The 115,343-nt window shown below is 44.6% G+C and carries 107 protein-coding genes and 4 tRNA genes (2 of these 111 cut by a window edge); 31 read left to right on the forward strand and 80 right to left on the reverse strand.

Features of this window, described 5'->3' with window-relative positions; genetic code table 11:
- The 3 genes from ACZ1GZ_RS13550 to ACZ1GZ_RS13560 all read right to left on the reverse strand — a co-directional run.
- On the reverse strand, window positions 1–135 hold the start of the coding sequence (locus ACZ1GZ_RS13550; RefSeq protein ID WP_472665407.1) for a LysE family translocator. It extends 483 nt beyond the left edge of the window; the window shows 135 of its 618 coding nt (coding positions 1–135); it begins with the start codon at window positions 133–135; its stop codon lies off the left edge, out of view.
- Between the two features lie 106 nt (window positions 136–241).
- Window positions 242–1,660 carry a trigger factor gene (gene tig, locus ACZ1GZ_RS13555; protein WP_472665408.1) on the reverse strand — a complete coding sequence of 473 codons (1,419 nt, stop codon included), beginning with the start codon at window positions 1,658–1,660 and terminating at the stop codon, window positions 242–244.
- 159 nt (window positions 1,661–1,819) lie between these two features.
- A tRNA-Leu gene (locus ACZ1GZ_RS13560) sits at window positions 1,820–1,904 on the reverse strand.
- Between the two features lie 247 nt (window positions 1,905–2,151).
- On the opposite strand from ACZ1GZ_RS13560, the gene ACZ1GZ_RS13565 reads away from it, so the two are divergent.
- Window positions 2,152–2,361, forward strand: a complete 210-nt coding sequence (locus ACZ1GZ_RS13565; RefSeq protein ID WP_472665409.1) for a DUF1127 domain-containing protein — start codon at window positions 2,152–2,154, stop codon at window positions 2,359–2,361.
- A gap of 356 nt (window positions 2,362–2,717) precedes the next feature.
- On the forward strand, window positions 2,718–4,142 hold the full coding sequence (gene trmFO / locus ACZ1GZ_RS13570) for a methylenetetrahydrofolate--tRNA-(uracil(54)-C(5))-methyltransferase (FADH(2)-oxidizing) TrmFO (RefSeq protein WP_472665410.1): 1,425 nt from the start codon (window positions 2,718–2,720) through the stop codon (window positions 4,140–4,142).
- Here trmFO and ACZ1GZ_RS13575 read toward each other — a convergent pair.
- Genes ACZ1GZ_RS13575 through yajC form a run of 5 tightly spaced genes read right to left on the reverse strand, consistent with a single transcriptional unit; the run spans window position 4,139 to window position 8,858 of the window.
- On the reverse strand, window positions 4,139–4,594 hold the full coding sequence (locus ACZ1GZ_RS13575; protein ID WP_472665411.1) for a hypothetical protein: 456 nt from the start codon (window positions 4,592–4,594) through the stop codon (window positions 4,139–4,141). The genes trmFO and ACZ1GZ_RS13575 overlap by 4 nt on opposite strands.
- 40 nt (window positions 4,595–4,634) lie before the next feature.
- Window positions 4,635–5,483 carry a phytoene/squalene synthase family protein gene (locus tag ACZ1GZ_RS13580; RefSeq protein WP_472665412.1) on the reverse strand — a complete coding sequence of 283 codons (849 nt, stop codon included), beginning with the start codon at window positions 5,481–5,483 and terminating at the stop codon, window positions 4,635–4,637.
- 5 nt (window positions 5,484–5,488) lie between these two features.
- Window positions 5,489–5,899 carry an Mth938-like domain-containing protein gene (locus tag ACZ1GZ_RS13585; RefSeq protein ID WP_472665413.1) on the reverse strand — a complete coding sequence of 137 codons (411 nt, stop codon included), beginning with the start codon at window positions 5,897–5,899 and terminating at the stop codon, window positions 5,489–5,491.
- The gene (gene secDF / locus ACZ1GZ_RS13590; protein WP_472665414.1) at window positions 5,899–8,478 is read right to left on the reverse strand and encodes a protein translocase subunit SecDF; all 2,580 of its coding nucleotides are present in this window, start codon (window positions 8,476–8,478) and stop codon (window positions 5,899–5,901) included. The genes ACZ1GZ_RS13585 and secDF overlap by 1 nt, the downstream gene beginning before the upstream one ends.
- A gap of 44 nt (window positions 8,479–8,522) precedes the next feature.
- Window positions 8,523–8,858 carry a preprotein translocase subunit YajC gene (gene yajC / locus ACZ1GZ_RS13595; RefSeq protein WP_472665416.1) on the reverse strand — a complete coding sequence of 112 codons (336 nt, stop codon included), beginning with the start codon at window positions 8,856–8,858 and terminating at the stop codon, window positions 8,523–8,525.
- A gap of 200 nt (window positions 8,859–9,058) precedes the next feature.
- Here yajC and ACZ1GZ_RS13600 point away from each other — a divergent pair, with 200 nt between their 5' ends.
- Window positions 9,059–9,928: an ATP-binding protein gene (locus ACZ1GZ_RS13600; RefSeq protein ID WP_472665418.1), complete on the forward strand. Its 870-nt coding sequence runs from the start codon at window positions 9,059–9,061 to the stop codon at window positions 9,926–9,928.
- 68 nt (window positions 9,929–9,996) lie between these two features.
- Here the strand turns inward: ACZ1GZ_RS13600 and ACZ1GZ_RS13605 are convergent, their stop codons facing one another.
- The 14 genes from ACZ1GZ_RS13605 to ACZ1GZ_RS13670 form a co-directional block, all read right to left on the reverse strand.
- Window positions 9,997–11,808: a peptidoglycan DD-metalloendopeptidase family protein gene (locus ACZ1GZ_RS13605; RefSeq protein WP_472665419.1), complete on the reverse strand. Its 1,812-nt coding sequence runs from the start codon at window positions 11,806–11,808 to the stop codon at window positions 9,997–9,999.
- A 115-nt stretch (window positions 11,809–11,923) separates the two neighbouring features.
- The gene (locus ACZ1GZ_RS13610) at window positions 11,924–12,577 is read right to left on the reverse strand and encodes a protein-L-isoaspartate(D-aspartate) O-methyltransferase (RefSeq protein ID WP_472665420.1); all 654 of its coding nucleotides are present in this window, start codon (window positions 12,575–12,577) and stop codon (window positions 11,924–11,926) included.
- Entirely contained in the window at window positions 12,578–13,336 is a 759-nt protein-coding gene (surE, locus tag ACZ1GZ_RS13615; RefSeq protein WP_472665421.1) for a 5'/3'-nucleotidase SurE, read from the reverse strand.
- A gap of 47 nt (window positions 13,337–13,383) precedes the next feature.
- Window positions 13,384–14,667 (reverse strand): serine--tRNA ligase, encoded by a 1,284-nt coding sequence (serS, locus tag ACZ1GZ_RS13620; protein ID WP_472665422.1) that lies wholly within the window; start codon window positions 14,665–14,667, stop codon window positions 13,384–13,386.
- 51 nt (window positions 14,668–14,718) lie between these two features.
- The gene (tatC, locus tag ACZ1GZ_RS13625; RefSeq protein WP_472665423.1) at window positions 14,719–15,552 is read right to left on the reverse strand and encodes a twin-arginine translocase subunit TatC; all 834 of its coding nucleotides are present in this window, start codon (window positions 15,550–15,552) and stop codon (window positions 14,719–14,721) included.
- Complete coding sequence (gene tatB, locus ACZ1GZ_RS13630; protein WP_472665424.1) at window positions 15,549–16,316, reverse strand: Sec-independent protein translocase protein TatB; 768 nt, start codon at window positions 16,314–16,316, stop codon at window positions 15,549–15,551. The genes tatC and tatB overlap by 4 nt, the downstream gene beginning before the upstream one ends.
- A 39-nt stretch (window positions 16,317–16,355) precedes the next feature.
- Window positions 16,356–16,553 (reverse strand): twin-arginine translocase TatA/TatE family subunit, encoded by a 198-nt coding sequence (tatA, locus tag ACZ1GZ_RS13635; protein ID WP_472665425.1) that lies wholly within the window; start codon window positions 16,551–16,553, stop codon window positions 16,356–16,358.
- A gap of 38 nt (window positions 16,554–16,591) precedes the next feature.
- The gene (locus ACZ1GZ_RS13640; RefSeq protein ID WP_472665426.1) at window positions 16,592–17,695 is read right to left on the reverse strand and encodes an ABC transporter ATP-binding protein; all 1,104 of its coding nucleotides are present in this window, start codon (window positions 17,693–17,695) and stop codon (window positions 16,592–16,594) included.
- Between the two features lie 49 nt (window positions 17,696–17,744).
- A complete protein-coding gene (gene scpB / locus ACZ1GZ_RS13645) occupies window positions 17,745–18,524 on the reverse strand; it encodes an SMC-Scp complex subunit ScpB (protein ID WP_472665427.1) in 780 nt (259 codons plus the stop codon).
- A 10-nt stretch (window positions 18,525–18,534) separates the two neighbouring features.
- Complete coding sequence (locus tag ACZ1GZ_RS13650) at window positions 18,535–19,347, reverse strand: segregation and condensation protein A (RefSeq protein ID WP_472668309.1); 813 nt, start codon at window positions 19,345–19,347, stop codon at window positions 18,535–18,537.
- Between the two features lie 153 nt (window positions 19,348–19,500).
- On the reverse strand, window positions 19,501–20,547 hold the full coding sequence (gene nagZ, locus ACZ1GZ_RS13655) for a beta-N-acetylhexosaminidase (RefSeq protein ID WP_472665428.1): 1,047 nt from the start codon (window positions 20,545–20,547) through the stop codon (window positions 19,501–19,503).
- Window positions 20,548–20,617: 70 nt separating this feature from the next.
- Entirely contained in the window at window positions 20,618–23,071 is a 2,454-nt protein-coding gene (locus ACZ1GZ_RS13660) for an SPOR domain-containing protein (RefSeq protein WP_472665430.1), read from the reverse strand.
- Window positions 23,072–23,128: 57 nt separating this feature from the next.
- The gene (gene argS / locus ACZ1GZ_RS13665) at window positions 23,129–24,889 is read right to left on the reverse strand and encodes an arginine--tRNA ligase (protein ID WP_472665431.1); all 1,761 of its coding nucleotides are present in this window, start codon (window positions 24,887–24,889) and stop codon (window positions 23,129–23,131) included.
- A 117-nt stretch (window positions 24,890–25,006) separates the two neighbouring features.
- Window positions 25,007–26,206, reverse strand: coding sequence for a deoxyguanosinetriphosphate triphosphohydrolase (locus ACZ1GZ_RS13670; RefSeq protein WP_472668310.1), 1,200 nt, complete (start codon window positions 26,204–26,206; stop codon window positions 25,007–25,009).
- Between the two features lie 150 nt (window positions 26,207–26,356).
- Here ACZ1GZ_RS13670 and erpA point away from each other — a divergent pair, with 150 nt between their 5' ends.
- Window positions 26,357–26,692, forward strand: coding sequence for an iron-sulfur cluster insertion protein ErpA (erpA, locus tag ACZ1GZ_RS13675; protein ID WP_472665432.1), 336 nt, complete (start codon window positions 26,357–26,359; stop codon window positions 26,690–26,692).
- Window positions 26,689–27,471, forward strand: a complete 783-nt coding sequence (gene xth / locus ACZ1GZ_RS13680) for an exodeoxyribonuclease III (RefSeq protein WP_472665434.1) — start codon at window positions 26,689–26,691, stop codon at window positions 27,469–27,471. The genes erpA and xth overlap by 4 nt, the downstream gene beginning before the upstream one ends.
- 10 nt (window positions 27,472–27,481) lie before the next feature.
- On the opposite strand, the gene ACZ1GZ_RS13685 is transcribed toward xth, so the two are convergent.
- The 9 genes from ACZ1GZ_RS13685 to ACZ1GZ_RS13725 all read right to left on the reverse strand — a co-directional run bounded on the left by ACZ1GZ_RS13685 (window position 27,482) and on the right by ACZ1GZ_RS13725 (window position 36,899).
- Window positions 27,482–28,297, reverse strand: a complete 816-nt coding sequence (locus tag ACZ1GZ_RS13685) for a tetratricopeptide repeat protein (protein ID WP_472665435.1) — start codon at window positions 28,295–28,297, stop codon at window positions 27,482–27,484.
- Window positions 28,230–28,478, reverse strand: a complete 249-nt coding sequence (locus tag ACZ1GZ_RS13690; RefSeq protein ID WP_472668363.1) for a hypothetical protein — start codon at window positions 28,476–28,478, stop codon at window positions 28,230–28,232. The genes ACZ1GZ_RS13685 and ACZ1GZ_RS13690 overlap by 68 nt, the downstream gene beginning before the upstream one ends.
- Window positions 28,479–28,654: 176 nt before the next feature.
- Window positions 28,655–31,516: a valine--tRNA ligase gene (locus ACZ1GZ_RS13695; RefSeq protein WP_472665437.1), complete on the reverse strand. Its 2,862-nt coding sequence runs from the start codon at window positions 31,514–31,516 to the stop codon at window positions 28,655–28,657.
- Window positions 31,517–31,695: 179 nt separating this feature from the next.
- Window positions 31,696–32,307 (reverse strand): PopZ family protein, encoded by a 612-nt coding sequence (locus tag ACZ1GZ_RS13700; protein WP_472665439.1) that lies wholly within the window; start codon window positions 32,305–32,307, stop codon window positions 31,696–31,698.
- A gap of 137 nt (window positions 32,308–32,444) precedes the next feature.
- Window positions 32,445–32,846, reverse strand: coding sequence for a VOC family protein (locus ACZ1GZ_RS13705; protein ID WP_472665441.1), 402 nt, complete (start codon window positions 32,844–32,846; stop codon window positions 32,445–32,447).
- A gap of 16 nt (window positions 32,847–32,862) precedes the next feature.
- The gene (locus tag ACZ1GZ_RS13710; protein ID WP_472665443.1) at window positions 32,863–34,203 is read right to left on the reverse strand and encodes a TolC family outer membrane protein; all 1,341 of its coding nucleotides are present in this window, start codon (window positions 34,201–34,203) and stop codon (window positions 32,863–32,865) included.
- A gap of 135 nt (window positions 34,204–34,338) precedes the next feature.
- Window positions 34,339–34,998, reverse strand: coding sequence for a protein-L-isoaspartate O-methyltransferase family protein (locus ACZ1GZ_RS13715; protein WP_472665445.1), 660 nt, complete (start codon window positions 34,996–34,998; stop codon window positions 34,339–34,341).
- Between the two features lie 303 nt (window positions 34,999–35,301).
- A complete protein-coding gene (locus ACZ1GZ_RS13720; protein WP_472665447.1) occupies window positions 35,302–36,543 on the reverse strand; it encodes a 2OG-Fe(II) oxygenase in 1,242 nt (413 codons plus the stop codon).
- Window positions 36,544–36,825: 282 nt separating this feature from the next.
- A tRNA-Cys gene (locus tag ACZ1GZ_RS13725) sits at window positions 36,826–36,899 on the reverse strand.
- 201 nt (window positions 36,900–37,100) lie between these two features.
- Between ACZ1GZ_RS13725 and ACZ1GZ_RS13730 the strand changes: the two genes are divergently transcribed.
- The 5 genes from ACZ1GZ_RS13730 (at window position 37,101) to ACZ1GZ_RS13750 (ending at window position 42,320) form a co-directional block, all read left to right on the forward strand.
- A tRNA-Asn gene (locus tag ACZ1GZ_RS13730) sits at window positions 37,101–37,175 on the forward strand.
- Between the two features lie 223 nt (window positions 37,176–37,398).
- On the forward strand, window positions 37,399–38,841 hold the full coding sequence (locus ACZ1GZ_RS13735) for a cryptochrome/photolyase family protein (protein WP_472665449.1): 1,443 nt from the start codon (window positions 37,399–37,401) through the stop codon (window positions 38,839–38,841).
- Between the two features lie 30 nt (window positions 38,842–38,871).
- Window positions 38,872–40,197, forward strand: coding sequence for an NAD(P)/FAD-dependent oxidoreductase (locus ACZ1GZ_RS13740; protein ID WP_472665451.1), 1,326 nt, complete (start codon window positions 38,872–38,874; stop codon window positions 40,195–40,197).
- A gap of 4 nt (window positions 40,198–40,201) precedes the next feature.
- A complete protein-coding gene (locus tag ACZ1GZ_RS13745; protein WP_472665453.1) occupies window positions 40,202–40,993 on the forward strand; it encodes a DUF1365 domain-containing protein in 792 nt (263 codons plus the stop codon).
- Window positions 40,994–41,063: 70 nt separating this feature from the next.
- Window positions 41,064–42,320 (forward strand): class I SAM-dependent methyltransferase, encoded by a 1,257-nt coding sequence (locus ACZ1GZ_RS13750; RefSeq protein WP_472665455.1) that lies wholly within the window; start codon window positions 41,064–41,066, stop codon window positions 42,318–42,320.
- A 15-nt stretch (window positions 42,321–42,335) separates the two neighbouring features.
- Here the strand turns inward: ACZ1GZ_RS13750 and ACZ1GZ_RS13755 are convergent, their stop codons facing one another.
- Together ACZ1GZ_RS13755 and ACZ1GZ_RS13760 are read right to left on the reverse strand one after the other, a co-directional pair.
- On the reverse strand, window positions 42,336–43,112 hold the full coding sequence (locus tag ACZ1GZ_RS13755; RefSeq protein ID WP_472665457.1) for an SDR family NAD(P)-dependent oxidoreductase: 777 nt from the start codon (window positions 43,110–43,112) through the stop codon (window positions 42,336–42,338).
- A gap of 28 nt (window positions 43,113–43,140) precedes the next feature.
- Window positions 43,141–43,797, reverse strand: a complete 657-nt coding sequence (locus tag ACZ1GZ_RS13760; RefSeq protein WP_472665459.1) for a ChrR family anti-sigma-E factor — start codon at window positions 43,795–43,797, stop codon at window positions 43,141–43,143.
- A 280-nt stretch (window positions 43,798–44,077) separates the two neighbouring features.
- Here ACZ1GZ_RS13760 and ACZ1GZ_RS13765 point away from each other — a divergent pair, with 280 nt between their 5' ends.
- From ACZ1GZ_RS13765 to ACZ1GZ_RS13780, 4 genes are read left to right on the forward strand one after another with little or no spacing between them, the layout of a single operon-like run.
- A complete protein-coding gene (locus tag ACZ1GZ_RS13765; RefSeq protein WP_472665461.1) occupies window positions 44,078–45,118 on the forward strand; it encodes a cysteine synthase A in 1,041 nt (346 codons plus the stop codon).
- A 17-nt stretch (window positions 45,119–45,135) separates the two neighbouring features.
- Window positions 45,136–45,870, forward strand: a complete 735-nt coding sequence (locus ACZ1GZ_RS13770; RefSeq protein ID WP_472665463.1) for an alanyl-tRNA editing protein — start codon at window positions 45,136–45,138, stop codon at window positions 45,868–45,870.
- A 23-nt stretch (window positions 45,871–45,893) separates the two neighbouring features.
- Window positions 45,894–46,751: a 3-mercaptopyruvate sulfurtransferase gene (sseA, locus tag ACZ1GZ_RS13775; RefSeq protein ID WP_472665465.1), complete on the forward strand. Its 858-nt coding sequence runs from the start codon at window positions 45,894–45,896 to the stop codon at window positions 46,749–46,751.
- Between the two features lie 54 nt (window positions 46,752–46,805).
- Window positions 46,806–47,312, forward strand: coding sequence for a GNAT family N-acetyltransferase (locus ACZ1GZ_RS13780; RefSeq protein ID WP_472668311.1), 507 nt, complete (start codon window positions 46,806–46,808; stop codon window positions 47,310–47,312).
- A 120-nt stretch (window positions 47,313–47,432) separates the two neighbouring features.
- Here the strand turns inward: ACZ1GZ_RS13780 and ald are convergent, their stop codons facing one another.
- The gene (gene ald / locus ACZ1GZ_RS13785; RefSeq protein ID WP_472665467.1) at window positions 47,433–48,554 is read right to left on the reverse strand and encodes an alanine dehydrogenase; all 1,122 of its coding nucleotides are present in this window, start codon (window positions 48,552–48,554) and stop codon (window positions 47,433–47,435) included.
- A 147-nt stretch (window positions 48,555–48,701) separates the two neighbouring features.
- On the opposite strand from ald, the gene ACZ1GZ_RS13790 reads away from it, so the two are divergent.
- Window positions 48,702–49,166 (forward strand): Lrp/AsnC family transcriptional regulator, encoded by a 465-nt coding sequence (locus ACZ1GZ_RS13790; protein WP_472665469.1) that lies wholly within the window; start codon window positions 48,702–48,704, stop codon window positions 49,164–49,166.
- A gap of 51 nt (window positions 49,167–49,217) precedes the next feature.
- On the opposite strand, the gene ACZ1GZ_RS13795 is transcribed toward ACZ1GZ_RS13790, so the two are convergent.
- From ACZ1GZ_RS13795 to ACZ1GZ_RS13805, 3 genes are all read right to left on the reverse strand, one after another.
- On the reverse strand, window positions 49,218–49,712 hold the full coding sequence (locus tag ACZ1GZ_RS13795) for a PilZ domain-containing protein (protein ID WP_472665471.1): 495 nt from the start codon (window positions 49,710–49,712) through the stop codon (window positions 49,218–49,220).
- Window positions 49,713–49,978: 266 nt separating this feature from the next.
- The gene (locus tag ACZ1GZ_RS13800; protein ID WP_472665473.1) at window positions 49,979–50,596 is read right to left on the reverse strand and encodes a LysE family translocator; all 618 of its coding nucleotides are present in this window, start codon (window positions 50,594–50,596) and stop codon (window positions 49,979–49,981) included.
- A gap of 267 nt (window positions 50,597–50,863) precedes the next feature.
- Complete coding sequence (locus tag ACZ1GZ_RS13805) at window positions 50,864–51,154, reverse strand: HlyU family transcriptional regulator (protein ID WP_472665474.1); 291 nt, start codon at window positions 51,152–51,154, stop codon at window positions 50,864–50,866.
- A 141-nt stretch (window positions 51,155–51,295) separates the two neighbouring features.
- On the opposite strand from ACZ1GZ_RS13805, the gene ACZ1GZ_RS13810 reads away from it, so the two are divergent.
- Genes ACZ1GZ_RS13810 through ACZ1GZ_RS13830 form a run of 5 tightly spaced genes read left to right on the forward strand, consistent with a single transcriptional unit; the run spans window position 51,296 to window position 56,142 of the window.
- Window positions 51,296–53,062 (forward strand): sugar phosphorylase, encoded by a 1,767-nt coding sequence (locus ACZ1GZ_RS13810; RefSeq protein ID WP_472665475.1) that lies wholly within the window; start codon window positions 51,296–51,298, stop codon window positions 53,060–53,062.
- Window positions 53,055–53,840, forward strand: a complete 786-nt coding sequence (locus ACZ1GZ_RS13815; RefSeq protein WP_472665476.1) for an HAD-IIB family hydrolase — start codon at window positions 53,055–53,057, stop codon at window positions 53,838–53,840. The genes ACZ1GZ_RS13810 and ACZ1GZ_RS13815 overlap by 8 nt, the downstream gene beginning before the upstream one ends.
- 30 nt (window positions 53,841–53,870) lie before the next feature.
- Window positions 53,871–55,091 (forward strand): glycosyltransferase family protein, encoded by a 1,221-nt coding sequence (locus tag ACZ1GZ_RS13820; RefSeq protein ID WP_472665477.1) that lies wholly within the window; start codon window positions 53,871–53,873, stop codon window positions 55,089–55,091.
- Between the two features lie 35 nt (window positions 55,092–55,126).
- Window positions 55,127–55,711, forward strand: coding sequence for a hypothetical protein (locus ACZ1GZ_RS13825; RefSeq protein ID WP_472665478.1), 585 nt, complete (start codon window positions 55,127–55,129; stop codon window positions 55,709–55,711).
- Entirely contained in the window at window positions 55,696–56,142 is a 447-nt protein-coding gene (locus ACZ1GZ_RS13830) for a GNAT family N-acetyltransferase (protein WP_472665479.1), read from the forward strand. Before ACZ1GZ_RS13825 ends, ACZ1GZ_RS13830 begins: the two co-directional genes overlap by 16 nt.
- On the opposite strand, the gene ACZ1GZ_RS13835 is transcribed toward ACZ1GZ_RS13830, so the two are convergent.
- From ACZ1GZ_RS13835 to ACZ1GZ_RS13975, 29 genes are all read right to left on the reverse strand, one after another.
- The gene (locus tag ACZ1GZ_RS13835; RefSeq protein WP_472668312.1) at window positions 56,139–56,837 is read right to left on the reverse strand and encodes an ABC transporter ATP-binding protein; all 699 of its coding nucleotides are present in this window, start codon (window positions 56,835–56,837) and stop codon (window positions 56,139–56,141) included. The genes ACZ1GZ_RS13830 and ACZ1GZ_RS13835 overlap by 4 nt on opposite strands.
- 30 nt (window positions 56,838–56,867) lie before the next feature.
- Window positions 56,868–58,130 carry a lipoprotein-releasing ABC transporter permease subunit gene (locus ACZ1GZ_RS13840; RefSeq protein ID WP_472668313.1) on the reverse strand — a complete coding sequence of 421 codons (1,263 nt, stop codon included), beginning with the start codon at window positions 58,128–58,130 and terminating at the stop codon, window positions 56,868–56,870.
- 46 nt (window positions 58,131–58,176) lie between these two features.
- Window positions 58,177–59,502 (reverse strand): proline--tRNA ligase, encoded by a 1,326-nt coding sequence (proS, locus tag ACZ1GZ_RS13845; RefSeq protein WP_472665480.1) that lies wholly within the window; start codon window positions 59,500–59,502, stop codon window positions 58,177–58,179.
- Between the two features lie 387 nt (window positions 59,503–59,889).
- Complete coding sequence (locus ACZ1GZ_RS13850; RefSeq protein WP_472665481.1) at window positions 59,890–60,156, reverse strand: DUF1467 family protein; 267 nt, start codon at window positions 60,154–60,156, stop codon at window positions 59,890–59,892.
- 16 nt (window positions 60,157–60,172) lie between these two features.
- Window positions 60,173–60,577, reverse strand: a complete 405-nt coding sequence (mce, locus tag ACZ1GZ_RS13855) for a methylmalonyl-CoA epimerase (protein ID WP_472665482.1) — start codon at window positions 60,575–60,577, stop codon at window positions 60,173–60,175.
- A gap of 8 nt (window positions 60,578–60,585) precedes the next feature.
- A complete protein-coding gene (locus ACZ1GZ_RS13860; protein ID WP_472665483.1) occupies window positions 60,586–62,256 on the reverse strand; it encodes a ribonuclease J in 1,671 nt (556 codons plus the stop codon).
- Window positions 62,257–62,275: 19 nt separating this feature from the next.
- The gene (locus ACZ1GZ_RS13865) at window positions 62,276–63,031 is read right to left on the reverse strand and encodes a biotin--[acetyl-CoA-carboxylase] ligase (protein WP_472665484.1); all 756 of its coding nucleotides are present in this window, start codon (window positions 63,029–63,031) and stop codon (window positions 62,276–62,278) included.
- On the reverse strand, window positions 63,032–64,474 hold the full coding sequence (nuoN, locus tag ACZ1GZ_RS13870; protein WP_472665485.1) for an NADH-quinone oxidoreductase subunit NuoN: 1,443 nt from the start codon (window positions 64,472–64,474) through the stop codon (window positions 63,032–63,034).
- An 18-nt stretch (window positions 64,475–64,492) separates the two neighbouring features.
- Window positions 64,493–66,004 carry an NADH-quinone oxidoreductase subunit M gene (locus tag ACZ1GZ_RS13875; RefSeq protein WP_472665486.1) on the reverse strand — a complete coding sequence of 504 codons (1,512 nt, stop codon included), beginning with the start codon at window positions 66,002–66,004 and terminating at the stop codon, window positions 64,493–64,495.
- Window positions 66,004–67,983, reverse strand: a complete 1,980-nt coding sequence (nuoL, locus tag ACZ1GZ_RS13880) for an NADH-quinone oxidoreductase subunit L (RefSeq protein WP_472665487.1) — start codon at window positions 67,981–67,983, stop codon at window positions 66,004–66,006. The genes ACZ1GZ_RS13875 and nuoL overlap by 1 nt, the downstream gene beginning before the upstream one ends.
- 2 nt (window positions 67,984–67,985) lie before the next feature.
- Window positions 67,986–68,294, reverse strand: a complete 309-nt coding sequence (gene nuoK, locus ACZ1GZ_RS13885; protein WP_472665488.1) for an NADH-quinone oxidoreductase subunit NuoK — start codon at window positions 68,292–68,294, stop codon at window positions 67,986–67,988.
- A gap of 9 nt (window positions 68,295–68,303) precedes the next feature.
- Window positions 68,304–68,918, reverse strand: coding sequence for an NADH-quinone oxidoreductase subunit J (locus ACZ1GZ_RS13890; RefSeq protein WP_472665489.1), 615 nt, complete (start codon window positions 68,916–68,918; stop codon window positions 68,304–68,306).
- A gap of 113 nt (window positions 68,919–69,031) precedes the next feature.
- Window positions 69,032–69,520: an NADH-quinone oxidoreductase subunit NuoI gene (nuoI, locus tag ACZ1GZ_RS13895; protein WP_472665490.1), complete on the reverse strand. Its 489-nt coding sequence runs from the start codon at window positions 69,518–69,520 to the stop codon at window positions 69,032–69,034.
- Window position 69,521: 1 nt separating this feature from the next.
- Window positions 69,522–70,568: an NADH-quinone oxidoreductase subunit NuoH gene (nuoH, locus tag ACZ1GZ_RS13900; protein WP_472665491.1), complete on the reverse strand. Its 1,047-nt coding sequence runs from the start codon at window positions 70,566–70,568 to the stop codon at window positions 69,522–69,524.
- A gap of 11 nt (window positions 70,569–70,579) precedes the next feature.
- Window positions 70,580–72,661, reverse strand: coding sequence for an NADH-quinone oxidoreductase subunit NuoG (nuoG, locus tag ACZ1GZ_RS13905; RefSeq protein WP_472665492.1), 2,082 nt, complete (start codon window positions 72,659–72,661; stop codon window positions 70,580–70,582).
- Window positions 72,662–72,708: 47 nt separating this feature from the next.
- Window positions 72,709–73,131, reverse strand: a complete 423-nt coding sequence (locus ACZ1GZ_RS13910; RefSeq protein ID WP_472665493.1) for a helix-hairpin-helix domain-containing protein — start codon at window positions 73,129–73,131, stop codon at window positions 72,709–72,711.
- A gap of 4 nt (window positions 73,132–73,135) precedes the next feature.
- Window positions 73,136–74,443 carry an NADH-quinone oxidoreductase subunit NuoF gene (nuoF, locus tag ACZ1GZ_RS13915; RefSeq protein WP_472665494.1) on the reverse strand — a complete coding sequence of 436 codons (1,308 nt, stop codon included), beginning with the start codon at window positions 74,441–74,443 and terminating at the stop codon, window positions 73,136–73,138.
- A 20-nt stretch (window positions 74,444–74,463) separates the two neighbouring features.
- Entirely contained in the window at window positions 74,464–75,543 is a 1,080-nt protein-coding gene (gene nuoE / locus ACZ1GZ_RS13920) for an NADH-quinone oxidoreductase subunit NuoE (RefSeq protein WP_472665495.1), read from the reverse strand.
- Window positions 75,544–75,593: 50 nt separating this feature from the next.
- Window positions 75,594–76,784, reverse strand: a complete 1,191-nt coding sequence (locus tag ACZ1GZ_RS13925; protein ID WP_472665496.1) for an NADH-quinone oxidoreductase subunit D — start codon at window positions 76,782–76,784, stop codon at window positions 75,594–75,596.
- A 1-nt stretch (window position 76,785) separates the two neighbouring features.
- Window positions 76,786–77,391: an NADH-quinone oxidoreductase subunit C gene (locus ACZ1GZ_RS13930; protein WP_472665497.1), complete on the reverse strand. Its 606-nt coding sequence runs from the start codon at window positions 77,389–77,391 to the stop codon at window positions 76,786–76,788.
- 8 nt (window positions 77,392–77,399) lie between these two features.
- Window positions 77,400–77,975, reverse strand: coding sequence for a NuoB/complex I 20 kDa subunit family protein (locus tag ACZ1GZ_RS13935; RefSeq protein ID WP_472665498.1), 576 nt, complete (start codon window positions 77,973–77,975; stop codon window positions 77,400–77,402).
- Complete coding sequence (locus tag ACZ1GZ_RS13940; protein ID WP_472665499.1) at window positions 77,966–78,331, reverse strand: NADH-quinone oxidoreductase subunit A; 366 nt, start codon at window positions 78,329–78,331, stop codon at window positions 77,966–77,968. Before ACZ1GZ_RS13940 ends, ACZ1GZ_RS13935 begins: the two co-directional genes overlap by 10 nt.
- A gap of 305 nt (window positions 78,332–78,636) precedes the next feature.
- Entirely contained in the window at window positions 78,637–79,362 is a 726-nt protein-coding gene (locus ACZ1GZ_RS13945) for a lysylphosphatidylglycerol synthase domain-containing protein (RefSeq protein WP_472668314.1), read from the reverse strand.
- A gap of 226 nt (window positions 79,363–79,588) precedes the next feature.
- Window positions 79,589–80,086 (reverse strand): hypothetical protein, encoded by a 498-nt coding sequence (locus tag ACZ1GZ_RS13950; RefSeq protein WP_472665500.1) that lies wholly within the window; start codon window positions 80,084–80,086, stop codon window positions 79,589–79,591.
- Window positions 80,056–80,418: a hypothetical protein gene (locus tag ACZ1GZ_RS13955; protein WP_472665501.1), complete on the reverse strand. Its 363-nt coding sequence runs from the start codon at window positions 80,416–80,418 to the stop codon at window positions 80,056–80,058. Before ACZ1GZ_RS13955 ends, ACZ1GZ_RS13950 begins: the two co-directional genes overlap by 31 nt.
- A gap of 13 nt (window positions 80,419–80,431) precedes the next feature.
- Complete coding sequence (locus ACZ1GZ_RS13960; protein WP_472665502.1) at window positions 80,432–81,385, reverse strand: NAD-dependent epimerase/dehydratase family protein; 954 nt, start codon at window positions 81,383–81,385, stop codon at window positions 80,432–80,434.
- A gap of 2 nt (window positions 81,386–81,387) precedes the next feature.
- Window positions 81,388–82,398, reverse strand: a complete 1,011-nt coding sequence (locus ACZ1GZ_RS13965; protein ID WP_472665503.1) for a glycosyltransferase — start codon at window positions 82,396–82,398, stop codon at window positions 81,388–81,390.
- Complete coding sequence (locus tag ACZ1GZ_RS13970; protein WP_472665504.1) at window positions 82,395–84,200, reverse strand: hypothetical protein; 1,806 nt, start codon at window positions 84,198–84,200, stop codon at window positions 82,395–82,397. The genes ACZ1GZ_RS13965 and ACZ1GZ_RS13970 overlap by 4 nt, the downstream gene beginning before the upstream one ends.
- A gap of 256 nt (window positions 84,201–84,456) precedes the next feature.
- A complete protein-coding gene (locus ACZ1GZ_RS13975; protein ID WP_472665505.1) occupies window positions 84,457–86,256 on the reverse strand; it encodes a hypothetical protein in 1,800 nt (599 codons plus the stop codon).
- A gap of 311 nt (window positions 86,257–86,567) precedes the next feature.
- Here ACZ1GZ_RS13975 and ACZ1GZ_RS13980 point away from each other — a divergent pair, with 311 nt between their 5' ends.
- Together ACZ1GZ_RS13980 and ACZ1GZ_RS13985 are read left to right on the forward strand one after the other, a co-directional pair.
- Complete coding sequence (locus ACZ1GZ_RS13980; RefSeq protein ID WP_472665506.1) at window positions 86,568–87,062, forward strand: hypothetical protein; 495 nt, start codon at window positions 86,568–86,570, stop codon at window positions 87,060–87,062.
- 334 nt (window positions 87,063–87,396) lie between these two features.
- Window positions 87,397–88,191, forward strand: coding sequence for a hypothetical protein (locus ACZ1GZ_RS13985; RefSeq protein WP_472665507.1), 795 nt, complete (start codon window positions 87,397–87,399; stop codon window positions 88,189–88,191).
- Between the two features lie 260 nt (window positions 88,192–88,451).
- Here the strand turns inward: ACZ1GZ_RS13985 and ACZ1GZ_RS13990 are convergent.
- Window positions 88,452–88,537, reverse strand: a tRNA-Leu gene (locus ACZ1GZ_RS13990).
- Between the two features lie 266 nt (window positions 88,538–88,803).
- On the opposite strand from ACZ1GZ_RS13990, the gene ACZ1GZ_RS13995 reads away from it, so the two are divergent.
- Entirely contained in the window at window positions 88,804–89,544 is a 741-nt protein-coding gene (locus tag ACZ1GZ_RS13995) for a competence/damage-inducible protein A (protein WP_472665508.1), read from the forward strand.
- Window positions 89,545–89,598: 54 nt separating this feature from the next.
- Entirely contained in the window at window positions 89,599–90,090 is a 492-nt protein-coding gene (gene gpt / locus ACZ1GZ_RS14000) for a xanthine phosphoribosyltransferase (RefSeq protein WP_472665509.1), read from the forward strand.
- A gap of 86 nt (window positions 90,091–90,176) precedes the next feature.
- Here gpt and ACZ1GZ_RS14005 read toward each other — a convergent pair whose 3' ends face one another.
- On the reverse strand, window positions 90,177–92,438 hold the full coding sequence (locus ACZ1GZ_RS14005) for an esterase-like activity of phytase family protein (RefSeq protein WP_472665510.1): 2,262 nt from the start codon (window positions 92,436–92,438) through the stop codon (window positions 90,177–90,179).
- A gap of 564 nt (window positions 92,439–93,002) precedes the next feature.
- Between ACZ1GZ_RS14005 and ACZ1GZ_RS14010 the strand changes: the two genes are divergently transcribed.
- A complete protein-coding gene (locus ACZ1GZ_RS14010; protein ID WP_472665511.1) occupies window positions 93,003–96,764 on the forward strand; it encodes a vitamin B12-dependent ribonucleotide reductase in 3,762 nt (1,253 codons plus the stop codon).
- A gap of 121 nt (window positions 96,765–96,885) precedes the next feature.
- The gene (locus tag ACZ1GZ_RS14015) at window positions 96,886–97,842 is read left to right on the forward strand and encodes a DUF4238 domain-containing protein (protein ID WP_472665512.1); all 957 of its coding nucleotides are present in this window, start codon (window positions 96,886–96,888) and stop codon (window positions 97,840–97,842) included.
- 6 nt (window positions 97,843–97,848) lie between these two features.
- Here the strand turns inward: ACZ1GZ_RS14015 and ACZ1GZ_RS14020 are convergent, their stop codons facing one another.
- Window positions 97,849–99,072, reverse strand: a complete 1,224-nt coding sequence (locus ACZ1GZ_RS14020) for a cytochrome P450 (RefSeq protein WP_472665513.1) — start codon at window positions 99,070–99,072, stop codon at window positions 97,849–97,851.
- A 102-nt stretch (window positions 99,073–99,174) separates the two neighbouring features.
- On the opposite strand from ACZ1GZ_RS14020, the gene ACZ1GZ_RS14025 reads away from it, so the two are divergent.
- The 3 genes from ACZ1GZ_RS14025 to ACZ1GZ_RS14035 are packed head-to-tail and all read left to right on the forward strand — an operon-like array spanning window position 99,175 to window position 101,353.
- The gene (locus tag ACZ1GZ_RS14025) at window positions 99,175–100,032 is read left to right on the forward strand and encodes an MBL fold metallo-hydrolase (RefSeq protein WP_472665514.1); all 858 of its coding nucleotides are present in this window, start codon (window positions 99,175–99,177) and stop codon (window positions 100,030–100,032) included.
- A 42-nt stretch (window positions 100,033–100,074) separates the two neighbouring features.
- Window positions 100,075–100,815 carry a metallophosphoesterase gene (locus tag ACZ1GZ_RS14030; RefSeq protein WP_472665515.1) on the forward strand — a complete coding sequence of 247 codons (741 nt, stop codon included), beginning with the start codon at window positions 100,075–100,077 and terminating at the stop codon, window positions 100,813–100,815.
- Between the two features lie 10 nt (window positions 100,816–100,825).
- Complete coding sequence (locus ACZ1GZ_RS14035) at window positions 100,826–101,353, forward strand: DUF3291 domain-containing protein (RefSeq protein ID WP_472665516.1); 528 nt, start codon at window positions 100,826–100,828, stop codon at window positions 101,351–101,353.
- 10 nt (window positions 101,354–101,363) lie between these two features.
- Here ACZ1GZ_RS14035 and sufA read toward each other — a convergent pair whose 3' ends face one another.
- From sufA to ACZ1GZ_RS14075, 8 genes are all read right to left on the reverse strand, one after another.
- Window positions 101,364–101,756, reverse strand: a complete 393-nt coding sequence (gene sufA, locus ACZ1GZ_RS14040; RefSeq protein WP_472665517.1) for a Fe-S cluster assembly scaffold SufA — start codon at window positions 101,754–101,756, stop codon at window positions 101,364–101,366.
- 248 nt (window positions 101,757–102,004) lie between these two features.
- The gene (locus ACZ1GZ_RS14045; RefSeq protein ID WP_472665518.1) at window positions 102,005–102,409 is read right to left on the reverse strand and encodes an SUF system Fe-S cluster assembly protein; all 405 of its coding nucleotides are present in this window, start codon (window positions 102,407–102,409) and stop codon (window positions 102,005–102,007) included.
- Window positions 102,410–102,421: 12 nt separating this feature from the next.
- Window positions 102,422–103,654, reverse strand: a complete 1,233-nt coding sequence (locus ACZ1GZ_RS14050) for a cysteine desulfurase (RefSeq protein ID WP_472665519.1) — start codon at window positions 103,652–103,654, stop codon at window positions 102,422–102,424.
- Window positions 103,647–104,927: a Fe-S cluster assembly protein SufD gene (sufD, locus tag ACZ1GZ_RS14055; protein ID WP_472665520.1), complete on the reverse strand. Its 1,281-nt coding sequence runs from the start codon at window positions 104,925–104,927 to the stop codon at window positions 103,647–103,649. Before sufD ends, ACZ1GZ_RS14050 begins: the two co-directional genes overlap by 8 nt.
- 51 nt (window positions 104,928–104,978) lie before the next feature.
- The gene (gene sufC / locus ACZ1GZ_RS14060) at window positions 104,979–105,734 is read right to left on the reverse strand and encodes a Fe-S cluster assembly ATPase SufC (RefSeq protein ID WP_472665521.1); all 756 of its coding nucleotides are present in this window, start codon (window positions 105,732–105,734) and stop codon (window positions 104,979–104,981) included.
- Between the two features lie 67 nt (window positions 105,735–105,801).
- A complete protein-coding gene (locus ACZ1GZ_RS14065) occupies window positions 105,802–105,963 on the reverse strand; it encodes a hypothetical protein (protein WP_472665522.1) in 162 nt (53 codons plus the stop codon).
- Window positions 105,963–107,432 carry a Fe-S cluster assembly protein SufB gene (gene sufB / locus ACZ1GZ_RS14070; RefSeq protein WP_472665523.1) on the reverse strand — a complete coding sequence of 490 codons (1,470 nt, stop codon included), beginning with the start codon at window positions 107,430–107,432 and terminating at the stop codon, window positions 105,963–105,965. The genes ACZ1GZ_RS14065 and sufB overlap by 1 nt, the downstream gene beginning before the upstream one ends.
- Before the next feature lie 96 nt (window positions 107,433–107,528).
- Window positions 107,529–108,701 (reverse strand): cysteine desulfurase family protein, encoded by a 1,173-nt coding sequence (locus tag ACZ1GZ_RS14075; protein WP_472665524.1) that lies wholly within the window; start codon window positions 108,699–108,701, stop codon window positions 107,529–107,531.
- A 238-nt stretch (window positions 108,702–108,939) separates the two neighbouring features.
- Here ACZ1GZ_RS14075 and ACZ1GZ_RS14080 point away from each other — a divergent pair, with 238 nt between their 5' ends.
- Window positions 108,940–109,620 (forward strand): alpha/beta hydrolase, encoded by a 681-nt coding sequence (locus tag ACZ1GZ_RS14080; RefSeq protein ID WP_472665525.1) that lies wholly within the window; start codon window positions 108,940–108,942, stop codon window positions 109,618–109,620.
- An 8-nt stretch (window positions 109,621–109,628) separates the two neighbouring features.
- Here the strand turns inward: ACZ1GZ_RS14080 and murI are convergent, their stop codons facing one another.
- A complete protein-coding gene (gene murI, locus ACZ1GZ_RS14085; RefSeq protein ID WP_472665526.1) occupies window positions 109,629–110,429 on the reverse strand; it encodes a glutamate racemase in 801 nt (266 codons plus the stop codon).
- 3 nt (window positions 110,430–110,432) lie between these two features.
- Window positions 110,433–111,260, reverse strand: coding sequence for an RNA methyltransferase (locus ACZ1GZ_RS14090; RefSeq protein WP_472665527.1), 828 nt, complete (start codon window positions 111,258–111,260; stop codon window positions 110,433–110,435).
- A gap of 215 nt (window positions 111,261–111,475) precedes the next feature.
- Between ACZ1GZ_RS14090 and ACZ1GZ_RS14095 the strand changes: the two genes are divergently transcribed.
- A complete protein-coding gene (locus ACZ1GZ_RS14095; protein WP_472665528.1) occupies window positions 111,476–112,687 on the forward strand; it encodes an NADP-dependent isocitrate dehydrogenase in 1,212 nt (403 codons plus the stop codon).
- A gap of 79 nt (window positions 112,688–112,766) precedes the next feature.
- On the opposite strand, the gene alaS is transcribed toward ACZ1GZ_RS14095, so the two are convergent.
- On the reverse strand, window positions 112,767–115,343 hold the 3' portion of the coding sequence (alaS, locus tag ACZ1GZ_RS14100) for an alanine--tRNA ligase (protein ID WP_472665529.1). The gene runs 75 nt beyond the window's last position; the window shows 2,577 of its 2,652 coding nt (coding positions 76–2,652); the start codon falls outside the window, past its right edge — the gene reads right to left on this strand; its stop codon occupies window positions 112,767–112,769.

A 115,343-nucleotide genomic window follows, 5' to 3' on the forward strand; every position in this document is an offset into this window, starting at 1 on the left:
TAACGTACATCCAAATGCGGCAATTATGCTTGCACGCAGCCCCTGCCCCAAACCATAAGCCAGTGTATAAATCACGCCTGTTCCTGGTAATAGAACTACGACTAATGATGTGAGTAAAAATTCTAGGCTAACCATCATATAACTCCCGCAATAAAGTTATCGTAGCCAAACCGAACATAAAGGCAAACAAAAAAGCCGCCGGAAATTTCCGACGGCTCTTAAATTTAAAAAATCGATCAGACTATTCGTCTTCAGATTTTTTTGCAGCTTTCTTCTTAGGAGCTGCTTTTTTCTTTTGAGGTTTTTCTTCTGCAGCAGCTTCAGCTTCATCATCTGCAGTCAATTGCTCTTTAGTCACTGTCTCGTCTTTGATGTCGATCAAAGTCATGATGTGATCAATTGTTTTTTCTTCAAAGATTGGCGCGCGAAGTGATTGTGCAGCGCCAGGTGTCTTTTGGAAATACTCATAGATTTCTTTTTCTTGACCTGGGAACTGGCGAACCTGTTCAAATAACGCACGCTGAAGCTCATCCTCAGTCACGTCAATCTCAGCCGTCTCACCGATTTTAGAAAGCACAAGACCCAAGCGAACACGACGCTCAGCAAGTGCTTTATACTCTTCGCGAGCTTCTTCTTCTGTTGTGTCTTCATCAGCAAAAGTTTTGTTGTTTTGCTCAAGATCAGTCTCAACCTGACGCCAGATGCTGTCGAATTCAGAATCGATCAATTTTTGAGGAGCTTCAAACTGGTGCAGCTCATCCATTTGATCCAAGATCTGACGCTTAACTTTCTGACGTGTGATCTGACCGTATTGACCTTCGATTTGTTCGCGAACAACTTCGCGAAGCTTCTCAGCTGAATCAAGACCAAGGTTTTTAGCAAGCTCATCATTGATTTCAATTTCGCCAGCAGAAGCGACTTCTTTTACAGTGATGTAAAATTTGGCTTCTTTACCTGCAAGGTCAGCAGCTTGGTAATCTTCTGGGAAATTAACAGTTACGACTGTCTCATCACCAGCTTTTACACCGATTAACTGATCTTCAAAGCCTGGAATAAATTGATTTGAGCCAAGGACCAATTGTGCGTCTTCTGCAGTACCGCCTTCAAATGCGACATCGTCGATCTTACCAAGGTAATCCATAGTAACACGATCGCCTGATGCGGCTTTGCCTTTTTTAGTCTCATAGGTAACAGCACTTGCTGCAACGCGCTTAACTTGCTCTTCAACTTCGCTCTCTTCGATCTCAACGACCTGACGCGTAACTGTAAGCTTTGACAAGTTAGCAACATCAAATTCAGGGATCACTTCATAAGCGATGTTGAATTCGAAATCTTTTTTCGCTGCTAGAATTTCTTCTGCTTCATCCTGATCTTCAGTCATCGTGATGTCAGGCTGTGTTGCAGACTTCTCGCCGCGCTCAGACAGGATTTCTGTCGGACGCTTCTGGATTAGTTCATTTACAAGTTCGGCCATCACTGATTTACCATATGTCTTTTTCATATGAGACATTGGCACTTTACCAGGACGGAAACCGTTCAAACGAACTTTGTCTTTTGCATCGGCAAGACGTTCATTAAGTTGAGCTTCCATGTCTTTTGCAGGAATTACGACTTTAAGTTCGCGCTTCAATCCTTCAACGAGCGTTTCAGTTACTTGCATATTTAACTTCCTATCAAACCGATGATGAAACCGGAGAATTATCTAATCTTTCTAGCTGGATTTTCCGACAATCCAAAAGGCCCACCATAGTGGGAAACGAGTTTACTCAGAGCTTGACAGACACATCGAAGTGCAAATCATGCTCTGAGCAAAAAATCTTGGTACGGGTGAGAAGACTCGAACTTCCACATCTTGCGATACTGGAACCTAAATCCAGCGCGTCTACCAATTCCGCCACACCCGCGTCGAAGGGCCTGATACCCAGTAAATAATCAGATGTCAACGCACCTTAGAGATAATAATTGAACATCTGGCGATTTAATTTCTAACATAGCGATTTGCACCTCTTATATGCGCAATTTTCGATGGATTTAGACCCTGTTAGATAAAGCGCATTCCAATTCGAATTTTCCTGTAAAAATCGGATCATTTTTAGCCATGCAAATACTGCATAGCTCTTATACCTATATTGCACTGCACAAAATAAAAAAATGTACTATATTCAAATCATCAGAGGCACACAGGATGCAACTGACGAACGTAAAGGAAAAGATAAAATGAATATCCGCAAGTCATACCAAAACTGGCGCGAATATCGCAAGACAGTAAATGAACTTAATGCCTTGTCTACTCGCGAACTTTCAGATCTTGGCATCAACCGCCACGACATTCGCGCAATCGCTCGTACGAGCCAGTTGTAATTTTTAAATTCGGATCGACATTATCCTCCTCCCAATGTCGATACGAGATGACTGACAAATCATCCTCCTCCCGATATGTCAGTCTTTGAAAATGGCGCCCACCTATCCTCCTCCCAGGTGGGCGTCGTTCAAAGAATTCGAGGCAGCAATATCCTCCTCCCAATGCTGCACGATGTGACCGGCAACATCCTCCTCCCAGTTGTTGGTCGAAAAAAAAGCGTTCATTGCACCTCCTCCCGCAATGAACGCTATTTTTTTATCCAGATGATATTTCCAAAACTTAGACGCAAATGATCAGAGACTTTTGTCTTGATAGTCTCTTCACAGAACAAGTTTGCTGGCTTAAAGAGCTATCCATGACAAATACACAAAACACTTCACATAAACCGATCCATATTATTGGTGGCGGTTTGGCAGGTTCTGAAGCTGCTTGGCAGATTGCTTCCCGCGATATTCCGGTAATTTTACACGAAATGCGCCCGGTTAAACCAACAGATGCACATAAGACAGATGGTCTTGCTGAACTTGTTTGCTCGAACTCGTTCCGGTCCGATGATTCGGAAAATAATGCCGTTGGCGTGCTTCATGCTGAAATGCGCATGGCAAACTCTTTAATCATGCGATGCGCAGATGCAAATCAGGTACCTGCAGGCGGTGCTCTTGCAGTTGATCGCGAAGGTTTTTCACAAAATGTCACCGAAGAATTAGAAAAACATCCATTAATTACGATTGAACGTGAGGAAGTGGGTGCACTCCCACAAAGTGATTGGGATCAAACAATCATCGCAACAGGTCCTTTAACCGCAGAAAGTCTTGCTGAAGCCATTCAAGCTGAAACGGATAGCGATGCCTTGGCGTTTTTTGATGCAATTGCGCCAATTATTCATACAGATACAATTGATATGGATGTGTGTTGGTATCAATCTCGCTATGATAAGATTGGTCCAGGCGGCACGGGTAAAGACTATATCAATTGCCCGATGAATGAGCAGCAATATAACGAATTTATTGATGCTCTAATTGAAGGTGATTCGACCGATTTTAAAGAATGGGAAGGCACGCCCTATTTTGATGGATGCTTACCGATTGAAGTGATGGCTGAACGCGGTCGCGAAACACTCAGACATGGCCCGATGAAGCCAATGGGGCTTACGAATGCGCACCAACCGGACATTAAAGCCTATGCCGTGGTGCAATTGCGTCAAGATAATGCTCTCGGAACGCTGTATAATATGGTTGGCTTTCAAACCAAGCTTAGATATGGCGCACAAACAGACATTTTGCGCAAAATTCCCGGCCTAGAGAATGCTGAATTTGCGCGATTAGGCGGTCTTCACCGCAATACTTATCTCAATTCACCAGAATTACTTGATGAAACACTACAGCTGAAATCCCGCACTGGGTTACGATTCGCAGGCCAAATCACCGGCTGTGAAGGCTATGTGGAGAGCGCAGCCATGGGATTATTAACTGGTCGCTATTGCGCTGCGGAACGCTTGGGTATTGAACCGGACCTACCTCCGATAACAACTGCCTTTGGTGCATTATCAAACCATATCACTGGTGGACATATTGTATCAGAACATGAACCCAAAAAACGCTCATTCCAACCAATGAACGTGAACTTAGGGCTATTCCCTCCTCTTTTAGAAGACGAATTTCCTCCACACCCTGAAGGGAAGAAATGGCGCCGAAAAGAAAAACGCATCGCTAAGAAAAAAGGCTTGTGCGCGCGCGCCCTAAAGGACTGCGCTGCATGGCTTGAAGCCAGCAAAATTTAATCGTCCGATTTTAACTCTTCCAAAGTTTCGGCCATTTTAAGGCCGAAGCTTCCACAGATCCATAAAGACACTTCTGCAGCGTCTTCTGGAGAGGCAAACTGATATTCACCACCAATCAAGCTGTCGTCATCAAATTTGAGAACAAGCCCATCACCGCTTTCCGTTAAATCGACCTCAACGTCTTTGGGTTCGATGATCCGTACAACCCAAGCATTTCCGACGATTTGCGCCAGGCCTGTTTTTCCATCTGCCAGACGCATAAATGTAGTTTTACCAGATTTATCCATAAGAACGCCGCGGATGGCTTCTTTCGGATAAGCAATACCAAATTCTACCAGTGCCTCGCCTGGATCTCGCACCGATCCATCGTCGCGCCGACGATTAATTCGCAAAGCCAACAGCGAAATACCGATGATTGATCCAATAAACAGGTAACCTGCGAGATTTTCCAAGTGACAAATCCAAATTTACTTCAAAACAACATGACTTTGATCAGATCATGCCTTTTCTTTTACTTTGCCACAAGTCCCATTGACTTAACCAAGTCGGTGGCGCCACAGATACTCGATATGCCTGCGAACCCATTTTTCGAGCCTTTTTGTAAATTCTAGATGTTGAAGCCAAAGGCAAGTATGCTTGTCGGACATGCTCCGGCAATTTTGAAATCTCATCCCGTGCCTTCGCCAAGTGTTCTTCACCATATTCAACAAACAAATTAAGAATACAAGCAAGAGCATCGCCGTTAGCTGCTGATAAAAACTCCGTACGGTCGATGTGGCATTCTTTCAAAAATTCTGCAGGGATATAGACCTGCCCACGCGAAAGATGTTGTGGCAACAAGGCTAAATGCCCTGCAACAGATTGCGCAATTCCGGCATGACCACAGGCATTGGCTGTTGTTTTTGCGATTTCGGGGTCTATGACTTGGCATGTCCACTGCAAAAGGGTTGAAGCGGTCTCCCCGCAATAACCTTCATAAGTTAATTTATCGGGCATTGGATCATCATAAAGATCGAAAATGCGAGAACGACAATATCCATCAAAGCTCGTTCTATTAATATTATGCTGATAAATGATTTCATTTATCGCAAATGCAAAAGGATTCGCCGCAGCCTCATCTTTTCGCGCTGATTCTGCCGTAACCTCACGCCACCATTGAAGACGTATCTCGCCCGGCAAAGGTTCTTTGATGAGGTCACGAATGCGAGAAATTTCAGCATTAAATGCATATAAAACGCTTATCGGCAAACGAACATCATCGCTCATAAGCAGGCTTGCTAAATATCGATTTCGATCATGTTCGCGAAGATGCGTTGAAATTAGATTTTCATCGATCGTCATCGGAGTTAAACCGCAATAAAAGCCGCACCGACTGCGCGCGATTCCGCCAATAACACATTATAGGTGCGCACCGCGGCACCTGTACTCATGGGATCGCTTGATACCTGGTTTGAACGTAATGCCTCTTTTAATTCTTTCGGCATCATGCGGATATCTTGGCCCGTTCCAAGTAGAAATACTTCCAAGTCTGAAACTTCTTCCAAAACTTTCGAGAACATCTCAACGGTTAAATTTGTTTCAGCATCTACATTCCAACCATAGATGCCAGACGGCAAGCAAATTAGAGATCCCACATGTGACATATCGGCAAAGCGAAAACCACCATTTCCATAGGCGTCAATTGGTGCTCGCCCTGGGAAATGGGCCTCACGCATTTGCAAGGCCGCATCCGGAATATGTGCGTTGTCATCACTCATTAGGTGTCAAAATTAATGGGCATTGTGCCTTCAGTTTCATCACGTTTTTCTTTTTTCTCATCCAACCCTTTACGGAAATCTTCCGGGCGGAGGTTGAACAGAATTAGAATTGGTGCAGCGATGAAAGTAGAAGAATATGTACCAATGAGCACACCAAAGATCATTGCGAATGTGAAGGACTGAATAACCTCCCCGCCGAAGAGATAAAGCGCCATCAACGCAAGCAATGTAGTTACAGATGTCAAAATCGTACGTGACAGCATCTGATTAACGGATAAATCAAGCAGGCTTTCAAGTGGGCGTTTTTTGTAACGCCGCAAGTTTTCACGCACCCTGTCGTAAACAACCACGGTATCATTGAGCGAGTAACCCACAATGGTCAGAACCGCCGCGACGCTAGAGAGGTTAAATTCCACTCCGGATATCACGAATATTCCGATGGTAAGAACCACATCGTGGAAGGTCGCAACAACAGCACCGATAGCAAACTGCCATTCAAATCGCAGCCAAATATAGATCAAAATCGCAAACAACGCGCCGGCAACGGCCAATGTACCATCACGTGCAAGTTCTGCTGAAACCGTTGGACCTACAACCTCCACACGGCGGAATTCATATTCATCACCAAGCTCTGCACGTACGAGCGTAACAACATTTTGCTCAGCCGTCTCACTGCCATCTTGCGCCTGAACTCTGATCAAAACCTCTTCTGGCGAGCCAAATTCCTGTACCTGAACATCACCTAAATTAAGCTCAGACATACGCGTTCTAAGATCACCAAGGTCTGCTGGGCCATCTTGTGATTTAACCTCAATGATAGAGCCGCCTTTAAAGTCGATACCGTAATTCATATCTACGACGACAAACAAGCCAACAGACGCAATAGCAGCTGCAGCTGACGTTAAAAACGCCCAGTTACGGAACTTCATAAATTTGAGGTTGAATTCACGCGGCAATTTGCCAAGCAAACCATCCGGCAATGCCTTTGGACGTTTATGCTTAAACCAGAATGCCATCATCCACCGTGTGAGCGTAAACGCTGAGAACACTGTGGTGATAATACCGATTGTCAATGTAACGGCAAAGCCCTTCACCGGACCTGTACCAACGAAGAACAAGATAGCCGCCGCAATCAAAGTTGTGATATTCGCATCCAAAATGGTTGTGAGCGCACGCGCAAAACCCGCTTCAATCGCTTGAATAAGATTGCGCCCTGCTCGCGATTCTTCTCGGATACGCTCATAAATCAGCACGTTAGAGTCTACCGCCATACCAACGGTCAAAACGATACCTGCGATACCCGGCAAAGTGAGCGTTGCGCCAAACAAGGTTAGGATCGCCATTAGCATGGTCACGTTGGCAACCAGTGCAATATTCGCAACAACACCCAACATACCATAGGCAAGGATCATAAATCCGATGACCAAAATACCGCCAATAATACCGGCGATTTTACCAGCTGCGATCGAATCGGCACCCAAGCTTGGGCCAACTGTCCGCTCTTCAATGATCGTCAATTCCGCAGGCAAAGCACCCGCACGTAGCAAAATCGCAAGATCATTGGCTTCTTGGACGGTAAAGTTACCTGAAATCTGACCAGAACCACCCAAAATCGGTTCATTAATGCGCGGTGCTGAAATCACCTGATCATCGAGAACGATGGCAAACGGCAGACCCACATTGGCTTGCGTTGCAGCTCCAAAGCGTTGCGCGCCTTTGGTATCAAACCTAAAGGTCACAATCGGTTCATTTGTCTGCTGAGAAAAACCAGCTTGAGCATCCACCAGGTTTTCACCAGAGACAAGGACACTACGTTGGATGAGATAAAATGGTGCATCACCACCTTCAACACCAGGCAATACTTCTGACGTTGCAGGTGGGCGGCCATTTATCGCTTCTTCCACCGGCATAGTTATATCTACCATACGGAAGGTGAGCTTCGCAGTTTGACCCAATAGCTCTTTAAGACGCTGCGGATCATCAAGCCCTGGCACCTGAACCAAAATACGGTCCGACCCCTGACGCTGAATAGCAGGTTCTGTGGTGCCGAGTTCGTCAACACGCTTGCGGATAACTTCGATGGACTGCGCAACAGCCGAAGATACCCGATAGTCGATACCTTCTTCAGTTAGAGACAGACGAAGTAAACCATTTTGAGGCTCTTCAAGAGTAATTTCGCGAATTGCGCCACCGCCCAACAATCCGCCATCAACTGGCTGTAACAGCTCGTTTAATGCCTGTTTTGCCTGTTCAACATCATCCGCATTACGAATACGAACCTGAACAGATTGGCCAGCCGCAGCTAGACCGGTATATCCGAGCTGTTCTGCACGCAATAAACGACGAATGTCATCACGCGTTGTTTGCAGTCTGTCTTCGATAATTCCGTTACGTTCTAATCTGAGAAGAAGATGCGAACCACCTTGCAAGTCAAGGCCCAGAGTTACTTGACCTTTTGGCATCCAATCGGGAAACGCCTCAAGCTGTTTTTCAGAAAACAGATTTGGTATTGCGACGACCGCGCTTAAAAATACGGCCATCCAAATGAGTGTTGTTTTCCAACGGGCAAAATAGAGCATAGTTATCTCGAATTAGTTTCGGAATTTCACGGGAATTAAAAGACTTACTTCTTGTCTTTGACAGGTTCACTTTTGCTGCGAACATCAGCGATCATTGAACGAACAACACGCATTTTTGATCCGTCTGCAACTTCCATTTCAACTTCGACGTCACCATCAACGATTTTTGTTACTTTACCGATGATACCACCACCAGTCACAATCTGATCACCACGACGGATATTCGTGATTTTTTCAAGATGCGCTTTACGTTGTTTTTGTTGAGGACGAATAAGTAGGAAATACCAAATTGGCATAATCAACAAAAGTGGCACCAAAATACCAAAAACATCACCACCACCGCCGGCTGCTGATTGTGCATAAGCTGGAGAAATAAACATAAAACAAGCTCCCTAAAGGCAAATCGCCCATAATTAGAATTTATAAATATTGTTGAGCGGAATATAGTGTTCAATGGTGTGATTGCAACGGCAAAGGCATCATCAAATAGCTATTTTCAAGCACTTAACGTAAATTACGCCTGTGCTAAAGCAAGTTAATTTGATAATCAACGCCTTGAAGCGAATTCGAGGTCAAATAAATGAATGATTTTAAAGTTGATGAACTGCTTACAGAAATAAAGTTGCTGCGTGAGGCTGTACAATCGCTGGCACCCAAAACAGCCAAAGAAAATGATCTTGATTCGGCAGAATGTTTTATCTGGTCACCTGAGCAATCCTACCTTCAGCCAGTTGGCAAACCTAATCGCATTGAAATTGGCCTGATTAAAGGTGTTGATCATGTACGCGATATATTGGTTGAAAACACTGAACGATTTGCAAAAGCCCTACCCGCTAACAACACGCTTTTGTGGGGTGCGAGAGGTATGGGTAAATCGTCTTTGGTTAAATCAGTTCACGCGGATACGAATTTAAAGCATAACACACAGCTCAAACTCGTTGAAATCCATCGAGAAGATATCAACTCGCTGCCAAGTTTGTTGAACATCTTACGAGAAAGCAATTATCGTTTTATCCTGTTTTGTGACGACCTGTCATTTGATCATGACGATACCGCATATAAGTCATTAAAGGCAGCGCTTGATGGCGGCATTGAAGGGCGTCCTGAAAATGTCATATTTTATGCAACATCAAATCGACGTCATTTGCTACCGCGCGATATGATGGAAAATGAACGCTCAACGGCAATCAATCCGCATGAAGCTGTTGAAGAAAAGGTTTCATTATCAGACAGATTTGGCTTGTGGCTTGGTTTTCACAAATGCACACAGGATGATTATCTCAGCATGATTTACGGTTATGCGGATCATTTTGGACTTGAGATTGAACGTGAAGATCTTCGTGCTCAATCACTGACATGGGCGACAACTCGCGGCGGTCGTTCAGGTCGTGTTGCATGGCAATTTATTCAGGATTTAGCCGGACGTTTAAACAAAACGCTCAACACCTGAACCACGCAATGAAAAAACCTGCCCCAAAAGACAGGTTTCCTCATCAACTTTCACCTGGAGGGGTGAGACTATTCTAGGAATGTAATTGGATTTTGAGGCGTCGCATTTTTACGAACTTCAAAGTGAAGCTTCGGACGCTTTGCAGAACCAGTCATACCACTCTTGGCAATAACCTGACCGCGCTGCACTTTATCGCCGCGTTTTACATTTAAGCTTTTGGCATGGGCATAAACGGTTACGATATCGCCATCGTGGCGCACAAGAACGGTATTTCCGTAACCTTTCAATCCATTGCTGGCATAGATCACAACACCGTTTTCTGCAGCTTTAATATCTGAACCTTCAGGCATCAAGATATCCAAACCATCATTGCGTTTGCCGTCATCTGTTTTGCCGCCAAAGCTTGAGGCAATCTGCCCTTTTGCAGGCCAACGAAGTTTACTAATACCGGTCTTTGCAGGCGCAGCGACATTGCTGTCCACCTTCGCCGTTTCAGTTATCCTATCGTTATTTGTAGACGATGTGCTTGCTGTTACAGGCGTTGAAACAACTTTCTGTGGTTCAACCTTTGTCACTGAAGCAGTTGTTGTCTGATCCGGAGCTAAAGACTTAAAGGTCTTCGATGGAATGATCATTTTCTGACCGATGCGAATATTAGACGTTTTAATGTTATTCGCAGCTTTAAGCGCAGTAACCGTTACCCCATGTTTATAAGCAATACGATTGAGCGTATCACCAGAAACAACTGTATATTGATCAGCTGAAACCGTATTTGCAGCACTTGGTGCAGCTTGTCTAACCGGTGAAGATGTATCAAGCGGAGATGTCGATACAGGTGTTGTCGGTGCAAGCATTGCAGTGTCAATACGGCTCGCAGGGATCGGCGCAGAAGAACCCTGAGGGAATAATGTGCGGCTTCCAGAATGCGAATATGCAGATTTCGTCAATGGATCGTTATCAGGGGCTGATACTGTAGCACCTTGCGAATAAACATATGTTGGAATGATCAGCGCTTGTCCGACTTTAAGCGATCGAGAATCTCGAATACCGTTTGCATCGAGAATTTCTGCAGCTGGCACGCCATAACGTCGAGAAAGGTTATAAACCGTCTCACCTTCACGCAATGTCACATGCGTTCCATTTGCAGTCGACCAACCACCACGGCTTACTTTTGTTTTATCCGGAATAGATCCTGTAACAACCGGATCCGGTGCCATTGGCACAATATTTACCGGATTGCTCGTGCTCGGCGTCACAGCGCCTGTCACAATCTGAGTATCAACATTTGGCTGTGAAATCGGCCTGATAATAGGCATGCGCTGAACGGATGCACTTTCAACAGTTGATTCTAAAGTTTGTTTTTTCTTTTGTGTCAGCGCATTGCGGACACGCTCAACCAATGGCGTACGCTTTGGCGTTTCCAACGGCTGCTTAATAACCGGAGCGGCTGCAATAGGCTGGCTAACAATTGGCGCAGTTACGACAGGCTTTTGAACAATCAAAGGCGTCGCAGGCTGATTAACAACCGGCTGCTGATTTGGAATAGATGCAGTGTAAAGTGGCGCATTGCTTTGAACGGGTGTGTACACATCACCTGGATATGGTTGCTGTGGCGCAGCGCTTGCTACTTGCGGAACGGAATTTCGAACAGGCTGCCTTGCATCGCCTGGGAAGGATTGAGACCCAACGCCAACAGGAGCGAGACCCCCAGCATGCGGTGTTTTCACAGCGGCAGTGGTCAAATCATCACTATTTAACGCTTGGTAATAGGAAAACCTGGTTAAATCAGAGCTACAGCCCGCAACTGTACCAGCTAAAAAGATAGCTGACAGTGTTTTAAGAACAACCCTTTGCGGTTGAGACAACTTAAAATTACTCATACTCATACACCACTAACGCAATACAACTTTGATGTATTAAAGCGCGTTAATGTTACCGAGGCGTTAAATTTACGAAAAAAACACTATATTTTTTTTAACCATGTCCCAAAACGGCTCAAGTCGCGGCAGCTGAATTTGGAATAAGAGGCGAATCTTGAATCTCGAACAAGTCCTCTCTCTCAAATCGGGAACCTATCTTGGTGAGCCGCATAATGCGGGCACGCCCATCACCTAATGACATTGGTGCGATCATAATCCCGCTTGAAGTTAAATGCTCCACAAATTGGCGTGGCATTTCTTTAAAGCTAGCGGTGACAAGAATACGATCAAACATCCCCTCGCCCTCAACGCCGCTAGACCCATCCATTTGCTTAGCAACGACATTTGTGATGCCAACATGATCAAACCGCTCGCTGGCATTGGTCACATGCGTTTTATAACGATCTATAGTCAAAACACGGTCAGAAAGCTTGGAAAGAACCGCTGCTGAATAGCCAGAGCCACAACCGATCTCCAAAACTTTGTGATTAGTTTGAACATCTAACTCGTTCAAAATACGAACAAGAACATCAATAGGCTCGGCAAATCCACCGCAATCGATCGGCATAATTTTCGACGAATACGCACCAGCGCGCAAATCAGGAGACAAAAAGACACTGCGTGGGGTGCTTTCAACAGCACCTAAAAGTCGGTTATTGTCTACACCGATTGCGCGCAAACGCAGAAGCAATGCTGCCAAACCTTCTTTTTCTGTGGCGGTATCAATCATCTATAAAAGTGCTTGTTCCAATTTCGTCATCATTGCATGGTCCGTCATATCAACTTTTACAGGAGTTATCGAAATTTTGCCAAACTCCAAAGCAGAAATATCGGTTGAATCGCAAACCTCGTGCGTAGTTTCCTCAAATTTTAGCCAATAATAAGGCCTTCCCACACCATCAATGCGATCTTCGATGGCTAAACCATGCATACGATGCGCTTGTCGCGATATTGAAATTTGGTTTTCATCATCGGCAAGCTTGATAGGAAAATTGACGTTTAGGAATGTACTTGCTGGCATATCAACAGCAATGAGCTTTTCTAAAACTTCCGGAATTTTGGCGATTGAAACCGACCAATCAATCGGATGCGGTCCTTTAGACCAATCATGTGCCTGACTAAACGCTATTGAGCGAATACCCAAGATAGCGCCCTCAAGCGCGCCGGCAACAGTACCTGAATACGTGATATGATCTGCTATATTCTGGCCAGCATTCACCCCAGATAGTATTAAATCAGGGCGTTTATCCATGATTTGGCGAACTGCAATGATCACACAATCCGTTGGTGTACCGTTCACAGCAAAAACCTTGTCTTCAACTTGGCGCACTCTGAGCGGTTGAGTTAAAGACAAAGCATGCGAAACACCGCTTTGATTGGTTTCAGGTGCAACAACCCAAACATCATCTGATAATAACTGCGCAGCACGGCGCAAAACCTCGAGACCTTCTGCGTTTATTCCATCATCATTGGTAATTAAAATGCGCACGATAATCTCTCACAAAATGGATTAACTAAATCAAATAGAAAAATGAATTAGCTAGGTTTTTCAATCTTAGTTACTCCACCCATATAAGGCACCAATACCTCTGGAATTGTGACAGAGCCATCTTCATTGAGATAATTTTCCATCACAGCAATCAAACAACGTCCAACTGCAACACCGGAACCGTTAAGCGTATGAACAAAGCTTGTGCCCTTCTCATCGCCCGCACGATAACGCGCATTCATTCGGCGCCCCTGGAAGTCACCACACACAGAGCAAGAAGAAATCTCACGATAAGCATCCTGCCCCGGCAACCAAACTTCAATATCGTAAGTTTTGCGAGCACCAAAGCCCATATCACCTGTACATAGCGTAACAACACGATAATGAAGACCGAGCTTACTCAGCACCAATTCAGCACAAGCAACCATACGCTCCAATTCGTCTAGTGAGCTATCGGCATCCGTAACAGATACCATTTCACACTTCATGAACTGGTGTTGTCGCAACATGCCGCGCGTATCACGCCCGGCGGAGCCCGCTTCTGAACGGAAACAAGGCGTCAGCGCTGTAAAGCGCATTGGAAGATCCACCTGATCCAATATTTGCTCACGCACAATGTTTGTTAAAGATACTTCAGCTGTTGGAATGAGCCATTTGCCATCTGTTGTGTGAAACAGATCTTCAGAAAATTTCGGCAATTGACCCGTACCAAACAGAGCTTCATCGCGCACCAATAAAGGCGGATTTACTTCAGTCAGTCCATTTTCAGTAATGTGAAGATCAAGCATAAACTGACCAAGAGCACGTTCCAAACGCGCCAAATCACCCTTTAAGATGTTAAAGCGTGCACCTGACATGGCAGAAGCGGCTTCAAAATCCATAAGACCGAGCTCTTCACCAATTTCAAAATGCTCTTTTGGCGCATGGTTCCAGCCCGGTTTTTCGCCAACTTTACGTTCTTCACGATTATCATCTTCATTTAAACCATGCGGCACATCGCTCAGCGGAACATTAGGAATAGACGCCAACAGCGCTGATAATTCTTCATCAGCAAGGCGCGCTTCCTCTTCAGCAGACTGCATATCACCTTTAAGCTTCGCGACTTCAGCCTTTAACGCCTCAGCTTTATCGAAGTCTTTTTGGCCCATCGCAGCGCCAATTTCTTTTGAAGCTGCGTTTCTGCGAGATTGCATATCTTGAAGTTTTTGCACCGTAGCGCGACGTTTTTCGTCAGCTGCAAGTACGTTTTGTGACTGATTTTCTGCCCCACGCGCTTTTAAAGCATCATCCAATTGATTTGGGTTTTCGCGTATCCATTTGATATCGAGCATCTTATATAATCCTATTGAGAGATATTCTTTTTAAGAAGTTAGTTAAACCTCTTATGCGTCTTCTGATTCTTCCAGTTCTTCATCAGAATATCCCGATCGCTTCAAAGCCTCTTTACGCTGACGCTCGACGATTCGAGCCGCATAGATGGCAATTTCGTAAAGAAGGATGGTTGGGAGCGCAAGACCTAACTGAGAAACAGGGTCTGGCGGTGTCAAAACAGCAGCTACGATAAACGCAAGAACAATTGCGTATTTGCGTTTTGTTGCCAAACCGATCGATGTCACCATCCCTGCTCTTGCCAATAATGTTGTGACAACGGGCAATTGAAAGACCAAACCAAACGCAAAGATCAATGTCATGATCAAGCCAAGATATTCAGAAACCTTTGGCAGAAGCGTAATATCGACCACATCAGGCTGTCCAACTTGCTGTGTTCCCAGGAAAAACAGCATCGCCATCGGCATCAAAAAGAAATATACAATCGCCGCGCCAATGCAAAACAGGATCGGTGACGCGATCAAAAATGGCAAAAATGCCGAACGTTCATTGGTATAAAGTCCCGGCGCCACAAACTTGTAAATTTGCGATGCAACCACTGGGAAAGACAGCAACAGACCACCGAACAAACCAATTTTGATTTGGGTGAAGAAGAACTCTTGCGGCGCTGTAAAGATCAATTCAATCTTGCTTGCATCAAGACCCGACCAGTCAACCGCCCATTCATATGGCTTGACGAGAATATTGAAAATGTGGCCACCAAGATAGAAGCACAAGATAAATGCGATCACAAAACCAACCACAGCCCACAAAAGTCGTTGGCGCAGTTCAATAAGGTGCTCGATCAGAGGCTGCGGCTGATCGTCAATTTGGTTGTCTTCACTCATGAATTATCAGCTTTAGATGTGTTCGTCTTAGTTTTCGCGGCGCTGGCTTTGGTTGAAGTAGTCTTCGCTCGCGGTGTTTTCACAGCGCCAGTTTTCGCAGCACTAGTTTTCGCCGCAGCAGGTTTTGCGGTAGCAGGAGCTTTTGCAGATGCAGTTTTCGCCGCTGGTGCTTTTGTGCTCGCAGCCTTCGTCGTTCTGCGTGTTGCAGGCTTTTTCTCAGCAATTTTTGCGTTTCCTGCCGCTTTACTTTGTGCAGGCTTTGCAGCGGATTTTGCCTTATTTGCTCGCGCTGTAGACGTTGCCGCTGTAGAAGACTTTGCAGAAGCTCTAGGTTTACGTGTTGTTTTGGTGGTGTTTTTGGCAGCAGTCGCTTTTGCCGCCTTTTCTTTTTCACCCACAGCACGCGCCGCATCTGAAATTTCTTCAGGCTTTGGCTTCCAAGGTTTAACAGGCGCTAAGTCTTCATCTTTAACATCGAGATGGGATTTAATATCTTCGCCAACTTCCGTTAAAGGATTAACAGCATCCTTCAACTTGTTCATCGGATTCATATTTTTAACATCGCTAGCTGCACGGCGTAATTCATCCAGCTCAGATTCTTCCAAAGCTTCATTAAACTGATTTTTAAAATCAGTCGCCATGCCCCGGTATTTCTTTACTGTTTTACCAAACGCGCGCAGCATCGGTGGCAAGTCCTTTGGACCAACCACTAAAATAAGCACAACTCCGATTACCAATAGCTCCGGAAAGCCAATATCTAGCATCTATTTAAATCCCTAAAACAAAGCCAAGAGAGAATTAACTTAAGCTTTGTCTTTCTCGGACTGATGCTCAACAGTTTTTGCGTCTGTTTCTGCTGTCTCTTCTTCTTTCATGCCGCTTTTAAAGCTCTTTATGCCTTTGGCAACATCACCCATCAACTGTGGGATTTTACCACGGCCGAAAAACAACAAAACAACCAACAAGATAATGACAATCTGTAATGGACCGATATTTCCCATTATATACTCCTAATTTTCTTTTCTGTTATGTAGGCCATTTAGCTCTGACTTTCAAACAAGAATACGTCGCGCTTGTCGATTTTTAATTCTATGTCCGTTGCATCAGGTGCTAAATGCCCCACGCGAACACTCGCGCTAATCAATTCTTCACTACCAGGAATGGCTAATCTGAGCTGTTCGAGCCGCCCCATAAATCTGCGTGTAACCACACGTGCGACCAAATCACCCTGCCCTTTAGCAATTGTAATGCCTGAATGCCTTAAAGCGACATCCAACTTCGTTCCGTCGCGAAAACGTTTGGCATCAAACAATCCCAACGCTGTCTCCACCTGACCATTTTTAGCCCTACCATGTAATACGTTCAAATCAGAAAAGAAGCTTGCTGCAAATAAGTCATTGGGTTGTTCGTACAACTCGCGCGCTGTGCCTATTTGAACAAGCTTGCCATCACGCAACAAGGCAATACGGTCTGCCATTTGCATGGCTTCCTCAGCATCGTGAGTAACAACAATGGATGTTGCGCGCGCTTCTCGAAGTATGGATAGAGTGTCGCTTCGGATTGCGTCCTTCAAGCGGGAATCAAGACCGGAAAATGGTTCATCCATCAGCAATACGGCTGGCCGTGGTGCAATCGCACGTGCAAGTGCCGCACGTTGTTGTTCACCTCCGGATAGTAAATGTGGGTAAGCATCAGCATATCGTTCCAAACCCACGCGCTTTAACGCCAACAACGCCTGATCTTTGGCTTGCGATGAGGAAAGCGCTGTTAGTCCAAATTTTGCATTTTCCAACAATGTCATGTGCGGAAACAGCGCAAAATCCTGGAACATAAGCCCAATTCCCCGCTTTTCAGGCGGAAGTGATGATTTTGGACTGCAAATCTCCTGGCCATTGAGGAAAAGACTACCTTGGGTCTGTCCCTCAATCCCCGCGGCTATTCGCAATAATGTTGTCTTACCCGATCCTGACGGCCCTAACAGACACAAAACCTCTCCCGGCTCCACAGTCAGGTTAATGCCATGCAAAGTTTCTTTGCCATTATATTCATGATGGACATTACGAAACTCCAGACTTGCGGCAAAACTCACACCAGTCTTTTGCTTTGTATCTTGGACAAGATTTGGATCGGCTTTTACATTCATAAAACAAAGCTACTTTCACGGAAGTCATACTTCCAAACAAACATAGCCTTTAATTCACCTCATCACCCATTGGTGTCAAGAGCCCAAACTCTTCAATATCCATTTCTGAGAGCGGATCTTCATCTTCAGTCAACTCATCATCATCAAATGGCATCGGAACCTGAAAGTTAGATGGAATGCGGTTTGAAAGCAGGCCTGAGCCTTTTAGCTCGTCCAATCCAGGCAAATCGCGCAGTGTTTCAAGCCCAAAATGGTCCAAAAAGTCGCGATTGGTTCCATAAGTTACCGGACGGCCTGGCGTTCTTCTGCGGCCACGCATACGCACCCAACCAGCTTCCATCAATACATCAAGTGTACCTTTGGATGTCGCGACACCGCGTACTTCTTCAATTTCAGCTCTGGTGACGGGTTGGTGATAGGCAATAATTGCCAAAACTTCGAGCGCAGCACGAGATAGCTTTTTAACATCAGTTTCATCACGGCGAATAAGGAATGATAGATCTGCGGAGGTACGAAATGCCCAGGCATTGTCAACTCTGAGCAAATTTACACCGCGATCTGCGTAAAAATCAGATAACCGCTGCATAACTTCGTCCGCATCAATATCTTTTGGCAATTTATCTGCAATATCTTTTTGCGGCACGGGAGTGGCAGATGCAAAAACCAACGCCTCGGCAATGCGCTCAGCATCTTTAAGTGCATGATCACGCAATGCATCCACAGCACTGTCAGATGGTCCTTCATAATGGCCAGCTTGGTCATCTACTCTGTCATGACCAAAATCATGCTCAGCCTCACCAGCTCCATTGATGCCGTTTTCCTCGTCCATCACCGTACTCCTAACTATCCGCGCTTATAGCATCTGGGTCTTGAAATGTCTTGTTTCTCGTCGAATTACGCAAAAATATCGGTGCAAAAACACCATCTTGACGAATATCAAGCTGCCCTTCACGCACCATTTCCAATGACGCTGCAAACGAGCTCGCAAGCGCGGTTCGACGTTCATTTTCATCTTCGTGCAAATATTGCAACAAGAACTGATCAAGCGCTGTCCAGTCATTGATCTGACCAACAATTCGCGCCAAGATCCCGCGTGCATCCTTTAGCGACCAAACATTACGCTTCGCAATTGTCACCAATGACAAGGAATTGCGCTGACGCTGTGACGCATAGGCGGTTAAAAGATCATAGAGCGAAGCTTCGTAATCCGATGTTTTCTCAATCACAATCGGTTCTGGCATCCCGCGCGCAAATATGTCACGGCCCAGTCTATTGCGATTAATCAGACGTGTGGCGGCCTCTCGCATGGCTTCAAGCCGTTTAAGTCTAAACGCCAGCGCTTGCGCCATTTCTTCACCAGATTGCTCTTCTTCATCTGATTTTTGTGGAATAAGTAGCTTTGATTTCAAGAATGCAAGCCATGCCGCCATCACCAGATAATCTGCCGCCAGTTCAAGGCGAAGCTTTCGCGCATCCTCGACAAAAGCAAGATATTGTTCTGCCAGCGCCAGTACTGAAATCTTGGCTAAATCCACCTTTTGGTTGCGAGCAAGATGCAACAGCAAATCCAGCGGCCCTTCAAAGCCATCCAAATCCACCATTAGGCTTTTATCACTGATCGCCTTGTTGGGGTCTTCCCACAATTTATCCATTGGGGCACGTTTGCCTTGGGAATTCGCATCCTTCTGATCAGCGGATTGGGCACTCGCTTCAACCGCCGCTTGATCATCTTTCAGATCCAAATCAAAATCGTTGTCTTCTGACACTCGATTGTCCCCATCAAATTTGCGCCGATTGATAGAGATTTAAGAGCTCAATTGCTCCAATATCTCCTTAAACTCCGCACGCAACGCCGCCTCGTTGTGACTATCAGGCTCTTGGAATGCTGCCATGACTGCATTTGCGCGCTCAAGCGCTTTTCCCAACAACATGGGAGTCTCTGCCACCACGGCCTGCATCTCCGCCATATCACCATTACAATGTAGGACGATATCGCAACCCGCAGCAAAGATTTTCGATGTTCTTTCAGAGAAATCCCCAGAAAGTGCGTTCATCGACACATCATCGGACATTAAAAGCCCATCAAAGCCAATTAATTCTCGGATATATTTCTCAACAGCGATCTTTGACGTCGTGGCTGGCTCATCCGGATCTATTGCAGAAAAAACGACATGTGCTGTCATGGCCATCAATTCAGACGACAATCGCTTAAACGGTTCAAAATCATTGGCGATTAATTCATTCAATCCTGCATCAACCGTTGGTAATTCTAAATGCGTATCCGCCGCTGCGCGTCCATGCCCAGGAATATGCTTGATGACAGGCAGCACGCCTCCCGCTTTCAGACCATCTGCCGCCAATTGCCCGAGTTCTGAGACAATCTTTGGCTCATCACCATAAGCGCGTTTTCCAATCACCTCGTGCCCTTCAGGGGTCGGCACATCTAATACTGGCAAGCAATCAACATTGATACCGAGCTTTAAAAGATCATAGGCATGCAATCGCGACATTAGCCAAACAGCGTGCGATCCCATGTCCTTGTCAGTTTTATATATTTCACCTAATTGCCAAGCATGCGGATAATTTTCTGCAAGAGGTGGTCTTAATCGCTGTACACGCCCGCCTTCTTGGTCGATTAGAACAGGCACATCAGGATAACCAACGCAGGCAGCTAAATCATCTGTTAGCTGACGAATTTGCTTAGGGTTATCAATATTTCTGTCAAAGAGAATAAAACCAAATGGCTTATGTTCTGAGAAGAATTTCTTCTCATCTTCAGTCAGTGAAAGCCCGGAACAGCCAAATATAGCCGCTTTGGACTGCCCTTCAGGGAGTATAATTGATTCGCTCATGGGAAAATCCTAGTCCCATGAGCATTAACATGCAAAGATCAATCAGATAGCGGTCTGATGTTCAACAGATTTAACGTGCGACGAAACAGCTGCCACCGGCGGATTTGTAGCGTGAACAAAGTGAATTTGCTTCAGCTCTCGAACCTGCTTGAATACGCACACGGTGGAAAGTTCCCTTCCCTTCAATATTCGCTGTTTGATATTCAACTGGCAAACCACCCAAAATCGAATTAAAGCGGCTTGCAAGACTATCATAAGAGCTTTGTGCAGCTGTCAGCGAAGGCTGAGACGCAATTTGCATATAGTAACCTGAGTAATTAGATGCAGGTTGCGCAGGTTGAACTGGCGCATTCGCAATCGCAGCCGCGGTATCATTGCTCAGCGGTACAGTTGGTTCTGGCTGTGCAACAGGAGCAGCAGGCGCAACCTCTTGCGTCGGTGCAGGTGTTGCTAGTGCCGTTTCAACTGGCTGTGAAGGCGCTGCCGGAACAGGTGTTTCTGTTGCAGTTGGCGTTGGCGCTGTAGCCGTATTATTTTCAGCTACAGGCGCAGGTGCCTCACGCGTTATAATCGTTCCATCAGATTGAACAATCACTGTTTGCACGCGGCGCGGTGTCACGAGAGGCTGGGAAGCATCATCCGTTTGAGCCGTCGCGGATCCATCATTTGGCGTTAAACGATCAGCGTTCTTATCATCCCCTGCAAGATCACGACCTTCAAGCGGCAAGATAGACGGATTGAGGGTCTTTTGAACAATATCAACAGGCTCTTCAGTGCTTTTAACCAGCGTAGATTGGTTTGCAACACTCACATCATTGCCTTCAACCTGTTCATAAACAGCTTGATCCTGATTAGGAACAGATGCGCCTCCCGGATCAGCAGGAACTTCTTTAATCGGCGAATTATCAGCTTTGATAATCACAGGTTCATTAGAACCACCCAATGATGTACCTGAATTTTGGAAATACAAATATGCACCGCCACCGACAAGCAAAGCCGCAAGTACACCAACAACTGCCAACGTATTGGAACTTGTGCCTTCACCATCTTCATCAACAGCTAAATCCTGATCAGGATTATCTGCATCATGTGTAACGTCAATGCGATCTGGACCATTGTTAACGACAGGAGCTTTATCAATACCAGGCTCGGCAACACCTACGTTAAACAACTCATTGAGTTCGTCCATATCTGCATTTTCAGAACCTGAACCCGAAGACATTGGTGTAGCTGGCGCATGCGAAGCTGCGGCGGCAACAACTGGCTCCGCAGAGACATGCACCTCTTGTTCAGAAGGTAAATCACCCGAAATAAGTTGTGAAAACTCACGTTCCAGTTCCAAATCAAGATCAACATCGATATTGGACTGCTCTCTTGAAAACTCTTCAACTTGCGGCAATTCCGGAATTTCAAACGGTGCAGTTTCTTCAATATCAGCTTCAGTCTCAGTAAATCCGGAGACGTCCAACACACTCTCCAGCTCTTCTGTGCGCTCAACTGGTTCATCTGCAGCAACAAGATCAGCAAAATTAGGAGGAACCGAACCATCTTGTGGCAATACAACAGATGGGAAAGGACGCTCAGCAACTTCATCAGTTACGACAGCCACGCTAGGTTCAACAGTCTCTGGTGCGGCATATTCAGGTGCCGGTTCGATATAATTTTCCGCGGGCACATTAGCTTGCTCTGCAAAAGGGTTCACTGGCGCCTGTGGTGGAACAACATCAGCTGGCACTTCATGAACCCCAGCTTCCAAACCTTGTTGCAATTTTTCAAGCTCTTGTTCCAAATTATTGGACATCTCGCCAAGATCAAATTCAGGCGTATTTAGGTTTTCTTCAGGCGCGGCGCCGTTTTCAGACGGAAAAGGTGAAGGTGTAGAAAGTGGATTTGGCAATTCAGCTACCTCTGTTTCGGGTTGCGTTGCAATAATTTGTTCAGGAGTTTCAATCACCTGAGGCACTTCCACAGGCTCTTGCGGCAAGACGGGCGTTGCGCGCGATATCGTTGGCGCTTCAAACACATTGTCGGCCGGCTCATTGACTGGCGAAACATCAGGTGCTTCGACAGCTGGCGTTGGATCTGCTTGCACAGGAGAAATTTCAACATTAGGCACACTGCCCGCTGGTTCACCATGTACCGGCAAAGCATAGCGAGACATATCATCAAGCACATCATCAATGCCTGCATCCGAAATTGGAGCTGCCGAAGATGTTGGCTCAGAAGTAAAATTGGGCGCTTCGACTTGCGGTGTTGGCGCAATAGGATCAGCAGCAGGCGCAACAGGCGCTGCCATAACAGGTGCTGGCGTATCAGGCGCTACTTTAGGTTCAACACCAAACTCACGCAGTAACTCTGCCTCCAAGTCCGTTACGGCTTCATTGGCAGAACCATCACCTTCTGAATTGCTTTGGCTGTCATCTTGATAGCCGATAATCTTAGCAAGTTCTTCTAACGGATTGTCAGACTGCCCTTGCGCAGAATTACCCAACTCATTGGTTTTCTCATTCACTTTATCGGTCATGGTCGTTTGCTACTCCTAGCAACTTATCTGCCATGCCAATGTGGAGAAATATTGGCACTAACGCATTTCTAGCGGTGCATCTGTTCCAGTAATTAACAATCCAGACCGCAAAACAGAAGCAATCGCGAACACTAATCCTAGTCTGGCCATTGTTATTATGGCACTTTCATGGTTAATAAACCGTAATTCCGGACGGTCTTTCCCCAAATTCCAATGCGAATGCAACATACTTGCTAAGTCATAGAGGTAAAACGCGATTTTATGCGGCTCATGACCAAGCGCTGCACTTTCCACTACTCTTGGGTATTCTGCTAGTTTTGCGATTAACCGCAACTCAGTTTCATCCTTAAGTACAGAAAAATCAGCATCTTTAAGTATATTCTGACCAAAATCTGCATCCGGAAAAGCTTCTTGAGCCTGTCTGAAGACCGAATGACAACGCGCATGAGCATATTGAACATAAAACACAGGATTGTCTTTTGATTGCTCAGTTACTTTGGCAAAGTCAAAATCTAGCGGTTCAGAACTCTTACGATACAGCATCATAAAGCGCACTGAATCCGAGCCCACTTCGTCAACCACATCACGTAAAGTTACAAAATCGCCTGAACGCTTAGACATTTTTACCGGTTCACCTGCCCGATAAAGCTTTACCAGTTGGCATAGCAATACAGATAAATGCGTTTTACCTTCAGAAATAGCCCTTGCAAGCGCTTCCAAACGTTTAACATATCCGCCATGGTCTGCGCCAAGAACAAAGATCGTATCGTCAAAACCGCGGTTATATTTATCTAGGAAATACGCAACATCAGCGGCAAAATAAGTATATGACCCATCAGATTTGATTAAAGCACGATCTAAATCATCACCAATATCGGTCGAGCGGAACAAAGTCTGCTCACGATCTTCCCAGTCATCAGGCAACTGCCCTTTGGGTGGCGGGAGCGTTCCTTTATAAACAAAGCCTTTGGCTTCAAGGTCTGCGATTGCCGAACCAATTGGACCGCCATTATCGGCATGCAATTTACGCTCAGAGAAGAAGACATCATGACGGATATTAAGCGCTGCAAGATCTTCACGGATCATATCCATCATGCCATCGATCGCACGCGGGCGAATGATCTCACTCCGCTCAACTTCGTTCATTGATTTCAGCTTATCACCAAACTCTTCAGCCAATGCTTTACCTAAAGGTTTGAGATAATCGCCGGGATATAGACCAGCAGGTATTTCACCAATATCGTCACCCAGCGCTTCGCAATAACGTAGGTAAACAGAATTGGCTAAAACACCGATTTGAACACCAGCATCATTGATATAATATTCTTTGGTTACCTCATGACCGGCAAATGCAAGAAGGTTTGCCAACGCGTCGCCCACAACAGCCCCGCGGCAATGTCCAACATGCATTGGTCCTGTTGGGTTTGCAGATACGTATTCAACATTGACCTTGCGTGCAGGAGAAATCTGGTTGCGACCATAATTTTCGCCTTGCTCAACGATCTCTTGAGTGAGGTTCTGCCAATAAAGGTTTGACAATGTAAGATTAATAAAACCTGGCCCTGCAACACTGACAGATGCAATAGATGCATCATTTGAAAGCGCATCTGAAATCTCAGTTGCCAATGCACGCGGATTACTTTTCATTGGCTTTGCCAACATCATCGCAGCATTTGTTGAAATATCACCATGTGAAGCATCACGCGGCGGCTCAACAGTCATTCGAGATAAATCTAACTCACCCTCATAAGCTTTTACGCTATCAAGAGCCATGACTGCTGATTTGATCTTGGATTCAAATTCTTTAAAGACATTCATTTTGAGTTATTTCCGAAATTTACCGAATTAATATGCACATTGACGTGCGAAAAACGCTGTTTAGCAGGTTATTGCGCTGCCTAAAGCAAATTGTACCCATGGTCAAATAGTCAATGGCTATGAGGCACCAAATAATTGCTTATGGACATCAAGTGCGTAAGTATCTGTCATGCCAGATAGATAATCCCCTACATGACGCGCGCGGGCGCTTTCAGTCAGCAGTTCAAGACCTTCAACCCAACGCGCACCTTCCATTTTTTCTGGGTTATTCATGAATACGTCAAACAATTGATCAACAACTTTTGATACTTCATCGCGCTTCTCCATAACGCTTGGATGACGGTACACATTTGCAAACAAAAACGTCTTTAACTGTTTATCGATTTCGCTCATGCGTTCGCTAAACCCAACAATTGTTTGATCAGCATATCGAACATCATCGGCTATCTCAGGCTTAACAAGCGCAAGGTTTTGCTGCGCAGTTGCAATCACATCTTCAACCATTTGAGTAATCTGCCGGCGGGTAACCTCATGGGTTAAACGGCTATCATCTAAATTTGGGTATTTATCTTTAACCTGCTTTATTAGCGCGGCGAGAAACGGAACATCCTCAAGCATCTCATGTGTTAAAAGACCCGAACGCAAGCCATCGTCAATATCATGGGTATTGTAAGCTATATCATCTGCAATCGCAGCGGCTTGCGCTTCCAAACTTGCATAACTCCAAAGCCAAAGATCATGCAACTGATTGTAGTTTGTTATAGCAACAGGCACATTTGAGGTTAGTTCTTCACCTTTTTTTGCCACCAGAGGACCGTTATGTTTGACCAGCCCCTCAAGGCTTTCCCAAGATAAATTTAACCCGTCAAAATCTGCGTAACGCTGTTCAAGCTTGGTAACGATACGAAGCGACTGCGCATTATGATCAAACCCGCCATAGTCTTTCAGCAACGCATCCAGTGCATCTTCACCGGTATGACCAAAGGGCGTATGGCCAAAATCATGTACCAGCGCAACACCTTCAGCCAAGTCCTCATCCAATTTGAGCGCCCGCGCAAGCGCACGCGCGATTTGCGAAACTTCAATGGTGTGGGTCAATCGCGTACGATAGTGATCGCCTTCATGCGCAATGAAGACTTGCGTTTTATGTTTTAACCGCCGAAATGCAGTGGAGTGGACAATCCGATCACGATCCCGTTGAAAAGGCGAACGCGTTAGGCTCTGCCCTTCATCAAACAGCCGACCGCGACTTTGAAGAGGATCGGATGCATAGGACGCCCTCTCCCCACTGCCAAAACCCAATGAAGATTTATCAATCTCGGCCAAAATAATCTCTTTCGTAATTCGTCTGAGCAATAATCTGTTTTGCCCATTGACCTTAACACCACTCGACCATACCTATATACTAATCTGACACGAAATAAATGTGTCACATAGAATCAATGAGACAATGCCAGGAAAGATAAAATGGCCCAACAATCTGATGTAACAGTTTCGGATAACGCCTTTAATCGAATCGAGAAAATCCTATCCAAGGAAGTCGATAAAACCGCACTGCGTGTGTCTGTAGAAGGTGGCGGCTGCTCAGGATTTTCTTATAAATTCGACTTGGTCGATGGACAAGAAGATGATGATATTGTCTTGGAAAAAGGCTCTGCGCGCGTTTTGATCGATAATCTCTCGCTTGTTTATATGGCAGGATCTGAAATAGATTTTGTCGATGACTTAATGGGACAATCATTCCAAATCAAAAACCCCAATGCAATTGCATCATGTGGATGCGGGACGAGCTTTTCCATATGAAAATTGTCACTTGGAATATCAACGGCATTAAAGCACGTCTTGAAAACCTTAAAACTTGGCTTGAAGAATCACAGCCGGACATTGCCTGCCTTCAGGAAATCAAATCCATCGATGAGAACTTCCCACGTGAGCAATTTGAAGCAATGGGATATCACGTTGAAACATTTGGTCAGAAAAGCTTCAACGGTGTCGCCCTGCTCTCCAAGATCAGCCCTGATGAAGTAAACCGCGGCCTTCCCGGTGACGATGAAGACGAACAAGCACGTTTCATCGAAGGCGTATATTCCACCAAGCATGGCGTAATCCGTGTGGTTTCACTTTATCTGCCGAATGGTAATCCGGTTGAGACAGAAAAATTCCCTTATAAACTAGGATGGATGGCGCGTTTAGAAGCCTTTGCCGCAGAGCGTTTAAAACTTGAAGAGCCGCTTGTTCTTGCAGGCGATTATAACATCATTCCCGAACCACATGATTGCAAAGATCCCAAATCATGGGAAGGTGATGCGGCTTTCAGACCAGAATCCCATGCAGCCTATCGCAAACTCGTAAATTTGGGTTTCACCGATGCACTTCGCTCGGTTAATGACGAAGACAAAACCTACACATTCTGGGACTATCAGGCAGGTGCTTGGCAAAAGAACAATGGCATTCGCATTGATCACCTCTTGCTCTCGCCAGAAGCTGCAAATCTGTTTGAAACAGCGGATGTCGAAAAACACGTACGCGCATGGGAAAAGCCATCCGATCATGTGCCGGTCGCAGCTTACATCAACATATAAGTTAATTTGGCTAGTTAAGCCCGTTTTTGAGCATATCGTCTGCAACAGCTAAGGCTGTTCTGCGATCAGCTTCTTCAGCCAATGCAAAAGCGCGTTCTTGCAGCGACAAAATCCAACCTTTGTCGTTTGGAGCAGCACGTTCATGTGCAGTTGTAATTAACGCAAGACCTCTTACGGCCTGACCTTCTTCAAATAAGATATTACCGTACACTGCAGAAGCTGCTGGATGACCACCTGCCCGCGCGCGGTTAAGCCATTTTTTAGCTTGACGTTTGTTATCACCACCACCAACGCCATCTAAAATCATGCGACCCAAACGATATTGTGCTTCAGGCACACCAAACGCAGATGCCGCTTGGAAATAAAGCTGACGTGCTGCTTTGAAGTTCACATTAACTGGGCTGTTTGGAATACCGCGCTGATAATAATCAGCCAATGACATAATCGCGTTGACAAAATAACCAACATCTTCAGAACCGGGCTCTACACCTTGGCGGGCAATCTGCTGATAATTTTTGTAGGCTTCGTAGTCGTCTTCAACCACGCCATCGCCAAAGGCATACATATTTGCAAGCGCCCAACGCGCGCCTCTATGGCCTTTATCTGCGGCATATTTATATGCTTCAATTGCTTGCTTCTTTTCACCTTTTTTATAGGCTTTGAAGCCGAACTTAAATAAATCCAACGGCCCAGATTCTTCATTCACTTCTGCTGACTTTGACTTTGGGTCAAAAGCAAAAGAGGTGCTTACCATAAGACTAGACGCTAAGGTTAAGCCTAATGGAACAACGAAAATCCGAGCTATTTTGGATTTGTTTATCCGCATAACAGTGTTTTTCTTTCACACCACCTGGGTGGGTAACTAAAACATTGACCGCAAGGGCTGCTGTTTCAGCTTGTTTTTCGAATGCGGCAACAACAAAATCTGTCACACGCGGTTTAAGTTCTCTTTCATGTTCAAGCAATTCTGCATCGTAATGCTGAACATTTAGTATATCTTGTAGCAAGCCCTAATGGATTTGCTCCCTATTTGTGGCTGGAAATGGGCAAACCGCCAGAATGCCGAAACATTAAAAAAGTTTTTCGCCCTAAATGTTGCAGGAAAGCAACATCTCCCCTCTAAGCGTATCCTTAAACAGCAATATGACCGCTTTGACAACATCAAAAGCGGCCACATAATTGATTATTCAGCTTCTAAAACTCTGGCTAAAGCCTCCGCCAACTTAGCTTTTTGTCCCTCTAACTCGGTGAGTCGCTCCCGCTCAGCAGCGACAACATCAGGCCTTGCATTGGCAACGAACTTTTCATTGTTCAACTTACCATTCACCTTAGCTAAATCACCTTCAACCTTACCGATTGCTTTTTCTAAACGAGCTTTCTCAGCATCAAGATCAATCAACGCACCTAGTGGCAGGCTATAAGTTGTTTCCGCAACCACAATCTGCGCAGCCCCCTTGGTGACTTCACCATCAAGGACGATATCTTCAACACGAGCGAGCAACTTAATCGCTGGCAAATGACGCATCAGCTGATCTTTTGTTGCATCATCTGACTGAGTGACATGCAATGGCGCTTTAGATGATGGCGGCACATTCATCTCAGAACGTACTGAACGTAATCCTGAGACCAAATCAATCAACCAGTTGATTTCAGCTGCGGCTTCCTCATCATTCAACTCTAGCGTTGGCCATTCAGCGTGACACAAAAGACCTAATTTTGCGTCCCCTGCTTCCGCCACTGACCAAAGTTCTTCAGTCATATAAGGCATAAACGGGTGCATGAGACGATAGATGTTATTTAAAACATAAGCAACGCAAGCACGCGCTTCTGTTTTTGCATCCTCGTCATCACCCTGGAATACAGGTTTTAAAAGCTCGAGATACCAGTCGCAAACCAAGTTCCAAGTAAACTTATAGATAGCGCCCGCAGCGTCGTTAAAGCGATAATCACCAATTTGCTTCGTGACTTCGGCAACTGTGTTGGAAAGCTCGGTCAAAACCCAGCGGTTAACCTGCAATTTAGCATCTTCTGGCTTAAACTCTGGATCAAGCGCTGCGCCATTCATTTCTGCAAAGCGTGTCGCATTCCAAAGCTTGGTACCGAAATTCCGGTAACCTTCAATACGCTGAGGATCAAGTTTAACATCACGCCCCTGCGCTGCCATAATAGCCAATGTAAAGCGCAGAGCATCCGCACCATACTCGTCAATCAGATCCAATGGATCAATCACATTGCCTTTAGATTTCGACATCTTGGCGCCGTGTTTATCACGAACAAGCGCATGGACATAAACAGTATGGAATGGTTCAACTGGCGTCCCTTCTTCATCTTTCATGAAGTGAAGACCCGCCATCATCATCCGCGCAACCCAGAAGAAAATGATATCAAAACCAGTTACAAGCACATCAGTCTGATAGTACTTTTTCAATTCTTCTGTATCCGCTGGCCAGCCTAGCGTTGAGAACGGCCAAAGAGCAGACGAAAACCAAGTATCTAAAACATCTTCATCACGTGTAAGCGCAACGCCCGCACCTGCTTGTTTCTGAGCTTCTTCTTCGCTCTTTGCAACATACACATTGCCCTCTGCATCATACCAAGCAGGGATTTGATGCCCCCACCATAATTGACGCGAAATACACCAAGGCTGGATGTTTTCCATCCAGTTAAAGTAAGTGTTTTCCCATGATTTCGGCACGAAATTAGTACGTCCCTCTTTCACGGATGCAAGAGCAGGTTTTGCGAGTGTTTCAGCATCAGCAAACCACTGATCAGTGAGCATCGGTTCAATAACAACGCCTGAACGATCACCGAATGGCTGCATAATCTTTTTATTTTCGACGTAAGGAATTTCGTTTCCTTCTTCGTCCTTCGTCATCACGGCCAGACCTTCAGCCGTAATATCTGCAACAACTTGCTTTCGTGCTTCAAAACGGTCAAGGCCACGATATTGTTCAGGAACGAGGTTGATTTCGTCCACATCAGCTTCACTAGGTAAAGAACCACTATCAACAATGGCTTTAGCTTTTGCAGATTCATCTGAATACGGCGCGCCATCATCACGCATGCCCGCTTGACGATCCATCAAGCGATAGAGCGGGATATCATTGCGTTTTGCGACCATGTAATCGTTAAAGTCATGCGCACCGGTGATCTTCACCGCACCCGAACCAAAATCTGGGTCCGGATATTCGTCCGTAATAATCGGAATGAAACGACGATGTTCTTTCGGGCCAACCGGAATTTCACACAATTTACCGACAATTGATGCATAGCGCTCATCGGACGGATGAACAGCTACAGCGCCATCACCCAACATGGTTTCAGGACGTGTCGTGGCGATTGAAATATAATCTCGCGTTTCGCGAAGTGTTACATTTCCATCCTCATCTTTTTCAACATATTCATATGTCGCACCATCAGCCAATGGGTATTTGAAATGCCACATATGACCATCGACTTCGATATTCTCAACTTCAAGATCAGAAATCGCTGTTTCAAATTTCGGGTCCCAGTTTACAAGGCGTTTGCCGCGGTAAATCAGGCCTTCGTTATAAAGTGTGACGAAAACCTCAAGGACAGCTTTTGACAGCCCCTCATCCATTGTGAAGCGTTCGCGCGACCAATCGCAAGATGCGCCTAATCGTTTGAGCTGATTAAAAATCGTGCCACCTGATTCGGCTTTCCATTCCCAAACTTTTTTAACAAAAGCTTCGCGGCCCATCTCACGGCGTGTTTGATTTGCACCATCTTCAGCAAGTTTGCGCTCAACCACCATCTGCGTTGCGATACCGGCATGATCCATACCCGGCTGCCACAAAACATCTTTGCCGCGCATACGTTCAAAACGGACAAGAATGTCCTGCAAAGTATTGTTCAGTGCATGGCCCATATGAAGTGAACCAGTGACATTTGGCGGCGGAATGACGATGCAATATGGATCCGCACCTTCTTTTGCGCCAGCACCAGCTTTAAAAGCTTCTGCCTCATCCCAAGTTTTTGCAATTTTCGGCTCAACCGAAGCCGCGTCATAGTTTTTTTCAAGCATTTTGATAGCCAATTATGGAGAAATGAAATTTTCCACCTTCGTAAATCCCAAGCAGGGTAATAAGTCAAGTTTTCAGCGAATTGCATCCGCAAATTCACCAGTGAGCTCGTCAATTAAATTGAGACGACATAAAAAAAGGCCGCCAAAGCGACCTTCCTAATCAATATTTAGAATACGCTTTAGCTTTCGTGGCCGCCACGTGCCACACGTTCGATTTCTTCACGCACAAGCTTTTCCACCAAGCCAGGCAGATTGTTATCAAGCCATTCCTGCAACATCGGTTTGAGCATATCATTAGCCATCTCTTCCAATGATTGAGACGAGCTTGCTGTAATGGCATCATTAAGCTGCGCAAAAGACGCTGCAACTTTTGCTTCAGATCCAGCCGAGATTAACGCTGAATTTGCGGATGTTTGGTCATTTGTTGATGCAGGAGCTGGCGCCTGTTCTTGAGACTGAGCTGGCGCAGGAGTTTCTTTTTCCGCAACAACAGCTGCTGGTTCGGTAACCACTTCACGAGCTCTTTCAGGCGCTGATGTCAATTCACCTTGGTCAGAAACTGCAGGTTGTTCTGCGGCGACGGTTGCAGCAGCTTGTTGAACAGGCTCAGCTTGCACCTCAGGCGTCTTTGCTGCCGGCGCAGGCGCTTCTTCAACGACAGGCTCAGACACCACCTCTGCGGAAGCTGTTGCATCTTCGCCGCCATCATCATTGCTTTGAATGATTTTGCGGATAGAAGACAAGATATCTTCCATGGATGGTTCTTCGCGTTGTGCAGGAGCTTGAGACATTTATTTCACCTAATTCATACAAATGGAAACGAAATGATAATTTCGAATCACGTTAGTTCATTTAATTGTATAGTAAAATTGCCTGTTCCGAACATTGCGAGTTTATGCACTACTTTTCGTAGTGTTGGTTAATCTGCTCATTTGGCCTTAGGCTGCAGCAAATCCCATTTATTTCCAAAAGGATCTTCAAAGACAACAACCTTGGCGTAAACTTCATCTCGCGGATCTTCTAAAAATGAAACACCTTGAGCGCACATGTGCGCATAGTCTTCATCAAACTGATCAGTTTTCAGAAAGAAACCGACACGCCCGCCCGTTTGCTGCCCAACACATGCAGATTGGGTTTCTCCATCTGCTTTTGCCAATAAAATTGAAGATGATTTGGAATCAACAGGTTTAGGTGCAACCAAAACCCAACGCTTGGTATCTGCAAGTTTGGTGTCTTCAACCAATTCAAAGCCAAGCGTATTCACATAAAAATCGATCGCTCGGTCATAATCGTCAACTACAAGCGTTACTGCCGAAAGGGATTGCGCCATAAATCACACAGTCAGCTTAGTTATCAGTAACGCGGAGCCCAAACCATTTGTCTTTCACCGCCTGATAGTGCCGGTCAGGATCATATCGCGCAACTTTTAAATTAAGATAATCAACTGTCAAAAGTCCCATCGCAGCAAGCGTAGCATAACTGGAAACAACCGCGTTACGCTGAGATTGAACAATGCTCTCACGTGCACTTAACACCGATTGCTGAGCATTTAAAACATCCAATGTGGTTCGCTGTCCAACGCGACGCTCTTCCATCACGCCACTTAATGCCAGCTGAGCCGCTTTAAGTTCCGCACGATTTGCCGCCAAAGTTGCCTGCGCTGATTCGTAATTCACCCAGTTTGCAACAATGGATTGCTCAACACTACGACGTGTCGATTGAACCTGTGCTTTACGCTGTTCCAATGTTTGTTTCGCACGGCGCACCTGCGCGTGATTTGCGCCACCTGAGTAAATTGGCACGGATAAAGTACCAGTTAGCGTCGATGTTCGAACATTCGAATCGGTTTGGGAAACAGACCCCTCAACCGAAACACCCGGTAAGAGCGCAGCTTTGTTAGCTTTAATCTGAAATTCAGCCGCATCCACATTATATTGTGCCGCTTCAACAGATGGATGGGATGACAATCCACGCGATACAGCACTGTCTAGATTTTTCGGCAAAAGACGGGCAATCGACTTAGGCTGCGAAATTTTACGCGGCGTATCCCCAACGATTTGTACATAAACCGCAGATGAAGACTTTGCTTGCGCAATAGCAGCCGTTAGCGATGCTTTTGCAGAAGAAAGCTGCGCCTGTGCCTGGCTTACATCTGTTCGCGTTCCCTCGCCCACACGCAAGCGCGATTGCGCTGCATTAAGTTGCTCTTGTAGGAAATTAATATTTTGACGACGGATCGAGACGAGCTGATTATCACGCGCCAAATTGGCGTACGCTTGCGCTGCGGATTGTAAGATACTGATTTCCGTTGAGGTCAAATTTTCGCGACCGGCAAAAACGGCAGATTTCGCTGCGCCAACGTTGTTTCTAGTGGCAAATCCATCAAATAGTTGCTGTGTGATGCTCACAGTTCCAGTCACACTATCCACGCTTGTGCCATTAATATCTGTAATTGCGCCAACAACTGATCCGGAAACGGTTGGACGATAGCCTGATTTCGCAATCGCAACCCCTTCATCCGTGGCCCGCAAACCTGCGCGAGCAGCTGCTAAATCAGGATTATTGTCATAGGCGCGAGACATTGCACCTGTGATTGTTTCACTGTTTGCAACACCACCAGTTGCCAACATAAGCGGCAGGCACAACACCATAATACTGGATGATTTTTTGAAATTTTTCCAAGCCATAACTAATAATCTACCTGATAAACAGTTTACGCGTTTTGGTAAACAATGGGGCTATTGCGCCCGCAATGCAACACGCGGACGCTCACTTTTAAATTTCTTAATGAAACGTTGCTAATAAGCAACAAGTGCTAATACTTAGAACACAAACTCAGCTGCACGCTCAAACCCAGGCAATGCAGGGATTGCGCTGTTAAACAACTTGCGTGAAGACACTGCACCGCTTTCCTTTTGGAAAACATATGCTTGTGCCGCCAAACCATGGCCAATCACAGCGATTAAACGTCCACCTTCAGCCAATTGATCAAACAATGATGTTGGTTCAATTTCAATCGCACCATTGATGAAAATCACATCATAAGGACCTGATGCTTTGTGCCCTTGCGATAAAGCACCGCTGACAACGTTGACATTGTCATACCCACCATCTGCCAAAGTAGCTTTTGCGGTTTCAGCCAGTGCAGCATCTATTTCTAATGCTGTGACTTTATCAGCTATCGAAGATAATACAGCCGCGACGTAACCAGTGCCTGTCCCAACTTCTAAAACATTGTCTGATGAATTTACTTCAGCAGCCTGCAAAAGTTTAGCCAGCGGAGAAGGTTCTATAATAAATCGGCCAGCTGATTCCAGCTCAATATCCGTATCGATATATGCGAGCGGCTTGGCACTTTCAGGCACAAAGTTCTCGCGCGGCACGGTAAGTAAGGAATCTAACAATTCATGGGCTGTCACGTCAGTTGTTCTAATTTGATTATCAACCATACGCTGGCGCGCAATCGTAAAATCGATTTCCATGTTTTATCTCCAAGAATAGACTTTAATGTCTCTTACTTCGACACAATGCGAGTTTCAAGGTCGCAATCGCGTCATGCCATAGGTTTTTAAGGCTTATTCTCACATTAAAAGCGATTATGCCTTCAACTGCTAGCATGCATTGTCATTTAAAGAGAAAATTGGAGGCCTCGCCCGGAATCGAATGCGTGCGAATTTTTAATTGACCTTCCAAAACAACTGCCATGTTTGAATAAAGACACTAACGACCATGAAAGCTTTGGAAGATTATATCAAATTTGTTCCGCAAATGATCTCAAGACCCGACTAATGAAAAACAATATTTCTCAAGTACGAAGAGAACTCCCTCTTATCAGGCGAAACCCCTGCATCTTTTGGTGACATAGACTTATCAAATACAAATTCGACATCAACTATATCCCTTTCATTCATCTTGAACTCTATTTTGGCGTCTATCCTATTCTCCGTCTCAGAGGCTTCTGCAACATTCACACCATTTATATTTATGCTGACTTTTTGATCTTTAATAAATTCAGGGACACTCAAATCTATGCTCATCGAGTTCACGTCTTGTGACGCTTGAACTTTAAAGGTTAAGCGCTTGTTCAAACCGAAATTACCATGAACACCAGTGGCTCCATCTATTTGCCGAACGTAACCCTCCATTGGCAATCTAATGTTATCTCGAAACGCAAACAGACCCTTAATTATGTTATTCTGTTTCATTTCGCGTTCGTACATGCCCTTCATCATTGCATCGCGACCCTTGAGTAGTGACTTGGTGTACTCGTAATCTTCAACGCTTAAAACTTGGTTTGGCTTGATAGAACTGCTCAGTGGGCGTGGAACATAAATTGTGCCGTGCTTATCACCAATTTCATCCAAAGGTCTCTTTTTGGTGTACATATAAATCGTAAAGCTTTTACGAGAAATATTGGGGTTTGTCGGATGGGTAACTTTCTCGAAGCCGTGCCAAGAATATTCATTTGTTTCAAATAATACACATCTATTTTTCAAAGGTAAGTACGTTTTGGTCCAATCATTTTCAGCATCCCAAGGGTTTTTGTGGACTTGTATGCAACCACCCCACTCTTCTTCCCACTCTTCGTTCAAATAAATAATGGCATTCATGCGTCTATGATACCCTGTCGTGCGATGAAGATTAAAATCCACATGAGGATTCATGCCTTGTCCCGACATATTATCATGGGTGCCCGAACCATGATATTCAGGATCATACAATAAGTCTTCTATACCTGTTAAATCTCTCATTAAAAGAGCAAACTCGGTTGACTTAATGTAATCATCAATTTCGCGATATACTGGCCCGATATTCCGAACATCATGGCAAGCATATTTTTTATTTGGGCGTCCAAACTCGTTGATCATTTCCTCTTTTTTCGGCACAGGAAACTGATCTAGCATTCGCTCGACTATATCATCATTGAAGAATTTTGGAATCTCAACGTGTTTAAATGGTTGATTCTCGTCAAAACTTTTTCTTATTTCATTTTTATCGCGAATTAATTCCGAGTGGATTATTGACATAAAGGCATCCTCAGCGTGCTGTAAAATTTCATCAGTATGCTGCGACCGAAATTCTCATACTATACTCCGCTTGCCAGCGTCAACTGATAAGTGTTTTAGATCACGAAACACCCCATAAAATTGTGATAAAATATCCATGCCCACAATTTGTACAAGTGACAGAGATTTATGTGTAAAACAGGATTGATAATAAAATGCCTACGATCAAAGTGATCCTAGACATTACTTGACGTATAAATTTTAAACGAACTATCGATGTTAATCATATGGAGAAAAAGACTTTGGAGGCCTCGCCCGGAATCGAACCGGGGTTGACGGATTTGCAATCCGCTGCGTCACCACTCCGCCACGAGGCCTCAAACTGCCATGCATTACTAAAATGCAGACGTGAAGCGCTGATAAAACGAGATTTAGTTTAAAGCAAGGAGAAAATTGCGCAAATGCTCGCAAAAATGGGTTTCTGGCATTTCTCAAAATAATAATGCATTTTTTTAAATAAAACACTTGGCAAACGAGATATCTATTTGTTATAGCCCGTCCGTCCGAAGTGATAATGTTCCCCGGTAGCTCAGTGGTAGAGCAGTTGACTGTTAATCAATTGGTCGCTGGTTCGAGTCCGGCCCGGGGAGCCACTTCGACAAACCCCTCCTCGAAACTGATTTTATCGGCGATTACAACAATCAGCACTTTATCGTTTTTATAAATAAAGTTGCGCGATTTATAACTTTTTCATTGAAACTTTTGATCTAGCCTTCACGTTACTACGTAAACAAATTCACACAAACCAACAAAGTCACATAAACACGTGATCAGAATTGGTTATTTAAAAGAATATGTTAGATCAAAGGGCCGACGATGAGCGAAACACAAGCGACAACCGCAATAATCTGGTTTCGTAATGATTTGCGTCTATCTGACAATCCAGCTCTGCTTAAGGCTTGTCAGCATCAAAACGTTGTTCCTCTTTATATCTATGATCCGGCAGCCGCGCGCAAATTGGGCGATGCAAAAAAGCTCTGGCTGCACTATGCTCTCAAAGACCTGATAGAGAATTTAAGTGCCAAAGGTTCAAAACTGATTCTGCGCACCGGTGATGAGAAAACCATTTTAGAACAGGTTTTAAATGAAACAGACGCAAAAGCAGTTTATTGGAATCGCAGATATGAACCCATAGCAATTAAAAAAGACACTGAATTAAAGCGCGAACTTAAAAATAGCGGTTTGTTGGTCGAAAGTTTTCAAGGGCACTTGCTGCATGAGCCCACACAACTTACGACGAAATCGGGAACTCCGTTTAAAGTATTCACTCCATTTTGGAAAACATTAGACGCAACAATTGACGTTCAAGCCCCCTATCCTGCACCTCAAGAAATCCCGCAATTACCAGCAAATCTTGAGAACCCAGCAAAGTTCAAAAGCATTGAACTTAGTGAGCTTAATCTGTTGCCAACCAAACCAGATTGGTCAGGCGATATCCTAAACAGATTTACGCCAGGAGAATCAGCTGCGCACGCCGTTTTGTCCAACTATCTGCAAAATGATGTAAGTAAATATAAAGACCAACGCGATTTTCCCGCACTTGATGCGACATCAAAACTCTCGCCATATATGACATTTGGTGAAATATCCCCGCGACAGGTTTGGCACGCAAGTGATCAAGTCCAGGGCGCGCAACCATTTCGGCGCCAACTCGCCTGGCGGGATTTTTCATACCATCTTTTATTCCACAATCCCAAACTGGATGAAGAAAACTTCAACAACTCATTTGATGCTTTCAAATGGGATAAAAATGATGAACTTCTTCGTATTTGGCAACAGGGTAAGACCGGTTACCCAATTGTCGATGCTGGGATGCGAGAGCTTTGGCAAACGGGCTATATGCATAACCGTGTTCGCATGATTGTTGCCTCCTTCCTTACAAAGCATTTGTTGATTGATTGGCGCGAAGGCGAAAAATGGTTCTGGGATACCTTAGTTGATGCTGATCCAGCAAATAACACAGCAGGCTGGCAATGGGTTGCCGGATCAGGAGCTGATGCGAGCCCATATTACCGAATTTTCAACCCAATCATTCAAGGCAAAAAGTTCGATGCCGACGGTGAATATGTCAAAACATATGTTCCCGAACTCAAAGATCTTGATCCAAAATACATTCATGCGCCGTGGGAAACACCACAAGCCGTGTTGAAATCTATCTCGCTCGAACTAGGGCGAGACTATCCAGAACCGATTGTCGAGCATGGTTTTGCAAGAAACCGCGCGCTTGAGGCCTATGGTCAAATGAAGCAGGCTGCATAGGCAGATTTTACAAAAGACAGAAAGACACTCATGCAAAAGAAAAAGATAGCAATTGTAGGATCTGGAATATCGGGCAGCGCTTGCGCTTGGCTGCTACGCGACAATTACGATGTGACACTATATGAGAAAAACAAAATCGCTGGTGGTCACACAGCAACCGTGGATATCGATTACGATGGCACACCAATTTCAGTCGATACAGGCTTTATTGTCTATAATGAACTAAACTATCCGCATCTCACTGCTTTGTTTGACCATCTTAATGTGAAAACTCACGATAGTGATATGAGTTTTGCGCTGTCTCGCGATTTGGGCAAGTTTGAATGGGGTGGCAGCAAAATTGCCATGTTGTTCGCACAGAAGAGCAATATCTTCCGTCCTGAGTTTTTAAATATGCTGCGTGAAGTCTTTCGTTTTAATAACATTTGCGTCAAAGACCGCGATAAAGGTCACCTAAAAGGTCGATCAATCGGTGAATACCTCATCTGGCGTGGATTTTCCCCGGGATTTCAAAACAACTACCTCATGCCTATGGCGGCGGCAATCTGGTCATCCTCATCTAATCAGATGTTGGAATTCCCCGCTCTACACTTTGTCAATTTCTTTGATAATCACCGTTTGTTGCACCGTCGTCGTCCCACATGGCGCACGGTTACAGGCGGCAGCCGAAACTACCTCAACAAACTTCATGATGACTTGGGTGAACGCGTAAAACTTGGTTGCGGTGTTGAAAAAGTAATACGCAATGACAACAAAATTGAAGTCATCGATACAACTGGCGAAACCAACACCTATGACGAGATCGTCTTTGCCTGTCATACTGATCAGATGATTAAGATGCTGGACACACCGACTTTGGCTGAAACAGAAATTGCAGAAGCAATTCCGTACGGTGCAAATAAAGTCTACCTACACCGCGATGAAAGTCTTATGCCGAAGCGTAAAAATGTGTGGGCGTCTTGGAACTACTTGTCATCATCAAAAGAAACTAACAATGCAAATGTTGCCGTATCTTATTGGATGAACAGGTTGCAAGGTATTGATAATGACAAACCGCTTTTTGTCACACTCAACCCAAAGCGTGCACCCGCGAAAGAGCTGACATTTGGTGAGTACAATTATGACCACCCGCAATTTAGTAAAACGGCAATGATTGCTCAAAAATCACTTGAAAGCGTTCAAGGTAAAAATTCAACATGGTTTGCCGGCGCTTGGACAGGTTCAGGTTTCCACGAGGATGGATTGCGAAGTGCTGTGAATGTCGCCAACAAACTTGGATGCTACGCTCCTTGGCAAAACGCACCAGACATGGATATGTTTGCCAGCAACAAGGAACGAAAGCTCGAGGTAAGTTAGTCAAGTGATACAAAGGGATAGCGAAATTAGTAATGCCCCTGCTTGGCTATATCATGGCGATGTAATGCATGCACGTATGGCCCCGAAAAAGCACCGGTTTCAATACAAGGTCTTTTCACTGCTTATTGATGTTGATCAGCTTGAAGCAGCAAACAAAATGTCGCCTGTATTTTCGGTCGACAAATTTAACCTGTTGTCATTTCATCAAAGTGACCACTTGCCGAAGAACGGCGATAAAACGATCGGGCAACACGTTGCCGATTGTCTATTTAAGGAAAATATCACCTGGCAACCAAGCCGCATTCTTTTAGGCTGTTATCCGCGCATATTGGGCAAAGTGTTTAATCCATTATCTGTATTTTACATCTATGGACCAGATGAAGAAATTGGTGCTGTGATATATGAAGTGCGCAATACCTTTGGTGAAAAACATATCTATACGCGCAAAATAGATAAAGATAATCAAACATCTGCCCATATCAAACAAGAGGCTGATAAGACGTTTTATGTTTCCCCGTTTATGGAAATGGACATGCGATATTTCTTCACCATGTCGGAGCCGAAAGAGACAATGTCGTGGCGAATTTTAGAAAAACAAAACGACAAACCAATTCTAGCAGCAACCTATTTTGGGCGTAAAAACGCACTAAAAACGAGTAACCTGCTGAAATTTTTCTTGCAAATTCCATTTTTAACGTGGAAAATCCTTGCAGGAATACATTTTGAGGCACTTCGGCTTTGGCTAAAGGGACTGCAAGTTGTTCCCCGAACCAATCCGAAAAAGAACTCGGCATGATTACGCATGTCATGAGACGAATAGGTCACTGCATCCAAGATGCGAGTTTTAATATGGAGGAGATTTAGTCATGGAAACAATGACTTCACACCGGTCCGGAACCAATAACCCCAACATATTATCAACTGCAAATGTTGCAAATATTGTTAAAGGATTGCCAGCGCGGGCGCAGTTTGCATTACGCTCGTTAAGCAAGCTGGAAGTTGGCACATTAACATTGCATCTGCCTGACAAACGCATTGTTACCATCCAGGGTAAAACACCTGGACCTGATGCTACGCTCATATTGCATAATTGGAATTTACTTCACAAAGCACTTACAAGCTCAACAATTGGCGTTGCAGAAGCATACATGGACGGTGACTGGGAAAGCCCGGATGTGACAACGTTTTTGGAGCTTCTCGTTTATAACCAAACCATCGGTGATACTATCACTAAACGTGCCAGAGGCGTGTTAAAAACAGTGGAGCGTTTTCGCCATTGGTTGCGGTCAAACACGCGCGCGCAAGCGAAGAAAAACATATCTGCACATTACGATTTAGGAAACGATTTCTATTCGCAATGGCTTGATGAAACGATGACATATTCATCAGCACTTTTCGAAGAAGGCGTTCAGGACCTTGCCACGGCACAAACAGCTAAATATCGCGCCCTTGCAGAAGCTGCAGGTGTTCAAAAAGGTGACCGCATCTTAGAAATTGGTTGTGGTTGGGGTGGTTTTGCCGAATTTGCGGTGACTGAACTTGATTGCCACGTGACAGGACTATCACTAAGCCGCGAACAACTTAACTTTGCGGAAGAACGCATGGCTAAACTTGGTTTATCCCACATGGTGGATTTCAAATACCAAGACTATCGCGATGAACACGAAACTTACGACCGCATTATCTCAATTGAGATGTTCGAAGCCGTTGGGGAGAAATATTGGCCTGTATATTTTAATAAGATTCGCCAATGTTTAAAACCTCATGGTCGTGCGGGATTGCAAGTGATCACAATTGATCCAAAAAACTACGAGCACTATCGCGAAAATCCGGATTTCATCCAACGATACATTTTCCCCGGTGGCATGTTGCCAAGTGATGATGGTTTGGAAGGATTGGGTGCAACAGCAGGGCTAAAAACATTCGACAATCGCGAATTTGGTATCGATTATGCTAGAACACTCGCTGAATGGCGTGAAGAATTCTGGCTAAAGTGGGAGACAATCAAGCCGCTCGGCTTTGATGACCGCTTTAAGAAGCTTTGGGAGTTTTATCTGTTTTATTGTGAAGCAGGTTTCCGCTCAGGCAATATTAATGTCAGACAGATCGTCTACGGCGCATAGAAAATTGGCAGAATGTTATTTTGACGTTCTGCCAACCAGCGCGAAATACAGCCGATATGGCAGTAGATTTATAAATTTCAAGAAATATGTGAACCGCTTAGGGAAAGTGAGCTCAAACTTGTCCTGGGCTAATCCATCACTGATGCGTTTTGCGGCTTCTTCCGCTGGGATAATAGCCGGCATCTTAAAATCGTTCTGATCCGTTGCAGCGGTTTTCACAAATCCCGGATTGATCACCTGAATTCGGATATTAAGCTTATCAAGGTCAAACTTAAGGCTTTCAGCCATATTGATAACAGCAGCCTTCGTTGCGCCATATGCGGCACTTGTTGGCAAACCACCATAACCAGTTACCGAGGAAACAAGTGCAATTTGCCCTCTACCCTGCGTTTTCATCTGCTCAATTGCAGGTAAAAGACCATTGACCACACCTGTCAGATTTACATCAAAGGTCTTTTGAAAATCTGAGATATCAAGCTTATCAACGTGAACTGGGATATAAATTCCAGCATTTAGAATAACCAACGCTAGATTTTGATGTTCGTCAGCAATCTGCGTGACGATATCTTTCATATCAGAATAGCTCGTCACATCCGCAGCTTTGGCAATGATCGTGCCTTTCAATCCAGCGGCTTCTTTAACGAGCTGTTCAAGCTTATCTTCAGATCGCGCTGTGGCAATAACCGTGTAGCCATCCTGACAAAGCTGCAAGGCAACAGCGTATCCAATACCGGAGCTAGCACCCGTTACCCAAGCGACACCATCCGCAGGAGTTGCGTTATAAAGAGACATATCATCTCCGATCAGTTTGATTTTGCAATTAGCCTATCAGATCGCCAACAAGCTGACGCCAAGAACCAGTGAGAGTCACGCCTTCATCAAGAACGGCAAAGCCAATACAAGGGCGATCGGTCTCAGCTGTTGGTCGGTGGTCAACACTTGCATCAGCAATTGAGATATCACCGGGACCAAAACGGCCGCGCTCATCATTAAATGCACCTTCAAGTACGATTGATAACTCACAGCCTTTGTGCGTATGCGCTGGCATTGTACGACCCGGACGGATCCAGAACATATTGACATGACAGCCATCGATTTCGCCGATGTCGTATTCTTTAAATCCAGGCAGTTTTGTGCGCCAAGGAATATCCTCAACATCCATACCGATCAGACGGCGGAGTGCTAAAGGCAATCGTGCAGTGCTTCCCTGCTCATCAGCATCGTCGGCCACATCCGCAACGCTATCAGGTGAAGAAGCAAAAATTGCGGACAAGGCGTCGTTCTTTTTATCAAGTTCGGTCGGGGCAACCTGCTCAAGCGATAATCCGGCAATTGTTTCCAGATCACCAACAAAGCGGCGATTGTCCGGTTTAATTTCCAGATGCGCTTCCACCAAAACACTTGCAGGCGCAGATAATCCGCCAGAGGCATATTGTGCCATTAGTGTATCGACTGCATCTATCTGACTTAAAGTCATATTAAATCTTCTTTTATCTACTACGTCTCATCGGAGACTATCTCGTAAAAGACTCGCGCCGCTTGAGTCTTCCCTGTTTGTACACTTGTACGAAAACAGATTCAATTCGGATCATTAGACTAACTAAAAACTGATTATTTCTTCTTTTTCAATAAATATTTCAGCATCCTAGCAATATTATTCACAAAATCGATGAAAAGTTCAATTTTCATTCCTTGTAATTTGTCATATTTGGATGCAAATACTTAACCATAGTTAATTGATAAGGCTTTGGAATCTCATGTCAGTCTCAGAAAATGTTTTAGAACAAATTGGAAATACACCTTTGGTAAAGCTTAAACGTGCTTCTGAAGAAACAGGGTGTACAATTTTGGGTAAAGCTGAGTTTTTAAACCCTGGCCAGTCGGTGAAAGATCGCGCCGCGTTATCAATGATCCGCGCTGCAGAAAAAAGCGGCAAACTTCAGCCCGGCGGAACAATCGTTGAAGGCACGGCTGGGAACACCGGTATCGGCATAGCCATGATCTCTCGTGTCTTGGGGTATCGCTCCATCATCGTGATCCCGGAAACACAAACTCAAGAGAAGAAAGATGCTTTGCGTCTCATGGGTGCCGAGCTGATTGAAGTCCCTGCTCTCCCTTATAAAAATCCAAACAATTACATCCACGTTTCTCGCAGATTGGCAGAACAAATTGCAAAAACCAGCCCAAATGGTGCGGTCTGGGCTAACCAATTTGACAATGTCGCCAACAGACAAGCGCATATCGATACAACTGGCCCAGAGATCTATCGCGATCTGGATGGCAAAGTTGATGGTTTCATCTGCGCATGTGGATCAGGCGGTACACTTGTGGGTACATCTATGGCTTTGCGGGAACGCAGCAGCACATTCAAATCAGGGATCGTCGATCCAGATGGTGCAGCGCTTTATAATTTTTACGCAAACGGTGAACTTAAATCCGAAGGTGGCTCGATTTCCGAGGGCATCGGTCAAGGCCGTATTACTGCAAACCTTGAAGGTTACACACCTGATATGGCATTTAATGTATCGGATAAAGAAGGTCTGCCAATAATCTTTAACTTGCTACAAGAAGAAGGTCTCTGCATGGGGCTTTCAACTGGGATTAATGTTGCAGGTGCTATTCGCATGGCGAAAGAAATGGGTCCGGGGCACACGATTGTCACGATCCTTTGTGATTATGGCAATCGTTACCAATCGAAACTGTATAATCCTGAATTCCTGCGCTCAAAGGATTTGCCAGTGCCAGAATGGATGGAAGGTTCGCCTGATATCAAAATCCCATTCGTGCCTGAAACATAAAATCTGAGGTTCATCGCTTGATCACCAAAGCCCTTTTTAAAAACGATGCTTATTTAACAACCTGCGATGCTGAAGTTGTTGCTATCAATGATCGTGGGGGCGTGATCCTCAATCAAACGTGTTTTTATGCAACATCTGGCGGACAGCCTGGTGATACAGGTTTTATTGAGCGCCAAGACGGTTCTAAATTAGAAGTAACTGCGACAGTCAATGGCGAAACGAAAAACGATTTCGTCCATATTCTAGCTGAAGGCAGCCCCACTTTGGAGATTGGCGAAAAGATCGTCCTCCATATCGATTGGGAACGGCGATATAAGCTCATGCGCATGCATACCGCTTGTCATTTGCTTTCCGTCGTGTGCGAATACCCAATTACCGGTGCTGCTGTGGGCGAAAATGAAAGTCGCATCGATTTTGATATGAGTGAACCGCCTGAAAAGGCAGACATCACTGCAAAAATGATGGAATTGGTCACACAAAACCATCCAATTTTTACCAAAATGATTTCAGAAGCTGAATTAGATGCCAACCCTGATTTGGTAAAATCAAAAAACGTCAAACCGCCTCGCGGTGTTGGTGATATCCGTCTTGTTTGCATTGGTGAAGACAGCTCCATTGACAGCCAACCTTGCGGCGGCACCCATGTGAGTGAAACCCAAGAAGTGGGCGCAGTTCACATCGGCAAGATCGAGAAAAAGGGCAAAGAAAACAGACGTTTCAGAATTCGCTTTGGCGAAATGCCTAAACAATAAACCAAACGATTTAGGATAAAACTATGAACGACGACGCAGCGCTTAGCCCTTTTGTCAAATCACCCGAATGGCTGAATGATCATTTAAATGATGATAATCTACGCATTGTTGATGCGTCATGGTTTTTGCCTGCACAAAATCGAAATGCGGTTGAGGAATATGCGAAAAACCATATTCCAGGTGCTGTATTTTTTGATCAAGACAGTATTATCGACGAGCAATCGCCACTCCCGCATGCCCTGCCCGAGCCACATTATTTTGCCCAGCGCGTGGGTGAACTTGGCATCTCAACGGATCACACAATTGTGGTCTATGACGCACTTGGCATGTTCACTGCTCCGCGCGTTTGGTGGATGTTTAAAACTATGGGCGCTGAAAACGTCTTTGTGCTCGATGGTGGTTTTGACAATTGGAAAGCAAATGGCCTGCCCGTCTCCGATGAAACCGTATCACATGAAGCTGCCGAATTTACCCCTTATTTTGATAAGGACGCGGTTGCCAATATCGATGATGTATTAGCTGCAACCAGCGACGATGGCACAGAATTATTGGATGCAAGAGGTGAAGGCCGCTTTACCGGAGAAGACGCAGAACCGCGCACGGGCATGCGATCTGGTCATATGCCGAGCGCTAAAAACACACCCGTCTTTGGATTTTCAGATAATGGAAAGCTCAAACCTCTCAATGAGTTAAAAGATATTTTTGAATCAAAATCTGTAGATCTTAACAAGAAAATCATCACGACATGCGGTTCAGGAGTTACAGCAGCCGTGATCACATTGGCGCTCAATTCTATCGGTAAAACAGACGTTCAGCTCTATGATGGATCATGGTCAGAATGGGGTGCACGACAAGATACGCCTGTGGAAACAGGAGAATAGTCAGTGTCCTCGCAAAACCAAAAACCGCTACCAACCGTTGTTACTTTTCTTGAGATGAACACCCCACCGGTTAAATCTTACACGCGGCCGATGAATATCAATGCAGCGTTGATGGGCACCAAAGATATACCCCTGCAATTTTACAGATATCTGCAATATCGTGTTGGCGCTAAATGGCATTGGGTGGCGCGTCATCGCCTTTCAAATGATGAACTCTCAGAAATCATCTACCGCGAAACGACAGAGATCGATGTGCTTTATCTCGACGGTGTGCCATCGGGCTTTTTTGAGATCGATCGGTCCAATTCCAAACGCGTTGATCTGGCGTATTTTGGCATGATGGAACACGCTATCGGGCGCGGTTTGGGTAAATGGTTTTTAGCCCAAGCGATCGATGCAGCCTGGTCGAGCGAACCCAACAGCATCACCGTCAACACTTGCACGCTTGATCATCCTTCTGCATTGGGTCTTTACCAAAAGCTGGGTTTTCAACCTATTGGGCGCACGGAAACAGAAATCCTGCCGCTGACAGATGATGAAACGCTCTCTACTTTAAGTTAGTCTTCGGAAGATAGTTTCCCAAAAAACAAACAATCATCACATTATTCCCACCGCACAAAAAAAACACCGCCCGACGGACATCGGACGGCATTTCCAAGGCGCAATACCTTTCAGGAGGGATTAAGCGACGTTGCGAACAGCGTCTTCTGCGGTTAGCAAGTCATAACCAAGAGCTTCAGCAACAGCTTGGTTTGTGATTTTGCCGCGATGTACATTCAAACCGTTGCGCAGGTTTTGATCTTCAGCAATTGCTTTAAGACCTTTGTCTGCCAATTGTAGACCGTGGTGAAGCGTTGCGTTGTTAAGCGCATGTGCTGATGTGATCGGCACAGCACCTGGCATATTCGCCACACAATAGTGAACAATGCCATCAACTTCATATGTAGGCTCTGAGTGTGTTGTTGCTTTTGAAGTTTCAAAACAACCACCTTGGTCGATTGCAACATCAACGATGACAGCGCTTTTCTTCATGCCAGATAGCATTTCGCGAGTGACAAGTTTCGGAGCAGCAGCACCTGGGATCAACACAGCACCAACAACAAGATCAGCTGAGAATGTTTCTTCTTCAAGTGAATCAATTGTTGAATAACGTGTGTGAACTGAACCATTAAAGATGTCATCAAGTTCACGAAGACGCGGCAATGAACGATCAAGAATTGTCACATCCGCACCAAGGCCAACAGCCATTTTTGCAGCATTAAGACCAACAACACCACCGCCAATGATTGTTACTTTTGCAGGAAGAACGCCAGGTACGCCACCTAGAAGGATACCGCGACCACCATTTGCTTTTTGTAGTGCGGTTGCACCAGCTTGAAGAGCCAAACGACCAGCAACTTCGGACATTGGCGCCAATAGTGGCAGACCACCGCGATTGTCAGTTACTGTTTCATAAGCTACAGCTGTACAGCCAGACTCAACAAGACCTTTTGTTTGCTCTGGATCTGGAGCCAGGTGAAGATATGTATATAGGAGTTGCTCGTCACGAAGCTGAGCATATTCAGATGGCTGAGGCTCTTTAACCTTCACAACCATGTCGCTCTGCGCAAAAATGTCAGCTGCTTCGCCAACGATTTTAGCGCCAGCTGCTTGGTAAGCTGCATCATCTGCACCAATGCCAAGACCAGCGCCAGTTTCGATAATCACATCGTGGCCGTGAGCCACATATTCGCGAACTGATGATGGCGTTAGGCCAACACGATATTCATGGTTTTTAATCTCTTTAGGGCAACCTACACGCATCGCCATTCTCCTCTAATTGGAATTTTCAAATTTATTTGAGACCATTAAACATCATTTGAAATGGGGAATCTTTGCTTATACAATTGCAATTATCACGAATTTCGAATAATCATCGAATATTAAGTCCTGAAACAAGGAATTATTCGAATGGAAAATCTTGATACTGTAGATATCTCTATATTGCGAATCTTACAAAAAGACGGACGCATTTCAAATTCTGCACTTGCGGAAGCCGTAAACCTATCCCAATCAGCCTGCTCACGCCGTGTTGATATCTTGGAGAAAAAAGGCGCAATTAAAGGCTATCAGGCAAGATTATCGCATAGAGCGCTTGGCCACAAAATGATGGTGATTGTGCATATTTCACTGTCAGGCCAATTTGCCAAAACACTCAAGGAATTCGAAGCAGCTGTCAAACGCTGCCCCAATGTGTTGGTCTGCTATCTCATGTCTGGTGAATATGACTATATCTTACGCGTCGCAGCCAAGGATTTGGAAGACTATGAGCACATCCATAGAGACTGGCTCTCCTCCCTGCCCCATGTGGTGAAAATCAATTCAAGCTTTGCTTTGCGCGAAATCATCGAACGACCAAATGTCGGGCTAAATTAAATGAACCGCTAAGAACCAACGGCGATGTTCCCGCTTTTGGGAGTTCTTCATTTATGAAAGCGTAATCTGGCTGGGGATGTAAGGTTTAATCTCGGTTTTGTGTCTGTATTCAACAGATGTGAGTTTAGCGATCAGCTTATCAATTTCATTGCCGTCAAAAGACTGCGTCTTGCCAGCTACGATTTGTTTTGGGCGGTGCAAGACAGCCGATGCTTTTTGCTTATAGTCTTTCAACGCCGCCAAATACCGTCTTGTCATATCATCATTTTGACCAAAATAGACCTGTAATTCTTTGCTCTCTCTACGAATGATTTGCCCATAGAACTCATTTCTGTGCATGAAGCCTTGAAGCCTTCCGCCCGAAAACGAAAGCGCGATGTCATCCCCTTTATTTAAAACGAGATCAATTTTTAAGTTAATTTTCAAGCTGGTATCTGACATGGTAATAACCTGGCCGCGTGACTGGCGTCTTGCAGTTAGGATCGTGACAGGAAATTGTGTCGGAACACGAGGGTTCGCGCTTCGAGTTGTAAGGTCATTTCCCATGATAAACCTCTTACATTGACAGATAGACCGATATTATCACGCATATCGAAGCATGCTTTTAAGAAAATTCCTAAAATTTGAACCAATCTTGAGCGCTCAAAATATATATAAAAGTCAAATTCGCCAGGCACATAAGGTGTAAATCAATAAGGCGGCGTTAATTGGATAGCTAGGTCAAGAACCAAGTCTATTTGCCATGCAACTTTTTTCCAGATTATCAACCTTGTGCACAAAGGTGATATATTCGAAGATCATACAAATGATTGCTAAGTACGCGTTGGCTGGGGACTGACGAGTAAAATTATCCCGAATATACACATTGTTGCACCCGATATGCGTTGAAGAAACGAAAGTTTGGCTGCAGAAAATCTGGAGGCGAATTTACCAAAAAAAGCATAGGCTAAGATCGCCAGAGCTTCCATCATCATGAACGCGCCTCCTAACATCGCATAGCTTTGCCAATACTTGTCTATTGCAACGAACTGGGGAAAGAATGCAGCAAAAATTAAAATGGCCTTAGGGTTACTCACCGCCACCAAAGCTTCTGCCTTGAACGCTTGGCCGATAGAACTACTCTTATTCAAAAAACCTTCTGCGTTTATCTTTTCTGCGCTTCTCCACAAAGAAATACCAAGCCAAATGAGATAGATGGCTCCAACAACTTTTGCGATGCCAAACACAACTGTGGAAGTCGTAAGTACAAATCCCAATCCAAGTGCACTAAGTGCAATCATAGGCACAAACATCAACAATCTGCCAATCGCAGCTCTCTGAGCAAATAATACGCCCGATTTTGCGCCATTGATCATGGCCAAAAGGTTGTTGGGCCCAAAGGCGAGATTAAGTGCAAAGCATGCTGGAATAAAAATTAGCCATTCAATCATCTAATCTGTCCCACAAAATTTTCATAATCAAAAATATCAGATTTTAAGCGCAGCGAAAAGAGTTTTGCAGTTAGCTTTGCAGCAGAATCCTATATCTGAGCGATCTACCAACAATGGCTGGGATCAATGTCCACATCGGGTGAAAAGCAGAACTAATTCTAAAAACAACAAAGTTCTTAAAAAACCTCATAATCCGAAGCTGGCCTAACTCTAAAGCATCATTAATAAATTAGCTTTAGAACCCAAACAACCGTAAAGCACCCTACCTTATGATTGAAATACCCGATCGCCCAGCTGGTCGATCATTTGTTTGCCCTTCATAATGGCTAAATCATCGGCTTGGTCTTTAGATTGGCACACATCTGCTCTGATAAATTTGTGTTCTTTAGGCTCACCACCAATTTCTTTAGTAATTGTGCCGCATAGGCGAAACTGCCCACCTTCAGATATCGGTGTGGATGAAATTGTATAGCCCTCATAGCTTTCTTGTCTATCTGGCTTTGCGGGCGCAGCCTCACCACCAAACATTGAACCAAGTTTTTTCAAAAAGCCAACCATTTCAAGCACCTCATATCGCAACAAAGCTTATTTAATACCATCCTTAGCGCATGTTGGACTTGCCATCAACCGAATCCATTGTAAGATAATTCTGCTAGCTTAGCCTCCCAATCGACACGCATATTAACAAGCGAATTAACATTGACAGAACTTCCGACAATTGCCGACATGTCGTCAGCACGTCTTAAAAACAACATCTCACAGCTGATTAACTCGATCTATCCTGATCTTGATACCGAGACACTTACCAACCAAGTCATTGAGGCATTTTGGGATGATAAACACACCCCGAGACGCCGAGGGCGATTACCCTCAAATGAACTTTGGTCCGAAAAAGATAATTATGTCATCACCTATGGCAACAGCTTTGTCGATGGTGAGCATAAACCGCTCGATCTATTAAACCATTTCCTGCATAAACACCTGCGCGATACGGTCAATGGTGTGCATATCTTGCCGTTTTTTCCCTACACATCAGATGACGGGTTTGCGGTCACAGATTATCGCCAGGTCGATGGTCTATTGGGTTCATGGGAAGATATTTCCCGCATTGCCGCTGATTTTCGTCTTATGTCAGATCTCGTTCTTAATCACATGTCCAGCCAGGGGCATTGGTTTAACGAATATTTGCAAGGCCATGAGCCCTACAACAAGTTCTTTTTTGAAGCCTCACCCGATGATGACACAAGCGCTGTTGTACGCCCGCGCGCCCATGATTTGTTGCGAAAAGTCGACACAGCCAACGGCACCAAACATGTGTGGTGTACATTCAGTCACGATCAGGTGGATTTTGACTTCTCAAACCCGGAAGTTCTGCTCGAATTTTTAAGAATTACCCGCGATCACATCAATCAGGGTGTAAGAACCATTCGCCTTGACGCTGTCGCATTTGTTTGGAAGGAAATCGGCACAAGTTGCATCCACCTCCCCCAAACGCACCAAATTGTTCGTTTGATACGTTTGCTCGCTGATTTTGATCGCGAACCTGTGGTTATCATTACAGAGACAAACGTGCCTAACACCGAAAACCTTAGCTATTTCGGCAATCGCAACGAAGCACATATGATTTATAACTTCTCGTTGCCACCTTTATTGCTGCACGGGTTGCTTAATGGAACGTCTGAATATCTAAATGCCTGGCAAATGCGCATGCCCCCGGCGCAAATGGGTTGTGCCTATTTCAACTTCACAGCATCGCATGATGGTGTTGGCTTGCGCCCGGTAGAAGGCTTACTGCCCCAGGAAGATATTGACGGCATGATTGATACCATCAAAACCCATGGCGGCCGTGTTTCCATGCGTCAGGGCAATGATGGTAAAATGCACCCTTATGAGATGAATGTATCACTGTTTGATGCACTCAAAGGCACGAATAATGGCATTGATCAATTTAATGTCGAACGTTTCTTATGCAGCCAGACAATCGCGATGGCACTTGAAGGTGTTCCCGCTTTTTATATCCATTCCATGCTTGCGACACCCAACGATCAAAAAGGCGTTGAAAAATCTCAGCACAACCGCGCAATTAACCGACATCGCTGGGATTACAAAGAGCTCAACGAAAAACTTGAGGATCCTAAATCAAATCAGAGTATTGTGCTAAAGGAGCTCAAATCTCGGATCGCAATTCGCAGTCGTCAATCAGCTTTCCATCCAAATGCCACGCAGTTTACGCTACAATTAGGTCGGCAAATCTTCGGATTCTGGCGCCAAAGCATAGATCGCTCGCAAAGCATATTTGCGCTTCACAATATGACATCTGAATATCTAACAATTGAAACCATGGCACTGAATTTAATCGGTGGCGATGAATGGATAGATAAATTAAGCGGCGATATCATCTTTGAAGATACCAGCCAGATCGTGTTTGCACCTTACCAGTGCCGGTGGATTACCAACCGTGTCTAACACAAAGCCCGAAAACTATCTTATATTCACCGATCTCGATGGCACGTTGTTAGATCACGATACCTACTCCTACGCGCCCGCTAAAACCGCATTAAAAAAGCTACGCGACACAAAAACACCACTTGTGATCGCGTCCAGCAAAACCGCAGCTGAAATAGCACCCCTTCGGCTTGAACTTGGTTTTGATGCTTTTCCAGCCATTGTGGAAAACGGCGCTGGGGTGCTCGCCCCTGCAACACAAACCGACAGCACTACAAGTGACTATGACAAAATCATTGAAATAGTTCAAAGTGCACCTGCGCCTTTGAGGTCAAAATATAAAGGCTTTCATGATTGGTCAGCAGAACAAGTATGCCAACAAACATCGCTGAGCCTAAAAGCCGCCAAACTTGCCAAGCAGCGCGAGTATTCTGAACCAGGCATTTGGAGCGGTAACAAAAAAGAACTGACCCAGTTTAAAGACTATTTGAGCGAAAACGGCATTCGTGCGCAGCAAGGCGGTCGATTTTTAACGCTATCATTTGGCGCAGGAAAAGTGGATCGGATGAATGAAATCAAAGACCATCTTTTCCCCAATGGCAATGTTATAACCGTGGCGCTAGGCGATGCGCCCAATGACAAGCAAATGCTCGAACATGCAGACATTGGCTTTGTTATGAAAAACACTTCAAACACTGAGCTTTTTGCTCCGTTTGCGCCCGATCACATTTCTTATTCAAGCGAACCAGGACCACGAGGATGGAATACGTGCGTTTTGAGCTTGTTCGATGTAAACTAGATTAAACCGAGAAAAGAGACTGCATAAAATATGGCTGACTTTCATCAAAACGGTAGCGTTGCTACTTTGCATAATCTGGCACAAATTCCCTACCCGCAGTTGGAGGCCCAACTAAAGCAATTTGCGCAAACTCGGAAAATCACACTGATATTACCAAGCCTTTATTCTGAGCTTGAAGCGCCAGCATTGTCTCACATCGTTGATGAGTTGAGCAAAGCCGATTTTATCAATCATGTGGTTGTTGGTTTGGATCGCGCCGATGAAACGCAGTTTAAACACGCCAAAGAGTATTTCTCGCGCCTTCCGCAAAAGCATGACATTTTGTGGAATGACGGCCCTCGCCTTAAGGCCATTCACAACAAATTAGCGGGCGCCAATTTAGCACCAGAGGAACCAGGTAAAGGCCGAAATGTATGGTATTGCATGGGCTTCGCACTGGCTTCGCGCAATTCGGACGTTGTGGCATTGCATGATTGTGACATTACGACCTATTCAAAAGAAATGTTGGCCAGACTTGTTTATCCAGTCACCAATCCCGCTTTCGCCTATCACTTTGTTAAAGGTTACTATCCGCGCATTGCAGACGGGAAAATCAATGGCCGCGTATCAAGGCTACTCGTTACCCCGCTTCTGCTTGCCATTCAAAAAACCTGTGGCCACAATGATTATATCGATTATCTGAATGCATTCAGATATCCATTGGCAGGCGAATTTGCTATGCGCACGTCCATTCTACCCGATATGCGTATCCCGTCCGATTGGGGACTGGAAATTGGAGTTTTATCTGAAGTTTGGCGCAACCTTTCAAATCGTGTGATCTGCCAGGTTGATATTTCTGATGCCTATGACCACAAGCATCAGCCGCTATCCGAAGAAGACGCAAATGCGGGTCTTTCGCGCATGTCAATTGACATCTCAAAAGCGCTATACCGAAAGCTCGCGACAGATGGAGTTACGCTTTCAAACGCGACCTTTAGAACTTTAAAAGCCACATATTTCCGCATCGCGCTTGATCTTGTCGAAATGTATTATAATGACGCGACCATGAATGGTCTTCATACGGATCGCCATGTTGAGGAAAAAGCAGTTGAGCTGTTTGCTGCCAATATTATGAAAGCGGGCCAATCCTATTTGGATAACCCGATGGAAACACCATTTATTCCAAACTGGAGCCGCATCCAAGCAGCAGATCCTGATGTCTTGCTCAATATTCAAAAAGCTGTCCAACAAGACGCCGCTGAGTTTGGGTAATTCACGCTGCGAACCGATAAGAAGAGGGTTTTAAATTGCTTAGATACATCATCCTAACTTACTGCCTCTTACTCTCCTTTGCAGCTTCTGCAGACCAGCACCAGGATATGACATTTAGCGCAAGCGAAGTCTTTTCTGTCACAACCACAGACTGGAATAATGACGAGGTTGCGGACCCAGTGATGATCCTAAACATCAATGACGGAGAGCAATTTGATGTATTATTTTTTCTCAGCGACGATTATAGGCGTATCAAATTAAAACACCACATTCCCGATATGGTTTGGGGCGCAAGTGTGATGTTTGGGCAGGAGCCATGGGTTACGACAACTCAAAATGGATCTGTTATAGTCGGCTCACAAAATTTCTCAGTCGGTCGAAATCGATGGGAACAAAAGCTAACCATCGCTTACCGGAACAACGAGCTTGTCGTTGCGGGCTTCACCTATTCTTACTACGATTCACTTGACCCAAATGCCTATGGAGGATGCGATTTAAATCTGCTTACCGGCAAAGGCTTTAAAAATGACCAACCTATAAAAATCCAAGCGCAATCGACCGCGGTTGTACACTTTTCCCAACAAGCAGATAGTTTGATCAGTCTATGTCTCGCAAAATAAATATCAGATTTGCTGATAACAACGATTTTCCGCAAGTTCTCGATCTATTGGATGTGTTAGGTGGCGATAGTAAAATATCCCCCATGGAGGATATCAAAAAAACTTGGCATGACATTCTAAATTATAATGGATTAAACGTAATCGTTGGTGAGGTTGACGGACAACTTGTTTCTACATGTACTTTGATCATTGTCCCCAATCTCACACGGGCCGCCAAACCATATGCCTTTATTGAAAATGTTGTAACATTGCCGAAAGAACGCGGCAAAGGATATGCAAGCCAAGTGCTAAATTTCGCGATCGACTTCGCAGGATCGCAAGGATGCTACAAACTGATGTTACTATCAGGGGATACGAACAAAGAAGCCCATAAACTCTATTCAAAACTGGGTTTCAAACGAGACAAAATCGGATTTCAGTATCGATATTAAAGTTCGACCAGCTGACCGTCTTTGAGCGTCACGCAACGGTCCATTTGCCGGGCAAGCTCGTGGTTGTGGGTCGCAACCAATGCAGATAACCCAGATTGTTTTACAAGCGCTTCAAGCGCTTCAAACACATAAGAAGCTGTTTCAGGATCAAGATTACCCGTTGGCTCATCTGCCAATAACACACTTGGTGCATTTGCGACAGCACGCGCAATTGCAACACGTTGTTGCTCACCGCCAGAAAGTTCTGTCGGGCGATGGGAAATGCGATGACCAAGCTTTAGATATTCAAGCAGTTCTTTTGCTCTAGCTTCAGCTTCTTTTTTCTCAAGCCCGCTGATCAATTGCGGGATAACAACATTTTCGCTGGCAGAAAATTCAGGTAAAAGGTGATGGAATTGATACACAAAACCGATTTTCTTACCGCGCACATCGGTTCTATTCTCATCAGATAAATGGCTGCAGGCAATACCATCGATAATCACTTCGCCACCATCCGGACGCTCAAGCAAACCCGCCATATGCAATAATGTTGATTTACCTGCACCAGAAGGTGCAATCAGAGCAACGGTTTCACCGCGGTTTAACTTGAATTTCACACCATTTAAAATGGTCAGCTTCTCATCACCCTGCACATAGTGACGCTCAACGGCGAGCAATTCCATTGCCAAATCTTGCGCATTGGTTATGTCACTCATATCAATTCGGCTCGCATCATTCATGTTCATTTACTCATATCTCAGTGCTTGAACGGGATCAATTTTCGAAGCGCGCCACGCTGGCACAAGTGTAGCAATAAAGGTCAGAACAAAAGCCATAATGATAATCGAAAGCGTTTCAGAAAAATCCATATCAGCTGGCAATTGGCTTAAGAAATAGAGCTCAGGATTAAAGAGTGTTGTGCCTGACAACCAAGAGAAAAATGCACGAATTCGCTCAACGTTTAAGCAAACCACCACTCCTAAGATCACACCAGCGCCTGTTCCTGCAACGCCAATTGCGGAACCCGTCATAAAGAATATGCGCATGACAGACGCAGACGTTGCGCCCATAGTGCGCAAAATTGCGATATCACGCCCCTTGTCTTTAACCAGCATAATAAGCCCTGATATGATGTTAAGAGCTGCAACAAGTATGATGAGTGTTAAGATCATAAACATGACATTCCGCTCAACCTGAAGCGCTGAGAAAAACGTTTGGTTACGCTGTTGCCAATCCGTTATAAAAATTTGCCGCCCAGCTGCGGTTTCGATCGGGGCGCGAAAATCATTGACGCCATCAGGGTCATCGATGAAGACCTCAATAGATTGCACTTCATCTTCTGTATTGAAATAGATCTGCGCTTCATTCAAAGGCATATAAATTATTGAAGAATCATACTCAGACATACCAATCTCAAATATACCTGAAATCGGGTAGGATTTAACGCGCGGCGTCACACCAAAGGGTGTTACATCTCCTTCCGGAGATACAAGCGTGATATTATCGCCAGCTATCAAACCCAAAGAATCGGCCATGCGCGTTCCAATCAAGACACCCTCGCCGGCAGCAAATCCCACAAGATCGCCAGCTTTGATGTTTTCAGAAACCCAATTCAGTCGTTCAATATCAGCCACCGATATCCCGCGCACCAGTGCACCGGTTCCCGCGCCGCCATTACCGGAAGCCAAAGTTTGACCCTCGACAATCGGCAAAGCCATTTGAACGCCTTCAACACCTTCAAGACGTTTGGCAAGATTGGTATAATCATTAAACGGCTCATCAATCGGTTGCACGATCATGTGACCGTTGATACCTAAAATTCGGTTGATGAGCTCTGCACGAAAGCCATTCATCACCGCCATCACAATGATGAGGGTTGCAACCCCAAGCATGATACCTGCAAAGGAAAACCCTGCAATTACAGATACAACCGTTTCTTTGCGTTTTGAGCGCAAATAACGCCAGGCAACAAGACGTTCAAACACACCAAATGGCTTGGATGATGACATTTCTTCGGTTTTGCTGCTCAAGGTTTCAACGCCTTTTCTTAAAAAATTATCGTGCAGTTAGTTTATTAATCGCTGCCTCTAGTGTGAGGCTTTCGCGTGCACCGGTTTTTCTGTCTTTAACTTCAACTTCACCAGTTTTCATCCCGCGAGGTCCGACAACAACTTGCTGCGGAACGCCAATTAGATCAGCGGTTGCAAACTTACCGCCTGCTCGCTCATCTCGATCATCAATTAGTACATCAAGACCAGCTTTTTGAAGTTCAGCATATACCTTTAATGAAGCTTCATCACAGGTTTCATCGCCCACTTTCATATTGATAATTCCCACATCAAATGGCGCAACTGATTCTGGCCAGATGATACCATTATCATCATGAGACGCTTCAATGATGGCGGGAACAAGGCGTGTTGGACCAATGCCATAAGAACCCATGTGCACTTCGTGCTCTCGCCCATCTGGACCCATGACCTTCGCACCCATCTTGGCTGAATATTTTGTGCCAAAATAGAAGATATGCCCAACTTCAATCCCGCGGTCGGACACTTGCTCTGATGCATCAATTGCACCAAATGCAGCCTCATCATGCATTTCAGATGTTGCGGCATAGAACTCTGTCCACTCATCAAAAATCGACTTCATCTTTGCGCGGTCTGAAAAATCAACGTCTTCGGTTGGTATATCGAAATCAAGGAATTTTTTGTGACAGAACACTTCCGATTCGCCCGTATCGGCCAAGATAATAAACTCATGGCTTAAATCACCTCCGATTGGGCCTGTATCTGCGCGCATAGGAATAGCGCGCAGACCCAAACGGTCAAACGTCCGCAGGTAAGCCGTGAACATTTTATAATAGGCAAATTCTGCATCTTCTTTGTTCAAATCAAACGAATAAGCATCCTTCATAATAAATTCACGAGAACGCATGGTGCCAAAACGTGGTCTGATCTCATCTCTAAATTTATGCTGAATGTGATAAAGGTTAAGCGGCAGCTCTTTATATGAGCGCACATATGAGCGGAATATGTCCGTCACCATCTCTTCATTTGTTGGACCGTAAAGCATTGGACGATCCTGCCGATCGTTAATGCGCAGCATTTCCTTGCCATAATCATCATATCGCCCACTTTCATTCCAAAGATCTGCAGATTGGATGGTTGGCATCAAAATTTCATGTGCCCCGGCGCGATTTTGTTCTTCGCGAATAATGGCATTTACCTTATCCAAAACACGCTTACCCAGAGGCAGCCACGAATAAATACCAGCGGATTGTTGACGGATCATTCCCGAACGCAACATCAAGCGGTGAGAAACAATCTCAGCCTCTTTTGGGTTTTCTTTTAGAATGGGCAAAAAGTATTGAGAAAGGCGCATGGCTTATCCGTTTAAAAAATTATGATCCATGAACAAAATCGTTCGGAATCGCAGGTTATTTTATTGTTGAAGACTTCTACTCTTTTACGATCAATCTGAAAAGGAGGAATAATAAATAGAACTTGATAGGTGTTCTCTTTATTTTTTCATCAATTTTTCTATAAGTCTGCAAAAAAAATGGTGACAAATTTCGGCAAGTAGGCTAACTTCGCTCGAAAATAAGGCAGTTTTTTAAAAACATGCCTAAATCGCGATCAAGTCTTGGGAGGATTAGATCTCAGGCGCGCTTAACGCGCAGCCACCGGCCGACGGGTAGAGATCCGCGACAACTAACAGCAAGGCTATTATAGCCTTGCTTTTTTTATGTCCTTACAAAACCAATATTGATTAGAATTGAGGGAAGATTGCCATAAAGTCGTCGAAGGTAATTCCAAACACTTCAACTAAGACAAAAAAGCAAACGAAGAACACGCTTGCGACAATTGAGTTCATCACGACGACGCGTAGGACTTTGAGATTCGCCGGCGCGCTTTTTGTGGTCCCCAGAACCACTTCGCCCTCTTCAGCCTGCGATTTTCCGCTAAATGGCAGCACTAAGAAAAGCGATATCCACCACATAATAAAATAAATCGCAAAATACGTACCAAATCCCATTGATGAAAATCCTAGATCAAACTTGCTCTAACTCAATCAATGTGCCGGAAAAATCACCAGGATGTAAAAACAGGACAGGTTTTCCGTGCGCACCAATTTTAGGCTCACCGTCACCTAATACACGAGCCCCAGTTTGTATCAATTGGCTTTTTGCCGCATCTATATCCTCAACCTCATAACAGATGTGGTGCATGCCGCCTTTTGGGTTCTTGTCCAAAAATGAAGCAATGGGCGATGTTGCATCAATTGGCTCTAACAGCTCAACCTTTGTATTTGGCAATTCGATGAAAACCACAGTAACCCCATGTTCATCAAGTTTCTGAGGCGCTGTCACCTTAGCTCCTAGCATGCCCTTATATTGCTCGGTTGCGACCTTAAGATCAGGAACCGCAATCGCCACGTGATTTAGTCTTCCAAGCATATTGCCCCCTACACTTTTTCAACAAACACGGTAGCGACCGGCTTCTTATTCCAAACCTCACGCACAGCTGAACGCACAGCACGGCGCACTGATTCTTGCACCATACTCAAATCCTTACGGCGCACGCGCGGAATACTTTCTACTGCACCAATCACCGCGTCATAAATCACATCATCAATCTCATCACCAGCATCATCAAAGATCGGCAATCCAATCGAGTTGATCAATGGATCACTCTTGAACTCATATCTGTTATCAAGCAATACCTGCACCGATACGTGACCAGCAAATGAAAGTTTGCGGCGGTCTGAAATACCCAAATCATCATATTCGCCAATCACAGCACCATCTTTAAAGATACGGCCGCTTGGTACGTCATCGATCAGTTCAGGCTCTCCTGGTGCTAAACGAAGCATATCCCCATTACGAACGCGTGGTACTTTGCCGATGCCGCTTTCTTCGGCCAATTTCGCATGGGCAACGAGATGCGCCGCTTCTCCATGAACGGGAACTAAAATCTCAGGACGCACCCACTCGTACATTTGTTGCAATTCATTACGACGCGGATGTCCCGATACATGGATCGGTAATTCGTCGCTATCCTCAATAATATGAATACCGCGATCAATCAGAGCATTTTTGATGTTTAAAATACCCTTTTCATTGCCAGGAATGGCGCGAGCAGAAAACACAACAGTATCATCTTTCGCTAATGCCACATGGCGCATTTCATCACGTGATAATTTTGCAAGCGCAGCGCGAGGTTCCCCTTGTGAACCGGTCATAATAATGACGACCTTATCGCGTGGAATAAAACCAAACTCATCTTCTTCCAAAAAGTTCGGTAAGCCATCCATCATGCCAAGTTCACTGGCAACAGATACAACACGTTTGATAGAACTCCCCAAAAGCAAGACTTCACGTTCAGCATCACGGGCAGCTTCAGCAATTGAGCGAATGCGGCCCACATTTGACGAAAACGAAGTTATTGCGACACGCGCAGGTGCATCCTCGATTACCTTAGTTAAGTTTTTGCTGATTGATTGTTCTGTTGGTGAAGTGCCATTGCGCATTGCATTGGTGGAATCGCACATAATCGCCAAAATACCTTCATCGCCAAGCTGACGAAATCTATTCTCATCTGTCAAAGGTCCCAATGATGGATCATGATCGATCTTCCAGTCGCCTGTATGAATGACTTTTCCAAGATCCGTTTTAATCGCAAGCGATAGCGGCTCAGGGATCGAGTGATTAACGGCAACGGCTTCGATCTCAAACGGGCCGATATTAAACACATCACCAGCATTAAAGATTGTAACCGGTATTTCACGACGTGAACGCTCGTAAGCGCGCTTTGCTTCCAACATACCTGCGGTAAATGGGGTTACATAAACGGGCACGTTTAACAAAGGCCATAGCTCATTAAGCGCACCATAATGATCCTCATGCGCATGGGTGATGATAATGGCTTTAAGGTTATGACGCTCTTCTTCTAAAAACCTGATATCTGGCAAAACAAGATCAACACCAGGAAGCTCTAACCCTGGGAATGTCACTCCGCAATCGACCATAATCCATTCGCGATTATCGGGACTCCCATAGCCATAAAGCGCTAGGTTCATGCCAATTTCACCAACACCACCTAGTGGTAAGAATACGAGTTCGTTCTCGCTAGCCATAATCTGTTCTTTCTTTTCTTTACGTATCGAGAAGGAAAACATCCCCTGCCGCAATTTTAATCTCGTCGCCATCATCCTGGCGCAAAATCAAATTGCAATCTTCCGATAATCCAATAAACCGGCCGTACAAAACCTCATTGGGAAGATTAATTTTGATATCTTCATCAATGCCGGCAGCATTTTCAAGCCATAAATCGCGAATGGCTGACAAACCGCGCCCTTCGTCCCACAATGCTAGGACATATTTCATCTCATCAAACAAATACGCAAAGAGATCTTGCGGGTTCACAGACACACCAAGCGAATTTAAACATGTGGTTTTGTATAAAGCCTGATCTGGGTGATGAGAGACATTAATACCAATGCCAATAACAACCGATATCTGATCTTTTGAAACCTGTTCAGATTCAAGCAATATGCCACAAACTTTTGCACCATCAATCAAGATATCATTAGGCCACTTTATCCGCACTTTAGCTGCAGAATTTGCCAAGGCTTTCTTAATTGCAAAATTCGCCGCCAATGCCGCAACCAATGGCAATGTACCCAGATTGTCTCGAGCCGAAGGATTGTTTAGCAATAAGGAAGCGTAGAGGTTTCCCGTTTCAGAAACCCATTGCCTGCCTCTACGTCCGCGCCCGCCAAGTTGACGTTCTGCAGTTATCCATAAACCTGATGCAGCGCCATTACGCGCATGTTGCAAACAAAAGTCATTGGTTGAAGAGACGTCACCTTCTTCAATGTGACGCCACTCGATTTGTATCTTTGAAACCAATTAGAAGAACGTGCGTGCTGCAACTTCAGCAGCAGTACCAATGGGACCACCGATGATGACATAGCCAAGGACAAATAGCCCTGCAAGGCTGTAGACCAAGCGTAACTCACCAGCAACCGGTGCGAATTCATGCTTAACTTCATCAAACCACATGATTTTGATAATGCGCAGGTAATAATACGCACCAACAACAGACGCGAGCACACCGATGATTGCCAGCGCATAAAGCTCAGCTTCAATGGCTGCAACAAACACAAAATACTTACCCCAGAAACCTGCAAGCGGTGGAATACCAGCAAGTGAGAACATGAAGATCGTCAATATCACAGCCATAAACGGATTGGATTTCGCTAGACCGGCAAGATCATTGATGTTTTCTAGGTTACCATCATCTTTAGTGCGCATTGCCAAGATACAAGCAAATGTGCCGAGCGTCATCACCATGTAGATCAACATGTAAAGAACAATACCAGACACGCCTGCTTGCGTACCAGCGGCAAGACCAACAAGTGCATAACCCATGTGACCAATAGAAGAATAAGCCATCAAACGTTTGATGTTGCTTTGTCCGATCGCAGCAAATGCACCCAAAACCATTGAAGCAATAGCAACGAATACAACAATCTGCTGCCATTCATGTGTGACTGTCTGAAATGCTTCAATAACCAAGCGGATAAACACAGCCATTGCAGCAACCTTTGGAGCTGCGGCTAAGAAAGCTGTCACCGGAGTTGGCGCGCCTTCATAAACGTCCGGGGTCCACATGTGAAATGGTACAGCAGAAATTTTAAAGGCAATACCTGCAAGCAAGAATACAAGACCGAAGATAAGACCAAGTTCCGGCTTACCACCTGTTAGCGCTGAAGCGATTTCATCAAAGCCTGTATGACCTGTGTAACCGTATATCAGTGACGCACCATAAAGCAGTATACCTGAAGAGAGTGCACCAAGTACGAAATACTTCAAACCAGCTTCTGTTGATTTTTCATCATCCCGTTTAATTGCAGCAACAACGTAAAGTGCAAGTGATTGAAGCTCTAAACCAAGATAAAGCGCAATCATATCATTTGCGGAAATCATCAGCATCATGCCAACGGTTGCCAGCAATACAAGGATTGGGAATTCAAAGAACGGATTTTTCTCAAACCGTGAATGTCCAATGGACATCATCAGTGCAACAGCTGAGCCAACCAGTGCCAGCACTTTCATAAACTTTGCAAATGGATCCGAAAGATATGCGCCATTAAACGCGTCCCCCTCGCCCACAACAAATACCAGCACAAGACCTGCGATAATAAGCAAGGCAACCGATAAACCATTAATCGCATTTAATGTCGATTGGCCACCATAAGCACCGATCATCAACAAAACCATAGCTCCAACTGCCAGCATTATTTCTGGCAGAGATAGATGCAGGCTCTCCATTAAAATCTCAGTCGTCATTTGAGTAGCATCCTCGTTTTATTTCGCTGACATTGCGATATTTTGCGCGGCTTCAAGAGCAGCAGAATATTGGGTGACAAGTGCATCAACCGATGCAGCGGTCGCATCAAATACTGGGATCGGATAAACACCGAAGAAAATTACCAGCGCGATAAGCGGGTAAAGAATTGATTTTTCGCGACCGGACAAATCAAGCAATGCTTTAAGGTTTTCTTTTTCAAGCGCACCAAACACTACTCTACGATATAACCAAAGCGCATAAGCGGCTGATAAGATAACCCCAAGCGTTGCAAACATTGCGGTCCATGTTGAAACTTGGAACACACCGATCAGAACCAAAAACTCACCGACGAAACCAGATGTACCAGGTAGGCCAACATTGGCCATTGTAAAGAGCATGAAGGCGACAGCATAGTTCGGCATATTATTTACAAGCCCACCATAGGCTGAAATCTCGCGAGTGTGCATACGATCGTAAACGACACCCACACACAAGAACAATGCGCCCGAGATCAAGCCGTGAGACAACATCTGGAAGATGGCGCCCTGCACACCTTGTGCGTTTGCTGCAAAGATACCCATTGTCACATAACCCATATGGGCAACAGACGAATAAGCGATCAACTTTTTAATGTCCGTCTGCATCATCGCAACAAGCGATGTGTAAACAATAGCAATCGCAGAAAGCGCGAATACATATGGAGCAAAATCAGCCGAAGCAACTGGGAACATAGCAAGCGAGAAACGAATAAGTCCGTAACCACCAAGCTTCAATAGCACACCCGCAAGAATAACAGATCCAGCAGTTGGCGCTTCAACGTGCGCATCTGGAAGCCAAGTGTGAACTGGCCACATTGGCATTTTAACCGCAAATGATGCGAAGAATGCAAGCCACAACCAAGTCTGCATTGAGACAGGGAAATCATATTCAAGTAGCTTTGTGATATCTGTTGTACCAGCCTGCCAGTACATTGCCATGATCGCCAAAAGCATCAGCACTGAACCGAGCAATGTATAAAGGAAGAACTTAAAGCTTGCATATACGCGGCGCTGACCACCCCAAACACCGATGATAATAAACATCGGGATAAGGCCTGCTTCAAAGAATACATAGAATAAGACAATATCAAGCGCGCAGAACACACCAATCATCAATGTTTCCAAGATCAAAAACGCAATCATGTAATCGCGGAAACGGTTTTTGATCGCATTCTTACTCGCAATAACGCAAAGCGGCATTAGGAATGTGGTTAGAATAATGAACAGCATTGAGATGCCATCCACACCCATATGGTATGTGATGCCGGAACCCAACCAGTCCATTTTTTCAACCATCTGGAACCCAGGATTTGAATTATCAAATCCAATCCAAACGAACAGCGAGAACACAAATGTGAACGCAGTAACCATCAATGATACGTAATAGACATTACGTCGCGAGGTTTCACCCTCGTCTTTCATGAAGAGCAACACCAAAACGCCGATAAGCGGCAAGAAGGTGACTGTTGATAGAAGTGGCCAATCAATCATTAAAATGCACTCCCGAGAGTCATCCAAGTTACTAGAGCGGCAATACCAATAAGCATGGCAAACGCGTAGTGATACAAATATCCAGTTTGGAACTTAACAACGCGGTTGGTAATGTCCTGCACGCGCGCTGCGATACCATTTGGACCAAATCCATCAATCACGCGACCATCGCCTTGCTTCCATAGGAAAGTACCAAGCCATTTTGCCGGGCGAACGAAGATAAAGTCGTAGATCTCATCAAAGTACCACTTGTTGAGCAAGAAATTGTACAGAATTGAGAAGTCTTCGGCCAAACGCTTCGGTGTTTCAGGTGAACGGATATACATGAACCAAGCGGTTGCAAATCCCACGACCATCGAAACAAACGGGCTCAATTTCACCCATACAGGCACATTGTGGAAGTCTTCCAGAACAGTGTTGCCTTCAACAGTGAACAACGCTGACTGCCAGAACATATCGTAATTGTCGCCGAAGAAATAAGACTTAAAGACGAAACCAGCTGCAAGTGCGCCAACCGCTAGAAGATAAAGCGGGATTAGCATAACCGGTGGAGATTCATGCACGTGATGCATAACATCAGCTGCTGCACGTGGTTTGCCGTGGAACGTTAGGAAAATCAAACGCCATGAATAGAAGCTCGTAAAGAGCGCTGCAACAACCAGCATAGTGAACGCAAATCCAGAAACACCCAATGGTGAAGCAAATGCTGATTCAATGATCGCATCTTTGGAGAAGAAGCCAGCTGTACCAATATAAGTTAACGGAAGACCAAGACCCGTTAGTGCAACAGTACCAATGACCATCATCCAATATGTAAGTTTGATATGCTTGCGCAATCCACCCATGCGGCGCATGTCTTGTTCGTCAGACACAGCATGGATCACAGACCCCGCACCTAAGAACAACAAGGCTTTAAAGAATGCGTGGGTGAACAAGTGGAATACCGCAGCACCATAAGCACCAACACCAAGCGCCACGAACATATAACCAAGCTGTGAACATGTGGAATAGGCAATAACGCGTTTAATATCGTTTTGTACAAGACCAACAGTTGCGGCAAAGAACGCTGTAATTGCACCGATAACAGTCACAACAGTTAGCGCTGTTGGCGAGAATTCGAAGATCGGCGACATACGTGCGACCAAGAACACACCCGCTGTCACCATGGTCGCAGCGTGAATAAGCGCTGACACAGGTGTCGGACCTTCCATCGCGTCAGGAAGCCATGTGTGCAGCAAGAACTGAGCTGATTTACCCATTGCACCCATGAATAAGAGCAAACAACAAACCGTCAATGCGCCGTTCTTATCCAGCTCCATACCAAAGATGGTTGCGATCACCTCGCCCATCTCACCAGTTGGTGCATAGTCAGATGCGCTTGCAAAGATCGCATCAAAAGACACTGAACCGAACAACATGAAGATACCGAAGATACCAAGCGCGAAACCAAAGTCACCCACACGGTTGACGATGAACGCTTTCATGGAAGCAGCAGTAGCTGAAGGTTTTTTGAACCAGAAGCCAATGAGCAAGTAAGATGCAAGGCCCACACCTTCCCAACCAAAGAACATTTGTACCAGGTTATCTGACGTAATCAGCATCAACATGGCGAATGTGAAAAGCGAAAGATACGCAAAGAAACGCGGACGATGCGGATCATGATGCATGTATCCGATCGAATAAATATGCACCAAAGTGGAAACAGAGTTCACAACAACAAACATCACAGCCGTTAGAGTATCAACTCTAAATGCCCAATCGATGGTAAGCGTACCTGATTGGATCCAGCTTAGAACCTGAATTTGAACAACATCTGTATCTCCAAATCCGATTTGGAAAAACACGACCCAAGATAGCAAAGCTGAAATGATCATGAACAAACATGTCACATATTCAGAAGCTTTGGCACCAATGCTGCGGCCAAATAATCCTGCGATAATTGCCCCAAGTAGAGGCAGGAAGACGATGGTATGATACATGACTAGCCCTTCATCATGTTGACGTCTTCCACGGCAATAGTGCCGCGGTTGCGATAAAATACGACAAGAATAGCGAGGCCAATAGCGGCTTCAGCTGCGGCAACGGTCAGGATAAACAAAGCAAACACTTGTCCAACCAGATCGTTGAGATGTTGCGAAAACGCAACCAAGTTCAAATTGACGGCCAAGAGCAAAAGCTCAACTGACATCAAAATAACAATGACGTTTTTACGATTTAGGAAAATACCAAATACGCCTATCGTGAAGAGGATCGCGCTAACGGTCAGGTAGTGAGAAAGTCCTATTTCCATAATTCTATCCTATAGCCCCTGGCCCGGCTTCACTTTAACAACCTCAACGGCTGTCTCAGGGCGACGCGCGACCTGACGTGAAATATCCTGGCGTTTAACATTAGGTTTGTGATTAAGCGTCAGCACAATTGCGCCAATCATCGCGACAAGCAAAATCAATCCTGCGATTTGGAAGAAGGCTACATAATCGGTGTATAAAATGTCGCCAAGGGCTGCTGTATTGGTACGCTCCGCAATGTCCGGAATTGGGCTCGCCCCGCTTCCCGCCGCATTGCTCTCAAACAAATTGCCGCCCAGCACGACAACCAATTCCGCTGCGAGTATCAGGCCGACCAAAGCACCAACAGGCGCATATTCTAAAGCGCCACTCTTGAGCTCAGCAAAGTCGATATCCAACATCATGACAACGAAGAGGAAAAGCACTGCAACAGCGCCTACATATACGACCAGCAAAATCATTGCCAAGAATTCGGCACCAGTTAGCAAGAATAATCCAGCGGCATTAAAGAATGTTAAGATCAAAAACAAAACAGAATGCACTGGATTACGCGCAGCGATCACCATGAACGCTGATGCAATCGCAACAAATGCGAAAATATAGAAGAACAGAGCCTGAAGACCCATAATCACTACCTTTTCAATTGGGCTGAGCTACCCCTCGCCCTGATCAAGATGACATCTTGACCAATATTATAATTTGCAGCCATCAAAAATGATGACCATTTTACCCCATCAACTTAACGATACGGCGAATCCAATGCGATGTTACGAGCAATTTCACGCTCCCAACGGTCACCATTGGCAAGAAGTTTATCTTTATCGTAATAAAGCTCTTCACGTGTTTCAGTCGCAAATTCGAAATTTGGACCTTCAACAATTGCATCCACAGGACAAGCTTCCTGACAGAAACCACAATAGATACATTTGACCATATCAATGTCATATCGAACTGTCCGGCGTGTGCCATCATTACGACGAGGGCCAGCCTCAATTGTAATAGCCTGAGCCGGGCAAATCGCTTCACACAATTTACAAGCGATACAGCGTTCTTCGCCATTTGGATAACGACGTAACGCATGCTCACCACGGAAACGAGGCGAAATCGGCCCCTTTTCAAACGGATAGTTCACTGTAGATTTTGGTGCAAAGAAATATTTCATAGACAGAAAGAAAGCGCCGACGAATTCTTTCAAGAATAATGATTTAGCTGCTTGTCCGATACCCATCTTAAGCGCTCCAACCTGTGAATTTCAGCACGAATGCAACAATCACGACCATTGCAAGTGATATTGGCAGGAATACTTTCCAACCTAGACGCATCAATTGGTCATAACGGTAGCGAGGCACGAATGCTTTCACCATCGCAAACATGAAGAAGACCATGCATGTTTTCAAAATAAACCAGATGATACCTGGTACCCAATTTAGGAACCACACATCCACCGGCGGCAACCAACCACCCAAGAACAGGATTGTTGTTAGCGAACATAAAAGCATGATCGCAAGATACTCACCGAGCATAAACATCATGAATGGCATGGATGAATACTCAACCATGTAACCCGCAACAAGCTCTGATTCAGCCTCTGGCAAATCAAATGGCGGACGGTTTGTTTCAGCCAAACAAGAGATGAAGAAGATCACAAACATTGGGAACAATGCCAACCAATGCCAATCAAGGAATGAATTCGGTAGACCAAGGTTTGTTCCCAAACCATCTTGCTGTGACAATACGATATCTGAAAGGTTCAGCGACCCTACGCACAACAGAACAGTGACAATTACGAAACCGATCGAAACTTCGTAGGACACCATTTGCGCAGCGGAACGAAGCGCGCCAAGGAAAGGATATTTAGAGTTGGATGCCCAACCCGCCATGATCACACCGTAAACCTCAAGCGAGGAAATCGCAAAGACGTACAAGATACCAACATTGATATTTGCAACCATCCAGCCTTCATTCAGCGGGATAACAGCCCAAGTGGCCATTGCAAGTGTCACTGTCACCAGTGGCGCGAGCAAGAACACGGCTTTATCGGAACCTGCTGGAATAATAGGCTCTTTAAAGGCTAGTTTGAGCAAATCAGCAAATGACTGGAACAAACCCCAAGGACCAACAACGTTTGGACCACGGCGCATTTGCACAGCTGCCCAAATCTTCCGGTCAGCATAAAGAATATACGCAATGAACACCAAAAGGCAGACCATTAGCAGCAATGACTGTCCAATCATGATGGCCGCTGGCCAGACATATGTTTCTACGAATGCATCCATGTCTCGTCTACCTATTCCGCTGCCGCTTTTGTTTGACCTTTGGCCAATGCTGAACATTCAGCCATGACCGCCGATGCGCGAGCAATTGGGTTTGTCAAATAGAAGTCTTTTACCGAAGAGGCAAATGCTGCTTTGTTCATTTTCCCAGATTTTTTTGCCAATTTTGCAATATCACCAGAATCTGCGGCAATACTGACATCGATGTCGGCAAAAAGAGGATAATTTTCATATAGATCAGCGCGAAGTGCTGCTAGCGAATCAAATGGCAATGTCTTTCCAAGAACATCAGAAAGCGCTCTTAAGATCGCCCAGTCTTCTTTCGCTTCACCCGGCGCAAAACCTGCACGGTTTGATATTTGAACACGACCTTCCGTATTCACATATGTACCAGATTTTTCAGCATATGTGGCTGCAGGCAAGATCACATCAGCATGATGTGCACCATTGTCACCGTGTGAGCCGATATAAACGGTAAAGCCAGCTGTTTTCTTCGTAAAGTCCAGCTCATCAGCACCAAGCAAGAACAACACATCTGCATCTGTCAGCATTTTAGAAGCATTCATACCACTTTCTTGCGGAACGAAACCAACATCAAGACCACCAACACGCGCTGCTGCATCATGAAGAACGGCAAAACCATTCCAGTCTTTTGTAACAGCTTTATATGTGTCTGCAATTTTCGCAGCAGTTGCCAACACGCCCTGCCCGTCAGAACGCGCCAGTGCACCTTGACCAACAATGATCATAGGACGTTTTGCGCGTTTTAGTTTGCTTGCAAACTTTGATTTGCCATCAAGCACTTCTTTAAGGCTATCAGGACCTGCGCCAAGATATTCAGCATCGTAACGAAGATCATTGTCTTCACCGATGACAGCAATTGGCATTGAATTCGCACGCCATGCTTTGCGGATACGTGCATTAAGCACCGAAGCTTCAAAACGAGGGTTTGAACCAATAATCAGAACAGCGTCTGCATCTTCAATACCGTCAATTGTCGGGTTGAAGATATAAGAGGCGCGACCAAGACTTGGATCGAGCTGTGCACCATCTTGACGACAGTCAACGCTTGATGAACCCAGCGAAGACATAAGCGTTTTAAGCGCGTACATTTCTTCAACTGTTGCTAAATCACCTGCAATTGCACCGATTTTCTCACCGCTAGTTTTACCAACAGCATCTTTGATTGCCGCAAATGCTTCTGGCCAGCTCACTGGTGTCAGGCGGCCATCTTTTTTCACAAATGGGCGATCAAGACGTTGCGTTTTCAAACCATCCCAGATGAAACGTGTCTTATCTGAAATCCACTCTTCGTTCACCGCTTCATTGATACGCGGCATAATACGCATAACTTCGCGGCCACGTGTATCAACTCGGATCGCTGAACCACATGCATCCATCACATCGATAGATTCTGTTTTGTTCAATTCCCAAGGACGTGCCTGGAATGCATAAGGACGGGAGGTCAATGCACCAACTGGACAAAGATCAATCACATTACCCTGCATTTCAGATGTCATGGCTTGTTCAAGATATGTTGTAATCTCAGCATCTTCACCACGGCCGATAAGACCAAGTTCAGAAATCCCGGCAACCTCAGTTGTGAAACGAACGCAACGTGTACAGTGGATACAACGGTTCATAATCGTCTTAACAAGCGGGCCAATATATTTGTCTTCAACAGAACGTTTGCTCTCTTGGAAACGAGATTGATCCATACCAAAGGCCATTGCCTGGTCTTGAAGATCGCACTCACCACCTTGGTCACAAATCGGACAATCAAGCGGGTGATTGATCAGCAAAAACTCCATCACGCCTTCGCGTGCTTTTTTGACCATTGGCGTGTTTGTAAAGACCTCAGGCGCCTGACCTTCAGGACCAGGACGGAGATCGCGAACACCCATTGCGCAAGATGCAGCTGGTTTCGGCGGTCCGCCTTTTACTTCAACAAGACACATCCGGCAGTTGCCGGCGATGGAAAGACGCTCATGAAAACAAAAACGCGGTACTTCCGCCCCTGCTTCTTCACAAGCTTGCAATAGCGTGTAGTGATCGGGAACTTCGATCTCGTTTCCATCTACTTTGATAACTGCCATGGTCAGTTGCCTACTTCTATTTCAACATCACAGTCTAATGACTGATATTACTTCTTTGCTTCGATTAGTGCTTTTGCCTGCCCTGCCCAATCATCGCGCTCTATGCGACCCGGGAAGCCAAGGTTTTCACCAATCTTAGCCATTTCTTTCGCCGACATATTTGCAATCTGCGCATATGTCGAAATTCCTTGTTTATTCAAAACCTGCTCAAGTTTGGGACCAACACCGGTGATTTTTTTAAGATCATCGTTTTGCCCTGCAACAGGTTCTGCACTTGCTTCTGCGCTTGCGCTCGCAACAGGGTTCATCTCAGGTTGCTTATCAGCTTCCTTCGATACATCCATCATGCCGCGAACAGCACCCAACCACATTTCAGTCATGACCGATGTCGTTTGCAAACCAATCACCGACATAGCCAAAAACGGGTTTTCAGCTTTGTAAGGATTGTATTTTGACGACGTCTTAGTCATTGAACTACTCAGCAGCCTCCAACTTCGTGTTCGTCGAATTATCAGCATTGCGCGTATAGGCATCAATGCGAGCTTCAATTTCTGGACGGAAGTGACGGATCAGACCCTGAATTGGCCAAGCTGCCGCATCACCCAGCGCACAAATTGTGTGGCCTTCGATCTGCTTTGTTACATCAAACAACATGTCGATTTCGCGTTTTTGCGCATTACCTTTGACCATGCGTTCCATCACACGCCACATCCAGCCCGTACCTTCACGACAAGGTGTACACTGACCGCAGCTCTCGTGTTTATAAAACGCTGACAAGCGCGCAATCGCTTTAATGATATCAGTTGAACGATCCATCACGATCACCGCAGCTGTACCCAAACCGGATTGCAACTCACGAAGACTGTCAAAGTCCATCGGGCAATCGATGATCTGTTCAGCAGGCACACAAGGAACCGATGAACCACCAGGAATAACGGTTAGAAGATTGTCCCAACCACCGCGTATACCACCACAATGCTTGTCAATCATCTCACGGAACGGGATAGACATCTCTTCTTCAAATGTTGCTGGCTTATTCACGTGACCAGATACACAGAACAACTTTGTTCCTGTGTTGTTTGGACGACCAAAGCCTGCAAACCAACCTGCACCACGACGAAGAATAGTTGGTGTTACCGCAACAGATTCCACATTGTTCACAGTTGTTGGGCAACCATATAGACCCATATTCGCTGGGAATGGAGGCTTCAAACGCGGCTGACCTTTTTTGCCTTCAAGGCTTTCAAGCAGCGCAGTTTCCTCACCACAGATATAAGCTCCTGCTCCGTGATGAACATAAACGTCCATATCGTAGCCAAGCTTGCTGTTTTTGCCCAAAAGACCTGCATCATAACATTCGTCAATTGCTGCCTGAAGTGCTTCGCGCTCGCGCATATATTCGCCGCGAACATAGATATATGTAGCATGCGCACCCATCGCGAAACCAGCGATCACACAACCTTCGATCAAGGTATGCGGATCGTGGCGCATAATATCGCGGTCTTTACATGTACCAGGCTCAGACTCATCGGCATTGATGACAAGGTAATGCGGACGACCATCGCTCTCTTTTGGCATAAATGACCATTTAAGACCTGTTGGGAACCCGGCACCACCGCGACCGCGAAGACCAGAAGCTTTCACTTCATTGATGATCCAGTCACGACCTTTTTCTAAAAGTTTTTTCGTGCCATCCCAATGGCCACGAGACATCGCGCCTTTGAGTGATTTGTCATGCAAACCATATATATTGGTAAAGATACGGTCTTTATCTTGTAGCATATTCTAACCTCTATCTCGCCCTAACGTGGTTTCTTGCCGAAGACTTTGATATATTCAGCTTCACCGCCCTTAGCGAGCGCTTTGGCCTGTTTTACCCAGTCATCACGATCAATACGACCTTTAAATTTCAAGTAGCCATCTACCCATTCTCGCTCAGCTTTTTTCCATTTGGAAATTTGCTCAAACTTGTAGATACCCAACCCGTTTAAAACACCTTCAAGCTTTGGACCGACACCTGAAATCAATTTTAAATCATCAGGTTTGGCTGGCTTCTTCATTTTTGCTGGACGGTTTTTGTCCGCTGCGGACACTGCAGCCACTGCCTTCGGTGCAGCCTTTTTCGCAGCTGGCGCTTTTTTAGCTGCAGTAGTCGTTTTTGCGGCAGCTTTTGGCGCAGCAGCCTTAGCTGCAGGCGCTTTCGTTGCAGCAGCTTTTTTAGCGGCTGGTTTTTTCGCAGGTGTTTTTGAAGCTGAAACACGCTTTTTCACAGGCGGCTCAGTCAAAGTCGTTGGACCACCCTCTGCGGCTGAGAAAATACGATCAATTTGAGGACCTGGCGTGATCTCATCACCCTTGCCAGATTCAAAACGCTCTAGAATATAAGAAAAACGCTCAGGTGTTAGATCTTCATATGCGTCTTTGAAGATCATGACCATTGGCGCGTTCACACATGCGCCCTGGCATTCAACTTCTTCCCAAGACATTGTCCCAGCTTCATTAAGCTCAAACGGCTCTGGATTAATGCGCTTCTTACACATTGAGATAAGCTCCTCAGAGCCACGCAACATACAAGGCGTTGTTCCACAAACCTGAATGTGGGCACGTTTGCCAACAGGCTTAAGCTGGAATTGCGTATAGAAAGTCGCAACTTCAAGCGCGCGGATATATGGCATGCCAAGCATATCAGCCACATACTCAATCGCAGACTTTGTCACCCAACCATCTTGCTCTTGAGCAAGCATTAGCAAAGGAATGACAGCAGACTGCTCGCGACCTTTGGGGTACTTTTTTACCCATTTTTTTGCTTCCGCTGTGAACGAGCGGTTGAACTTGAAACCTTCAGGTTGAAGGTGATCATCAGCTAAGCGGCGTACAGACATGATTTCCCCTTACGCGGCCAAAAAATAAAAACAATTGGAAAGGCAAATACTCATCGATCCACCTCACCAAACACGATATCAAGCGATCCCAACACAGCCGAAACGTCGGCAAGCTGGTGATTGCGGCATACAAAATCCATGGCCTGCAAATGCGCATAACCAGGTGCACGCAGTTTACAGCGATATGGTTTGTTCGAGCCATCTGACACCAGATAAACACCGAACTCACCTTTTGGCGCCTCAACAGCTGCATAAACTTCACCTTCAGGCACGTGATAGCCTTCAGTGTAAAGTTTAAAGTGGTGAATGAGCGCTTCCATTGAGCGTTTCATCTCACCACGCTTTGGCGGCACCATTTTGCCATCAAGCGATGACACAGGACCCGTTTTGTTTGCGCCCAATAGCAAATCCACACATTGACGCATGATTTTTGCAGATTCGCGCATTTCCAACATACGAATGAGATAACGATCATAGTTATCGCCATTTTTACCAATTGGAATATCAAAATCGAGTTCTGAATAACACTCATATGGCTGCGAGCGCCGCAAGTCCCATGCAGCACCTGAGCCACGAACCATCACGCCTGAGAAACCCCAAGCCCATGCGTCATCAAGCTTAACAAAGCCGATATCAACATTACGCTGTTTAAAGATACGGTTGTCAGTCAAAAGACCTTCAATGTCATCGCATGTCTTTAAGAATGGATCGATAAACTTGCCGATATCTTCAACGAGCTCATCCGGGATATCCTGGTGAACACCACCTGGGCGGAAATAAGCTGAGTGCATACGTGCGCCACATGCGCGCTCATAAAACACCATCAATTTTTCACGCGCTTCAAAGCCCCAAAGTGGCGGTGTCAGTGCACCAACATCAAGCGCTTGTGTCGTAATGTTCAACAAATGCGATAAGATACGGCCAATTTCAGAGTAAAGAACACGAATAAGCTGGCCACGCTTTGGAACTTCAACACCCATTAAACGCTCAACAGAAAGCGCAAATGCGTGCTCTTGGTTCATCGGGGCCACATAATCGAGGCGGTCAAAGTAAGGCACCGCCTGAAGATATGTTTTCGTTTCAATTAGCTTCTCAGTGCCACGGTGCAACAGACCAATATGCGGGTCAATACGCGTGACAATCTCGCCATCTAATTCAAGGACCAGACGCAACACGCCGTGCGCTGCAGGGTGCTGAGGACCAAAGTTAATATTAAAATTGCGGACATTATGCTCAGTCATCTTACTGCCCTTCCGCTTTTTCATCGCCAGGTAGGACATAATCTGTCCCTTCCCACGGACTTAAGAAATCAAAATTACGGAATTCTTGTTTCAGCTCAACAGGCTCATACACAACCCGTTTCACTTCATCATCATAACGCACTTCAACATAACCAGTTGTTGGGAAGTCTTTGCGCAACGGATAACCTTCAAAACCGTAGTCAGTTAGGATACGGCGCAAATCAGGGTGACCTGAGAACAAGATCCCGTACATATCGTATGCTTCACGTTCAAACCATTCAGCACCAGGAAATACAGATGTCGCAGATGGAAGCGTTTCGCCATCACCGACAGCAAGCTTAATGCGCAAACGGGCATTCTGCTGAGGTGACATGAGGTGATATACAACGTCAAAACGCTTTTCGCGTGATGGCCAGTCTACACCGCACAAATCAATGAAATTAACAAACTTACAGCGCGCATTTTCGCGCAGGAATGTCAGCAATTCAATAATAGCATCTGATGTTGTGACAAGCGTCAACTCACCATAAGCAATGTCCGCTGACAAGATAGCCGCGCCTTGGCTCTCTTTAATAAAACCAGCTAGTTCTTCGAGGTTTTCACTCATTCTCGACCCTATCGCTCGATCGTACCAGTACGACGAATTTTCTTTTGCAACATCAATACACCATAAAGCAGCGCTTCAGCTGTTGGAGGACAGCCTGGTACATAAATGTCTACAGGAACAATGCGGTCACATCCGCGCACAACAGAATATGAATAGTGGTAGTAGCCACCACCATTTGCGCATGAACCCATAGAAATCACATAACGTGGCTCAGGCATTTGGTCGTAAACTTTACGCAAAGCTGGTGCCATTTTGTTGGTTAGTGTACCCGCAACGATCATCACATCAGACTGACGTGGAGAAGCGCGCGGCGCAAAACCAAAGCGCTCAACATCATAACGCGGCATTGATGTGTGCATCATTTCTACCGCACAACATGCAAGACCAAATGTCATCCACATTAATGAACCGGTTCTTGCCCAAGTGATAAGATCTTCAGCTGATGTGACCAAAAAGCCTTTATCAGCAAGCTCATTATTCATCTCACCAAAAAACGCGTCATCGGCGCCAATTGGCTTGCCTGTGTTCGGGTCAATAATACCTTTAGGCTGAGGGGCTACAAGGGTTGTGTCACCTATTCCCATTCCAGCGCTCCTTTTTTCCACTCATATGCAAAGCCGATCGTCAAAACACCCAAGAAAACCATCATCGACCAGAAACCAAACCAGCCCAAATCACCGAATGAAACAGCCCATGGGAAGAGGAATGCAACCTCAAGGTCAAAAATGATGAACAAAATAGCGACAAGATAAAATCGAATATCAAATTTCATCCGTGCATCATCAAACGCATTAAAGCCACATTCATATGCAGATAATTTTTCAGCATCGGGTGCTTTATATGCGAGTGCAAATGGAGCAATCAAAAGGGCTAGGCCGATTACGAGCGACAGTCCCAAAAAGATAGCTATTGGTAAATAAGAACCAAGAAGTTCAGTCATTATGTCTTTTCCTGCTGGTCAACACACTATGTTATTTGCACCAAGGCGTGCGAAAAAATGGCGAGTCCCATTTATTACGCCATCGTCGATTGGTTACCGCAGCAGCGCACAAGGTGCAAGACCATCTGAAAGGAAAATTGATATAACTCGCAATTTATTCAACGAATGTTGTCATTCCTATGGAACAACATGCCAAATAATACATAAACACCTCATTATATTTGCCTATTTCCGCACAAATTTAAAACGAATGTGTCTCTGCATGAAAAAGGATCTCGATCCTGATAAAAATACCAGTTCACTGATTAAGAGCTGGATTTCTTACTTGCTGACTTTCCAGCAATCTCAGCAATAACGAATGCGATGCAAATTACAAACAGGCCCGAACATTGTAAAACCACCGCGCCCGCAAGATAAGCGCTATATTCAAAGAAAGGTGCATAACTGCCAACGAGTAGCACAACAGCCTGATAACTGCCGATATTTGCAGGCGTTATAGAGAAAAGGTAAGATAGGTTTACGCTTGAAACCATTGCCAAGGCTAAAACCCAGGAAAATTCTGCATTCTGAAAAATATTGAAGAACACAAACATAGCCGCAGCCATCATAAACCATATAATCAGTGTTAGACAAAATACCTGCCCGTGAAGCTTTGAATTATCCATATATCCAAAAGCTTCGACATATTTATGAAGTTTCATATTTGGAAGAAGCTTCTTAATTAAATGAGCCAGATATGAGTGTGCCATCCAAAGCACAAGGTATCCGGCAACCAAACACCCAATCACCAGATAAGCAAAATATTTGAGCTCAATAAATTTATCATCCAGACTGGTGAAGGCGAACAAAAACAAAATCAACAAAATAAGAAGGTCAAGAAGGCGCTCGCCAATCCACATCGATAGCGCGTCAGAATGTTTATCCTTGGCATGTTTTTGCATCCAAACCACCCGATACGCTTCTCCCATGCGAAACGGCGTAACAGCCCCGAAAAAAACATTCTCGGGAACCCAATAATAATTGACTTCCAGCTAATTGGTGCAACGGACCGCGTTAAAATTCCAAAACGAAGGAGGCGTAATATATAGGCCATAGTAAACAAAAGAATGAACGCAAGTGAGGCCAGCCATGTTGATGCACTGGTGAAAGATTGTGCGAGCAAATCATAATCGATACTTCTAAAGTTCTTAAACGCTCCCCAAAACACGACTATCCAGATCAAGCCCAAAATTGCTGGTTTGAGGAATTTCTTCAGCATCATAGATCGTTTGTCCAATATTCGGACTTCCATGCAAATTGACTATCAAACCGTTGATGCAAATCATTCAACCTATTCCAGATGTTTGCTGTCGATTGCGGCAGTTTTGTATTAGACTGAGACTGATTTCTTAGTTTAATATCTAAATTTTCTTGCAGTCTAGCCATCGCAATTTGGCGATCCTGAGACTTAAAAAGTCTTAGCAATTTTTCAAATTCTTGCTCTTGCGTTTCTTGGGAAAAGAAATTGTCAAACTTAAACAGCGATATTTTCGTACCCGTAGGAAGCGCTTGAAAAAACTGCTTGTGATGATGGTTCCAAAGTCGGAACCCATATGCAAGCGGAAGACCTTCGCGGCGTTTGATGGACTTTGCCACTTGCACCGGAGACCGATATATAAATACAATCTCAGAAAGATCTGTGACCTCTGTCCAGATTGGCAAGGTTAAACAAAATCTTGGATCTTTTACAAAGATATCAGCATTTTCATGCGCCAATTGCTTAAGTCTATCTCGCTGAAACACGCTATTTTTTTGAATTTGTTTTTGCCCGGGGAAAAGAAATATTTCCATTTTCGCGTCGCAAAAATAGAAAAATGTCTTTTAACACCTTCCTCTGCCATGGTCATCCAAGCGTCTAGCTCTGCATTCTTACCAAGAATGAGTTTATTGTTGGCGTCCACAACATTCATATTTTCAAAATAGCCACGCATATTCCATTTATCAGCCGGAAACAGTTTGCTTGGGTCACCAAAATCTGCACCCAATTCATGCAAAGACTGAGAAATAAAAGAGGTCCCACTTCGATGCATACCGGTAATAATTTTCAAAAGATCGTCCTCTTCAGTTCAATATATTCTGACCGAATTTCAAAGTTAGGCTGTCAATGGATTGAAGCATACCCGTTGTGCGCAAATTTGGCGGTAGAACACTTTTAGAAAAAGTAATATTCCGAGAATTTTTCACGTCAGCTTTAAACCCAACAATTGGTTGCTTGTTTAAACTTTGCTCAACAAATTGCAATAGCTCAAAGATCGAAGTTGGCTTACCGCTTGCAAGCACAAATATGCTTTTACCCTCAGGTAAGCGACCTAAATTCATCGATACAAAACGCGCAATATCAATATTTGAAATATAGTCGCGCAGTGTCGTTGGTCTCGCGTATATCGTGGTTAGTTTGTTAGATATTGTGTTTTGCATCAATGCTGTGACAACACCAACACGTTTTGACCTGGGTGAATAACCAAAAACTGTACTGGGTCGATAAATCCCCAATGACTTAAAGAAATCAAGTTTCTGACTTAATTTTTGCTCAACGCTAAGCTTAACTTGTCCATAGGGTCTAATCGGACTTATATCATCGATGTTTTCAATGCGTTCTTGCCCCTCATAAACACCTCCAGCAGAGCTAAAATAGTGAAAATTCACCACCCAATTAGCACTTGAGATTTTCGCAAATCTATCAATGAAATTGAAGAGATATTCTGCTTCTTGTGTCATGGCTTCAGTGCTTTCATTAAAACCTGAAATTCCTGCAGACCAAACAATATCTATCTTCAATGAAGCTTGTACATCATCCTCAGACATAATAGACCGTAGCTGATCCACAACGTGTTTCAATTGACCGTCAACGGGTTTACTCCAATCAAATGCAACAAATCTTGAATGCATGCCACCGGCTTTAAGCTGGAAAAATAGTTCATCTCCAATGAGTCCACGCCCAAATAGCAAAACAAAACATCCCCCATTGCGGTCGTTTTGTTGGCCGGAAGTATTGGCGTGATACAAAATATTCATTTTTAGCAGAAGTAATCTTTAAGGATAGAGTCTCGAGATCGATCGACAACGAAAAACTTCGGCTGACCGTTCGCTTTGCCCATCAAAAATGAAATATACTCAAATATCATAGAGAACATAAATAAAGCTGCTCCACCCATGACAAGATTTATCACCATCAGCGATCGCCATCCAGAAAATCCTGTATCTGTTACTTGACCGAAAAGTGAGCTGAGCAATATAAAACAAACATATAAAATTGCCGCAAAAACAAACAAAAGCCCAGCCAAAGCAACTATACGCGTCGTTTTAAGGTGAGATGTCATCACCATACGTTTAGCATGAGAAAGCAACCTTCTAAAGGAATATCCGCTTGTATTGGTTGTTTGGTGACGTTCATCCGTCATAAGGATATCCACCGCATATATCCGTTTTGTGAACCAGGTTAGAACGACATCGAAGTAAGCATCTTGTGCAGAACTACTACAAGCAGTGCGCGCGATTTCGCCTCGCATTAGCCGAAAACTATTGAACATTCTCACATGTTCAACATTGGTCAAAATTGAAACAAACTTCTTAAACAGCTTTGATGAAAGATCGCGGGATGCACCACCATGCACTGAACTTACAGGTTTGGCATAAACAACATCCCCGTTTTGTTTAAGAAGTTCTTTAAACAAGCCGGGGATTTCACTTGGATGGTGCTGTAAATCTTCATCAAGAGTGACAATCCAGTCACCCGATGAAAACAACACGCCACAGCTCGTAGCAGCGTGTTGTCCAAAGTTTTTCGACAAGCATACCAAATTTACCCATGGATATTGCTTCACCATCTCATCCATGACGTCTGAGGAATTATCCACCGGCTCATCCAAAACGAAAATGGCTTCCGTGAGTTTCAACGGTGAACCGGCCAATTCCAATTCGGTTTTGAACTGATCAAGTTCCCCGCATAAATTCGCCAAATAATTTGCGCCTGAATAGACCGGTACGACGATAGAAAGCGTTTGGGTTTCAGCTACTTCGGAGCTCATTTCTCAACCTCATTTGTCATGATTGCTGCATATTTAAAATGCTCGATGTTGATTTCAGGATGTGATGCGCAGAACTGGAGGCCATTCACTAGGCTTTCAACACCAGTTAGATTTATTGTGCCTTCGACCAGGTTATATTTTGCGATCGAGTTTTGACTATTATCGGTAATACTTATCAACAATTTCGAATTTGGGATGTGTTTGTCCAATTTTACCGTGATGCGCGCTTCCCACAGTACTAAAGTATTTTTAGCCTCTAACACCACACATGATTCATTTGCTTGAACAGCCTGCATTTGAATGGCTTCATCTTCTACACGAATGGATTCTGCTATTTTCTGACGCGCTAAATTTCTGTGAGGCTTAATGGCCGGATTAAACACATTGAGTTGATTTTCAACAAGATATGAAACCATTTTACCGTATGATTTTTCACCATTGTTGCCCGCAACATTGTGCCTCAAGGTATATTCATTGCCCGGATTATTTTGTCCATAAACCAGTATTTCAGCATTGTTAGCTGCAGAGAGTGCTAACCTATGTCGCAGATCAGTCGAGAAGATATAAGAGCCTATAAATAACCCGATTTCCAAAAGAGCGATCGCGACGACCCCCTTTTTTAACCAGGGGAAATTAGCCACTGGACGCAATAGATCCGCCAACAACAACAAGCAAGCCAACACAATAAGCTGGCGATAGTTATTATATCTTGGCGATTCAATGAGTGACCACCATTCAGATCCTGAAGAACGAAACAATACGCCAGCAGCAAGCATGGCAAACATTGACCAGGCGATGATCGTCACCACCAAATTGCATCTGTGTTTAAATAGGCTCATCAGTAAAAGCACAATAATCAAAAATCCAGCAAGGGTATTAAATATGCTTCCTAAATAGCTAAGCCCCCACCCGATCAAGGTCGCTGAAAGAATGGCCTTACCAAATGCCCTTGTATAATCAATGGCGTGAAAAATTTGTGCAAAAATTTCGTCAAGGGGTGGCATTTTGGGATTGTGTCGGCCGAACCAATGATCCAGCAACATTTTATAACTTATCGCGATCGCTAAAATCGTCACCGCAATAACGACATAACGAAGATTTTTCTGAACGATCCCTCTAGACAACAACACCAAAAAAACAGCGATGCTACAAAATAATGCATAGGTTTCGTGGATATTCAAAAATACCAGCGTAGTGGGAATTATCAAGATAAGCGCAGCTAGAAATTCCCACCGTGATTGCTGCGTATTAGTAAGGAACAACCTCTCGATCAAAACACAGTACAATACCAAAAAGCTTAGCATTACCATTTGAAATGCGACCAGCGGCCATTGTGCATAAATGGGCAAAATTTTTGAGATGACAATAGTTGCCAATGCGAGAGGGCCCCAAAATTCGGGCTGAAGATACCAGCGTGCCTGAGTTAGGTCCGGTTTGAACCGCTTAGACAGCAACATAATTGCAATTGCGCATGAGCACAGCAAACCCAGGATAAAATCAATACGAAGGTTCAATCCAAGTAATTCAGCGTTTAAATAATGATAGGTATGCATAAAAGGTGTTGGATGGTGATTACTCCACAACAGTTTTATGCTTCCGCCTTCATAGAAAACTGGAAAAATTATTCTGTAAAAATGGCGAAAAATATCATTTCGAACGACATAATTGATCTCAGGATAGTGCAATACCAAAACAAAGGCGCAAAGAAGGACAACGCCAATGAAAAAATAAAATCGATTAAGCTTTCCAGATGAAAAAAATGCCATAGTCCAATTGAACTGTTTACCGTCAAACTGGTCCATAAAACCTCACACTAAAAACCCTAAGGTTCTATGACTTGCCCTTAGCTTGGATGAAAGCTAGTTATATCAATTATCTCATCAATACAAGTTTGACTGATCCAGCTATCCCTGTGAATCTCAACCCACGTCAACTACTCATAGATGAATAAGACAGAAACTACAACCGACTTGAAATCCACTAAATACTTCACGCTTGAGTAGGTCGCCATGGCAATGGTGAGCGCTTAGCTCGCAGGTTAAGTCAAAACTATTATGTTCAAAGCTTATTTGTCGTAATATCCGCATATTCAAAAAGCTCGATCTTAATTTGAGGATGCATTACACAGACTTGAAGACCATTTTTCAAATTTTCAATACCAGTTAAGTTTATCGTACCTGCGACCAAGCTATATTTTGCAATCACATTCCTACTTCCATCGGTGATCGTTAAAGCCAGTTTTGAATTAGGAATTGTGTTATTCAATGCAATTCCAACGCGCGCTTCCCACAAGACTAAAGTGTCTTTTGCACCTAACTCCAAACACGATTCATTTGCTTGAACTGCTTGCAGTGAAATTGATGCGTTCTCAACTCGTATAGCTTCCGCTATTTTTTGGTGCTCTAAATTTCTGTGTGGCTTAATATCTGGATTAAAAACATTGAGTTGATTATCCGCGAAATATGAAATCGCTTTGCCAATTGTTTCTTGGCTATTGTTTCCAGCAGCATTACGTCTGAGCGAATATTGGTTTTCGGCGTTAATTTGGCCATAAACGAGTACTTCAATTTTGTTCGCAAAACTGACCGCTCTTTTATGCTTCCCTTCTTCATAAAAAGCATAAGAATATAAAAACAGTCCAATCTCTATGATCGCGAGCGCAACTACCCCTCTTTTTAACCAACGAATATTGACAACAGGACGCAACAAGTCTGCCAATAATAGTAAGCATGCCAAAACAATAAGTTGACGATAATTTTGATATCTCGGGGCTTCGATTAACGACCACCATTCAGTCTCAGGGGAACGAATCACGACCCCGGCCGCAAGCATAGCAAATGCCGACCACGCCACCATGGTCACCACTAAATTACATCTGATTTTCAATAAGCTCAATAATAAGATTACAACGATCAAGAAACCAATGAGAAGATTAAAGACGTTACCTAAATCGGCGAGTTTCGTCCCGGTTTGGGTCGCTGAAAGAATGGCTTTCCCAAATGTTGTCGCATATTCATTTATGTAGACGATTTGTGATAATATCTCGGAAAACGATGGCATTCCGCGAGCTGATCGAAGCAACCATTGATCCATCATCATTTTATATAACAACGTGATTGTCAAAATTGTCGTTGCTATCATTACATATCTGGGACTTTTTAGGATCATGGCTCTGGAAATTAACACCAGGATAGCCGCAATGCTGCCAAACAGAGCAAAAGTCTCATGAATATTCAAAAAACCTAATGTAATTAATGTGATGCATCCAAGTGCGAACAAAAATTGAAGTCGCGACTGGTGTGCATCTGAAAAGAACATCTTTTCGATTAAAACGCAGTACAAGACCAAAAAGCACAGCATCACCATTTGAAACGTGACAAGCGGCCAATACACATAAATTGGTTGTATTTTTGAAATAACTATGCTCGCCAATGAAATTGCAATTAGAAAATCAAGTTGAGAATACCAAGGAGTTCTAGATTGAACAGGTTTAACCATTCTCGAAAGCAGCATGATTGCAATCAATCCTGAACACAGTAAGCCCAGAATAAAATCAATACGAAGATTTAATCCAAATAATTCAGCATTTAGATAGTGATAAATGTGCATAAAAGGTGTCGAGTGGTGGTTACTCCACAACAGTTTTAGGCTGGCATCTTCATAAAAAACTGGAATGATAATTTTAGCAAAATGACGGAAAATATCGTTTCTTACAGCATAATTGATGTCTGGATATTGAACCATCAACACCAATAGACAAAAAAAGCTAATGGCAATGAGAAAATAAAACCGATTAAGCTTACCAGATAAAAAAACCGCAATAGTCCAATTGAACTGCTTACCGTCTATCTGGTTCATAAATCCTCACCTTACAACCCCAAAGGTTCTATGATTTACCCTTAGCTTAGATGAAAGCTAGTTATATCAATTATCTCATCAATACAAGTTAGACTGATCCAGCGATCCCTGTGAATTTTAAACCGTCTCAACTACTCATAGATGAATTACACCTCAACCACAACCAATGGTGACTTAGCCCTCTACTTCAAGACATGTGTGTTGCTAAAAGCACATCAAAATTACCACCTACAATAAATTGATTCAAAGTTGTATTTAATTTTATATTTCAATTTATGCAGGAATACAGATAAATTGAAAAGGAGAAGGACATGTCAGTATCACTGAGAGTTGTGGGGATCTATTACGATCAAAAAGATATCCCATATGAAGAAAATATGACCGTGATGGATGTTCTAAATTACGCACGTATGAAACCAACCGAGAACTCTAAAGTTTTTGGCTTTGAAACGGGACAATTACAATTTGGGGCAGATGCCGGAAAACCCAGCATCACATCATTTTATAGTGAATATGAAGAACCATTTCAAAGTAAGACCTCGCCTCTTATGAAACCGGCTGGACCCTATTTCTTGCCAGAAGACATTTCAACGTCTCCATCATTTACTGCCTGGCAATATTATGTCTTCAGCAAGCCCCTGCAACAAGGTGGCGCCGTATACCAAGTGAACAATCCAAGGGTTGAATCCTTCGTTGATGCAAAAGTACCAGATGGTGGATTTGTCACTTGGCGCCTTTGCAAAATTCTCGGCTCTCCTCAGCCCATGCCCGCCAATAAAATGAGCGCAATGTCCAAGATGGTTTAATCATCAACTTTTAGTCAGTTCAAACGCCATCTATATGGGGAACGTCCTTAATGTTTTGGAACAAGGACGTTTCCTAAAACAGCCATGGATGTGTAAACGCGTAATTATTCAGTAAACATAATTATCAATGAAAATTGTGGTGCGGGCACCGCGCACATGAAGCATAATTTAAATTCATATTTTTCAATATGTTAACGGATCATGACAGTCATTTTGTGGTACAAAATGTGGTACAAAATTTGAATTACCGCACCCCCTAGTTCACTAAATTTTCCTTTAGACCTTTAACTATAAGTTGAGATACTATGATTCATCTAATTAAAGGAGAACTCAATTGCTGAATATATCTGTACCCTGGTTAGTCGATTTGGTTTTGCTACTTGAAAAAGTAGAAAAAGATATTGCTGAAGGTGTGGAACAGAATATTCAATCAACACTATTCGGAGTCTTGTACAATATTGAATTGCTTTCCAATGAAGGAATATACACTCCCTATCTAAAGAGCTCTCTCGCGAAAGCTGAATCAATATACAACATGCTATCCTCGAAGATTCTTGTAGACGAACCAATACCCTTTACAGCTACAGAGCTCCATCTCATCGACAAACAAATAAAAGATCTAAATACTATTCTTAAAGCTGAGCTTCATGTTGCTCCCATCTTTTTAATAACACCAAAAGGTAGTTTTGATCTTCTCCGAATATTAGATTCAAGTTATGAATTATTTCCGCCTACTCTAAGATTCAAAGCTCCAGAAACTGAACATGATGTTACAGAAGTTGCCAAAGCACTAATATTTGATTTACCTACCGCATGCGGATTTCATACATTCAGAATTGTGGAATCCGTAACACGGAGATACTGGGATGCTGTCTCGAATGGTGACGATAGACCAAAACGAGCAACCCTTGGTCAATTATTGAAGCGCCTCCAAGATGATGAACGTGGGGATGACCAAATTATAGGATCATTGCAGCAACTAACGCGCCTTCACAGGAACCCATTAGCACACCCAGAACACAATCTAACAACAGAAGAAGCCATTGGCACGGTTGGGATGGCGAGAAGTGTTTTAGCGCCTATGTTGGAAATTCTCGACGACGAAATTGATCAGGATGAACCAATATAGGCGCTTAATTTGCCATGTGCGACCAGCTAATTCATAGCTCATATCATCTCTGTTTATTACTAAGAATCCGAATTACACTTGAGACTTCAAATCTAACTTTTCGTTACAGAATCGGCCTAAACACATTCAGTAAATGATAGGATTCTTACAAATGTGGTACAATCTGTGTGACAAATTGTGATACAAAATCTGAATTTGTGGTACAAAACACACAAAAATTTGAAATTAATCAATAAAATCAATAACTTAAAAAATAATCTTGGTGCGGGCACCGGGACTCGAACCCGGACAGCCTAAGGCCGAGGGATTTTAAGTCCCTTGCGTCTACCAGTTCCGCCATGCCCGCAACCTGGCTGACTGCCTACACGAACAAGCCGCATTCAATCAAGTTCTTTTTGCCTGATTTTCAAAATAAAAATAACAACACGTGACTTTCAGTGTTTTCACCCCTGCCCGGCACGTTAAGACATAGAATAAAGCAGCCGAATCAAATGCTAAACAAACGCGCCTAAGTGATTCTTTTTATTCTCTTATACCCATGTGTTGGCAATACTGGCATTTTCATTTCTCAACTTATCATGTATGGCACATTCAACAATAAGGTTGAAACGCATGAGCAACAAAAAACAAGTCACAGCTGCAGCATTAGCGATTGGTGATGAATTATTATCAGGCCGCACCCGCGATAAAAATATCGGTCATCTGGCGCAAACACTTACTTCAGTCGGCATTGATTTACGCGAAGTGCGTATTGTCGCCGATGAAGAAATTGAGATCGTGGCTGCGGTGAATGCATTAAGAAAGAAATATGACTATCTCTTCACATCCGGCGGCATTGGCCCAACCCATGATGACATCACGGCCGATGCTGTCTCAAAAGCGTTTGGTGTTAAATGCATTTATGATGATGATGCAATGGAACTGCTCGCAGCGCATTATAAATCCCGTGAGATGGAATTTACCGACGCACGCCAACGCATGGCGCGCATGCCAGACGGCTCAACCCATATCGACAACCCGGTTTCCAAAGCCCCAGGATTTAACAAAGATAATGTATTTGTCATGGCAGGCGTTCCGAAAGTCTTTGAAGCCATGTTAAATAATGTTGTCCCGACACTTAAAACAGGGCAAAAGCTGTTATCACGTTCCGTCCCCTGCCGTCATGGTGAAGGTGTGATTGGTACACCGCTTGGTCTTATTCAAAAAGAAAACCCGGATATCAGCATCGGATCATACCCACGCTTTGGCGATGATGGCAGCTTTTCAACTGAGATTATCGTGCGTGGTCTAGATCAAACAGATGTGGACAAAGCCGCCCTAGAAATTGAGCAGATGCTTGCCAATTTGAACTAAGACATTATTCTAAACCCAATTCATAAAAATATATCAGCTAATAAAAGGTCACCCATGAAGCCTTCAGAAAAATTCTTCCCCGTATCTTGGGATCAATTTCACCGCGACGCACGCGCATTAGCATGGCGTATTGCCGGTCAAGAGACCGATTATAAGGGCATAGTTTGTATCACTCGCGGTGGTTTGGTGCCGACAGCAATCATCTGCCGTGAGCTGAACATCCGGATGATCGACACGGTCTGTGTTGCCTCATATCATGATTATAAAAACCAAGGCGATATGCAGATCTTAAAAGAGATCTCCCCGGAACTTCTTAAAAACGATGGCGAAGACATTCTCATCATTGATGATTTAACAGATACGGGAAAAACCGCTGGCATTGTGCGAGCCATGTTGCCAAAGGCACATTTTGCCACTGTCTATGCAAAGCCAAAAGGACGTCCACTGGTAGATACCTTTATCACCGAGGTAAGCCAAGATACTTGGATTGTGTTCCCGTGGGATATGGGTGTGCAATATCAGGAACCAATCGCAAAAGGTGGCTAATCTTCTTAGCTAGATTTTCACCACCACATATAAAGACAAGAGCCGGACAAGATTGCCCGGCTCTCTTTGTTTAAGCTTATGAAAAATTACATCGTGGCAATCACGTCTAATTTGAAGAATTGTGTCTCACCGTTTGAATCATCAACACCATCATTATCTGTGACGACAAACATCTGGCCATTTTTATCAATTGCCAAACCTTCAACCTTATCGACCACATATCCACCATAAGATTGCATGATTGGTATCAGATCCACCACAAGTTCTTTATTCACGACTGGGAGAGTTTCACCCAATTTGCCTGGCTTTAATTCAGATACTGCAACTTTGTAGATCTTTTTGGTCACCGCAGCTGCACCAATTTGATTATCGCGCTCAATAATATAAGCATAATCACCAAAGATCGTAATATCAGATAAGCCTACCCAACCTTTATCTTTGCCATCAAGAGGATAATGCACAGCACCCCATTCTTTGGTTTCAAGGTTATAATTGACCAGTTTTGCAAAACCTGCGGCGTCATCTTGCCACTCACGCTGAATAGCAATCCAAAGATCATCACCTGATTTGGTAATACCTTCAGACCCGAAACGTTTTTCAACTGCAAGAAGCTCACTAGGGAAAGCGATTTCATTTTCGATCTCACCGTCAGCATTCACATGGTAAATCGCATGGGGAGTTAAACGATCTGTGCGACCTTCAGAGGCGATAAAGAAACCGCCCTCACCGTCTTGTGTAATGCCTTCCATATCCAATTTCTGCGCCGGCATGCCATCACGCGTGATCGGAGTTGCTGATACAATTTGCGCTGGGACTTGCGTCGCATCAATCTTAAAGATTTGCGGTTGCGAGCGATAAAAGCTGTCATTAACAGCATATAACTCGCCCGGATTTTCGCTGTCTGCAACCAAGCCAGACAATGCACCCCAACCAATTGGACGGCCATTTTCGTCTAGTTTAGACGTCAGCATCGGATATTGGGATGCATCCGCGCCATATTGATAAAGCGTGACATGAGAGCGAACACCGCCATCTTCAATTAGATCTTTTTCATTAGAAACCGCGAGCAAATTACGGTTTTCAATTGCGACCGCACCTTCAGGCGCTAGCCCCGTTGGCAAAAGTTGGACAAATTCTGCATCTGAGCCTGTGTCTTTATATACGCCAATCACAGAGCCTCGTTCTGATAACACGAACATGTGCTTTTGATCGCCAAATGTACCGACTTCCAATCCTTCTGGCTCAGCACCCTTGTTGCCAGAACGTTTTTCTGGGTAGTGACCTGCCATGGCAACTTTATATTCAAAGTCCAAACCACTTTCGAACAACACCTCACCTGTTTTAGAAAAAATCGTAAACCCGCGAGATCCACCTTTATAATCGCCCTCATTGGCGATCAACACACGATCTTCATCTAACCATTGAACGGCGTCAGGTTCGCGCGGCACATCATTGAGCGTGCCGGCAAATGTCAGTGCACCTTCTTCATCAGTATCAACATTTCCAAGATCAACTGTTCCAGCTGAAAAATGCGAAACAATAGTACCGTCCGCATTAAGGACAACAATGTAGTTATTCTCCTGCAATGTGACGACAAGTTCGTTGTTGGCGTTAAAATCTATAAATTCTGGTTCCGGATCTGTTGGCGCGATTTCTGCCAAATCCGTCACATCTGCGTTGATTATTGCCGCACAATCATATGCACCATTGGCAACCGGAAGAATGGACACAAAACCGGCAGGGGCTTGTGGGATCGCGCCATCGTTTAAATCTTCATCGCGTTCATTCTCAATTGCGACAGCCGCCAAAGCTCCATCCATCGACAAAGCAACCGAATCAGGTTGACCACCAAGATCGCAGCGAGAGACGACTTCTTTGCTTTCAAGATTGATGATGATCAACTCGCCGGATGGCTTTGTATAACTTTCTGATGTGTCGACGCCAACAAACGCTAGCTTACCTTTGACAGATACCGATGTTGGTTCACCATCAAGCTTGATGATTCCTTTCGCAACGGGTGTTTTTGGATCGGTAATATCAATCAAGCCAACGGCACCCAGTGGACTGTCGGTATAAACCAGCATATTGCCATCACTTGTTGCGGCAATGATCTCAGCTGACGTTTCAGTTTTCTGATCTACATCACCAGGCAAATTTAAATTCACCGGGAAAGATGATACGCGGTTAAAATATTCACCTGCTATTGAGGGTGTGGATAACGTTGTAAAACTTGCTGCCAGAAAAGTTGAAAATAAAATTTTTTTGTGCCAATAAACATGGATGTCACCTCGCTCCTGTTGATAACGTCCCCAAGGCGATATAATTTTTACATGACGTGCCCACTGCATATTTATGACGTTTGTGTAACAAATCCACGTTTTCCAGCAAGAATCGGACACCCATATGAGAACAAAAGAGAGCCGTTAACAAATAATGAATCTTTCCCCAGTTTTCACAAGCAAGACACACTAGATATTGTGGGTGCTATTTTGGATAAAACTATTACTTGACGATTGTGTGCGAGTCGCGCCTAATGAAAATCAAGTTGCGGCGGCGACGAGCTGGAGGGGTTACCAAAACCAGCAAAATCCATTGTTTTGTGAGTTGAGACGCTTATTTCAGGCGGAGTGTTCTTGCGTTTAAATTTTGGGGGAAATGGAAAAAAACCGGCGGTTTTTAGATATTTTCAATTTACAAATTAATGTTTTGTTAATACTACATCTAGTATATTTCAAAATATGAAACACAATATGCGGTTCTTTTTTGAATAAAAGTACTGTACACTTATCGAGGTTTGCGAACCGCGGTGTCTTATGGTGGGACATCGTTTTGGCGCGCAGGCAATTGGGGAATTTTGTCCTGAAAAACCAACAATGGTGACAGGCAACAAATGATAAAAGGAAAATGAAGTTATGCGCATAGAACGCTGCTTTACTAAAGAAGGCAAAGACGCTTACTCCGAGATCGAATTTCGCAAAGCTACCAGTGAGATTAAGAATCCGGATGGGTCGATTGTTTTCCGCTTGGAGGACATCGATGTCCCAAATCAGTTCAGCCAAGTTGCAGCGGATATTCTAGCGCAGAAATATTTCCGTAAGGCGGGTGTACCTGCTGTTCTTAAGAAAGTTGAAGAAAATGATGTTCCATCATGGCTTTGGCGTTCAGTGGCTGATGAGAAAGCATTAGCTAAACTGCCAGAAGAAGAGCGTTATGGTCCTGAAACAGATGCGCGTCAGGTTTTTGACCGTTTGTCAGGTACATGGACATATTGGGGTTGGAAAGGCGGATACTTCGATAGCGAAGAAGATGCGCTCAACTTCCGTAATGAACTTGCTTATATGCTAGCGACACAACGCGTTGCACCAAACTCCCCGCAATGGTTCAACACAGGTCTTCATTGGGCCTATGGTATTGACGGGCCAAGCCAGGGTCACTTCTATGTCGATCCATTCACAGCGAAATTGGTGAAATCAAAATCATCTTACGAACATCCTCAACCTCATGCTTGCTTTATTCAGTCTGTTGAAGACGATTTGGTAAACGAAGGCGGCATCATGGATCTTTGGGTGCGCGAAGCGCGTCTATTTAAATATGGTTCAGGCACAGGTTCAAACTTCTCTCATGTACGCGGCGAAGGCGAAAGCTTGTCTGGTGGTGGTAAATCATCAGGTCTAATGAGCTTCCTGCGTATCGGTGACCGTGCAGCGGGTGCAATTAAATCAGGCGGCACAACGCGTCGTGCTGCGAAAATGGTTGTTGTCGACATCGACCACCCAGATATTGAGCAATATATCTCTTGGAAAGTGAACGAAGAGCAAAAAGTTGCTGCTTTGGTCACTGGCTCAAAAATCGTATCGCAACATCTTGGTCAGATCATGAAAGCTTGCATCAATTGCGAAGCTGACAATGATGCTTGTTTTGATCCAAAACAGAACCCTGCCCTTAAGCGCGAAATTAAAGCTGCGAAAAAGAACCAGGTTCCAGAAAACTACATCAAGCGTGTGATCCAGTTTGCACAACAAGGCTACACAGATATTGAGTTTAAAACCTATGACACAGATTGGGATTCAGAAGCCTATCTGACTGTTGCAGGCCAGAACTCAAATAACTCAGTGTCAATTAAAGACGATTTCCTTCGTGCTGTTGAAAGCGATGGTAACTGGGATCTACGCGGCCGCCGCGATGGCAAAGTTACAAAAACACTTAAAGCACGTGAGCTTTGGGAATCAATTGGTTACGCCGCATGGGCATCAGCTGATCCTGGCCTTCACTTCAACACAACAATGAACGACTGGCACACTTGCCCATCAGAAGGACCAATTCGCGCATCTAACCCATGTTCTGAATACATGTTCCTAGATGATACAGCCTGTAACTTGGCTTCGTTGAACTTGCTGCGCTTTAAAGATGCTAAAACTGGCAATCTTGCGATTGGCGACTTTGAACATGCAACACGTCTTTGGACAATGGTTCTTGAAATCTCAGTGATGATGGCTCAGTTCCCATCACGACAGATTGCTGAACTTTCTTACAAATACCGCACACTCGGTCTTGGCTTTGCCAATATCGGTGGCTTGCTGATGACGGGCGGTATTCCTTACGATTCAGATGAAGGCCGCGCAATCTGTGGTGCGATCACTGCGATCATGACTGGTGTTTCTTACGCAACATCAGCGGAAATGGCTGGCGAGCTTGGTCCGTTCCCGGGTTACAAACCAAATGCGAAAAACATGTTGCGTGTGATCCGCAACCACCGTTTGGCAGCACACGGTAAATCAGAGGGTTATTCTGAGCTATCTGTGAACCCTGTTCCGCTGGTTCATGAAGATTGTAAAGATCAGGATCTAGTTAAGCACGCGACAGCTGCATGGGACCTGGCACTAGAGCTTGGTGAAAAACACGGTTACCGCAATGCGCAAGCCACTGTGATTGCCCCAACAGGCACAATCGGTCTTGTCATGGACTGTGATACAACAGGTATTGAGCCAGACTTTGCGCTTGTTAAGTTTAAAAAGCTTGCGGGTGGCGGTTACTTTAAAATCATCAACCGTGCTGTGCCTGAAGCACTTCGCACCTTGGGTTACTCAGAAAGCCAAATCGCTGAGATCGAAGCTTATGCTGTTGGTCACGGCAACCTTAATCAAGCACCTGGCATTAATCCTGGATCGCTTAAATCAAAAGGCTTCAGCGACGAGCAAATCGAAACAATTAACAAAGGTCTCGAAAGCGCATTTGATATCAAATTCGTCTTTAACAAATGGACCCTTGGCGAAGAGTTCTGCAAAGACACGCTTGGCTTAACGGATGAGCAGCTTAATGACATGTCATTTGATATGTTGGCAGCGATCGGCTTTGACAAGAAAGACATCGAAGCTGCAAACATCCACATCTGCGGTGCAATGACACTTGAAGGTGCGCCGTTCCTTAAAGATGAGCATCTTCCAGTCTTTGATTGCGCAAACCCTTGCGGCAAAATCGGCAAGCGTTACCTTTCCGTTGATAGCCACATTCGTATGATGGCAGCAGCGCAACCATTCATCTCAGGTGCGATTTCAAAAACCATCAACATGCCAAATGAAGCAAGCGTTGATGATTGTAAATCAGCTTACATGCTGTCTTGGAAGCTCGCTTTGAAAGCCAATGCGCTATATCGCGATGGTTCAAAACTATCTCAACCGCTTAATGCATCATTGATCGCCGATGAGGAAGATGATGAAGCAGTTGAAGCATTAGTGGAAGCACCAGCAGCGGCACAAGCTGTGAAGGTTACTGAGAAAATCGTTGAGCGCATTGTTGAGCGTGTGGTTCGTGAACAGGAAAAACTACCTGGTCGCCGCAAAGGCTACACGCAAAAAGCAAAAGTGGGTGGACATACAGTGTTCTTGCGCACCGGCGAATACGACGATGGTCGCTTGGGCGAGATCTTCCTCGATATGAACAAAGAAGGTTCAACGCTTCGAGCATTGATCAACAACTTTGCAATCTCTGTCTCTCTTGGTCTTCAATATGGTGTGCCACTAGAAGAATATGTCGATGCATTTGTGTTCACCAAGTTTGAGCCTGCAGGCATGGTTCAAGGCAATGATGCGATTAAAAACGCAACATCTATCTTAGACTATGTCTTCCGCGAATTGGCAGTGTCATATCTTGATCGTCATGATCTCGCCCATGTTGACCAATCTGAATTTTCCTCTACCCCAATGGGCAAAGGCATTCAGGAAGGCACAACAGAAGCGGTTTCTAAAGGTCTGACCCGTGGTCATAAGCTTTCAATCATCAACCAGGAACCACAAGGTTCTGCCGGTAATGGTCCAACAGCAAGCTCAAATGTAACAGCAATTGCATCAGGTTCTGTGGCAACGGTTGCAGCAGCATCCAATGCGGTCGCTGAGATGTTTGAAGAAGCATCCGCTTTCAAGCGTGATTATTCTGAAACTGATCAAAGCTTGAAAACAGAAATAGAGGCTGAGCAAATTGCTGAAAGCGCAAAAGCTGCAGCAACTGGTCTTTCAACAGATGCAGAACGCAAAAAGGTTGAAGCCGACCGCCGCGTTAAAGCAATGATGCAAGGCTATACTGGTGATATGTGCTCAGAATGCTCAAACTTCACCATGGTCCGCAACGGCACATGCCTAAAATGCGACACTTGCGGATCGACAAGCGGCTGTAGTTAAGTCCTGTATAAACAAATCAAAAGCCCCGCGAAATCTTATTTCGCGGGGCAAATCGATTCCATTTCTACGCACTAAATCGACATAAGAGAAAATATGGAACAATAGAACAGCAAAGCATTCTATGAGCATTCCCAAAAAACATCACTTTTTACCAGAATTTTTCCTAAAACAATGGTGTAATAGAGAGACGGGCAAGCTCTTCCATTTTCATGTACCATATCGAGATAAATTGATTTCGGAACCTAGGTATCCAAGCCAAATTGGTTTCGAAGAATTTTTATATTCAATAAAAGATTTGCCTGTAGAAAAAGCACAGAAAGTTGAACAGATATTTTTTAGTAAAGTCGACAACGATGGATCTATTGCGCTAAATCAATTGCTAACCCAAAAAACCTTATGTCCCAACCACGAGAAAATGTGGATAAAATTTATTACAACTCTAATAGCAAGAATGCCCGCAGACTTAGAATTGTTTGTCGAAATCCTTACAAAGACTTCAGACGCAATCGTACCGGTTCTTTCAAAAGTTTCAAATCTATCTGAATTCTCTATACACAAGAACGATTTACAGGACGCCGAAAAAAAACTCAAAACAAAATATGTAAACGAAGCCGCTCACCATCTTTCTATATTTTTAAGTAATGAAAAACTTAGTAAGAGAATGAGTTGTATGTCATGGAAAGTGGTAGAGCTTTCCAAATCAAAACATGAGTTACTAACGTCTGATCGACCATTACATTTCAATGTCAACAATCAAACAAATTTACCTATCATAACGCTACCAGTTGGGCCGAAAACCGTGTTTTTTGCTTCGGAAAACACTATTCATCTTCAACAAATAGCCGAAGCAAACCAAAGTCAATTAGTAAAAAAAATTAATGGACTAACAGTTGGGTCGGCAACAAACAGTGTATTTGGTCGAACAGAAAGTCAGAAAAAATACATCTCAAGGTACTTAGGACAACAAAAATCCATGTCATTTATGGAAAACTACAGTGAAATTGTATCTCAACAAGTACCATCAATTGCAAAAGGTATCGATAAAGTGATGGGGAATATGATTGATGCAGACAAATAAGAGTCCCTACCGAACCAACCCAATATTCAACGCTTCAACGCCGCGCACAGATAACCCGCGTTTATAGGCAACATGCTCATCAAGCAGTGTGAAGTCTTTAAATTCACGCAGCAGCGTTTCGAAAATCACTTTCATGTTTTGTCTGGCGATGTGATTGCCCAGACATAAATGCGCGCCCTGCCCAAAAGCTAAATGACGGTTAGGTGCGCGATTAATTTGGAACTGATCTGGGTTTTCAAACTGGTTCGGGTCACGATTTGCCGCACCATAAAGCAAGCCAAAGGTCGTACCTTTAGCAAACTCCTGACCACGGATCATTACATCTTCGAGCGCATGACGGTGGAAAAACGGGAGTGGAGGCTCATAACGAAACATTTCCTGTATCGCTGTTGGGATAATCTCAGGCACTGCACGCATTTGAGATATTGCATCTGGGTGTTTGAGGAGCGTGTGCATCCCGGACCCTAAAACATCGATGGTCGACCCATGCCCGGCCATTAAAATGAGCATACAAGTCGAGATAAATTCGTCCTCGGTATAATGCCCTTCCCGCTCGTCGACGATCATTTTGGAAATCAAATCATCCTTGGGGTTTTCGCTACGCTCGTTTTTAAGATCAACCAAAAACTCAAAGAACTCACGCGTTGCGGTTTCAGCGATTTGTTTCTTCTCATCTGAACGATCAACATCGAAAAACTGCACGACTTGCTCAGACCATAATCGGAGCTGATTTGAATATTCTTCCGGCGCACCGAGCAAATGCCCGATGACATAGCCGGGCACATGAGCTGCAAAATCTTCGATAAATTCAATCTGATCGCTATCTTTAAAGCCTTGAATTAATCGATCCACAAAGGTTTGCACCACAGGTTCAAGCGCAGCAATTGATCGCGCTGTAAACGTGCCAAATACCAGCTTGCGCAAGCGGCGATGAACCTCACCATCGCTATCAAGCAGACTAAATTGCACCACGCGCTCGTGATATGGCATATCGTGCCAGTTCGCACGCCGCTGCCGCTCCTTGGCTTCTTCTTCTGATTCCAAGCCCTCAAGCGAACGCACCATATTTTGGTTCGTGGCAATTTTGCTCACATCCTTATAACGCGAAAGCAGATACATATCCTGATCAGCAAAGTAATATGGCTCATCCAGCGCTCGCAAAGACGCGTAGATCTCATATGGATTTTCTGAAAACTCTTTGGAAAGTGGTTCAAACGAAATTTGCGCCATAAGCATGCCTAATACAGATATTTAAAACAAAATACATACTGGCATAGGCGGTAAAATACATCTAGATTTATCGCAAATTCGAACAACAAAAGTGAAATTACAATGTCTGATGCAAGTGTTGCATTGCTGGGTGTTAAGGGTGGACCAGCGATCAAACCAGGCTCTAACATGCCTTGCTCTAATCTGGTCCAAATCGCTGGGAAAAACATCGTTTTAGACGCTGGTTTAGGCGTGTGTCGCGGAATTTGCGACCAAGGTGTGGAACTCACTGAGATTGATTTAATCATCATCACACATTTGCATTCAGATCATTATCTAGAGCTTGGTCCGCTTTTTCATACTGCCTGGACAGCAGGTTTAAATAAACCGATCAAAGTTATTGGCCCAAAAGGATTACAAGATTATTGGGACGGGTTTCTCCGCTCAATGAAATTCGACATTGATCTGCGCATAGAAGATGAAGGGCGCTGTGATTTTTCTCAATTGCTTTCGCTTACCGAGATCTCACAAGGGGAAATCTATAACGACGGTGATATCTGCATTACTGCAATAAAAAACCTGCATCCACCGATTGAAGAGAGCTATGCCATCCGCATCGATGCCAATAATAAATCCGTCACATTATCGGGTGATACGACCTATATGCCGCAATTGGCTGAGTTTGCAAAAAATTCAGACGTCTTGGTACATGAAGCATTGCTGTTAAAAGGCGTCGATGCATTATGTAAAAGCTTAGGTGTGTCAGATGACCGTCTTAAAAACCATCTATTACGGAGCCATACGGCAGCTGGTGATGTGGGAAAAATCGCCAAGGGCGCAAATGTGAAAACCTTAGCGCTCAACCATCTTGTGCCAGGGGCCGATCCGAGCATCACGGAGCAGGATTGGGTGGATGCAGTGCGCAAACATTGGCAAGGTGAATTACACATTGGTAAAGATGGGATGAAAATTGAGTTTTAACAAAGTAAGATTATTCAAACTGACAGATTTACAGGCCACACCATGAGTAACATTGCCCTTGGCGAAGCACATACACCCAATGACACCCGCATCTATGCCATTGGTGATGTGCATGGTTATCTAGATTTGTTGTTTAAAATCCATGATCTAATATCCGATGACTTGGCAAAATACCCCGTTAAACATCATAAAATCATACATTTAGGCGATTATATTGATCGAGGTCCAAACTCAAAGGGCTGCATTCAATATCTCATCAATTTGATGGCCAGCAATGAAAACGTCTCTTGTCTTAAAGGCAATCATGAAGAAAAGCTGATCCGCTTTTTAGATGATCCAATTGCGACTGCTTACTCATTTTTGACCTATGGCGGCGCTGAATGCGCGCTATCTTATGGCGTGCAACCGGTTCATTTAGATGTCGCTGATAATGAGATGCTTGCTTTTCGCGATGCACTTTTGCAAGCCGTGCCGCGCTCTCATATTGAGTTCATTGGTGAATTGCTCTTTAGTCAAACTTTCGGGGACTATTTCTTTGCCCATGCAGGCGCTCGGCCAAATGTTGCACTTGAAGAGCAATCTAACCACGATCTCATGACCATTCGCAAAGAATTCATCTCCTATAACGGTCTTTTTGAAAAAGTAATTGTGCATGGTCACACCCCGCATCATCCAATTGAGATCAAACAAAATCGCATCAATGCCGATACCATGGCCTACGCCACTCAAGAGCTGACGGCTGTTGTGCTTGAAGGCAATCAATATCGAATTTTAGCGACATGAGACGCGCGCAATGAAATTAGCGGTCTACACCTTCGGCATATTCAAAGAGCCGGCTGATCATCCGCTCAATGACAGCTTCAGCGCCTATAATGATCCGATTTTTGCACATGCGGACGAATTCCCGGGGTTTATCACAAGATCGGGCTATGCCAGCGATCCCGGCCCTTCCCCATGGGGTGCAGAAATTTATCCGCGATTTTATGCAGAAAAAGGTGATGGCTGGTGCCCGGCAACACTTTCATTGTGGGAAGATTTAGAAAGCTTGTTCCACTTCACCTATTACGGCCTGCATGGCAAAGCATATAAACGCGGCCATGAATGGTTTTTAGATGGCAATTGGCCACCATTTGCATTGTGGTGGGTTGAAGATGAAGTGCAGCCAATCTGGCAAGACGGCGCTGAGCGGCTTGAATATTTACATGACAATGGCTCAACACCATTCGCATTTAATCTCAAACAACCATTTGATAAAAATGATCAGCCATCCAAACTCGATAAGACACGCGTCAAACAAATGCGCGAAGCTGTTTCAAATTAAATATATTTGATTATTCAGCGCGGATAACCGGCTCGCCTTGTTCGGCCAAAGCTGCCAAATCAGCAGGCTTTAGCTCAACAGATTCGCCACAACCACATGCAGACGTCTGATTTGGATTGTTAAAGACGAAACCAGAACGCAGTTTTGTGACTTCAAAATCCATCTCTGTGCCAAGCAAAAACAATGTTGCCTCTGGCGCAACGAAAACTTTCACACCATCGCGCTCAACCATGTCGTCCTTCGGATTGGCTTCAACCGCCAGATCGACAGTGTATTCCATCCCAGCGCAACCACCTTTTTTGATGCCAACGCGGATGCCTTCAGGATTTTGATCCGAAGATGCTGTAATTTCTTTGATGCGCTCAACGGCAGCATCGGTAAGTTTGACGACTTCAAAGCCCATCATATTCTCCAAAATAATCGGGTTAAAGGCCCGATATTCATCTATGAGATAATGTAATCACTGATACCTTAACAAACAAGCCTATAAGATGGAAATGAATGTCCCAACTTAAACAAACATGGATTTAAAAAATCTAAGTATCAGCAACACGACGATAATTTTATTTCTGATGAGGCGGGAGATGCGAAGATGTACAACCAGTAATTCGAACGACTCAAAACGATGTCAGGAATGAAAGGATCAAGCGATTAGTACCAGCCAACGGCGATTTGCGCCTCTTCAGACATCCGATCAGGGGTCCATGGCGGATCAAAAGTCATAGAAACTTCAACACCTGAAACGCCCTCAACAGCACTTACAGCATTTTCAACCCAGCCCGGCATTTCCCCCGCAACAGGACAACCTGGTGCTGTTAACGTCATTTCGATTTTGACCATGCGATCATCTTCGATGTCAACACGATAGATCAAGCCAATCTCATAAATATCTGATGGAATTTCAGGGTCGTATACGGTTTTAAGCGCGGCGATAATGTCATCAGTCATACGCGCTAATTCTTCGCGAGAGATTTCGGTCGCTGTGAACGTGCGATCCACTTCGTTTGGACCCGGTTGCTCGCCTGCACCTTCTGGTGTTTGATCTTCATTGCTCATAATAAGCTCCAATTATTCAAAAAACGCCCGCGCTTTATCAAGCGCTGTCACCAATGCATCAACTTCAGCACGTGTGTTATACATACCAAATGAGGCACGACATGTGGATGTAACCCCAAAACGGTTCAAAAGCGGCTGCGCACAGTGAGTTCCCGCACGAACGGCAACGCCAGAACGGTCAATCACCATGGAAATATCATGCGCGTGCACGCCCTCAATTTCAAAGGAAACAATTGCGCCCTTACCCGGTGCATTGCCCAAAATGCGCAAAGAATTGATCCCGCTCATTTGGCTATGTGCATAAGAAACAAGATCCGCTTCATGTGCAGCGATTTTATCGCGGCCAATCTCGTCCATATAATCAAGCGCTGCACCCAAACCAATCGCCTGCGCGATCGGCGGAGTACCCGCCTCAAAACGATGGGGCGGATCATTATAAGTGACGTTATCTTCAGTCACATCCAAGATCATCTCACCACCACCCATAAATGGGCGCATAGCACTTAAACGGTCTTTTTTACCGTAAAGAATACCAATACCAGACGGACCATAAAGCTTGTGGCCAGTCATAACGAACCAATCACAATCTAAATCCTGCACATCAATTGGCATATGCACGGCGCTTTGCGAGCCATCAACCAGCACCGGAATGCCGCGTTCTTTTGCAATCTGACAAATCTCTTTTATCGGCACCACAGTTCCAAACGCATTGGACATCTGTGTAATGGCAATCATCTTGGTTTTATCGGTGATGCAGGCCTTAAAGTCGTCAAGATGAAAAGCACCCTCTTCATCCACAGGCGCCCAAACAACTTTGGCGCCATTGCGCTCACGTACAAAATGCCAAGGCACGATGTTGGAGTGGTGCTCCATAATGGAAATGAGGATTTCATCACCCTCACCTAATTCCATCAATCCATGACCATAAGCCACCGTGTTAATCGCTTCTGTTGAAGATTTGGTAAAGACAATATTGTCAACAGATGGTGCATTTAAGAAGCTACGCACTTTCTCGCGCGCTGCTTCATAAGCGTCTGTTGCCGCGTTGGACATATAATGCAATCCACGATGCACGTTTGCATATTCATTTTCATAAACATGGGTAATTGCATCTATCACCGCTTTTGGCTTTTGTGCTGATGCGCCATTGTCTAGATAAACCAGTGGCTTACCGTAAACTTCTTTCGTCAGGATCGGAAAATCCCGCCGAATAGCATCAACATCATAGCCTTCGATATTAGCCATTTTTTTGCAACCATTCTGAGATGATGTTTTCCAGAGCTTCAACAATCGCTTCGTCTTCAAGATCTTCAACGACTTCTGCGACAAATCCTTTAACCAACAATCCGCGAGCTGATTTTTCAGTAATCCCGCGTGCCATGAGATAGAACAAATGTGCAGGATCAATATCTGCAACCGTTGCACCATGCGCACAGATCACATCATCGGCGAAAATTTCAAGCTCAGGCTTGGCTGAAAAATCAGCGTCATCTGACAAAAGCAAAGTGTTACACGCCATTTGCGCGTCAGTTTTTTGCGCAATTTGTGCCACTTTAATCTGACCTTGGAAAACGCCTTTTGCCTTGTCAAACACAACATTTCTAAATGTCTCATCAGAATTTGTGTTTGGAACATTATGTCCAAGTTTTAGCGTTACATCAGTATGTGTATCTCCTGCGAGCATATTAACGCCACGCAGCACCAAATCAGCGCCAGATCCTTGCACATCAGCAACAATTTCCTGACGAACAAGTTTGCCACCAGCATTGACTAAATAAAGCTCAAGCTTCGCATCTTCCGCCAATTCAATATTGACCTGACCGAGATGTGTCGATTGCACATTTTGACCCTGAACAATGACCCAGCGCGCATGCGCGCCCTTACCCACGCTTATATGGCCCACCGAGCTCACAAGCGTTTCGTCATCACCCGAGGCGATATGGCGTTCAATAATCGTCGCATTTGAATTTTCTCCAAATGCAACAGGTAAACGCGAATGGGATTGACCCGCAGCTTGCACAAATTGAATTTCAATAGGTGCTTCAATTTCAGCATCTGGTGCAATATCAATTTTATAGCCATCGGATACAAATGCACCATTTAACTGGCCTATCGCATCGTCAAACTCTGTGTCAGCGAAATGAGCATCTGCACTGCCGTCAGCAAGCGCATCTTTAAAACTTGAAACACTAACGCCTTCTGGCAATGCACCAAAATCATCTGCGATTTGACCGTTTAGGATCGGAAGCACTTTTGCATTTTCGACAAGACCAGCCTGTGCAGCTACGTGTCCATCTGCTTGTGTGGTTGGCACAGAGCTTAGCAAGCGGCGAAGATCCGTGTAATGCCAAGCTTCAACACGTCGTGTCGGCAGGCCATTACTCATCAGCGCAGCAAACATCTTATCGCGCCCCTGCACCACATTTGGCGAACCAGGAAGGCTACCAAGCGAATTCAGAAAATGCTCTGAAAGTGCTTCTTCTGCTGCAGTTTTATCAATTTTACTCTGAACGTTCATCAGAAATCTCCTAGGAGGTGAATTTGAATGCTAAAACCTGAATATTCAGGTTTAAGCAGCAGCCTCGATTACATTTGCATAGCCATTTTCTTCAAGCTCAAGCGCCAATGACTTGTCGCCTGATTTGATGACTTGGCCTTTGTAAAGAACATGAACGCTATCAGGTACAATATGCTCAAGCAGACGCTGATAGTGGGTGATCACAACAACAGCACGGTTTGGATCACGCAGCGCGTTTACACCATCAGACACAATTTTTAGCGCATCAATATCAAGACCTGAATCTGTCTCATCAAGCACGCAGAGTTGCGGTGCAAGTAGTTTCATCTGCAAGATTTCAGCGCGTTTCTTTTCACCACCTGAGAAACCAACATTAAGCGGACGCTTTAGCATCGCCATATCGATTTTAAGATCACCAGCAGCTTCTTTTACTTTGCGGATGAAATCAGGAATAGAAAGCTCTTCTTCACCGCGCGCTTTGCGCTGTTCGTTCATAGCTGTTTTCAAAAATTCCATTGTCGCAACACCTGGGATTTCAACAGGGTATTGGAACGCAAGGAACACGCCGCTAGCAGCACGCTCTGATGGATCCATTTCAAGCACAGATTCACCGTTATAAATGATGTCGCCCGATGTCACTTCATAATCTTCACGACCTGCAAGGATGTATGACAACGTTGATTTACCAGAACCGTTTGGTCCCATAATGGCAGCAACTTCGCCTGCTTCAACTTTCAGGTTAAGACCGCGAATAATCTCGGTATCTGTGTCTGCGATCTTCGCATGTAGGTCTCTAATTTCTAACATTTCTATCTCACTTTTTGTGCTGAATTCAGCTTAATTTATGTTCGGATCGATCACTCAAAATCCGCGATTAATAACCCATAAGGCTCTTAGCTAGAGGGAAAAGGCTTGCTGCGATAATGCCAACTGTTGCTCCGACGACAATGCGCGTCGTTCGTCCGCCGAATACTGGTGCCAGCGCTGATAGCGCCCCACAAATAGCTGCGTACCAAGCAATAGCTGTCAAATCCATTAGCCCACACTCCCCTCCAGTGAAATTCCAATCAACTTCTGTGCCTCAACGGCAAACTCCATTGGCAATTCTTGAATGACTTCTTTCACAAACCCATTCACAATCAGCGCAATTGCTTCCTCTTCCGGAATGCCGCGCGCCAAGCAATAGAACAACTGATCGTCTGAGATCTTTGATGTTGTTGCTTCATGCTCAAACTGTGCCGATGCATTCTTGGCTTCGATATATGGCACTGTATGCGCACCACATTGATCGCCAATAAGAAGGGAATCACATTGCGTGAAGTTTCGCGCATTTGCCGCTTTTCGGTGCGCTGAAACCTGTCCACGATAGGTGTTTTGCGACACGCCTGCTGAAATCCCTTTTGAGATGATACGGCTTGATGTGTTTTTACCCAAATGGATCATCTTGGTGCCTGAGTCCACTTGTTGGTGACCATTAGACACCGCAATGGAGTAAAACTCACCGCGAGAACCATCACCACGCAAAATGCATGATGGATATTTCCATGTAATCGCAGAACCAGTTTCAACTTGTGTCCAAGAGATTTTGGAGTTCTTACCGCGACAATCGCCACGTTTGGTCACAAAGTTGTAAATACCACCTTTTCCGTCTTTATCACCGGGATACCAATTTTGTACTGTTGAGTATTTAATCTCAGCATCATCCATAGCAACCAATTCCACAACAGCTGCATGAAGCTGGTTTTCATCGCGTTGTGGTGCAGTACAACCCTCAAGATAAGACACATAAGCCTCATCTTCAGCGATGATGAGCGTGCGCTCGAACTGACCTGTATTTTCCTCATTGATACGGAAATAAGTCGACAATTCCATTGGGCAGCGAACGCCTTTTGGCACATAAACGAATGAGCCGTCTGTAAACACGGCTGAATTGAGTGTTGCGTAATAATTGTCTGTCACAGGAACAACAGAACCTAAATACTTTTGAACCAATTCTGGGTATTCGCGGATAGCTTCTGAAATTGACATGAAAATCACACCAGCTTTGGAAAGCTCTTCCTTAAATGTTGTCACCACTGACACGCTGTCAAACACAGCATCTACAGCAACCTTGCGCTGTTGAACACCAGCAAGAACTTCCTGTTCACTGAGCGGAATGCCGAGCTTTTCATAGGTACGGAGCAATTCAGGATCAACATCATCGATCGTCATCGGGCCGTCTTGACCCTTCGGCGCAGCGTAGTAATAGATGTCATTGAAATCTATTTTTGGGTAATTAACTCGCGCCCAATCAGGCTCATCCATGGTCAACCAGCGTTGATAAGCCGCCAAACGCCAATCAAGCATCCATTGCGGCTCATCCTTTTTGGCAGAAATGAAGCGGATAATATCTTCATTTAGACCTTTGGGAGCTTTTTCAACTTCAATGTCTGTTGAAAATCCGTATTTATATTGGTCAATATCAATCTCTTTGACCTGATCAATTGTTTCCTGCACCGCTGGCATGGAATACTCCTTTATTCACAAACCCACCCTGCCCCAATAGCTTCGGGTAGATCTGTTGTTATTGTTCAAAGCCTCTGCTTTGAATTTTCCTAACGGTTATGAAGCCGCTAATTCTTCTGAATGGCGTGACAATCGCCTTTTATTTGTTTTTTCAAACACTTGTAAAAATCTACTAATATCCTCATCCGAAGTGTCAGGGCCCATACTCACACGTAAAGCACCAGATTTCGCATCAGTCTTCATTGCCACCAAAACGTGGCTCTCACCAACTTTACCTGACGAACACGCAGATCCAGATGAAGCTGCAATTCCTTCCATGTCAAAAGCAATTTGCAATGTCTCTGATTTCATCCCCGGCAAGGTAAAACACGTCGTGTTATCTATACGTTCAACACCCTTGCCATGGATCACTAAATCAGGAGCTAAATTTTGCATTTTTTGCTCTAATTGATCTCGTTTGTTTCCAATTTCTTGAAACACTTGTAGGTTCTTTAAAGCAACTTCACAAGCCGCGCCAAAGCCACTTATCCCAATTAAATTTTCAGTACCAGCGCGATGGCCTTTTTCATGCCCACCACCGACAATCAAGGGACTAGGCATTAAAATCTCACCCTTGGAGATAATTGCACCAACACCTTTTGGTCCGCCGATTTTGTGTGAAGACACAATGAAGAAGTCCGCGTCCATTTCTGTAATTGATAAAGGCTTTTTACCGAGCACCTGCACTGCATCAATAATTACTAAGGCATTATGATTACGTGCAATAGAGATAGCCTCTTTGACAGGTTGCAGAACACCTGTTTCATTATTTGCCGCCTGTAAAGCAAGCATAGGCAAACCGTGAGACTGATCATGGCTTGATAAGCTCACCTCAATTTCAGCCAAATCAATTCGGCCATGCTCATCCACACCAATTATCTGCACATCATCAGACGCGAAACGTCCGCCGGATAAAAGACATGGATGTTCAACAGCTGAAACATAAAGTTTTGAAATCTTCAGATCAGCACGACCCATTTTATAATTAGGTGTGAGGAGATGCGTCGCGGCCTCAGTTGCACCAGAGGTAAATGTGATATGTGCAGCCTCAGCAGAACATAATTTAGCAAGATTATCACGCGCTGCATTGATGATTCTTCGTGCCTGCTGCCCTTCTTTATGGACAGATGAGGGATTACCAAGCTCATTCATAGACGACAACATGGCATCGCGTGCACCGTCTAGAAGCGGTGCAGTCGCATTGTAATCCATGTAAACACGCGTTTGCATCTTTAAAAATCAACCTTTTTGCAAGCAATTTCACTTTCGTGACGTTTATGCTTGAATTTTTGACCTCGCTTGGCCTATGAAGCTTCGATAATAAAGTATCACGCACCAAAAGCTACTTTTGAATAATTCTAAACTAGCTTCTAGTAAGACCAACAGTCTTCGTCAAGGCTTGCGTAACGAATTCCCTAATTGACCCAAAATTTTTTGGGAATGTTAGGCCAAATAAATTGGAGTAAATATGCCTGAGGTGATTTTTAATGGTCCAAGTGGCCGACTAGAGGGTCGTTATCAACCTGGTACTGAAAAAAACGCACCAATTGCTATTATATTGCACCCGCACCCACAATTTGGCGGAACAATGAACAACAAGATCGTTTATGATCTGTTTTACATGTTCCAACAACGCGGCTTTACAACATTGCGCTTTAACTTCCGCGGCATTGGTCGAAGCCAAGGCCAATTTGATCATGGCGCAGGTGAATTGTCTGATGCAGCAGCAGCATTGGATTGGATCCAGACCCTTCACCCTGATTCGAAAAATTGTTGGGTGGCTGGCTACTCATTTGGTGCATGGATTGGCATGCAGCTTTTAATGCGCCGTCCTGAGATTGAAGGCTTTATGTCAATTGCACCCCAGCCGAATACATATGACTTCTCATTTCTAGCACCATGCCCATCATCTGGCCTTATTATCCATGGTGATGCAGATCGTGTTGCGCCAGAAAAAGATGTGCAAGCACTCGTCGACAAATTGCGCACGCAAAAAGGTATTCTGATCACGCAGCAGACAATGCTTGATGCAAACCACTTCTTTACGGATAAGACAGACGCATTAATTGCAGAATGCGCCGATTATCTTGATCGCCGTTTAAATGGCGAATTGGTTCCAGAACCAAGGCCTTCAAAACGTCTTCGCTAATAAAAACATTATGTCGTGATTGTTAAACCAAAGCCCTTGATCAATTGGGCTTTGGCAAAACTCACCTGCCCTGAGGTAAACATTGCAATGTCATGCTCAGGGACAAATTGATCCCGACTTTTGCGATCTAATAAGCTGATAGCATGCCGCGCAATTGCTTCAGCAGGATCCAGCCAATCAACCGGCCATTTTGCAACCTGACGAAACTTATTGACCAAAAACGGATAATGCGTGCAGGCAAGCACGACAATATCGGTGCGTTTGCCATCTTTTTCGAGCAGACATTGATCTACAATTGGGGTGAGTTGCGAGCGTTCCACTTCATCACCGCGCATATAAGCTTCGCAAAGCCCGGCGAGATCCTCCGATCCAACTAACCTGACATGGCAACTCTGCGCAAAAGATTGAATAAGATCGCGTGTATAGGCGCGTTTAACAGTACCTGGCGTTGCCAACACCGAAATAAGCCCTGAACTTGTGCGCTCAGCAGCCGGTTTAATCGCAGGCACTGTGCCGACAAATTTGATCTCCGGAAATGCTTTGCGCAATGCGGGCATCACAAGAGTTGATGCCGTATTACACGCTATAATGATCAATTCAGGGCGATAAGCATCGATTAATCGCCCCATCAAGCCCACAATATGCGCTTCAAGTTCGCTCTCCTGCCAAGAACCATATGGAAATGCTTCATCGTCAGCGACGTAAATAAACTGCCGCTCTGGCGCAAGCACACGTGCTTGTCTGAGGACTGTTAAGCCCCCTATTCCACTATCAAATAAAAGTACAGGGCGTTGGCTGGGCTCGAGCAAGGCTTAATTCTTTCCTTCATCATCATCATCTGAACCACCTAAACCAGGTCCTGATGACCCTTTTGGGGCAGATCTGCTAAAACGATCAAGTGAAGATATAACCCCGCGCAAAAAATGCACTTCTTCAGAAGAAAATGCAGGCCGCGTCAGCACAGCGCGTAAATTATCAACAACTGCTGGCTTTTTCTTTTCAGATCGAAAATACCCGCGCACATCCAATGCTTCTTCAATCTGATCTAAAAAACCATGCAACAAATGCTTTGGCGCTGGTTCAAAAGATCGAACTTCATGCGGGATATCTGTTTCAGATGCCAAACCTGTTTTGAGCCACTCATAGGACATCAACAGCACAGCTTGCGCGATATTAAGCGATGCAAAGGCTGGATTTACCGGAAATGTAACAAGTTCATCAGCCAAACCAACTTCATCATTGCGCAAACCAATGCGTTCACGACCAAACAATAGAGCAACACGCTCACCTTTATTATGTCGCGCGCGCATGTCTTTTGCAGCTGTTACCGGGCCTTGCACAGGTTTATGACCATCGCGTTCTCGTGCGGTCGTCGCCATCACAAAATTAACATCGGCAATTGCTTCACGAAGCGTCTCGTAAACCACCGTTCCTTCGATGATATGGTCAGCTTTGGAAGCGGCGGAAACAGCCTTTTCATTTGGCCAGCCATCACGCGGGGCGACAAGTCGCAACTCAGACAATCCGAAATTGGCCATTGCGCGGGCAACCATTCCAATATTTTCACCTAATTGCGGCTCAACCAAAATCACTATTGGACCCTCGGTGAGCATTTCGCGTTTAGAATTTGAGCCAGCCATTTCTTTTGTTCCACACTAAATTTATTCAAATTTTCTGTGCCATATATCATGTAAAATGAAAAGCGCAGCCTGAAATTGCACGGATTTATCTGTTGACGACAAGCTTTATTGCCTCAAAACATTGCACCGCAACAAATGCTTTGCTATGAGGGCGCATCTTTAGAAAATTTGAATTAAGTAGTGTCTGTATTACTTCCAGAACAAAGGTCCGCAACATGGCAAAAATTAAGGTCGACAACCCTGTCGTTGAACTAGATGGCGATGAAATGACTCGTATCATTTGGCAGTTCATCAAGGATAAACTCATCCACCCATATCTCGATATTGATCTAAAATACTATGATCTCGGTATGGAAAGCCGCGATGCGACAGATGACCAAATCACAATCGACGCAGCAAATGCGATTAAAGAATATGGCGTTGGCGTTAAATGTGCGACAATCACTCCTGATGAAGCGCGTGTTGAAGAATTCGACCTTAAAAAGATGTATCGTTCGCCAAACGGCACGATCCGTAACATCCTAGGCGGCGTGATCTTCCGTGAGCCGATCATCTGTCAAAACGTCCCTCGCCTGGTTCCAGGTTGGACAAAACCAGTTATCGTTGGCCGTCACGCATTTGGTGACCAATACCGCGCTACGGATTTCAAATTCCCTGGCAAAGGCAAAATCACCATGAAATTTGTTGGTGAAGATGGAACTGAGCAAGAATACGACATCTTCGACGCGCCAGCTTCTGGTGTTGCAATGGGTATGTACAACCTTGATAAATCAATCGAAGATTTCGCCCGTGCATCTATGAACTATGGTCTACAACGTGGCGTTCCAGTTTATCTTTCAACGAAAAACACAATCATGAAAGTTTATGACGGTCGCTTTAAAGATATCTTTGAAGAGGTTTACCAAAACGAATTTAAAGAAAAATTCGAAGAAGCTAAAATTTGGTACGAACACCGTTTGATCGATGATATGGTTGCGTCTAACCTTAAATGGTCTGGCGGTTATGTTTGGGCTTGTAAGAACTATGATGGCGACGTTCAGTCAGATACAGTTGCGCAAGGCTTTGGTTCACTTGGTCTTATGACATCTGTTCTTATGTCACCAGATGGCCGCACTGTGGAAGCAGAAGCTGCACACGGTACAGTGACACGCCACTATCGTCAGCACCAAAAAGGTGAAGAGACGTCAACAAACTCCATCGCATCTATCTTTGCTTGGACACGTGGTTTGGCTCACCGTGCAAAATTGGATGACAATGCTGAGCTTGCAAAATTCGCACTTACACTTGAAAAAGTATGTATCGATACAGTTGAGTCAGGCTACATGACAAAAGACTTGGCACTGCTTATCGGTCCAGATCAACCTTGGTTGTCGACAACTGGCTTCTTGGACAAAGTTGACGAAAACTTGCAAAAAGCAATGGCTTAAGCTTAAAACTTAAGAAATTGAATCAAAAAGGCCCGCGAAATTAAGTTTCGCGGGCCTTTTTTATGAATTTATCTATGGTTTATGACAAAAATGCTTTTACCGCATCAACTGCTGCATCCGCTTTAGATGCATCCGGACCACCGGCTTGAGCCATGTCAGGACGGCCACCGCCACCTTTGCCACCAACGGCTTCAGAAGCGGCACGCACCAAATCAACCGCGCTGTATTTATCAGTAAGGTCATCTGTGACCCCGACAACGACACCCGCTTTACCATTATCAAGACCGACAAAAACAACAACACCTGAGCCAAGTGATTTCTTACCATCATCAGCAAGTGCTTTTAGCTCGCGTCCACCGATGCCCTCAACGACCTTACCCAAAAACTTGATACCGTTGACTTCTTCCGGTTGATCACCTTTAGAGCCGCCGCCCATTGCCAGTTGGCGTTTTGCGTCAGCAAGTTCTTTTTCGAGCTGCTTGCGCTCTTCAAGCAATTGCGCAACACGCGGTGCCACATCAGATGGCGTAACTTTAAGCGCAGCAGCTGCTGCCTTAAGATTTTGCTCCTGTGTTCTGAAATGATCACGCGCAGCATCGCCTGTTAGCGCTTCAATACGTCTAACCCCTGCAGAGACAGCACTTTCGCTCAATACCGTTACAACACCGATTTCACCGGTATTAGCGACATGCGTACCACCACACAATTCGACAGAGAACTGGCCATCATGGTTTGAGCCTTCTACCTGCTCACCCATTGCGACAACGCGAACTTCATCGCCATACTTCTCACCGAACAAGGCACGTGCGCCTGCTTCTTTAGCATCATCAACGCCCATCACGCGGGTGGTCACTGGATTGCTTTGCAGCACAACCTCATTGGTGATGCTCTCAATCGCTTGAAGTTCCTCATCGCCAATTGGTTTTTGGTGTGAAAAGTCAAACCGCAATCGGTTCTCAGATACAAGAGAGCCTTTTTGCGCCACATGCTCACCAAGCACCTGACGAAGGCTTTCATGCAATAAGTGCGTTGCTGAGTGGTTACGGCAAATATCAGCACGACGTTCAGCATTAACTTCCAAACGTCCAGCATCGCCAGTTTTGATCGAACCATTTTGCAACACACCATGATGAACAAACAAGCCATCTGCTTTTTTCGATACAGAAGAAACCTCTGCAATAGCACCGTTTTCAAAGATAACTTGACCGCTATCTCCAACCTGACCACCCATTTCAGCGTAGAACGGTGATTGGTTAAAGACCATATCAACTTTCTGACCTTCAGAAGCGGTTTCAACTTCAGCACCATCCATCGCAATTGCATGAACAACGCCTTCGGCAAGGAGTTTGTCATAACCCAAAAATTCAGTTGGACCCACGCGATCAAAGACAGAGAACCATACGGCTTCAGAAGCTGCATCGCCAGAACCAGACCAGTTCGCACGTGCTTCAGCTTTTTGCTTTTCCATAGAGGCATTAAAGCCATCAACATCGACTTCAATTGAGCGTGCACGCAATGCATCCTGCGTCAGATCAAGCGGGAAGCCATAAGTGTCATAAAGCTTAAATGCAACATCACCTTTCAGCTCATCACCTTCTGACATGCCATCCGTTGCTTCATTAAGCAACTGAAGCCCACGACCAAGCGTGCGCTGGAAACGCACTTCTTCGATTTCAAATGTTTCTTTGATCAAGTCTTCTGTTTGACGTAATTCTGGGAACGCGTCACCCATTTCTAGCACCAAACTTGGAACTAGCTTATGCATCAAAGGTTCTTTTGCACCCAAAAGATTCGCGTGACGCATCGCGCGGCGCATAATACGGCGTAGCACATATCCACGACCTTCATTGGACGGTAATACCCCATCAGCAACCAAGAAGCTACAAGCGCGCAAGTGATCTGCGATCACGCGATGGCTTGGCAATTGATCACCTTCCGCTTTCACACCCGTTGCCTCTTCTGATGCACGAATGAGTTTTTCAAACAGATCTATTTCATAATTATTGTGTTTGCCTTGCAATACAGCGGCAATACGCTCAAGCCCCATACCTGTGTCAATTGATGGTTTAGGTAGATTCAAGCGTTCATCTGATGAAACCTGCTCATATTGCATGAAAACAAGGTTCCAAATTTCGATAAAGCGATCACCATCTTCTTCAGGAGATCCTGGAGGCCCTCCCCAAATGTGGTCACCATGATCAAAAAAGATTTCAGAACATGGACCACAAGGACCTACATCGCCCATGGACCAAAAGTTATCACTTGTTGAAATGCGGATAATTTTCTCATCAGAAAAACCAGCAACCTTTTTCCAAAGATTCGCAGCTTCTTCATCTTCTGAGTAAACAGTCACAAGTAGTTTATCTTTAGGAAGACCATATTCCTTCGTGATCAAATTCCACGCATGCGTAATGGCTTGCTCTTTAAAATAATCACCAAAGGAGAAGTTACCGAGCATTTCAAAGAATGTATGATGACGCGCCGTATAACCAACATTATCCAAATCATTGTGTTTACCGCCAGCGCGTACACATTTTTGCGATGTCGCGGCAGTTTTATAAGGGCGTTGCTCAAGGCCAGTAAAGACGTTCTTGAACTGAACCATGCCGGCATTGGTAAACATCAATGTTGGATCATTTTGAGGAACCAGTGAGCT

Source organism: Lentilitoribacter sp. JB5-8 (assembly GCF_055693385.1).

Coding starts and splice junctions, on each gene's coding strand:
- tig (WP_472665408.1), bottom strand. CDS start 1,660: ATGCAAGTAACTGAAACGCTCGTTGAAGGATTGAAGCGCGAACTTAAA.
- ACZ1GZ_RS13565 (WP_472665409.1), top strand. CDS start 2,152: ATGTACTATATTCAAATCATCAGAGGCACACAGGATGCAACTGACGAA.
- trmFO (WP_472665410.1), top strand. CDS start 2,718: ATGACAAATACACAAAACACTTCACATAAACCGATCCATATTATTGGT.
- ACZ1GZ_RS13580 (WP_472665412.1), bottom strand. CDS start 5,483: ATGACGATCGATGAAAATCTAATTTCAACGCATCTTCGCGAACATGAT.
- ACZ1GZ_RS13585 (WP_472665413.1), bottom strand. CDS start 5,899: ATGAGTGATGACAACGCACATATTCCGGATGCGGCCTTGCAAATGCGT.
- secDF (WP_472665414.1), bottom strand. CDS start 8,478: ATGCTCTATTTTGCCCGTTGGAAAACAACACTCATTTGGATGGCCGTA.
- yajC (WP_472665416.1), bottom strand. CDS start 8,858: ATGTTTATTTCTCCAGCTTATGCACAATCAGCAGCCGGCGGTGGTGGT.
- ACZ1GZ_RS13600 (WP_472665418.1), top strand. CDS start 9,059: ATGAATGATTTTAAAGTTGATGAACTGCTTACAGAAATAAAGTTGCTG.
- ACZ1GZ_RS13605 (WP_472665419.1), bottom strand. CDS start 11,808: ATGAGTAATTTTAAGTTGTCTCAACCGCAAAGGGTTGTTCTTAAAACA.
- ACZ1GZ_RS13610 (WP_472665420.1), bottom strand. CDS start 12,577: ATGATTGATACCGCCACAGAAAAAGAAGGTTTGGCAGCATTGCTTCTG.
- serS (WP_472665422.1), bottom strand. CDS start 14,667: ATGCTCGATATCAAATGGATACGCGAAAACCCAAATCAATTGGATGAT.
- tatC (WP_472665423.1), bottom strand. CDS start 15,552: ATGAGTGAAGACAACCAAATTGACGATCAGCCGCAGCCTCTGATCGAG.
- tatB (WP_472665424.1), bottom strand. CDS start 16,316: ATGCTAGATATTGGCTTTCCGGAGCTATTGGTAATCGGAGTTGTGCTT.
- tatA (WP_472665425.1), bottom strand. CDS start 16,553: ATGGGAAATATCGGTCCATTACAGATTGTCATTATCTTGTTGGTTGTT.
- ACZ1GZ_RS13640 (WP_472665426.1), bottom strand. CDS start 17,695: ATGAATGTAAAAGCCGATCCAAATCTTGTCCAAGATACAAAGCAAAAG.
- scpB (WP_472665427.1), bottom strand. CDS start 18,524: ATGGACGAGGAAAACGGCATCAATGGAGCTGGTGAGGCTGAGCATGAT.
- ACZ1GZ_RS13650 (WP_472668309.1), bottom strand. CDS start 19,347: ATGGATAAATTGTGGGAAGACCCCAACAAGGCGATCAGTGATAAAAGC.
- nagZ (WP_472665428.1), bottom strand. CDS start 20,547: ATGAGCGAATCAATTATACTCCCTGAAGGGCAGTCCAAAGCGGCTATA.
- ACZ1GZ_RS13660 (WP_472665430.1), bottom strand. CDS start 23,071: ATGACCGATAAAGTGAATGAGAAAACCAATGAGTTGGGTAATTCTGCG.
- argS (WP_472665431.1), bottom strand. CDS start 24,889: ATGAATGTCTTTAAAGAATTTGAATCCAAGATCAAATCAGCAGTCATG.
- erpA (WP_472665432.1), top strand. CDS start 26,357: ATGGCCCAACAATCTGATGTAACAGTTTCGGATAACGCCTTTAATCGA.
- xth (WP_472665434.1), top strand. CDS start 26,689: ATGAAAATTGTCACTTGGAATATCAACGGCATTAAAGCACGTCTTGAA.
- ACZ1GZ_RS13685 (WP_472665435.1), bottom strand. CDS start 28,297: ATGCGGATAAACAAATCCAAAATAGCTCGGATTTTCGTTGTTCCATTA.
- ACZ1GZ_RS13695 (WP_472665437.1), bottom strand. CDS start 31,516: ATGCTTGAAAAAAACTATGACGCGGCTTCGGTTGAGCCGAAAATTGCA.
- ACZ1GZ_RS13700 (WP_472665439.1), bottom strand. CDS start 32,307: ATGTCTCAAGCTCCTGCACAACGCGAAGAACCATCCATGGAAGATATC.
- ACZ1GZ_RS13705 (WP_472665441.1), bottom strand. CDS start 32,846: ATGGCGCAATCCCTTTCGGCAGTAACGCTTGTAGTTGACGATTATGAC.
- ACZ1GZ_RS13710 (WP_472665443.1), bottom strand. CDS start 34,203: ATGGCTTGGAAAAATTTCAAAAAATCATCCAGTATTATGGTGTTGTGC.
- ACZ1GZ_RS13715 (WP_472665445.1), bottom strand. CDS start 34,998: ATGGAAATCGATTTTACGATTGCGCGCCAGCGTATGGTTGATAATCAA.
- ACZ1GZ_RS13720 (WP_472665447.1), bottom strand. CDS start 36,543: ATGTCAATAATCCACTCGGAATTAATTCGCGATAAAAATGAAATAAGA.
- ACZ1GZ_RS13735 (WP_472665449.1), top strand. CDS start 37,399: ATGAGCGAAACACAAGCGACAACCGCAATAATCTGGTTTCGTAATGAT.
- ACZ1GZ_RS13740 (WP_472665451.1), top strand. CDS start 38,872: ATGCAAAAGAAAAAGATAGCAATTGTAGGATCTGGAATATCGGGCAGC.
- ACZ1GZ_RS13750 (WP_472665455.1), top strand. CDS start 41,064: ATGGAAACAATGACTTCACACCGGTCCGGAACCAATAACCCCAACATA.
- ACZ1GZ_RS13755 (WP_472665457.1), bottom strand. CDS start 43,112: ATGTCTCTTTATAACGCAACTCCTGCGGATGGTGTCGCTTGGGTAACG.
- ACZ1GZ_RS13760 (WP_472665459.1), bottom strand. CDS start 43,797: ATGACTTTAAGTCAGATAGATGCAGTCGATACACTAATGGCACAATAT.
- ACZ1GZ_RS13765 (WP_472665461.1), top strand. CDS start 44,078: ATGTCAGTCTCAGAAAATGTTTTAGAACAAATTGGAAATACACCTTTG.
- sseA (WP_472665465.1), top strand. CDS start 45,894: ATGAACGACGACGCAGCGCTTAGCCCTTTTGTCAAATCACCCGAATGG.
- ACZ1GZ_RS13780 (WP_472668311.1), top strand. CDS start 46,806: ATGAACACCCCACCGGTTAAATCTTACACGCGGCCGATGAATATCAAT.
- ald (WP_472665467.1), bottom strand. CDS start 48,554: ATGCGTGTAGGTTGCCCTAAAGAGATTAAAAACCATGAATATCGTGTT.
- ACZ1GZ_RS13790 (WP_472665469.1), top strand. CDS start 48,702: ATGGAAAATCTTGATACTGTAGATATCTCTATATTGCGAATCTTACAA.
- ACZ1GZ_RS13795 (WP_472665471.1), bottom strand. CDS start 49,712: ATGGGAAATGACCTTACAACTCGAAGCGCGAACCCTCGTGTTCCGACA.
- ACZ1GZ_RS13800 (WP_472665473.1), bottom strand. CDS start 50,596: ATGATTGAATGGCTAATTTTTATTCCAGCATGCTTTGCACTTAATCTC.
- ACZ1GZ_RS13805 (WP_472665474.1), bottom strand. CDS start 51,154: ATGGTTGGCTTTTTGAAAAAACTTGGTTCAATGTTTGGTGGTGAGGCT.
- ACZ1GZ_RS13820 (WP_472665477.1), top strand. CDS start 53,871: ATGGCTGACTTTCATCAAAACGGTAGCGTTGCTACTTTGCATAATCTG.
- ACZ1GZ_RS13830 (WP_472665479.1), top strand. CDS start 55,696: ATGTCTCGCAAAATAAATATCAGATTTGCTGATAACAACGATTTTCCG.
- ACZ1GZ_RS13835 (WP_472668312.1), bottom strand. CDS start 56,837: ATGAGTGACATAACCAATGCGCAAGATTTGGCAATGGAATTGCTCGCC.
- ACZ1GZ_RS13840 (WP_472668313.1), bottom strand. CDS start 58,130: ATGTCATCATCCAAGCCATTTGGTGTGTTTGAACGTCTTGTTGCCTGG.
- proS (WP_472665480.1), bottom strand. CDS start 59,502: ATGCGCCTTTCTCAATACTTTTTGCCCATTCTAAAAGAAAACCCAAAA.
- ACZ1GZ_RS13850 (WP_472665481.1), bottom strand. CDS start 60,156: ATGGGATTTGGTACGTATTTTGCGATTTATTTTATTATGTGGTGGATA.
- mce (WP_472665482.1), bottom strand. CDS start 60,577: ATGCTTGGAAGACTAAATCACGTGGCGATTGCGGTTCCTGATCTTAAG.
- ACZ1GZ_RS13860 (WP_472665483.1), bottom strand. CDS start 62,256: ATGGCTAGCGAGAACGAACTCGTATTCTTACCACTAGGTGGTGTTGGT.
- nuoN (WP_472665485.1), bottom strand. CDS start 64,474: ATGACGACTGAGATTTTAATGGAGAGCCTGCATCTATCTCTGCCAGAA.
- ACZ1GZ_RS13875 (WP_472665486.1), bottom strand. CDS start 66,004: ATGATTGATTGGCCACTTCTATCAACAGTCACCTTCTTGCCGCTTATC.
- nuoL (WP_472665487.1), bottom strand. CDS start 67,983: ATGTATCATACCATCGTCTTCCTGCCTCTACTTGGGGCAATTATCGCA.
- nuoK (WP_472665488.1), bottom strand. CDS start 68,294: ATGGAAATAGGACTTTCTCACTACCTGACCGTTAGCGCGATCCTCTTC.
- ACZ1GZ_RS13890 (WP_472665489.1), bottom strand. CDS start 68,918: ATGGGTCTTCAGGCTCTGTTCTTCTATATTTTCGCATTTGTTGCGATT.
- nuoI (WP_472665490.1), bottom strand. CDS start 69,520: ATGGGTATCGGACAAGCAGCTAAATCATTATTCTTGAAAGAATTCGTC.
- nuoH (WP_472665491.1), bottom strand. CDS start 70,568: ATGGATGCATTCGTAGAAACATATGTCTGGCCAGCGGCCATCATGATT.
- nuoG (WP_472665492.1), bottom strand. CDS start 72,661: ATGGCAGTTATCAAAGTAGATGGAAACGAGATCGAAGTTCCCGATCAC.
- ACZ1GZ_RS13910 (WP_472665493.1), bottom strand. CDS start 73,131: ATGACTAAGACGTCGTCAAAATACAATCCTTACAAAGCTGAAAACCCG.
- nuoF (WP_472665494.1), bottom strand. CDS start 74,443: ATGCTACAAGATAAAGACCGTATCTTTACCAATATATATGGTTTGCAT.
- nuoE (WP_472665495.1), bottom strand. CDS start 75,543: ATGTCTGTACGCCGCTTAGCTGATGATCACCTTCAACCTGAAGGTTTC.
- ACZ1GZ_RS13925 (WP_472665496.1), bottom strand. CDS start 76,784: ATGACTGAGCATAATGTCCGCAATTTTAATATTAACTTTGGTCCTCAG.
- ACZ1GZ_RS13930 (WP_472665497.1), bottom strand. CDS start 77,391: ATGAGTGAAAACCTCGAAGAACTAGCTGGTTTTATTAAAGAGAGCCAA.
- ACZ1GZ_RS13935 (WP_472665498.1), bottom strand. CDS start 77,975: ATGGGAATAGGTGACACAACCCTTGTAGCCCCTCAGCCTAAAGGTATT.
- ACZ1GZ_RS13940 (WP_472665499.1), bottom strand. CDS start 78,331: ATGACTGAACTTCTTGGTTCTTATTTACCAATAGCTATCTTTTTGGGA.
- ACZ1GZ_RS13960 (WP_472665502.1), bottom strand. CDS start 81,385: ATGAATATTTTGTATCACGCCAATACTTCCGGCCAACAAAACGACCGC.
- ACZ1GZ_RS13965 (WP_472665503.1), bottom strand. CDS start 82,398: ATGAGCTCCGAAGTAGCTGAAACCCAAACGCTTTCTATCGTCGTACCG.
- ACZ1GZ_RS13970 (WP_472665504.1), bottom strand. CDS start 84,200: ATGGACCAGTTTGACGGTAAACAGTTCAATTGGACTATGGCATTTTTT.
- ACZ1GZ_RS13975 (WP_472665505.1), bottom strand. CDS start 86,256: ATGAACCAGATAGACGGTAAGCAGTTCAATTGGACTATTGCGGTTTTT.
- ACZ1GZ_RS13980 (WP_472665506.1), top strand. CDS start 86,568: ATGTCAGTATCACTGAGAGTTGTGGGGATCTATTACGATCAAAAAGAT.
- ACZ1GZ_RS13995 (WP_472665508.1), top strand. CDS start 88,804: ATGAGCAACAAAAAACAAGTCACAGCTGCAGCATTAGCGATTGGTGAT.
- gpt (WP_472665509.1), top strand. CDS start 89,599: ATGAAGCCTTCAGAAAAATTCTTCCCCGTATCTTGGGATCAATTTCAC.
- ACZ1GZ_RS14005 (WP_472665510.1), bottom strand. CDS start 92,438: ATGCAGTGGGCACGTCATGTAAAAATTATATCGCCTTGGGGACGTTAT.
- ACZ1GZ_RS14010 (WP_472665511.1), top strand. CDS start 93,003: ATGCGCATAGAACGCTGCTTTACTAAAGAAGGCAAAGACGCTTACTCC.
- ACZ1GZ_RS14015 (WP_472665512.1), top strand. CDS start 96,886: ATGAGCATTCCCAAAAAACATCACTTTTTACCAGAATTTTTCCTAAAA.
- ACZ1GZ_RS14020 (WP_472665513.1), bottom strand. CDS start 99,072: ATGGCGCAAATTTCGTTTGAACCACTTTCCAAAGAGTTTTCAGAAAAT.
- ACZ1GZ_RS14025 (WP_472665514.1), top strand. CDS start 99,175: ATGTCTGATGCAAGTGTTGCATTGCTGGGTGTTAAGGGTGGACCAGCG.
- ACZ1GZ_RS14030 (WP_472665515.1), top strand. CDS start 100,075: ATGAGTAACATTGCCCTTGGCGAAGCACATACACCCAATGACACCCGC.
- ACZ1GZ_RS14035 (WP_472665516.1), top strand. CDS start 100,826: ATGAAATTAGCGGTCTACACCTTCGGCATATTCAAAGAGCCGGCTGAT.
- sufA (WP_472665517.1), bottom strand. CDS start 101,756: ATGGGCTTTGAAGTCGTCAAACTTACCGATGCTGCCGTTGAGCGCATC.
- ACZ1GZ_RS14045 (WP_472665518.1), bottom strand. CDS start 102,409: ATGAGCAATGAAGATCAAACACCAGAAGGTGCAGGCGAGCAACCGGGT.
- ACZ1GZ_RS14050 (WP_472665519.1), bottom strand. CDS start 103,654: ATGGCTAATATCGAAGGCTATGATGTTGATGCTATTCGGCGGGATTTT.
- sufD (WP_472665520.1), bottom strand. CDS start 104,927: ATGAACGTTCAGAGTAAAATTGATAAAACTGCAGCAGAAGAAGCACTT.
- sufC (WP_472665521.1), bottom strand. CDS start 105,734: ATGTTAGAAATTAGAGACCTACATGCGAAGATCGCAGACACAGATACC.
- ACZ1GZ_RS14065 (WP_472665522.1), bottom strand. CDS start 105,963: ATGGATTTGACAGCTATTGCTTGGTACGCAGCTATTTGTGGGGCGCTA.
- sufB (WP_472665523.1), bottom strand. CDS start 107,432: ATGCCAGCGGTGCAGGAAACAATTGATCAGGTCAAAGAGATTGATATT.
- ACZ1GZ_RS14075 (WP_472665524.1), bottom strand. CDS start 108,701: ATGCAAACGCGTGTTTACATGGATTACAATGCGACTGCACCGCTTCTA.
- ACZ1GZ_RS14080 (WP_472665525.1), top strand. CDS start 108,940: ATGCCTGAGGTGATTTTTAATGGTCCAAGTGGCCGACTAGAGGGTCGT.
- ACZ1GZ_RS14090 (WP_472665527.1), bottom strand. CDS start 111,260: ATGGCTGGCTCAAATTCTAAACGCGAAATGCTCACCGAGGGTCCAATA.
- ACZ1GZ_RS14095 (WP_472665528.1), top strand. CDS start 111,476: ATGGCAAAAATTAAGGTCGACAACCCTGTCGTTGAACTAGATGGCGAT.